The 106,027-nt window shown below is 70.6% G+C and carries 119 protein-coding genes and 1 tRNA gene (2 of these 120 running past the window's edge); 71 read left to right on the top strand and 49 right to left on the bottom strand.

Annotation, left to right across the window (positions count from 1 at the left end; genetic code table 11):
* Positions 1–194 carry the 5' portion of an AbrB/MazE/SpoVT family DNA-binding domain-containing protein gene (locus tag ACZ6SA_RS05590; RefSeq protein ID WP_347649733.1) on the bottom strand. Its footprint begins 64 nt before the window's first position, so only the first 194 of its 258 coding nucleotides appear in the window; its start codon is at positions 192–194; its stop codon lies off the left edge, out of view.
* A 213-nt stretch (positions 195–407) separates the two neighbouring features.
* On the opposite strand from ACZ6SA_RS05590, the gene ACZ6SA_RS05585 reads away from it, so the two are divergent.
* The 3 genes from ACZ6SA_RS05585 (at position 408) to ACZ6SA_RS05575 (ending at position 2,493) form a co-directional block, all read left to right on the top strand.
* A complete protein-coding gene (locus tag ACZ6SA_RS05585) occupies positions 408–1,004 on the top strand; it encodes a protein kinase family protein (RefSeq protein WP_465826765.1) in 597 nt (198 codons plus the stop codon).
* A gap of 148 nt (positions 1,005–1,152) precedes the next feature.
* Complete coding sequence (locus tag ACZ6SA_RS05580; RefSeq protein ID WP_246090493.1) at positions 1,153–1,677, top strand: sigma-70 family RNA polymerase sigma factor; 525 nt, start codon at positions 1,153–1,155, stop codon at positions 1,675–1,677.
* A gap of 120 nt (positions 1,678–1,797) precedes the next feature.
* The gene (locus ACZ6SA_RS05575) at positions 1,798–2,493 is read left to right on the top strand and encodes an anti-sigma factor family protein (RefSeq protein WP_465826763.1); all 696 of its coding nucleotides are present in this window, start codon (positions 1,798–1,800) and stop codon (positions 2,491–2,493) included.
* Here the strand turns inward: ACZ6SA_RS05575 and ACZ6SA_RS05570 are convergent.
* Complete coding sequence (locus tag ACZ6SA_RS05570) at positions 2,483–3,085, bottom strand: dienelactone hydrolase family protein (protein ID WP_465826762.1); 603 nt, start codon at positions 3,083–3,085, stop codon at positions 2,483–2,485. The two genes, ACZ6SA_RS05575 and ACZ6SA_RS05570, sit on opposite strands and share 11 nt — an antisense overlap.
* An 84-nt stretch (positions 3,086–3,169) precedes the next feature.
* On the opposite strand from ACZ6SA_RS05570, the gene ACZ6SA_RS05565 reads away from it, so the two are divergent.
* From ACZ6SA_RS05565 to ACZ6SA_RS05555, 3 genes are all read left to right on the top strand, one after another.
* Positions 3,170–4,384 (top strand): FUSC family protein, encoded by a 1,215-nt coding sequence (locus tag ACZ6SA_RS05565; protein WP_347649729.1) that lies wholly within the window; start codon positions 3,170–3,172, stop codon positions 4,382–4,384.
* Positions 4,385–4,400: 16 nt separating this feature from the next.
* A complete protein-coding gene (locus ACZ6SA_RS05560) occupies positions 4,401–4,934 on the top strand; it encodes an SET domain-containing protein (protein WP_465826761.1) in 534 nt (177 codons plus the stop codon).
* Between the two features lie 114 nt (positions 4,935–5,048).
* Complete coding sequence (locus tag ACZ6SA_RS05555; protein ID WP_465826759.1) at positions 5,049–5,711, top strand: hypothetical protein; 663 nt, start codon at positions 5,049–5,051, stop codon at positions 5,709–5,711.
* Between the two features lie 24 nt (positions 5,712–5,735).
* On the opposite strand, the gene ACZ6SA_RS05550 is transcribed toward ACZ6SA_RS05555, so the two are convergent.
* On the bottom strand, positions 5,736–6,428 hold the full coding sequence (locus ACZ6SA_RS05550) for a response regulator transcription factor (RefSeq protein WP_347649726.1): 693 nt from the start codon (positions 6,426–6,428) through the stop codon (positions 5,736–5,738).
* Between the two features lie 175 nt (positions 6,429–6,603).
* Between ACZ6SA_RS05550 and ACZ6SA_RS05545 the strand changes: the two genes are divergently transcribed.
* The 10 genes from ACZ6SA_RS05545 (at position 6,604) to ACZ6SA_RS05500 (ending at position 12,716) form a co-directional block, all read left to right on the top strand.
* Positions 6,604–6,855 carry a MoaD/ThiS family protein gene (locus ACZ6SA_RS05545; RefSeq protein ID WP_347649725.1) on the top strand — a complete coding sequence of 84 codons (252 nt, stop codon included), beginning with the start codon at positions 6,604–6,606 and terminating at the stop codon, positions 6,853–6,855.
* A gap of 63 nt (positions 6,856–6,918) precedes the next feature.
* On the top strand, positions 6,919–7,584 hold the full coding sequence (locus ACZ6SA_RS05540; protein ID WP_347649724.1) for an LmeA family phospholipid-binding protein: 666 nt from the start codon (positions 6,919–6,921) through the stop codon (positions 7,582–7,584).
* A gap of 91 nt (positions 7,585–7,675) precedes the next feature.
* Positions 7,676–8,188, top strand: a complete 513-nt coding sequence (locus tag ACZ6SA_RS05535; RefSeq protein WP_347616946.1) for a sigma-70 family RNA polymerase sigma factor — start codon at positions 7,676–7,678, stop codon at positions 8,186–8,188.
* On the top strand, positions 8,185–8,964 hold the full coding sequence (locus ACZ6SA_RS05530; protein ID WP_347649723.1) for an anti-sigma factor family protein: 780 nt from the start codon (positions 8,185–8,187) through the stop codon (positions 8,962–8,964). Before ACZ6SA_RS05535 ends, ACZ6SA_RS05530 begins: the two co-directional genes overlap by 4 nt.
* Positions 8,965–9,175: 211 nt before the next feature.
* A complete protein-coding gene (locus ACZ6SA_RS05525; RefSeq protein WP_465827092.1) occupies positions 9,176–9,484 on the top strand; it encodes a thioredoxin family protein in 309 nt (102 codons plus the stop codon).
* Entirely contained in the window at positions 9,465–9,659 is a 195-nt protein-coding gene (locus tag ACZ6SA_RS05520) for a putative leader peptide (RefSeq protein WP_465826757.1), read from the top strand. Before ACZ6SA_RS05525 ends, ACZ6SA_RS05520 begins: the two co-directional genes overlap by 20 nt.
* Positions 9,660–9,716: 57 nt before the next feature.
* Complete coding sequence (locus tag ACZ6SA_RS05515) at positions 9,717–10,130, top strand: DUF4395 domain-containing protein (RefSeq protein ID WP_347649721.1); 414 nt, start codon at positions 9,717–9,719, stop codon at positions 10,128–10,130.
* Positions 10,127–10,966 (top strand): sulfurtransferase, encoded by an 840-nt coding sequence (locus ACZ6SA_RS05510; RefSeq protein WP_465826756.1) that lies wholly within the window; start codon positions 10,127–10,129, stop codon positions 10,964–10,966. The genes ACZ6SA_RS05515 and ACZ6SA_RS05510 overlap by 4 nt, the downstream gene beginning before the upstream one ends.
* Positions 10,966–11,271 (top strand): DUF1416 domain-containing protein, encoded by a 306-nt coding sequence (locus tag ACZ6SA_RS05505; protein ID WP_132337667.1) that lies wholly within the window; start codon positions 10,966–10,968, stop codon positions 11,269–11,271. The genes ACZ6SA_RS05510 and ACZ6SA_RS05505 overlap by 1 nt, the downstream gene beginning before the upstream one ends.
* A gap of 203 nt (positions 11,272–11,474) precedes the next feature.
* Positions 11,475–12,716 carry a hypothetical protein gene (locus ACZ6SA_RS05500; protein WP_347649719.1) on the top strand — a complete coding sequence of 414 codons (1,242 nt, stop codon included), beginning with the start codon at positions 11,475–11,477 and terminating at the stop codon, positions 12,714–12,716.
* Between the two features lie 27 nt (positions 12,717–12,743).
* Here ACZ6SA_RS05500 and ACZ6SA_RS05495 read toward each other — a convergent pair whose 3' ends face one another.
* From ACZ6SA_RS05495 to ACZ6SA_RS05485, 3 genes are read right to left on the bottom strand one after another with little or no spacing between them, the layout of a single operon-like run.
* A complete protein-coding gene (locus ACZ6SA_RS05495) occupies positions 12,744–14,576 on the bottom strand; it encodes a hypothetical protein (protein WP_465826755.1) in 1,833 nt (610 codons plus the stop codon).
* Between the two features lie 7 nt (positions 14,577–14,583).
* Complete coding sequence (locus ACZ6SA_RS05490) at positions 14,584–15,231, bottom strand: hypothetical protein (protein WP_465826753.1); 648 nt, start codon at positions 15,229–15,231, stop codon at positions 14,584–14,586.
* Positions 15,228–15,890 (bottom strand): hypothetical protein, encoded by a 663-nt coding sequence (locus ACZ6SA_RS05485; protein ID WP_347649716.1) that lies wholly within the window; start codon positions 15,888–15,890, stop codon positions 15,228–15,230. Before ACZ6SA_RS05485 ends, ACZ6SA_RS05490 begins: the two co-directional genes overlap by 4 nt.
* A gap of 169 nt (positions 15,891–16,059) precedes the next feature.
* Here ACZ6SA_RS05485 and ACZ6SA_RS05480 point away from each other — a divergent pair, with 169 nt between their 5' ends.
* The 5 genes from ACZ6SA_RS05480 (at position 16,060) to ACZ6SA_RS05460 (ending at position 23,981) form a co-directional block, all read left to right on the top strand.
* Complete coding sequence (locus ACZ6SA_RS05480; RefSeq protein WP_347649715.1) at positions 16,060–18,003, top strand: hypothetical protein; 1,944 nt, start codon at positions 16,060–16,062, stop codon at positions 18,001–18,003.
* 167 nt (positions 18,004–18,170) lie between these two features.
* Positions 18,171–21,068: an ATP-binding protein gene (locus ACZ6SA_RS05475; RefSeq protein ID WP_465826752.1), complete on the top strand. Its 2,898-nt coding sequence runs from the start codon at positions 18,171–18,173 to the stop codon at positions 21,066–21,068.
* A gap of 72 nt (positions 21,069–21,140) precedes the next feature.
* Positions 21,141–22,370, top strand: a complete 1,230-nt coding sequence (locus ACZ6SA_RS05470) for a Mur ligase family protein (protein ID WP_347649713.1) — start codon at positions 21,141–21,143, stop codon at positions 22,368–22,370.
* Positions 22,360–23,073, top strand: coding sequence for a type 1 glutamine amidotransferase (locus ACZ6SA_RS05465; protein WP_347649712.1), 714 nt, complete (start codon positions 22,360–22,362; stop codon positions 23,071–23,073). The genes ACZ6SA_RS05470 and ACZ6SA_RS05465 overlap by 11 nt, the downstream gene beginning before the upstream one ends.
* 110 nt (positions 23,074–23,183) lie before the next feature.
* Positions 23,184–23,981, top strand: coding sequence for an ArsR/SmtB family transcription factor (locus ACZ6SA_RS05460; RefSeq protein ID WP_347649711.1), 798 nt, complete (start codon positions 23,184–23,186; stop codon positions 23,979–23,981).
* Here the strand turns inward: ACZ6SA_RS05460 and ACZ6SA_RS05455 are convergent.
* Positions 23,975–24,337, bottom strand: coding sequence for a DsrE family protein (locus ACZ6SA_RS05455; protein WP_347616931.1), 363 nt, complete (start codon positions 24,335–24,337; stop codon positions 23,975–23,977). The two genes, ACZ6SA_RS05460 and ACZ6SA_RS05455, sit on opposite strands and share 7 nt — an antisense overlap.
* Positions 24,338–24,361: 24 nt before the next feature.
* On the opposite strand from ACZ6SA_RS05455, the gene ACZ6SA_RS05450 reads away from it, so the two are divergent.
* The 4 genes from ACZ6SA_RS05450 to ygfZ all read left to right on the top strand — a co-directional run bounded on the left by ACZ6SA_RS05450 (position 24,362) and on the right by ygfZ (position 26,857).
* Positions 24,362–24,850: a heme-binding beta-barrel domain-containing protein gene (locus ACZ6SA_RS05450; protein ID WP_347616930.1), complete on the top strand. Its 489-nt coding sequence runs from the start codon at positions 24,362–24,364 to the stop codon at positions 24,848–24,850.
* Positions 24,851–24,854: 4 nt separating this feature from the next.
* Positions 24,855–25,151: a DUF2470 domain-containing protein gene (locus tag ACZ6SA_RS05445; RefSeq protein WP_347649710.1), complete on the top strand. Its 297-nt coding sequence runs from the start codon at positions 24,855–24,857 to the stop codon at positions 25,149–25,151.
* Positions 25,152–25,494: 343 nt separating this feature from the next.
* The gene (locus ACZ6SA_RS05440; protein ID WP_347649709.1) at positions 25,495–25,908 is read left to right on the top strand and encodes a Fur family transcriptional regulator; all 414 of its coding nucleotides are present in this window, start codon (positions 25,495–25,497) and stop codon (positions 25,906–25,908) included.
* Positions 25,909–25,918: 10 nt separating this feature from the next.
* Positions 25,919–26,857 (top strand): CAF17-like 4Fe-4S cluster assembly/insertion protein YgfZ, encoded by a 939-nt coding sequence (gene ygfZ / locus ACZ6SA_RS05435; protein WP_465826749.1) that lies wholly within the window; start codon positions 25,919–25,921, stop codon positions 26,855–26,857.
* Positions 26,858–26,900: 43 nt separating this feature from the next.
* Here ygfZ and dtd read toward each other — a convergent pair whose 3' ends face one another.
* Positions 26,901–27,326: a D-aminoacyl-tRNA deacylase gene (gene dtd, locus ACZ6SA_RS05430; RefSeq protein ID WP_347649707.1), complete on the bottom strand. Its 426-nt coding sequence runs from the start codon at positions 27,324–27,326 to the stop codon at positions 26,901–26,903.
* Between the two features lie 60 nt (positions 27,327–27,386).
* Between dtd and ACZ6SA_RS05425 the strand changes: the two genes are divergently transcribed.
* A complete protein-coding gene (locus tag ACZ6SA_RS05425) occupies positions 27,387–28,301 on the top strand; it encodes an asparaginase (protein ID WP_347649706.1) in 915 nt (304 codons plus the stop codon).
* A 50-nt stretch (positions 28,302–28,351) separates the two neighbouring features.
* Here the strand turns inward: ACZ6SA_RS05425 and ACZ6SA_RS05420 are convergent, their stop codons facing one another.
* Positions 28,352–29,959 (bottom strand): DUF2207 domain-containing protein, encoded by a 1,608-nt coding sequence (locus ACZ6SA_RS05420; protein WP_347649705.1) that lies wholly within the window; start codon positions 29,957–29,959, stop codon positions 28,352–28,354.
* A 28-nt stretch (positions 29,960–29,987) separates the two neighbouring features.
* Positions 29,988–31,076 carry an FAD-dependent monooxygenase gene (locus ACZ6SA_RS05415; RefSeq protein WP_465826748.1) on the bottom strand — a complete coding sequence of 363 codons (1,089 nt, stop codon included), beginning with the start codon at positions 31,074–31,076 and terminating at the stop codon, positions 29,988–29,990.
* A gap of 109 nt (positions 31,077–31,185) precedes the next feature.
* Between ACZ6SA_RS05415 and ACZ6SA_RS05410 the strand changes: the two genes are divergently transcribed.
* Entirely contained in the window at positions 31,186–32,136 is a 951-nt protein-coding gene (locus ACZ6SA_RS05410) for a TetR/AcrR family transcriptional regulator C-terminal domain-containing protein (protein ID WP_465826746.1), read from the top strand.
* A gap of 11 nt (positions 32,137–32,147) precedes the next feature.
* Here ACZ6SA_RS05410 and ACZ6SA_RS05405 read toward each other — a convergent pair whose 3' ends face one another.
* Positions 32,148–32,882: an alanyl-tRNA editing protein gene (locus ACZ6SA_RS05405; RefSeq protein ID WP_465826745.1), complete on the bottom strand. Its 735-nt coding sequence runs from the start codon at positions 32,880–32,882 to the stop codon at positions 32,148–32,150.
* A 28-nt stretch (positions 32,883–32,910) separates the two neighbouring features.
* Between ACZ6SA_RS05405 and ACZ6SA_RS05400 the strand changes: the two genes are divergently transcribed.
* The gene (locus ACZ6SA_RS05400; RefSeq protein ID WP_347649701.1) at positions 32,911–33,591 is read left to right on the top strand and encodes an SGNH/GDSL hydrolase family protein; all 681 of its coding nucleotides are present in this window, start codon (positions 32,911–32,913) and stop codon (positions 33,589–33,591) included.
* Here the strand turns inward: ACZ6SA_RS05400 and ACZ6SA_RS05395 are convergent, their stop codons facing one another.
* The 6 genes from ACZ6SA_RS05395 to ACZ6SA_RS05370 form a co-directional block, all read right to left on the bottom strand.
* Entirely contained in the window at positions 33,592–33,960 is a 369-nt protein-coding gene (locus ACZ6SA_RS05395; RefSeq protein WP_465826744.1) for a DUF2516 family protein, read from the bottom strand. It lies immediately after the preceding gene.
* Positions 33,961–34,082: 122 nt separating this feature from the next.
* Positions 34,083–34,532 (bottom strand): hypothetical protein, encoded by a 450-nt coding sequence (locus tag ACZ6SA_RS05390; protein WP_465826742.1) that lies wholly within the window; start codon positions 34,530–34,532, stop codon positions 34,083–34,085.
* A gap of 3 nt (positions 34,533–34,535) precedes the next feature.
* The gene (locus ACZ6SA_RS05385) at positions 34,536–35,027 is read right to left on the bottom strand and encodes a helix-turn-helix domain-containing protein (RefSeq protein ID WP_347616917.1); all 492 of its coding nucleotides are present in this window, start codon (positions 35,025–35,027) and stop codon (positions 34,536–34,538) included.
* A 60-nt stretch (positions 35,028–35,087) separates the two neighbouring features.
* Positions 35,088–35,993: a M56 family metallopeptidase gene (locus tag ACZ6SA_RS05380; protein ID WP_443154638.1), complete on the bottom strand. Its 906-nt coding sequence runs from the start codon at positions 35,991–35,993 to the stop codon at positions 35,088–35,090.
* Positions 35,990–36,346, bottom strand: a complete 357-nt coding sequence (locus tag ACZ6SA_RS05375) for a BlaI/MecI/CopY family transcriptional regulator (protein WP_132337141.1) — start codon at positions 36,344–36,346, stop codon at positions 35,990–35,992. Before ACZ6SA_RS05375 ends, ACZ6SA_RS05380 begins: the two co-directional genes overlap by 4 nt.
* 78 nt (positions 36,347–36,424) lie before the next feature.
* Positions 36,425–36,757: a YnfA family protein gene (locus tag ACZ6SA_RS05370; RefSeq protein WP_347649696.1), complete on the bottom strand. Its 333-nt coding sequence runs from the start codon at positions 36,755–36,757 to the stop codon at positions 36,425–36,427.
* A gap of 71 nt (positions 36,758–36,828) precedes the next feature.
* Here ACZ6SA_RS05370 and ACZ6SA_RS05365 point away from each other — a divergent pair, with 71 nt between their 5' ends.
* Complete coding sequence (locus ACZ6SA_RS05365) at positions 36,829–37,332, top strand: O-acetyl-ADP-ribose deacetylase (protein ID WP_443154639.1); 504 nt, start codon at positions 36,829–36,831, stop codon at positions 37,330–37,332.
* A 4-nt stretch (positions 37,333–37,336) separates the two neighbouring features.
* Here the strand turns inward: ACZ6SA_RS05365 and ACZ6SA_RS05360 are convergent, their stop codons facing one another.
* Entirely contained in the window at positions 37,337–38,143 is an 807-nt protein-coding gene (locus ACZ6SA_RS05360; RefSeq protein ID WP_347649694.1) for a class I SAM-dependent methyltransferase, read from the bottom strand.
* A 24-nt stretch (positions 38,144–38,167) separates the two neighbouring features.
* Positions 38,168–38,911, bottom strand: coding sequence for an SDR family NAD(P)-dependent oxidoreductase (locus ACZ6SA_RS05355; RefSeq protein ID WP_347649693.1), 744 nt, complete (start codon positions 38,909–38,911; stop codon positions 38,168–38,170).
* Positions 38,912–39,043: 132 nt separating this feature from the next.
* On the opposite strand from ACZ6SA_RS05355, the gene mshA reads away from it, so the two are divergent.
* Genes mshA through ACZ6SA_RS05340 form a run of 3 tightly spaced genes read left to right on the top strand, consistent with a single transcriptional unit; the run spans position 39,044 to position 41,605 of the window.
* Positions 39,044–40,321 (top strand): D-inositol-3-phosphate glycosyltransferase, encoded by a 1,278-nt coding sequence (gene mshA, locus ACZ6SA_RS05350; RefSeq protein ID WP_465826740.1) that lies wholly within the window; start codon positions 39,044–39,046, stop codon positions 40,319–40,321.
* A 38-nt stretch (positions 40,322–40,359) separates the two neighbouring features.
* Positions 40,360–40,851, top strand: a complete 492-nt coding sequence (locus ACZ6SA_RS05345) for a type III secretion system chaperone family protein (RefSeq protein WP_132516897.1) — start codon at positions 40,360–40,362, stop codon at positions 40,849–40,851.
* A gap of 10 nt (positions 40,852–40,861) precedes the next feature.
* Positions 40,862–41,605 carry a phosphoglyceromutase gene (locus ACZ6SA_RS05340; protein ID WP_347649691.1) on the top strand — a complete coding sequence of 248 codons (744 nt, stop codon included), beginning with the start codon at positions 40,862–40,864 and terminating at the stop codon, positions 41,603–41,605.
* Between the two features lie 49 nt (positions 41,606–41,654).
* On the opposite strand, the gene phoU is transcribed toward ACZ6SA_RS05340, so the two are convergent.
* Positions 41,655–42,299 carry a phosphate signaling complex protein PhoU gene (phoU, locus tag ACZ6SA_RS05335; RefSeq protein WP_347649690.1) on the bottom strand — a complete coding sequence of 215 codons (645 nt, stop codon included), beginning with the start codon at positions 42,297–42,299 and terminating at the stop codon, positions 41,655–41,657.
* Positions 42,300–42,432: 133 nt separating this feature from the next.
* Between phoU and ACZ6SA_RS05330 the strand changes: the two genes are divergently transcribed.
* Positions 42,433–43,605, top strand: a complete 1,173-nt coding sequence (locus tag ACZ6SA_RS05330; RefSeq protein WP_347649784.1) for a sensor histidine kinase — start codon at positions 42,433–42,435, stop codon at positions 43,603–43,605.
* Positions 43,602–44,294 carry a response regulator transcription factor gene (locus ACZ6SA_RS05325; RefSeq protein WP_132516891.1) on the top strand — a complete coding sequence of 231 codons (693 nt, stop codon included), beginning with the start codon at positions 43,602–43,604 and terminating at the stop codon, positions 44,292–44,294. Before ACZ6SA_RS05330 ends, ACZ6SA_RS05325 begins: the two co-directional genes overlap by 4 nt.
* A 51-nt stretch (positions 44,295–44,345) precedes the next feature.
* On the opposite strand, the gene ACZ6SA_RS05320 is transcribed toward ACZ6SA_RS05325, so the two are convergent.
* Positions 44,346–44,924 (bottom strand): copper chaperone PCu(A)C, encoded by a 579-nt coding sequence (locus ACZ6SA_RS05320; RefSeq protein ID WP_347649689.1) that lies wholly within the window; start codon positions 44,922–44,924, stop codon positions 44,346–44,348.
* A gap of 273 nt (positions 44,925–45,197) precedes the next feature.
* Between ACZ6SA_RS05320 and ACZ6SA_RS05315 the strand changes: the two genes are divergently transcribed.
* The 4 genes from ACZ6SA_RS05315 to ACZ6SA_RS05300 all read left to right on the top strand — a co-directional run bounded on the left by ACZ6SA_RS05315 (position 45,198) and on the right by ACZ6SA_RS05300 (position 47,000).
* A complete protein-coding gene (locus ACZ6SA_RS05315) occupies positions 45,198–45,680 on the top strand; it encodes a CarD family transcriptional regulator (RefSeq protein ID WP_020544658.1) in 483 nt (160 codons plus the stop codon).
* A gap of 17 nt (positions 45,681–45,697) precedes the next feature.
* Entirely contained in the window at positions 45,698–46,159 is a 462-nt protein-coding gene (ispF, locus tag ACZ6SA_RS05310; protein WP_132606794.1) for a 2-C-methyl-D-erythritol 2,4-cyclodiphosphate synthase, read from the top strand.
* 187 nt (positions 46,160–46,346) lie between these two features.
* Positions 46,347–46,628 carry a GlsB/YeaQ/YmgE family stress response membrane protein gene (locus tag ACZ6SA_RS05305; RefSeq protein ID WP_347649688.1) on the top strand — a complete coding sequence of 94 codons (282 nt, stop codon included), beginning with the start codon at positions 46,347–46,349 and terminating at the stop codon, positions 46,626–46,628.
* Positions 46,629–46,730: 102 nt separating this feature from the next.
* Positions 46,731–47,000 (top strand): GlsB/YeaQ/YmgE family stress response membrane protein, encoded by a 270-nt coding sequence (locus tag ACZ6SA_RS05300; protein WP_347649687.1) that lies wholly within the window; start codon positions 46,731–46,733, stop codon positions 46,998–47,000.
* Between the two features lie 88 nt (positions 47,001–47,088).
* On the opposite strand, the gene ACZ6SA_RS05295 is transcribed toward ACZ6SA_RS05300, so the two are convergent.
* A complete protein-coding gene (locus tag ACZ6SA_RS05295) occupies positions 47,089–48,207 on the bottom strand; it encodes a DUF2637 domain-containing protein (RefSeq protein ID WP_465826739.1) in 1,119 nt (372 codons plus the stop codon).
* Positions 48,208–48,260: 53 nt separating this feature from the next.
* On the opposite strand from ACZ6SA_RS05295, the gene ACZ6SA_RS05290 reads away from it, so the two are divergent.
* From ACZ6SA_RS05290 to ACZ6SA_RS05265, 6 genes are all read left to right on the top strand, one after another.
* Entirely contained in the window at positions 48,261–48,647 is a 387-nt protein-coding gene (locus ACZ6SA_RS05290; protein ID WP_347649685.1) for a PPOX class F420-dependent oxidoreductase, read from the top strand.
* 43 nt (positions 48,648–48,690) lie between these two features.
* Complete coding sequence (gene cysS / locus ACZ6SA_RS05285; RefSeq protein ID WP_347649684.1) at positions 48,691–50,082, top strand: cysteine--tRNA ligase; 1,392 nt, start codon at positions 48,691–48,693, stop codon at positions 50,080–50,082.
* 74 nt (positions 50,083–50,156) lie between these two features.
* Positions 50,157–51,119, top strand: a complete 963-nt coding sequence (gene rlmB, locus ACZ6SA_RS05280; RefSeq protein WP_347649683.1) for a 23S rRNA (guanosine(2251)-2'-O)-methyltransferase RlmB — start codon at positions 50,157–50,159, stop codon at positions 51,117–51,119.
* Positions 51,120–51,139: 20 nt separating this feature from the next.
* Positions 51,140–51,212, top strand: a tRNA-Thr gene (locus ACZ6SA_RS05275).
* A gap of 281 nt (positions 51,213–51,493) precedes the next feature.
* A complete protein-coding gene (locus ACZ6SA_RS05270; protein WP_465826737.1) occupies positions 51,494–52,039 on the top strand; it encodes a GNAT family N-acetyltransferase in 546 nt (181 codons plus the stop codon).
* A 152-nt stretch (positions 52,040–52,191) separates the two neighbouring features.
* Positions 52,192–52,698 carry a hypothetical protein gene (locus tag ACZ6SA_RS05265; protein ID WP_465826736.1) on the top strand — a complete coding sequence of 169 codons (507 nt, stop codon included), beginning with the start codon at positions 52,192–52,194 and terminating at the stop codon, positions 52,696–52,698.
* A 216-nt stretch (positions 52,699–52,914) separates the two neighbouring features.
* Here the strand turns inward: ACZ6SA_RS05265 and ACZ6SA_RS05260 are convergent, their stop codons facing one another.
* The gene (locus tag ACZ6SA_RS05260; protein ID WP_465826735.1) at positions 52,915–53,610 is read right to left on the bottom strand and encodes a TetR/AcrR family transcriptional regulator; all 696 of its coding nucleotides are present in this window, start codon (positions 53,608–53,610) and stop codon (positions 52,915–52,917) included.
* Between the two features lie 73 nt (positions 53,611–53,683).
* On the opposite strand from ACZ6SA_RS05260, the gene ACZ6SA_RS05255 reads away from it, so the two are divergent.
* From ACZ6SA_RS05255 to ACZ6SA_RS05245, 3 genes are all read left to right on the top strand, one after another.
* The gene (locus tag ACZ6SA_RS05255) at positions 53,684–54,646 is read left to right on the top strand and encodes a zinc-binding dehydrogenase (protein ID WP_465826733.1); all 963 of its coding nucleotides are present in this window, start codon (positions 53,684–53,686) and stop codon (positions 54,644–54,646) included.
* A gap of 64 nt (positions 54,647–54,710) precedes the next feature.
* Positions 54,711–55,289, top strand: coding sequence for a TetR/AcrR family transcriptional regulator (locus ACZ6SA_RS05250; RefSeq protein WP_465826732.1), 579 nt, complete (start codon positions 54,711–54,713; stop codon positions 55,287–55,289).
* Positions 55,290–55,415: 126 nt separating this feature from the next.
* Positions 55,416–56,336 carry an aminoglycoside phosphotransferase/kinase family protein gene (locus ACZ6SA_RS05245; protein ID WP_465826731.1) on the top strand — a complete coding sequence of 307 codons (921 nt, stop codon included), beginning with the start codon at positions 55,416–55,418 and terminating at the stop codon, positions 56,334–56,336.
* A 102-nt stretch (positions 56,337–56,438) separates the two neighbouring features.
* Here the strand turns inward: ACZ6SA_RS05245 and ACZ6SA_RS05240 are convergent, their stop codons facing one another.
* Positions 56,439–59,141, bottom strand: coding sequence for an ATP-binding protein (locus ACZ6SA_RS05240; RefSeq protein ID WP_465827090.1), 2,703 nt, complete (start codon positions 59,139–59,141; stop codon positions 56,439–56,441).
* A 99-nt stretch (positions 59,142–59,240) separates the two neighbouring features.
* Between ACZ6SA_RS05240 and ACZ6SA_RS05235 the strand changes: the two genes are divergently transcribed.
* Both ACZ6SA_RS05235 and ACZ6SA_RS05230 read left to right on the top strand, forming a co-directional pair.
* Entirely contained in the window at positions 59,241–60,329 is a 1,089-nt protein-coding gene (locus tag ACZ6SA_RS05235) for an alkene reductase (RefSeq protein ID WP_465826730.1), read from the top strand.
* Positions 60,326–61,540 carry an MFS transporter gene (locus ACZ6SA_RS05230; protein WP_465826728.1) on the top strand — a complete coding sequence of 405 codons (1,215 nt, stop codon included), beginning with the start codon at positions 60,326–60,328 and terminating at the stop codon, positions 61,538–61,540. The genes ACZ6SA_RS05235 and ACZ6SA_RS05230 overlap by 4 nt, the downstream gene beginning before the upstream one ends.
* 33 nt (positions 61,541–61,573) lie before the next feature.
* Here ACZ6SA_RS05230 and ACZ6SA_RS05225 read toward each other — a convergent pair whose 3' ends face one another.
* The 3 genes from ACZ6SA_RS05225 to ACZ6SA_RS05215 all read right to left on the bottom strand — a co-directional run bounded on the left by ACZ6SA_RS05225 (position 61,574) and on the right by ACZ6SA_RS05215 (position 63,214).
* Entirely contained in the window at positions 61,574–62,005 is a 432-nt protein-coding gene (locus ACZ6SA_RS05225) for a hypothetical protein (RefSeq protein WP_347650693.1), read from the bottom strand.
* A gap of 242 nt (positions 62,006–62,247) precedes the next feature.
* Positions 62,248–62,769 carry a histidine phosphatase family protein gene (locus ACZ6SA_RS05220; RefSeq protein ID WP_465826727.1) on the bottom strand — a complete coding sequence of 174 codons (522 nt, stop codon included), beginning with the start codon at positions 62,767–62,769 and terminating at the stop codon, positions 62,248–62,250.
* 16 nt (positions 62,770–62,785) lie between these two features.
* Positions 62,786–63,214 carry a pyridoxamine 5'-phosphate oxidase family protein gene (locus tag ACZ6SA_RS05215; protein WP_347650691.1) on the bottom strand — a complete coding sequence of 143 codons (429 nt, stop codon included), beginning with the start codon at positions 63,212–63,214 and terminating at the stop codon, positions 62,786–62,788.
* Positions 63,215–63,378: 164 nt separating this feature from the next.
* Here ACZ6SA_RS05215 and ACZ6SA_RS05210 point away from each other — a divergent pair, with 164 nt between their 5' ends.
* Together ACZ6SA_RS05210 and ACZ6SA_RS05205 are read left to right on the top strand one after the other, a co-directional pair.
* Positions 63,379–63,909 carry a SigE family RNA polymerase sigma factor gene (locus tag ACZ6SA_RS05210; protein ID WP_347650690.1) on the top strand — a complete coding sequence of 177 codons (531 nt, stop codon included), beginning with the start codon at positions 63,379–63,381 and terminating at the stop codon, positions 63,907–63,909.
* Positions 63,906–64,958, top strand: coding sequence for an ABC transporter substrate-binding protein (locus ACZ6SA_RS05205; RefSeq protein WP_443154661.1), 1,053 nt, complete (start codon positions 63,906–63,908; stop codon positions 64,956–64,958). Before ACZ6SA_RS05210 ends, ACZ6SA_RS05205 begins: the two co-directional genes overlap by 4 nt.
* A 23-nt stretch (positions 64,959–64,981) precedes the next feature.
* Here ACZ6SA_RS05205 and ACZ6SA_RS05200 read toward each other — a convergent pair whose 3' ends face one another.
* The 6 genes from ACZ6SA_RS05200 to ACZ6SA_RS05175 all read right to left on the bottom strand — a co-directional run bounded on the left by ACZ6SA_RS05200 (position 64,982) and on the right by ACZ6SA_RS05175 (position 71,034).
* Complete coding sequence (locus ACZ6SA_RS05200; protein WP_465826725.1) at positions 64,982–65,827, bottom strand: PHP domain-containing protein; 846 nt, start codon at positions 65,825–65,827, stop codon at positions 64,982–64,984.
* 118 nt (positions 65,828–65,945) lie between these two features.
* Entirely contained in the window at positions 65,946–66,518 is a 573-nt protein-coding gene (locus ACZ6SA_RS05195) for an SLATT domain-containing protein (protein ID WP_347650687.1), read from the bottom strand.
* Positions 66,519–66,531: 13 nt separating this feature from the next.
* Complete coding sequence (locus ACZ6SA_RS05190; RefSeq protein ID WP_465826724.1) at positions 66,532–68,859, bottom strand: metallophosphoesterase family protein; 2,328 nt, start codon at positions 68,857–68,859, stop codon at positions 66,532–66,534.
* Position 68,860: 1 nt separating this feature from the next.
* Complete coding sequence (locus ACZ6SA_RS05185) at positions 68,861–69,298, bottom strand: VOC family protein (RefSeq protein WP_465826723.1); 438 nt, start codon at positions 69,296–69,298, stop codon at positions 68,861–68,863.
* Positions 69,261–70,400, bottom strand: coding sequence for a Gfo/Idh/MocA family protein (locus tag ACZ6SA_RS05180; protein WP_347650684.1), 1,140 nt, complete (start codon positions 70,398–70,400; stop codon positions 69,261–69,263). The genes ACZ6SA_RS05185 and ACZ6SA_RS05180 overlap by 38 nt, the downstream gene beginning before the upstream one ends.
* A 136-nt stretch (positions 70,401–70,536) precedes the next feature.
* Complete coding sequence (locus ACZ6SA_RS05175; protein WP_465826721.1) at positions 70,537–71,034, bottom strand: MarR family winged helix-turn-helix transcriptional regulator; 498 nt, start codon at positions 71,032–71,034, stop codon at positions 70,537–70,539.
* A 117-nt stretch (positions 71,035–71,151) separates the two neighbouring features.
* Here ACZ6SA_RS05175 and ACZ6SA_RS05170 point away from each other — a divergent pair, with 117 nt between their 5' ends.
* On the top strand, positions 71,152–72,024 hold the full coding sequence (locus tag ACZ6SA_RS05170; protein WP_465826720.1) for an SDR family oxidoreductase: 873 nt from the start codon (positions 71,152–71,154) through the stop codon (positions 72,022–72,024).
* 40 nt (positions 72,025–72,064) lie between these two features.
* Here ACZ6SA_RS05170 and ACZ6SA_RS05165 read toward each other — a convergent pair whose 3' ends face one another.
* Complete coding sequence (locus tag ACZ6SA_RS05165; RefSeq protein ID WP_465826719.1) at positions 72,065–73,051, bottom strand: phosphotransferase family protein; 987 nt, start codon at positions 73,049–73,051, stop codon at positions 72,065–72,067.
* A gap of 216 nt (positions 73,052–73,267) precedes the next feature.
* On the opposite strand from ACZ6SA_RS05165, the gene ACZ6SA_RS05160 reads away from it, so the two are divergent.
* Both ACZ6SA_RS05160 and ACZ6SA_RS05155 read left to right on the top strand, forming a co-directional pair.
* The gene (locus ACZ6SA_RS05160; protein ID WP_465826717.1) at positions 73,268–74,836 is read left to right on the top strand and encodes an MDR family MFS transporter; all 1,569 of its coding nucleotides are present in this window, start codon (positions 73,268–73,270) and stop codon (positions 74,834–74,836) included.
* 76 nt (positions 74,837–74,912) lie between these two features.
* Positions 74,913–75,572: a class I SAM-dependent methyltransferase gene (locus ACZ6SA_RS05155; protein ID WP_347650679.1), complete on the top strand. Its 660-nt coding sequence runs from the start codon at positions 74,913–74,915 to the stop codon at positions 75,570–75,572.
* A gap of 57 nt (positions 75,573–75,629) precedes the next feature.
* Here ACZ6SA_RS05155 and ACZ6SA_RS05150 read toward each other — a convergent pair whose 3' ends face one another.
* The gene (locus tag ACZ6SA_RS05150) at positions 75,630–76,178 is read right to left on the bottom strand and encodes a hypothetical protein (RefSeq protein WP_347650678.1); all 549 of its coding nucleotides are present in this window, start codon (positions 76,176–76,178) and stop codon (positions 75,630–75,632) included.
* 119 nt (positions 76,179–76,297) lie between these two features.
* Positions 76,298–77,173: a LysR family transcriptional regulator gene (locus ACZ6SA_RS05145; RefSeq protein ID WP_347650677.1), complete on the bottom strand. Its 876-nt coding sequence runs from the start codon at positions 77,171–77,173 to the stop codon at positions 76,298–76,300.
* A gap of 110 nt (positions 77,174–77,283) precedes the next feature.
* Between ACZ6SA_RS05145 and ACZ6SA_RS05140 the strand changes: the two genes are divergently transcribed.
* The 10 genes from ACZ6SA_RS05140 to ACZ6SA_RS05095 all read left to right on the top strand — a co-directional run bounded on the left by ACZ6SA_RS05140 (position 77,284) and on the right by ACZ6SA_RS05095 (position 86,692).
* Entirely contained in the window at positions 77,284–78,852 is a 1,569-nt protein-coding gene (locus tag ACZ6SA_RS05140) for an amidohydrolase (RefSeq protein WP_347650676.1), read from the top strand.
* Between the two features lie 14 nt (positions 78,853–78,866).
* A complete protein-coding gene (locus ACZ6SA_RS05135) occupies positions 78,867–79,817 on the top strand; it encodes an ABC transporter substrate-binding protein (protein WP_465826716.1) in 951 nt (316 codons plus the stop codon).
* Positions 79,814–80,728, top strand: a complete 915-nt coding sequence (locus ACZ6SA_RS05130) for an amino acid ABC transporter permease (RefSeq protein WP_347650674.1) — start codon at positions 79,814–79,816, stop codon at positions 80,726–80,728. Before ACZ6SA_RS05135 ends, ACZ6SA_RS05130 begins: the two co-directional genes overlap by 4 nt.
* A 41-nt stretch (positions 80,729–80,769) precedes the next feature.
* Complete coding sequence (locus ACZ6SA_RS05125; RefSeq protein WP_465827088.1) at positions 80,770–81,534, top strand: amino acid ABC transporter ATP-binding protein; 765 nt, start codon at positions 80,770–80,772, stop codon at positions 81,532–81,534.
* 114 nt (positions 81,535–81,648) lie between these two features.
* The gene (bla, locus tag ACZ6SA_RS05120) at positions 81,649–82,605 is read left to right on the top strand and encodes a class A beta-lactamase (protein WP_465826714.1); all 957 of its coding nucleotides are present in this window, start codon (positions 81,649–81,651) and stop codon (positions 82,603–82,605) included.
* Between the two features lie 222 nt (positions 82,606–82,827).
* Positions 82,828–83,112 carry an FmdB family zinc ribbon protein gene (locus ACZ6SA_RS05115; RefSeq protein WP_465826712.1) on the top strand — a complete coding sequence of 95 codons (285 nt, stop codon included), beginning with the start codon at positions 82,828–82,830 and terminating at the stop codon, positions 83,110–83,112.
* Between the two features lie 83 nt (positions 83,113–83,195).
* Complete coding sequence (locus tag ACZ6SA_RS05110) at positions 83,196–83,864, top strand: AmiS/UreI family transporter (RefSeq protein ID WP_465826711.1); 669 nt, start codon at positions 83,196–83,198, stop codon at positions 83,862–83,864.
* An 80-nt stretch (positions 83,865–83,944) separates the two neighbouring features.
* A complete protein-coding gene (gene fmdA / locus ACZ6SA_RS05105) occupies positions 83,945–85,192 on the top strand; it encodes a formamidase (protein WP_347650671.1) in 1,248 nt (415 codons plus the stop codon).
* Between the two features lie 284 nt (positions 85,193–85,476).
* Positions 85,477–85,905: a hypothetical protein gene (locus ACZ6SA_RS05100; RefSeq protein WP_347650670.1), complete on the top strand. Its 429-nt coding sequence runs from the start codon at positions 85,477–85,479 to the stop codon at positions 85,903–85,905.
* Positions 85,906–86,038: 133 nt separating this feature from the next.
* Complete coding sequence (locus ACZ6SA_RS05095) at positions 86,039–86,692, top strand: HNH endonuclease family protein (protein ID WP_347650669.1); 654 nt, start codon at positions 86,039–86,041, stop codon at positions 86,690–86,692.
* Positions 86,693–87,116: 424 nt separating this feature from the next.
* Here the strand turns inward: ACZ6SA_RS05095 and ACZ6SA_RS05090 are convergent, their stop codons facing one another.
* From ACZ6SA_RS05090 to ACZ6SA_RS05045, 10 genes are all read right to left on the bottom strand, one after another.
* The gene (locus ACZ6SA_RS05090) at positions 87,117–90,494 is read right to left on the bottom strand and encodes a helicase HerA domain-containing protein (RefSeq protein ID WP_465826709.1); all 3,378 of its coding nucleotides are present in this window, start codon (positions 90,492–90,494) and stop codon (positions 87,117–87,119) included.
* Positions 90,491–91,141: a hypothetical protein gene (locus tag ACZ6SA_RS05085; protein ID WP_465826708.1), complete on the bottom strand. Its 651-nt coding sequence runs from the start codon at positions 91,139–91,141 to the stop codon at positions 90,491–90,493. The genes ACZ6SA_RS05090 and ACZ6SA_RS05085 overlap by 4 nt, the downstream gene beginning before the upstream one ends.
* Positions 91,142–91,143: 2 nt before the next feature.
* Positions 91,144–92,235: a hypothetical protein gene (locus ACZ6SA_RS05080; protein ID WP_465826706.1), complete on the bottom strand. Its 1,092-nt coding sequence runs from the start codon at positions 92,233–92,235 to the stop codon at positions 91,144–91,146.
* Positions 92,232–92,729 carry a DUF4365 domain-containing protein gene (locus ACZ6SA_RS05075; RefSeq protein WP_465826705.1) on the bottom strand — a complete coding sequence of 166 codons (498 nt, stop codon included), beginning with the start codon at positions 92,727–92,729 and terminating at the stop codon, positions 92,232–92,234. Before ACZ6SA_RS05075 ends, ACZ6SA_RS05080 begins: the two co-directional genes overlap by 4 nt.
* Before the next feature lie 176 nt (positions 92,730–92,905).
* Positions 92,906–93,577, bottom strand: a complete 672-nt coding sequence (locus tag ACZ6SA_RS05070; RefSeq protein ID WP_465826703.1) for a hypothetical protein — start codon at positions 93,575–93,577, stop codon at positions 92,906–92,908.
* A gap of 161 nt (positions 93,578–93,738) precedes the next feature.
* Entirely contained in the window at positions 93,739–95,358 is a 1,620-nt protein-coding gene (locus ACZ6SA_RS05065; protein ID WP_347650667.1) for a GMC oxidoreductase, read from the bottom strand.
* A gap of 96 nt (positions 95,359–95,454) precedes the next feature.
* Entirely contained in the window at positions 95,455–95,949 is a 495-nt protein-coding gene (locus ACZ6SA_RS05060) for a carboxymuconolactone decarboxylase family protein (RefSeq protein WP_443154676.1), read from the bottom strand.
* On the bottom strand, positions 95,946–97,028 hold the full coding sequence (locus ACZ6SA_RS05055) for an NAD(P)H-dependent amine dehydrogenase family protein (protein ID WP_465826701.1): 1,083 nt from the start codon (positions 97,026–97,028) through the stop codon (positions 95,946–95,948). The genes ACZ6SA_RS05060 and ACZ6SA_RS05055 overlap by 4 nt, the downstream gene beginning before the upstream one ends.
* Positions 97,029–97,067: 39 nt before the next feature.
* On the bottom strand, positions 97,068–97,790 hold the full coding sequence (locus ACZ6SA_RS05050; RefSeq protein ID WP_465826700.1) for a class I SAM-dependent methyltransferase: 723 nt from the start codon (positions 97,788–97,790) through the stop codon (positions 97,068–97,070).
* A gap of 70 nt (positions 97,791–97,860) precedes the next feature.
* A complete protein-coding gene (locus ACZ6SA_RS05045) occupies positions 97,861–98,334 on the bottom strand; it encodes a hypothetical protein (protein WP_465826698.1) in 474 nt (157 codons plus the stop codon).
* A 274-nt stretch (positions 98,335–98,608) separates the two neighbouring features.
* Between ACZ6SA_RS05045 and ACZ6SA_RS05040 the strand changes: the two genes are divergently transcribed.
* Positions 98,609–98,809 (top strand): hypothetical protein, encoded by a 201-nt coding sequence (locus tag ACZ6SA_RS05040; protein ID WP_347650564.1) that lies wholly within the window; start codon positions 98,609–98,611, stop codon positions 98,807–98,809.
* Here ACZ6SA_RS05040 and ACZ6SA_RS05035 read toward each other — a convergent pair.
* On the bottom strand, positions 98,806–99,561 hold the full coding sequence (locus tag ACZ6SA_RS05035; RefSeq protein WP_465826697.1) for a class I SAM-dependent methyltransferase: 756 nt from the start codon (positions 99,559–99,561) through the stop codon (positions 98,806–98,808). The two genes, ACZ6SA_RS05040 and ACZ6SA_RS05035, sit on opposite strands and share 4 nt — an antisense overlap.
* Before the next feature lie 72 nt (positions 99,562–99,633).
* On the opposite strand from ACZ6SA_RS05035, the gene ACZ6SA_RS05030 reads away from it, so the two are divergent.
* A complete protein-coding gene (locus tag ACZ6SA_RS05030; protein ID WP_465826695.1) occupies positions 99,634–100,203 on the top strand; it encodes a CGNR zinc finger domain-containing protein in 570 nt (189 codons plus the stop codon).
* Between the two features lie 178 nt (positions 100,204–100,381).
* Here the strand turns inward: ACZ6SA_RS05030 and ACZ6SA_RS05025 are convergent, their stop codons facing one another.
* Together ACZ6SA_RS05025 and ACZ6SA_RS05020 are read right to left on the bottom strand one after the other, a co-directional pair.
* Complete coding sequence (locus ACZ6SA_RS05025; RefSeq protein ID WP_347650561.1) at positions 100,382–100,747, bottom strand: ClpX C4-type zinc finger protein; 366 nt, start codon at positions 100,745–100,747, stop codon at positions 100,382–100,384.
* Between the two features lie 17 nt (positions 100,748–100,764).
* Positions 100,765–101,124, bottom strand: coding sequence for a hypothetical protein (locus tag ACZ6SA_RS05020; RefSeq protein ID WP_347650560.1), 360 nt, complete (start codon positions 101,122–101,124; stop codon positions 100,765–100,767).
* Between the two features lie 316 nt (positions 101,125–101,440).
* Between ACZ6SA_RS05020 and ACZ6SA_RS05015 the strand changes: the two genes are divergently transcribed.
* From ACZ6SA_RS05015 to ACZ6SA_RS04995, 5 genes are all read left to right on the top strand, one after another.
* A complete protein-coding gene (locus tag ACZ6SA_RS05015) occupies positions 101,441–103,249 on the top strand; it encodes a glycosyltransferase family 2 protein (protein ID WP_465826694.1) in 1,809 nt (602 codons plus the stop codon).
* A gap of 82 nt (positions 103,250–103,331) precedes the next feature.
* Positions 103,332–104,333, top strand: coding sequence for an energy-coupling factor ABC transporter permease (locus ACZ6SA_RS05010; RefSeq protein ID WP_465826692.1), 1,002 nt, complete (start codon positions 103,332–103,334; stop codon positions 104,331–104,333).
* A 48-nt stretch (positions 104,334–104,381) separates the two neighbouring features.
* On the top strand, positions 104,382–105,092 hold the full coding sequence (cbiQ, locus tag ACZ6SA_RS05005; RefSeq protein WP_347650557.1) for a cobalt ECF transporter T component CbiQ: 711 nt from the start codon (positions 104,382–104,384) through the stop codon (positions 105,090–105,092).
* On the top strand, positions 105,089–105,823 hold the full coding sequence (locus ACZ6SA_RS05000) for an energy-coupling factor ABC transporter ATP-binding protein (protein ID WP_347650556.1): 735 nt from the start codon (positions 105,089–105,091) through the stop codon (positions 105,821–105,823). The genes cbiQ and ACZ6SA_RS05000 overlap by 4 nt, the downstream gene beginning before the upstream one ends.
* A gap of 104 nt (positions 105,824–105,927) precedes the next feature.
* Positions 105,928–106,027, top strand: the 5' portion of a protein-coding gene (locus ACZ6SA_RS04995) for an STAS domain-containing protein (protein ID WP_347616849.1). It continues 239 nt past the right edge of the window; 100 of the gene's 339 nt are visible here — the first part of the coding sequence; its start codon is at positions 105,928–105,930; its stop codon lies off the right edge, out of view.

Here is a 106,027-nt window from a genome sequence, read left to right as displayed (position 1 = left end):
AAGCGCCGGAAGCGCTCGTTGTCGACCAGCGCGATGCCCTGCTCGGTGTCCACCAGCACGAGGAGGGTGTCGCCCGGCTGGATGCCGAGCAGGTCGCGCGCGTCCTTGGGGATGACGATCTGGCCCTTCTCGCCGATCTTCACGGTCCCCACGATGTAGCGGCCGTCCGGCCCTTCGATCATCTTCCCGGCCATCGCACTCCGCTCTCGTCTCCGGTGAGTCGAGTTCCACTCTACCTACTTTTCCTACTTTTCTCCCAATCGGGGTGTCATAACGGTTCCGTCCATCCGCGTGAACCGGTTGAACCCGCGCGGGCCGACCGGCGTACTCCCTGGCGGAACGGAGCTCGGCGGTGTCCGTGAACGGGACGCCGGCGGGCCCGGGCCCCGGCTGCCAGGAGGGCGACGATGGACTTTCTGGGATGGAGCGACGGGCTGGCCCTGTTGCCGCGCGACTACCTGGGAGAGGGCGAACCGCTCGTCGCCGTCGTCAGGGCGGCGGGGCCGTACAGGGGAGAGGCGCTGCACCTGCTCGCGCTGGGCACCGCGGCCACCATGGCGAGGCTGCACCTGGGCGGGATCGCGGGGCTGCGGCTCAACCCGGGCAACGTCATGATCGGGCCGGGGGGGCGGGCGTTCTTCGCGCCGGGGCCGCGCAGCAGCGAGTTCCCCTCCGCCGACGTCAGGGACTGGGCCGACGTGATCGTCTTCGCCGCGACCGGGCGGCCGGTCCGCGACGGCGAGCGTCCCTATCTCGGGCCGGTGCCCGAACTGCGGGTGGTGATCGACGAGTGCCGCCGCCCGAACGCGCTGTCCCGCCCGGCGGCGATCGACGTCGTACGCGCCCTGCTCGGTGACCCGTGGGAGGACCGCCGCGCCACGGTGCGCGAACTGCTGCTGGAGGCCGAGCGCTGGTCCGGGAGCGGCGGAGCCCGTCAACGGCGGACGGGCATTCCGGACGACAGAGGCCAGACCATGATCGAAATCGCGGGTTCGGGGAGTTGACGCGATTTACCGGTGAAATATAGCTGGGCGGCGAATAGGGCAAACTACCTGCCCTGGGGCTGGCCGGTGGCTAGAGTAATAATTCTCAATACCAGCGTACCTAGCGCGATATTTCGTGATAGCCGCAGCGCAAGGAGTCCGCCCCCTTGTGAATCACCGCGTAACGGACGAAGCCATGGTCCGAGCCCTCTACCGCGAGTACGGCGCCCCCTTGATGGCCTTCGCCATCCGGCTGACGGGCGGCGACCGGCGCTGGGCCGAGGACGTCGTGCAGGAGACCCTGGTACGCGCCTGGCGGAACCTCCACGACCTGCGTACCGACACCGGCTCGCTGATGCCGTGGCTGGCGACGGTGGCCCGCCGTGTGGTCATCGACGACCACCGCCGCTCCGGCACGCGTCCCCTCGACACCGTCGACGACATCCAGGACCGAGCCCAGCCCGTGGCCGCGGAGGACGAGCGCCTGTTACGGGAGATCGTGGTGACCGAGGCGATGCTCTCGCTCTCCCCGGCCCACCGCCAGGTGCTCACGGAGACGTTCCTGCTGGACCGCACCGTCCAGGAGGCGGCGGAGACGATCGGCGTGCCGGTGGGCACGGTGAAGTCACGCGTGTACTACGCCATGCGCGCGCTGCGCGTGGCGCTCGAGGAAAGGGGGGTGACGCTGCCATGAGCGTGGTGCGTCACGACGCAAGGGGGGTGACGCTGCCGTGAAAAGGGTGCGTCACGACGTGAAGGGGGGTGACGCTTCCGTGGGAAGGACGCGTCACGGCGTAAGGGGGGTGACGCCGCTATGACGGAGGTGCGTCACGAGGACGTGGCCGCGTACGCGCTCGGACTGCTCGGCGAGGAGGAGAAAGCCGCTTTCGAGCACCATCTGGCCGGTTGCGGGAGCTGTGCCGCGGAGGTGGAATCCTTCACGGCGGTGGGGGAGCTGATCAAGGGCGTGCACCCGGACGACCTGCTGCCCAGCCCGCCGGACCCGCAGGTCGAGTCGATCCTGGTGCGCAAGGCGATCGCGGAGCGCCGTCGCCGCCGGTTCCACCGCACGTTCATGACCGCCGCCGCGTGTCTCGTGGTGGCCGCGGGCGTCTTCCTGGCCGGCAGCTCCTTCATGGGCGGCCCGAACCCCGACAGCGTCCACAGCCCGGCCCGCGCGCTGCTCATGACCGGGGACACCTATTCCGCCACCGACTCCTCGACGGGCGTGTCCAGCGTCATCGGGTTGGAGGACAAGGGCTGGGGAACCCACGTCGCGCTGGAGCTCAAGGGCGTCAAGGGCCCGCTGCAGTGCCGGCTCATGGCCGTGGGCGACGACGGCCGCTCCGAGGTCGTGGCGAGCTGGGGCGTCCCCGCGGCGGGGTACGGCGTGCCGGGCTCACCTGACCCGATGTTGCTGCACGGCGGCACCAGCCTCCCCCAGGACGAGCTGAACCACTTCACGATCCAGACCTCGGACGGCAAGACCCTGGGCACGATCACCGTCTGAGCGCGGAGAAGTGGCCGGTGAACCAGTCGCTCGCCTGGTCGGCCACGATCTCGAGCGCGCCGGGCTCCTCGAACAGGTGGGTGGCGCCCGGCACGACGGACAACCGGCTCTCGGCGTTCAGCCACCGCCGGGCCTCCTCGTTCAGCTTCAGCACGACCGGGTCCCTGCCGCCGACGATGAGCAGGGTGGGGGCGCGTACCGCGGCCAGCTTCTCCGCGGCCAGGTCCGGCCGGCCGCCGCGTGAGACGATCGCGGCGACCAGGTTGCCGGGCTCGGCCGCCGCCGCCAGCGCCGCCGCCGCGCCGGTGCTGGCGCCGAAGTAGCCGATCGGCATGCCCGCCGTCGCGGGCTGCTCGCGCACCCATGCGGTACGTTCCAGCAGCCGCCCGGTCAGGAGCCCGATGTCGAAGACGTTCGCCCTGACCGTCTCCTCCTCCGGGGTGAGCAGGTCGAACAGCAGCGTGCCCAGCCCCGCCTCGTTGAGCGCGCCGGCCACGTAACGGTTGCGCGGGCTGAGGCGGCCGCTGCCGCTGCCGTGCACGAACAGAACCACTCCCCGAGCGCCGCCGGGGACGACCAGATCGCCGGGCACGTGCCACACCTCCTTCACGGCCTGCGGGCCCGCTACCCTGTTCGCCCAGCTCTATCCGCTGCCCGGCTGGGCAGGGCATTGAGCATGGAGACCGAATCGGGGCGCCGGCACGAGCGGTACGGCGCCCCGCTCCAGCGCATCGTCTCGGGTGGGAAGGCGGCGCTCGGGCGGGCCCGCGGTCTGGGCCTGGGGCGCTGGCTGCGCATGGAACGCGAGTCGTTCGTCCAGACGCTCAAGGTGACGGGGGCCTGCGTCCTGGCCTGGTGGCTGGCGGCCCACGTGCTGAAGGTGGGCCTGCCCGTGCTGGCGCCCATCGGCGTGCTGCTGACGGTGTCGGCGACCGCGTACAGCACGGTGGTGAGAGGCCTGCAGCAGGTCGGCGCGGTGATCGTGGGCGTGTCGGCGGCCACGGGGGTGATCTGGCTGCTCGGTGCCAACGAGCTGACGCTGGCGGTGCTGATCTCGTCCGGCCTCGTGCTGGCCCGGCTGCTGAACCTGCCGGCCCAGAACGTGCAGATCCCGATCACGGCGCTGCTGGTGCTGGCGCTGGGCAGCACGTACGGCTTCGCCCGCCTCGCGGACGTGCTGATCGGGGCCTTCATCGGCGTGGCGGCGAACCTGCTGGTCCTTCCGCCGCGCTACGTGGAGCGGGCGGCGAAGGAGCTGTGCGGGCTCTCCGGCGAGCTGGCCGACCTGGCCGCGGACATGTCGCGAGGGCTGGGCGGCGAGTGGGACCGCGACATGGCGGACGAGTGGCTGGAGCGGGCCAGGACGCTCTCGCAACGGCTGGAGGAGGCGAAGGAGGCCGCGGACCAGGCGGCGGAGTCGGTGCGCCTGACGTTGCGGCGCAGCCGGTACGACACCCGCCTGCGCCAGGTCGCCGAGGCCGCCACCTGCCTGGACCACGCCTGTAACCAGCTCAGGGGAATCGCCAGAGGGCTGGTGGACCTGATCGCGGGCGCGCGCGGCCTGCCCGGTGCGCGCGGTGCGGACCTGCCCGATCCGCTCGCCCAGGAGCTGGAGTCGCTGTCGCGCGTTTTCGGCGCCTTCGGGATGTTGCAGATCAGCCGGGGCAGCGGCAGGGGGTCCTGCCGGAGGGACGTGAAGGAGCTGCGTGCCGCGCTGGGCGAGGGAAGGCGGCGGCAGGAGGTGCTGGCCGAGGAGTTCGAGCGGACCAGGCACCGGGAGCTGAGGACGTTGCAGGGGGCGCTGCTCGACGACTGCGCCAGGATCCGCTACGAGTTCGACCCGGACAACGGCCCGCACAGGGCGGCCTTCCCCGATGTCGCCTACGAATGAGTGCCATGCTGGAGAGGTGATCGATCCTCCCGAGCCCGACTGCTGGACGCACGCCGCCCTTGAGGTGCGGCCCTCCCACATCGCCGGCGACGGGCTGTTCACCACGGCCGCCCTCCCCGCCGGCACCGAGGTGGCCCGCCTCGGCGGCCGGCTCGTGACCTGGGAGCGGTTGCGGGAGCTCTTCGCCGACCCCGCGGTCCCGTACGTCGACACCATCACCGTGACAGGCGACCTGCACCTGGTCCTGCCGTTCGGGCGGCCGGTCGGCAAGAGCAACCACAGCTGCGACCCCAACCTGTGGTGGACCGGCCCCTACAGCCTGGCCGCGCGCCGCGACCTGCTGCCGGGCGAGGAGCTGACCAGCGACTACGCCACCAGCAGCAGCGCGCCCGAGTTCGCCATGGACTGCCGGTGCGGGGCCGGCCTGTGCCGGGGCCGGGTCAGCGGCGAGGACTGGCGGCGGGCCGAGCTCCAGGAGCGGTACGGCGAGCACTGGGTGCCGGCCCTGCTCGATCTCATCGGGCTCGATCTCATCGGGCGCGCCGGCTGAGGTCCGGGCCCGGCCGTCGCCCGTCCGCGCCGGAGGACACGGCCGGGGCAGCGACCGCGCGGTAAGGTCCTGGTCGTTCTCGCTCAGCCCCAGGCGTCCCGGCATACTGCTCGAATGTCCGATTTCACGGAGTTTCAGGCGAGAGGGCGCGCGGCCCTGCTGGCCGGCCGGGCCACCCACGACGTCCCCATGGTGGAGGGCGCGAGACGCTGGGGCGCCGCGGCCGTGCTCCGTCCCCAGCGAGAGATCGCCGACCGCCTGACGGAGCTGTCCGGGACCATCGAGGCCCCTGGCCACTGGGTGCACGGCGGCCCGGCCCTGCACGTCACGCTCAGGTCTCTGGAGCCGTACCGCGCCCGCATCCCCAAGGCCGACCCGCTCCGCCGCGCCTACGCCGCCGCGCTGGCCGAGGCCGCCGACGGCCTGCCGGGGGCCAGGGTGCGCCTGAGAGGCGTGAGCCCGCATCCCGGCGGCGTGCTGGTCTGCGGGCACCCGGAGGACGACACGCTGGTGACGTTGTGGAAGCGCTTCGCCCACGCGCTGGAGTCGCGGGGCGTGCGCGACCTGGAGCACGGCCGGGTCCGCGACCGCTGGTACGTCAGCCTGGTGCACTTCGCCGGCCCGCTCGCCGATCCCCGCCGGCTCGTCGAGTGGTGCGACGCCCACGCCGACGTCGCGCTCGGCACGGCGGAGCTGGACACGGCGGAGATCGTCCAGTTCGTCCACACGGGTACGGGCATCCGCGTCGAAGCCCTGGAACACGCCCGGCTGGGATGAGACGGCGGGACTCGGACGGGCGGATCAGACGGGCGCGGTGTCGGCCCGGTCGGGGACGAAGCGGTAGCCGACGTTGCGGACCGTGCCGATGAGCGATTCGTACTCGGTGCCGAGCTTGGCGCGCAGCCGCCGCACGTGCACGTCGACCGTCCTGGTGCCGCCGAAGTAGTCGTAGCCCCAGACCTCCTGCAGCAGCTGCGCGCGGGTGAAGACCCTGCCGGGATGCTGCGCGAGGTATTTGAGCAGCTCGAACTCCTTGAACGTCAGGTCGAGCACCCGGCCGCGCAGCCTGGCGGTGTAGGTGGCCTCGTCGATGGCCAGGTCGCCGCTGCGGATCTCGTCGGGCGCGTCTTCCGTGGCCGCCTGTGAGATGCGGCCGGTGGCCATGCGCAGGCGGGCCTCCACCTCGGCCGGTCCGGCGCTGTCGAGCAGCACGTCGTCGACGCCCCACTCGGCGCTCATGGCGGCCAGCCCGCCCTCGGTCACGATCACCAGGAGCGGGCAGTCGATGCCGGTCGTGCGGATCAGCCGGCACAGGCTCTTGGCCTGCACGAGCTCCTTGCGCGCGTCGACCAGGACGGCGTCGGCGGGCGGGGCGTCGATCAGCGCGGACGCCTCGGCGGGCGCGACCCTGACCGAGTGGAGGAGCAACCCCAGCGCCGGAAGCACCTCGGCGGACGGCTCGAGGGCGTTGGTCAGCAGGAGCAAGTTGCTCATCAGGGCCTCCTCAAACGCGCAAGGACCCGGGGGCTACGTCGCCCGAGTCCTGTAGGCGAGGATATCTCACGGGTAAGTGGTGTCCATTGCGCGTCCTCGGGATGAACAGGGCGTCGCGTGATACGTGCGTGTTAAGGGCGACGCACAATAGGATTAAAGGGATTGTGAGGTGCCCATGGCCAGGGGAAAAGTACGTTATTGGGCCGCCGCCAAGGAGGCGGCCGGCGTTGCGGAAGAATCCTTCGACGCGGTCACTCTTGACGAACTCATGACGCAAATCACACAAAATCGTGCCGATCTGGCACGGGTTGTCCGGCGGTCCTCGTTCCTCGTGGACGGCCTGCCCGTCGGCAGACGACCCCACCACGAGGTGGTCCTCGGCGACGGCGCGACCGTGGAGGTGCTGCCGCCCTTCGCGGGCGGGTGATCGCCGTCTTCTGCGGGGAAGGAGTCGGTAGGCTCTTGACCCCCGCTTGAGACTGGGAGCCCCATGCGGAAGCTGATCGTTTCTCTGATCGTGCTGATCATCCTCCTTGTCGCCGTCGACAGGGTCGCCGTGGCAGGAGTGCAGCGCGACCTCGCCAACAGGATCGCGGCGGCCACCGACCTGTCCGGCACGCCGACGGTGACCATCGAGGGCATCCCCTTTCTCACCCAGGCCCTGTCCGGGCACTATCCGGAAGTCCGCTTCGACCTCGGCACGCTGACCTACGCCGGCGTGCCGGTGCAGAACCTGCGGGGCGCCGCCTACGACGTGACGGCCCCGCTGGCCGACGTCCTGCAGAACCGACCCGACATCAGGGCCCGGCGCGTGACCGTCAGCGGCACGCTGACCAGGGCCACGATCGACAAGTTCGCCCCGCGCGGCGTCAAGATCAGCGGGAACGGGCAGCGGCTCGTCGCATCGGGCGAGGTGATGGTCGGGGCGAGGAAGGTGACGTTCGAGGCGGAGATGACGGTCGAGGTGGCCGACGGCGGCCTCAGGCTCCAGGCGGAGAAGATCGAGGGCGTGCCCGACCAGGCCGCGCGGTTCATCTCGTACACGATCCCGTTCAAGGGAAAGCTGCCCTTCGACGTCAAGGTGACCGGGGTGAAGAACGTGGCCGACGGGCTGGAGTTCGCGGCCGAAGCGTCTGACGTGCCGATTCGTGGATAAGGATGAACCGCGGCGCCCTCCCGTACGTGATGAGGGACGTGAGAGAGCGCAGCGAGCGAGCCGGGGCGGAGCTCACAGGGGAAGGGACCCTGTGAGCGCGGCCGGCACGGCCGACGAGGAACTCGTGAGGACCCTCTTCGACGAGCACGCGGGGCCGCTCTACGGCTATGTCCTGCGGCTGACCGGTGATTCGGGGCGTGCGGAGGACGTCGTGCAGGAGACCCTGCTGCGGGCCTGGCGGCATCCCGAGGCGCTCTCCGACCGGCCGATCAGGGCGTGGCTGTTCACCGTGGCCCGCAATCTCGTCTTCGACCAGCACCGCGCCAGGAAGGCCAGGCCGCAGGAGACCAGCGACGAGGCCCTGGCGGTCATACCGGCCGACGACGAGCTGGAGCGGGCCGTCGAGTCGTGGTCCGTGGCCGAAGCGCTGGCCGCGCTGCGGCCGGAGCACCGCGAGGTGCTCCTGGAGGTCTACTACCGGGGGCGGTCCGTGAGGGAGGCGTCCGCGACGCTCGGCGTCCCGCCGGGCACCGTCAAGTCGCGCACCTACTACGCGCTGCGCGCCCTGAAACTGGCGCTCGAGGAGCGGGGGCTGGCGCCATGATGACGTGCGAAGAGATCCGGCTGGCCATGGGGGCGCACGCCCTCGGAGCGCTGGACCCTGACGAGGCACTGGAGATCGACGACCACCTGGCGACCTGCGAGGCGTGCGGCGCCGAGCTGGTCGAGTTCGAGGGCGTGGCGTCGTTCCTCGGCAAGGTGTCGGAACGCGACGTGGAGCTGGTGTCCAGCCCCCCTCGCCAGGTGCTCCACCGGCTGCTGAACGACCGCGCCAGGCGCAACAGGCGTGGCCGCGCGCTGATGGCGGTCGCCGCGTCCGCCGCGGTGCTGGTGGTGGGCGGCACGGTCTGGACGACGGTCAACACCACGAGCCATGAAGATTCGGCCGCCGCGCCCGCGGTCGCCCAATCGTCGCGGTCCACGCAGGAGAAGGCCGAGCCGAGAGCGGAGCTCTACAGCGACGCCAAGCCGAGCCCGAGCAGGGCGCCCGTCCCGAAGTCGTCCGACAGGGCGGTCGCGGGCCGCCCGTTCCCCGGCGAGAACAGCGCCAAGGGCTACCGCGCCACCGTGACGGCCTTCCCCGGCGACGGCGGCACCGAGCTGAGCGTGAGCGTCGACGGCGTGCCGGCCGGCACGACCGCCCGGCTCGTCGTCGTGGCCCGCGACGGGCGGCGCGACCCGGCCGGGAGCTGGGACGTCCGCTACCAGGACAAGGCCGCCTTCAAGAGCACGACGTCGCTGCCCATGGGCGACATCGCGCGGTTCGAGCTCGTCGACGAGAACGGCAAGGCGCTCGTACGGATCCCGGTGCGGAAGTAATCGCGGCCTTTCGCGGTTGCACCTAGGGATGTCTGGTCTGTGGGTGGCGATGGCGACGCTGGCGCTCGGTGCGGTGATCGGCGTGGTCCACCTGCGCCGCGGCGGAAGGATGCGTGACGTGGGCGGGGAGCGGCTGCCCGAGAGCCTGCCCGGGGGGTCGCCCGAGGACCCGTCCGGGAGTCAGCGGCTGACTGAGCGGCTGACGGAGCGGTTGACCGGGGCCGACCTGGGCGAAGGGCTGGGCGAGCGGGCGACGCTGGTGCAGTTCTCCACCGCGTTCTGCCAGCCGTGCCGGGCCACCCGGCGGATCCTGGCCGACGTGAGCGCGCTCGTGCCGGGGGTGAGCCACGTCGAGATCGACGCCGAGTCGCGGCTCGACCTCGTACGCCGGCTCGGCATCATGCGCACGCCCACCGTCCTCGTGCTCGACGCCGCGGGCGCCGTCGTCAGGAGGGCCTCGGGCCAGCCCCGCAAGGCCGACGTCCTGGCCGCGGTGGCCGATGCCCTGCCGTCCGGGTGACGGCGTCGTGGCCGGTCCGCGTACCAGACGGATAGTCTCAATAACCGGACGAGAAGTGACAGATGACGAGACGCCGAGTAGGGTCATGGGCATGAACCCATCGACAGAGCTGCTGACGAAGCGGCGTGCGGTTGACTTCTGCCGCGTCGCCACCGCGCTCTGTCGCGCTGCCTGAGGACGATCTCGCGGATATCCGATCCGCTCCAGTCGACCCCTTCAGGAGCATCCCACGATGCGTGCCGACCCTAGAGCGCTGCGTTTCGGCGCGGCCATCACCACGCTGGTCCTGTTCTCCGTCCTGGTGACGGAGAGCGTCTGGCTCCTCGGCGCCCAGACAGCGGTCTTCGCGCTCGGAGTCGCCGGCCGCTCGCCCTATGTGATGCTTTTCAAGGCGTTCGTCAAGAGCGCGCCCAAGGAGACGGAAGACGCCCGCCCGCCGCGTTTCGCGCAGCTGGCCGGGCTGGTCTTCGCGGTCGCGGGCCTGGTCGGGTTCCTCACCGGGATCGTGCCGCTGGCCCTGGTGGCCACGGCCGCGGCTCTCCTCGCCGCATTCCTCAACGCAGCCTTCGGATTCTGCCTCGGCTGCGAGATGTACCTGCTCATTCGTCGTCTAACGCCCGCTGCCAACATGGAGGTATCCCAATGAGCCGCTCCGCCGCCCTGGTGGACGCCGACTGGGTCGAGACCAACCTCGACACCCCCGGAGTCGTTCTCGTCGAGGTCGACGAGGACGTCAGCGCCTACGACAAGGGCCACATCCGTGGCGCCGTGAAGGTCGACTGGCAGCAGGACCTGCAGGACCCGGTGCGTCGCGACTTCGTGGACAAGACCGGTTTCGAGGCCCTGCTCTCCGACCGCGGCATCTCCAACGACGACACCGTCGTTCTCTACGGCGGCAACAACAACTGGTTCGCCGCCTACGCCTACTGGTACTTCAAGCTCTACGGCCACGACAACGTCAAGCTGCTCGACGGCGGCCGCAAGAAGTGGGAGCTCGACTCCCGCGAGCTGGTGCGCGACGTGCCCCAGCGGCCCAAGACCCAGTACGTCGCCAGCGAGCAGGACACCGCGATCCGCGCCTTCCGCGACGACGTGGTCTCCGCCATCGGCAAGCTCAACCTGGTCGACGTGCGCTCGCCCGACGAGTTCACCGGCAAGCTGCTCGCTCCCGCGCACCTCCCGCAGGAGCAGGCCCAGCGCGGCGGCCACGTGCCCACGGCCCGCAACATCCCGTGGTCCAAGGCCGCCAACGACGACGGCACGTTCAAGTCCGACGACGACCTGCGCACGCTCTACTCCGAGGCCGGAGTCGACTTCGGCAAGGACACCATCGCCTACTGCCGCATCGGCGAGCGTTCCGCGCACACGTGGTTCGTCCTGCACGAGATCCTGGGGCAGGACAACGTGAAGAACTACGACGGTTCATGGACCGAGTACGGCTCGCTCGTGGGCGTGCCGATCGAGCTGGGGGAGGCCCGCTGATGACGAGCGCTGCACAGGGCTGCGGAGCGCCGGAGCAGACGATCGCGCTGCCGGCCGGGATCGATCTGTCCAACCAGGCCGTGATCCAGGGTGTGGTGACCGGCGCCGGCACGGCCTACGCCCGCCTGCTCGACGGGTCCGGCGAGTTCACCGGCGAGGTCGTGGTCTCCGACGACGGCGTCTTCCGGTTCTTCGCCGCTCCCGGCGACTGGACCGTACGCATCATCGCGGGCGGCGGCGTCACCCGCGACGTCCAGGTCGAGGCCAAGCTGGGCGAGGTCGCCCAGCTCGCCGTGGCTGTCTGAGCCCGTTCTCCCGTGAGGCCCGCGTCTTCATGACGCGGGCCTTCGCGCGTGTGCTCCCCGGGGTCACCACCCTGGAACTGCTCGTGCACGCAATCAGGGAGTTGCGGCTGCGGCAGAAGGGACAGACCGATACGATTCGACAGATGTCCGGTTCGACAGGTGTGATGGATCCGCCCCGACCTGGGCCTACGCCGGCTCAGCGGATGCCGTCGCCGTACTCGCTGCCCCTGCACACGCTACGGCTCGTGGGCAGATGCGCCATGCCGCTGGTCTTCTGGTTCGCGGCCGGCGAGCTGGTGCGCTTCGTGCTGATGTACGCCGCCACCGAGGTGGCCTACGGCGACTTCCGGCAACTCCGGCTGGTGGCCGTCATGACCCTGCTCACGCTGGTCGTCATGTCCGCGGTGACGGTCATCGCCGGCATGCTCTACTGCCTGCGCAACGCGTTGTGGGAGATGCGCGCCAGGGCCGACGAGGGCGTGGCCGACGAGCGCTTCTTCCGTACGCTGGACCGGGTCGCCCCCGCCTTCGCCGTGATCTACCTGGCGTGGGGATTCCACACCGAGGACGCCAGGGACATCTACCAGATGGACCTGTTCCACAACTTCAACGAAATGACGGACGCATCCTGGTTCGGGGAGGATTCGCAGGTCGGCCGCGGCCTCGTCGACCTCGACTGGCGCGTGTCGCTCGGCGCGATGGTCGTCATGTTCGGGCTGAAGACGCTCTTCGCGAAGCTCGTGGAGCAGGGCAAGACCGGGTTCTACGGCTTCGCCGCGGCCTTCTCCGAGTTCGCGTTCATGTTCTACGGGCTGAACGCCACCGTCGCCATCGCCGACGCGCGCTCCGAATGGATGGAGCACCGCACAGTCGTCGCCGGGTCCAAGGAGGTCTGGTCCGAGGCGCAGAAGAACGTGCCGCTGTGGGACGGCATCACGAGCACGTTCAGCGAGTTCTGGCCGCTGTTCCTGGACGCGATCGCGGTCCCGCTGGCCTGGCTGACCGTGGCCATGCTCGTCTACGGCGCCTTCTCCGACGAGACCCGAACCCTGTTCAAGGGCACCCGCCTGGAGCGCGGCGTGGACCGCATCGAGTCCAGCCACGACCTCACGAAGAAGTCGTTCGACCAGGTCACCGCCGGCTTCAGGGACCGCTGGGTGCCGCTGGCCAACTCCCTGCGGATGGTCTTCAACGGCGGCGCGCCGCTCTTCGGCATGTTGTGCCTGTGCTACGTGGCCATCTCGGTGGCCGCCCAGTACGGCGACCGGGGGCTGCGGGCCCTCATCGGCTCGCGCGCGGAATGGACGTGGGCCTTCGCCGGGCCGCCCGTCGGCTTCCTGCGCGAGATGATCACGACCGTGCTCACCATGGCGCTCCTGGCGGCCACGTTCGACATCGCGGCCACCAGAGCCCGCGCCAGGGGCGAGCGGCTCAGCGACGCCTGACCCTCGGGCCGCTCTGGGCGAGCGACTTCAGCGACGCCGGAACCGCAGCACCGTGTCGTCCTTCTCCGCCTTCTCCATGGCCTCCCTGTCGAACAGGTCGTCCACCGGCGTGTCGGAACGGTAGCCGCTCGGCCTGAACGAGATCTCGACCTCGTTCGCCACCGGGGTCGGCACGATGCCCACACCGTCGATCTTGTACGTCCTGCCCACGACCAGCCGGTCCGTCGGCCGCTCGCCGTCCTGCAGCTCCACGGTCCACGTACGGTCCGCGCGGTCCGTCAGCCTGATGTCGTAGGGCAGGGCCGTCATGGTGGCGCTCGACTCGTTGACGACCTTCTTGGTGATGCCCACCTTCAGCCAGGTGACCTCGGGGCCGTGCTTGCTGCCCGCGGGCGCCTTCATGGGCGCCACCGAGGCCGTCCACTCGATGTCGTGGACGGTGCCCGCCTGGCCGGCGGCCACGACGACCTCCTTGGTCTCCTGCGCGGAGACCTTCTCGTAGAACAGGTAGCCGTCGACGGTCTGCGCGCCCATGGAGAGCAGCGACACGACCACGGCCCCGGCGGCGATCAGGACCTTGCGCTTGCGCGACCCCCGCGCCGAACGCCTCCCGCCGCCCGCTCGCGTCCTGCCCCGAGCGCCGTCCTGCGCCCTCTCACGCGCCTCGCTCCGGGAGCCACCCGGCGAACCGCTCTGGGGCCCGCTCTGGGGCCCGCTCTGGGGCCCGCTCTGGGGCCCGCTCTGGGGATCGTCGGGATGGGGCGTGCGGTGCTGGGCGAGCGCGGCCGATGCCGCGCCGGCCGCGGGGTCCGCGTGCTCGGGCAACCCGCCTGGCCCGGCAGCATGAGACGCGGCGGCCGTTGCCGCCCCGGCGCCCGCGGCGGCCTGCGCCGCCCCAGAGGCGCCCTGAGGCGGCGATCCGGCCGGAGAGCCGCCGTACGGCGAGGGCTGGTCGTACGAGGGCTGGTCGTACGGTGAGGGCTGGTCGTACGGGGACGGCGGCTGGTCGGCGGTGGACGGAACGGCCGGCAGCGGCTGCGTGAGGCCCTCCTGCGGCTCGCGGGAGGCGGGGGGCCAGACCTGCTGGTCCGGATGCCGATGCCGGGCCCGGCTCTGGGGCATGCCAGGAGCACTCGCCATCCCATGCCGTGGGGACGCCGCCTGTCCGTGCACCCCCCGCGCGGCCCTCCGCCCCGGACGCATGCCCTGTTCGGGGTGCATGTCCTGTTCGGGCACGCCACCGCCCTGCCCGGCGCGCCCGCCCGCGCCGAACAACGAACCCTGGCCGGCCGGTTCCTGCCCGAAAGGCGGGCTCTGGCCGGGCGGTTCCTGCCCGAAAGGCGGGCTCTGGCCGGGCGGTTCCTGCCCGTAGGGGGAGCCGGTGCTGGGTGGTGGCTGCTGTCCCGGGGGTGGTGTGCCGTAGCCGGACGGCGGCGCCTCGCGGCTGCGACGCCCGCCGCGAGGGGCAGGCCTCTCGCGGCGGGGCGGCACCTCGCCCGCCGACGGCAGCCGCGGCACGGCCGCGGTCTCCCCGTCGGGGGTTCCCTGCACCCTGGGCAACGGGGCGGTCTCAGGAGGCGGACCCGACGGCGCCCTGGGCACTGGGGCCGTCTCAGGAGGCGGACCCGACGGCACCCTGGGCACCGGGGCCGTCTCCTCGGGGCTGCGGCGTGCGCCCTCGCCCGAAGTGAGGTCGGGATACATGCCCTCTTCGAGCGGGATCACCTGCCCGGGAGGGAAGCGGCCCGAGTGGGTGCCGAGCCCCGCCGGGGTCGTCTGGCTGGGCGGAGGCGGCGGGTCCTCTTCGCGGCGCCGGTCGTTCCTCGGGGCGAACCAGTTGCGCTCGTCGTTCGTACTCATCCTGCGCTCACTTCTTGGCCGTCGAGAAGACGTCCTGGGGCGAGGCGGCGAGCTTGCGCGCGGCCGCCTCGTCCAGGACGAGGTCCACCTCGACCTCGGGCTGGTACGACTCCACGATGAAGGTCGGGGGCATCGCGAACACGACCCGCGCTCCGGGCAGCGCCGACGCCGGCACCTCGAAGAAGTAGCGGCCGCTGACCCAGATGTCCGGCTGCACCCACACGTTCGAGAGGGTCTGCGAGCTGTCCACCCGGTCGGTGGCGCTGAACTTCTTGCCGTCCTCGGTCATCAGCACGGGCTGTCCCAGTTTGTACGGCTTGAGGCTGGATTTGGCCGAGGCGTTGACGACGAGGAAGAGGTGGTCGGTGCCGATGGTCTCGTTGCTGTCGTTCTGGATCGACTTGGCGCTCACGTACGAGTCGACCCGCACCGTGAACCGCTTGGCGTCCACGTCCTCGCCCTTGTCGCCCACGTAGGTCAGCGGCAGGTTCAGCTCGCCCTCGTCGAGGTAGGCGGTCTGGAGCATGATGGCGGCCCCGGCCAGCGCGAGCCCGACGAGGGCGCTGAGCAGCCGCGAGGTGCCGGCGGGCCGGCGTCCGGCTCGCCGGCCGCGGCGGGCGGGCGGCGCGGATGATCTTTGCTGTGTGTCGGTCACGCTGCGTCACCTTCCTTGACCGACAGGGTCACCCGGGCTTTGATCTCGGGAAGCCACTTGTCGCCTACATCGGTGGCGACCATCTTCCAGCGCGGGGTGACGTTGTTGAAGTCGGATTCCCACTCGAAGGCGGCCACGTCGAGGGTGATCTTCTGCGGCGGCTGTTCGGTGTCCTTGAGCCGGTAGCGAAGGACGACCTGGCTGGTGATCCCGGGGTGGAGCTGGCGGGTCTCGTCTCCCTTGCTCCTGGCGAAGACGTAGGGGCCGGCGTCCTGGGGGAAGACGGGGTCGATCTTGACGAGCGAGCCGGCGAAGGACGCGAGGGTGAAGGCGGACTCGATCTTCTGGGGCGGGACACCGACCGGGGCGGTCTCGTCGCCGTTGTTCTTGACGTCGAAGACCACGTCCACGAACCGCTTGTCCTCTTCGAACCGGTTCCGGGCGGGCTCCACCGTCACGCGGGACCCGACGACCTTGGTGACGAACTGGCCTTGGTCGATCACCGCGCCGGGGCCCAGCGCCTCCGGCTCTTCCGGGGCCTCGCGCAGACCGCCGAGCAGGGCGGTGATGCCGACGGCCGTGAAGGCCGTCAGCGCGAGTGCGGGCACCACTACGGGGCGTCTGGCCCTGTCACTGCTGCCGCCGGAGGGTTCCGTCATGAATAAGGATGGTAATAGGTCTCGCTTGTCTCATCTGCCGCAATGCTCCCATCGGAGTGGTCGAATTGCCGAGAAACCCTGCCCCTGCGGGGGTTGTAACTCATACGCTGGCACGGAACGGAAAGGGCTGACCCCAACTCCAAATGACATTCGGCGGCCGGAGGGTCACGTGGCGGACGTGCATCCCGAGCATGCCCAGCTCCAGGCGGACCGCATCTACCTGGGCTGGCAGTACATCCTGCTGCATCCCGACCCGGGCCCGCCCCCGAAGCGTCCGTCCCCCGTCGAGGATCAGCCCACCGCCGGAGAGGACGACCCCGCCCGGCTCGAACTCCTGCGCCGCGAGCGCCGCCAGGAGGACATGCTCAACCTGCCCGTCCGCCGCTTCCGCAGGTCCATGCTGGTGGTGGTCGCGCTGATCCTGGCCGCCGCGGTGGCGGGCTACCTCGCGTGGTCGTTCGCGCTGCTCGGCCTGGTCGCCGCCGGCGGAGTGGCGGGCATCTGCACGTTCGCGCTGCTGCAGGGCGACAGGGCGGTGAAACACCGGGTGCTCGAGCAGCAGGCCGAGGACGAGCGCCAGCGCCGCGAACGCGACAGGGAGCTGTTCCGCGCGCAGGAGGAGCACGCCCAGCGCTACCGCGAGTGGCAGGAGCAGAAGGACCGCCACGACAAGCAGCTCACCTGGTACGCCGTCGCCGTGCCCGACGAGCTCGACCGCATCGACGTGGCGGGCGGCACGTTACCCGGGTGGTCGGCGCTGGTCACCCTGCTCGGGGCTACCCGCCTCTACAGCGGCGGCCACCTGACCGTGCTCGACCTGTCCGAGGGCGCGATCGCCAAGGACCTGATCGAGCTGGCCCGCAAGGGCGGCGACGACCCGCTGGTCTGGGTGCTCCCCGTCGACCTGGCCAAGCTCGACCTGGGCGCCACGCTCAAGCCCGAGGCGTTCGCCGACGTGCTGGCGCACGTGGTGAGCGTGAGCGAGGAGCACCGCAGCACGCGCGACCTCAGCTTCGACAACGCGATCCTGGAGCGGGTGCTCGAGGTGCTCGGGGAGAACGCCACGATCAGCCAGGTCACGGCCGCGCTGCGGGCGCTGGCGCAGGTGGGCGACCCGCGCGACGACCTGAGGTTCGGGCTGATCACCGCGACGCAGCTGGAGCGCATCGGCACGCTGTTCGGCCGCGGGGTGAGCGACCGCGTGGTGATCGAGCGGGCCTGGGCGCTGGAGTCGCAGCTGCGCAAGCTGGAGTCGCTCGGCACGGAGGCCGTACGCCTGCCGCCCGCCAGGCTCCGCGTGGTGAGCATGGACCGCCAGGCGGGCATGTTCGGCAACCGGGTGCTCGGCACGTACGTGGCCACCGCGCTCACCCACATCCTGCGCCAGTCGCCCGCCTCCGACCGGCCCTGGTATCACACGATCATCGTGGCGGGCGCGGACAAGCTGAGGGGCGACGTGCTCGACCGGCTGATGGACGCCTGCGAGACCTCGCGTACGGGGCTCGTGCTGACGTACAGGTCGCTCACCCCGGCCGTACGCGAGCGGCTGGGCCGCGGGCACGCCGCGGTGGCGTTCATGCGGCTCGGCAACGCCGAGGACGCCCGGGTAGCCAGCGAGCACGTCGGCACCGAGCACCGGCTGGAGCTGGCACAGCTCACCGAGACGATCAGCGACTCGCTGCCGGGGCTCAACGGCGGCTACATCTCCACGGTCGCGCAGGTGGAGGACGCCAGGGACGACCGCGACGAGAGCCACGACCTCGCCGGCGACATCACGGAGTCGACCGAGTGGGGCAGGACCGCCGACAAGATCTCGGAGAAGGAGCGGGTGCTGCAGCGCTCGCGCGAGTTCCTGGTCGAGCCGCACCAGCTCCAGCAGCTGCCCACGACGTCCGTGATCGTCACGGACGCGACCGCCCAGGGCAGGCGCGTCCGCCTCGCCGACGCCAACCCGGCCATCCTGGCCTTTCCCAAGACCACGCTCGGCGAGCTGGAGCACGTACGCGACGCCGTGCTCGCGCTCGACCCCAGCGCCCAGGACGGCGACGGAGAGCCCCCTCCGAACCTCGGACCACCACCGCCACGCCTGGACTGGCGCAAGGGCAGGCAATGACATGGTCAATGTCAAGGCGACGAGCTGACGGTTGACGGAATTTAACAAAGAACCGTCTGTGGGGGAATGAAATGCAGCCGAGCGTCTCGCTGAGCGGACCCTGGTACCGAATCCAGTCGATCGCAGCACCCTCGCGAAGCTCGTCGGCGGAATGGGATTTCGTCACCGTGCTTCCCGCGGTGCTGTCGGCGGCGCAGCGCGACCGGCCGTTCGTCATCGGGTGGCTGTCCAGAGGGTCCGGAGCACCGCTGGAACTCATCACGAACGCGGGCCCGCTCTCGCCGCCGCGCCAGCCGCGCAGGTCCACCGACGCGCCCGGCCGGCCGAGCGGGCCGCAACCGTTGCTGTTCCCTGGCGGGGCGCGCGGCGTGCAGCTCGACGAGGAGTACCTCGCCGATCTGGCGGACCTGGTGTGGACGCCGTGCCCGGGGCGGCAGGCGCCGCCGCTGGGCGGCAGGGGTCGGGAGCTGTCCGAGCTCGACCCCGACGAGCTGAAACGGCCGACGTTGTTCGAGTCGACGCTGGTGACGCTGATGTCGCGGCCCTTCGCGTGGCTGGTGGTGGCCGAGCCGACCGACCTGCTCGACGCCGAGGTGGCGCACCTGCGTACCCAGCTCAACGTGCTCAGGCAGTACGGCGACGCCTCCGAGCGCTCCCGCTTCGACGCCGAGCGCGCCGAGCGCCGCATGCAGGAACTGGACGCCTTCCGCGAGGCGGGGCTCTGGAACGTGCGCGTGCTGGCCGGCGGCGCCACCGCGGACGAGCTGCGGCAGATCGCGCCCGTGCTCGTCGGGTCCGTCGAGATGAGCCACCACCCGTACCGGCTGCGCAGCTCGCACGGCGCCGTCCACGCGCTGTCGGAGGCCCTCGCCATCACCATGCAGGACCCGGCCGACGGGGCCGCGGCCCCGTTCGCCGCGACCGCGGGGGCGCTGGCCGCGCTGGCCGGGCTGCCCCGGCGGGAGGTGCCGGGGGTGCGCGTGCTCGACTCGGGCTTCTTCGACGTGACGTCCGAGGCCGACGCGGGTGAGCTGGAGCTGGGCGAGATCCTCGACGGTCAGGACAGGGGCGTCGGCACGTTCCAGGTGCCGCTGGCCACGCTCAACCGGCACGCGTTCATCACGGGCGCGACCGGCTCCGGCAAGTCGCAGACCGTCAGGCACCTGCTGGAGCAGCTCAGCAGGGCCCGCATCCCCTGGCTGGCCATCGAGCCGGCCAAGTCCGAGTACGCCGCCATGGCCGGCCGCATCGACGACCCCCTCACAGTGATCAACCCGTCGGCGCCCGACGGCGTGCCGTTCAGCATCAACCCGCTCGAACCCGAGCCCGGCTACCCCGTCCAGGCCCACATCGACATGGTCAGGGCGCTGTTCATGGCGGCGTTCGACGCCGAGGAGCCGTTCCCGCAGATCATGTCGCTGGCCCTGCAGCGCGTCTACGAGGCCACCGGCTGGGACGTCGTCACGGGCGGCGCCGTCCCCGGCGCGAACGTCCCGCCCAGCGTCCCCACCCTCGAACAACTCCAGCAGCACGCCATGGACGTCATCAAGGAGATCGGCTACGGCCGCGAGGTCCAGGCCGACGTCGAGGGCTTCATCTCGCTGCGGCTGCGCTCCCTGCGCGTCGGCTCGGCCGGCCGCTTCTTCGAGGGCGGCCACCCCGCCGACATCGGCGGCCTGCTGGAGCGCGACGTCGTGCTGGCCATCGAGGACGTCGCCAACGACGAGGACAAGGCGTTCCTCATGGGCACGCTGATCATCAGGATCGTCGAGCACCTGCGCATGCGGGCCAGGCGGGAGAAGTCGCCCGAGCTGCGGCACGTCATCGTGATCGAGGAGGCGCACCGGCTGCTGCGCGACCGCGGCCACGGCCGGGCCTCCACCCACGCCGTCGAGCTGCTGGCCGGCCTGCTCGCCGAGATCAGGGCGTACGGCGAGGGCATCGTGGTCGCCGAGCAGATCCCGACCAAGCTCATCTCCGACGTCGTCAAGAACACCGCGCTGAAGGTCGTGCACCGGCTGCCCGCCGAGGACGACAGGAAGCTCGTCGGCGCCGCCATGAACCTCAGCGACGAGCAGTCCCGTCACGTGGTCTCCCTGCAGCCCGGCTCGGCTGCCGTCTTCGCGGACGGCATGGACCGGCCGCTGCGGGTGCGCGTGCCGCTGGGGGAGTCCAGGGAGAAGGTCCTGCCGGGACCGCCGCCGCCCATCCGCGGCCGCAGGTCGGCGGCCTGCGGCAAGCAGTGCCGCACCGGGCAGGCGTGCACGCTGGTCGAGCTGCGGGAGGCCGACGTGCTCGCCGACGCGCCCGAGTGGGCCTGGTTGCGCATCTGGTGCGAGACGGTCGTCCTCGCGTTCGTCAGCAACCGGCCGCTGCCCGGCGTGCCGCGCGCGCTGTCGGCCGTCTGGGCCGACCTGCCGGCGCGGCGCAGGGAGTGCCTGCTGGCCACCCTGATCGAGCGCTCGGTGCAGCGGCGCGCCTGGTCGCTGCGGAGCTGGTTCGACCCGGCGCTGCTGACGGAGAAGGCCGCGGAGACGGCCACGCGGCTGCTGTCCGCGCTCGACAACGGCGGCGAACGGCCGGGGGCGTCGTGGGTCATCCCGCAGGTGCGCTGGCTGCACGAGGTCGACCGGCTCTTCCCGTACGGCCGCCCGGCTCCCGACCTGCGCACCCCGGCGCCGCCCATGGAGTACGCCCTCTTCCGCCAGCCGAACGGCAACGGCGTCGGCGACCTCGCGCCGACCGAGCTGCTCGGCCACCGGGCCAAGGCGCTGCGCCACCACCCGCTGTCGATGGAGGTGGACCGCAACCGGGAGCTGGCCTGGCGGGTGATCCTCGGGGACGACGAGAACGAGTCCGTGCAGCGGGACGTCATGACGGTCGCCATCGGCATCGAGTCGTCGGCCCGGCTCCGGCACGTCGCGCAGACGATGGGGGCCGGATGGCTGGAAGGGGTGCTGTCGTGGCCGCGCCGCTTCGTGTTGCCGTTCGACCACGGCGGCGTCCCGGAGATCGCCTTCGCCGAACCGCCGGCCGCGTCACCCGCTCCGGTCCCGACCCCCTGAGGTGTGCTGCCGGGCCGCGTTTTCCGCCGCGTGGGCGGGCGAAGGGGCCAACCACGACTAGGATCCATGCACATGACCCAGCTTCCTCTGCGGGCGCAGCTCGCCAGTGCCCTGGGCCGCAGTGCCGCCACGCTGTCCAGGATGACGGGGCGCGGTGACGGCTCGGTGATCGGCGGCCGGGTCGGGCTGCTGCTCGAGCCCGACCTGCTGCGCAAGCTGGCCCGCGACCGCAAGCTGGCGCTGATCAGCGCGACCAACGGCAAGACGACCACGACCAGGCTGGTCACCTCGGCGCTTCTGGAGCTCGGAGAGGTGGCCACCAACGCGTTCGGGGCCAACATGCCGGCCGGCCACGTCTCGGCGCTCTCCCAGCACAAGGGCGCCCCCTACGGCGTGCTCGAAGTCGACGAGAAATACCTGCCCGAGGTGCTCGACACCACCGGGGCGGGCGTCGTCTGCCTGATGAACCTCAGCCGCGACCAGATGGACCGCGCCGCCGAGATCTGGCTGCTCGCGCAGAAGTGGCGCAGGGCGCTGTCGGGCAAGCCCACCCACGTCATCGCCAACTGCGACGACCCGCTCGTCACCTGGGGCGCCTCCACGGCCGCCAAGGTCACCTGGGTCGCCGGGGGCCAGCGGTGGAAGGAAGATTCCTGGTGCTGCCCCGAGTGCGGCGGCCCGCTCGACCGCAAGGACGCCGACTGGGCGTGCCGCGAGTGCACGTTCCACCGGCCGGAGCCGCAGTGGGCGGTCGACGACGACATGGCGGTCGGCCCTGACGGCGAGCGGTGGTTGCTCGACGTCCAGCTGCCCGGCGCGGCCAACCGCTCCAATGCCGTGATGGCGCTGGCGGTGGCCGACGCGTTCGGGGTGCCGGTGGAGCGGGCGCTGCCCCGGTTGCGCGAGGTCACCTCGGTCGCTGGACGCTACACCACGGTCGAGCGTGACGGCCGCTACGCGCGGCTGCTGCTGTCGAAGAACCCGGCGGGCTGGCTGGAGGCGTTCGACGTCGCCGACCCGCAGCTGCCGATCATCCTGTCGGTCAACGCCCAAGGTCCCGACGGCCGCGACACCTCGTGGTTGTGGGACGTCGACTACCGCATCCTGCGCGGCCGGCCCGTGTTCGTCACCGGCCAGCGCCGCCTCGACCTGGCGCTCCGGCTCGACGTGGCCGACGTGCCGTTCATGCTGTGCGACACGTTCACCGAGGCGCTGGCCATGCAGCCGCCCGGCCGGGTCGACGTGATCGCCAACTACACCGCCTTCCAGCAGATCCGATCGGAGTTCGGTCGTGCCGTCTGACAGCGCCCTGCGTATCGTCTGGATCTACCCTGACCTGCTGAGCACCTACGGCGACCAGGGCAACGTGCTCGTCCTGGAGCGGCGGGCGCAGCTGCGGGGCATCGAGACGGAGACGGTCCACGTACGCTCGGCCGATCCGGTCCCGGAGACCGGCGACCTCTACCTCATCGGCGGCGGCGAGGACCGCCCCCAGATCCTGGCCGCCGAGCGCCTGCGCAGGGACGGCGGCCTGCACCGCGCCATCGCCGGCGGCGCGGTCCTGCTGGCGGTCTGCGCCGGCTACCAGATCATGGGCAGCACGTTCGGCGGTGAGGAAGGCCAGCCGGTGGACGGCATCGGGCTGCTCGACCTCTCCAGCTCCCGCGGGCCCGCGCGGGCGGTGGGCGAGCTGGTGGCGGAGGTCGACGCCGCGCTCAACCTGCCCACGCTGACCGGCTTCGAGAACCACATGGGCGTCACCCACCTCGGTCCGGGGGTCAAGCCCCTGTCCAAGACGCTGGTGGGCACCGGCAACGGTGACGGCTTCGAAGGCTGCTACACCGGGCACGTGGTCGGCACCTACCTCCACGGGCCCGCCCTGGCCCGCAACCCGGCGCTGGCCGACCTGCTGCTGTCGTGGTGCGTGGGCGATCTGGCGCCGCTCGACGACTCCCGCTACGAAGCCCTCCGCCAGGAACGCCTCGCGGCCGTCCTGCCGGGCTGACCTCCGTCCTGAGGGCGCTGCGCCGCGTGCTCGGCCATTGACATGCAGCCCGTTGGCTGCCTATCGTAAAAAGGCAGCCAACGGGCTGCATGAATGTGGGGCGGCGGAACATGGACGAGGTGTTCAAGGCGCTGGCCGACCCCGGCCGGCGCAGGTTGCTGGACAGTCTCAACGCGCGCAGCGGGCAGACCCTGCGCGAGCTGTGCGCCGAGCTCGACATGGCCAGGCAGTCGGTCAGCAAGCATCTGGCCGTGCTGGAGGCGGCCAACCTGGTGACCACGGTGTGGCGCGGCCGGGAGAAGCTGCACTACCTCAACGCCGTGCCGATCAACGCGCTCGCCGACCGCTGGATCAACAGGTACGACCGCCACCGGGCCGGCGCCCTGACCGACCTCAAGACGGCATTGGAGGACACCCCCGTGACGAGCCACGACTTCGTCTACACGACATACATCAGGACCACGCCAGAACGCCTCTGGCAGGCGTTGACCGAGCCCGCCTTCACCAAGCGCTACTGGGGCGTCGAGCTCGAATCGGACTGGACGGCCGGATCGGCCGTGACCTGGAAACAGCTCGGCGTCACGATCAAGGACCCCGGACAGGTCGTGCTGGAGGCCGACCCGCCGCGCCGGCTGGCCTACACCTGGCACACCTTCACGCCCGAGTTCGCGGAAAGTGTCGGCCTGAGCGGCGAGAGCCGCGCCGCGATGGCCGCGGAGCCCAGGTCAACGGTGACCTTCGAGGTCGAGCAGGCCGGCGAGATGGTCAAGCTGACCGTCGTGCACGGCGGCTTCCCGCCGGACAGCGTCGTGCGCGACGCCGTCAGCGAAGGCTGGCCCGAGCTGGTCTCCAGCCTCAAGACCCTGCTGGAGACCGGCGAGCCGCTCCCCGCGGGCAGCGGTCAGTAGACGAGGGCCTGGGCGCCCTCGGCGACCGCCTCCTCGACGAACGCCGGAGCCCCGGCGATGCGCACCCCGTCGATGAGGTCGTCGACGGTGATCTCCCTGCGGGCGGCGCACTGCGTGCAGAGCGTCACCCGGCCGCCGGCCAGCACGGCGTCGAGCAGGTCGCTGAGGGACGCGGCGTGCGGCAGGCTGAACTCCTTGGCCCGCCCCGGCAGCGCGAACCACGACGCCTCGCCGGTCAGCCAGAGGGAAACGGGGACCCCGCTCGCGAGCGCGGCGGCCGCCACCGTGAACGCCTGGTTGCAGCGCTCGGGCGCGTCGGCTCCCGCGGTCACCTTGATCACCAGAGATCGTGCCATGCCCGTCACCCTAAACTACCGAGCATGGAAGAACCTGAGGTGCACCCCGACCTGGAGCCGATCGCGTTCCTGCTGGGGCGGTGGGAAGGCGCCGGCGTGGGCGGCTATCCGACGATCGAGAGCTTCAACTTCGGGCAGGAGATCGAGTTCGGGCACAACGGCAAGCCGTTCCTGACGTACGTGAGCCGCACGTGGCTGCTCGACGACGCGGGCAACCGGGTCAGGCCGCTGGCCACGGAGTCGGGCTACTGGCGGCCGCAGCCCGACAGGCAGGTCGAGGTGGTGCTGTCGCACCCCACCGGCATCGTCGAGATCTACCTCGGGGAGGTCGTCTTCAACAAGATCGAGCTGTACACCGACGTGGTCGCGCGCACCTCCTCGGCGAAGGAGTACACCGCGGGTCACCGGCTCTACGGGCTCGTCAACGGCAACCTCATGTGGGCTTACGAGATGGCCGCCGTCGGACACCCGCTCACGGACCACATGTCCGCCGAGCTGAAGAAGGTAGCTTGAGGCGATGAGCACGCCATTCACTCCCGCCGCCGTTCAGGCGATCAAGAGTCACATGAACGACGACCACCCCGACGACGCGCTGATCATCGTACGCGGGCTCGCGGGCCGGCCGGAGGCGACCACCGCCGTGACGAGCGACGTCGACGCCGAGGGCATCGAGTTCACGGTGGACGGCGGCGAGCGGGTGCGGGTGCCGTGGGGCGAGACGCTGACCGAGCGCTCCCAGGTGCGGATGGCCGTCGTCCGCCTCTATCGCGACGCGTGCGACAAGCTGGGCATCCCGGCCCGGGGGTCGCACTGACCCGGGCGAACCGGGTCCGGACATGAAGAAGGGCCCCGGGCGACGCTCCGCCTGCCGAGCAGGCGGGCCGGATGGACCATGGTCGGGATGACACATCCCGCCCTCCGGCTGCCAGGGGCCCCGGTGGTTGTCTCGTATTCGCGAACGCCACGAGACAACAAGTCCGCAGCGCTAGCGGACAACCACCTCGCTAGCCCAACTATGAATCACCATTGTTTGGACCACCTCCTTTCCGCGTACCAACGAAGCTATGTGCTCCGGCTCGGAAGGGGCAAGCGAATATCGTCCGGCCCCGTCCGGCCGTCCGCCCGCAGCCAGCGGCCACGCGCCTTACACTCGGGACATGACGGAGACGCAGTGGCACGAGCAACTCCGCGCCAAGGGCTACCGGGTGACTCCCCAGCGCCAGCTCGTCCTCGAGGCGATCAAGGAGCTGATGCACGCCACACCGGAGGAGATCTGCGGCAAGGTCCGTGAAACGGCCCGCGGCGTCAACATCTCGACGGTCTACCGCACGCTGGAGCTGCTCGAAGAGCTCGGCCTGGTCACCCACACCCATCTCGGCCACGGCGCGCCGACCTACCACCTGGCCGCCGAGGCCGACCACGTGCACCTGGTGTGCCGGGGCTGCGACGAGGTGATCGAGGTGCGTCCCGAGATGGCCGACGGGCTGGTCAAGGGGCTGGACGAGGAGCTGGGGTTCGTCGCCGACGTGCACCACCTGACCGTCTTCGGGCGCTGCCGCAACTGCCGATAGCCTGGAGGGCATGCGTAGCCCTCTGCTCGACCTTCCCGGCGCCGTCGCCGCCGACGAGCCGGACTCCGACGTAGCCGCCCACTACGGCGACCTGTTCGCCGAGCAGCGCGCGCTGGCCAAGGGCGAGGCGGTCGTCGACCGCAGCAACCGCGAGGTGATCCGCGTCTCGGGCGCCGACCGGCTGAAATGGCTCAACGACCTGACCTCGCAGAAGCTCGACGCGCTGACCCCCGGCGAATGGACCCAGACGCTCGACCTCGACCTGCAGGGCCGCGTCCAGCACCACCTGACACTGGTCGACGACGGCGAGAGCGTGCTCGCCCACGTCGAGCCGGGCACCGCCCAGAGCCTGATCGACTATCTCGACCGGATGCGGTTCATGCTGCGCGTCGAGGTGTCGCGGGTCGACGACCTGGCCGTGCTGTCCACGGTCGGCGAGGACTTCCTGGTGCCGCGGGCCGAGCTGCCCGAGCACCTGGGCAGGCCGGTGGCCGGATTGTGGGCCTATGAGGCGCTCAGGATCGAGGCGGGCCGGCCGCGGCTGGGGTTCGAGACCGACCACAAGACCATCCCCCACGAGGTGGGCTGGATCGGCGCGGCCGTCCACCTGACCAAGGGCTGCTACCGCGGCCAGGAGACCGTGGCACGCGTGCACAACCTGGGGCATCCGCCGCGCCGCCTGGTCTTCCTCCACCTCGACGGCAGCGTCGACACGCTGCCCCCGCACGGCGCCCCGGTGATCTTCGAGAGCCAGGAGATCGGCGTCGTCGGCACGGCGGCGCGCCACCACGAGCTCGGCCCGATCGCGCTGGCCGTGGTCAAACGCACCGTGCCGGTGGACGCGCCGCTGCTGGCCGGCGGGGTGGCCGCCACGCAGGAGATCATCGTGCCGCCTGACGCGGGCCGCAACGTCACCATCGACCCGTCGCTGCGCCGCCGGATCCGCTGAACCCCGGACGTCGGCGGGTCCGCCGCTCGGGAGGCTGAGGCTCTCAGACCTCCAGCACGAGCGTGATCGGGCCGTCGTTGACGAGCGACACCTTCATGTCGGCGCCGAAGATCCCCGTCTCCACGTGGGCGCCCAGCGCGCGCAGCTCGGTGACGACGGCCTCCACCAGCGGCTCGGCGACCGGTCCTGGGGCCGCGGCCTGCCAGGTGGGCCGCCGGCCCTTGCGCGCGTCGCCGTACAGCGTGAACTGGCTGATCACCAGGAGCGGCGCCGACACGTCGGAGCAGGACTTCTCGCCGTGCAGGATGCGCAGGCCCCACAGCTTGGCGGCGAGCCTGGCCGCCTCGGCGCGCGTGTCGGTGTGGGTGACGCCCACCAGGACGAGCAGGCCCGGCTCGGCGACCGCCCCCACCGTCCGCCCGTCGACCTCCACCGATGCCGAACTCACTCGTTGTACGACTGCTCGCATGGACATCCATTCTGGACCAGGAAGAACCATCCGTAGACTCGTCCAGAAAGGGGTCGCGACATGTCGGTGGTTGTGGAAGTCGTCCGGTCGGGGTTCGTGGAGTCCGCGCACCAGGCGCGCATGCTGACCGTGGACGCCGAAGGGCGCCTGATCGAGACGCGCGGCGCGGTGCACGTCCCGGCCTCGCCGCGCTCGTCGTTGAAGCCGCTGCAGGCGCTCGGCATGCTCCGCGCGGGCCTGGAGCTGGAGGGCGAGCTGCTCGCGCTGGCCTGCGCCTCCCACTCGGGCGAGCCGTTCCACGTCGACGGCGTCATGAAGATCCTCGCCGGGGCGGGGCTTGAGGAGACGGCCTTGCGCTGCCCCGAGGACCATCCGTTCGACAGGACGGTGACCGAGCGGAGCCGCGTCCACATGAACTGCTCGGGCAAGCACGCCGCCATGCTGGCCACCTGCGTGGCGAACGGCTGGCCGACGGAGACCTACCTGGAACCCAGGCACCCGCTGCAGCGTGCGATCCGCGAGACGGTGGAGGAGCTGACCGGGGAGCGGATCGCGGCCACCGGCGTGGACGGGTGCGGGGCGCCGCTGCACTACGTCTCGATGCTCGGGGTGACCAAGGCGTTCCGTGCGTACGCGCTGTCGTCTCCCGACTCGTACGAACGCAGGATCTTCGATGCGATGCGCGCCCACCCCGAGTGGACCTCCGGCACCGGCCGCCCCGAGGCCACGCTCATGCGGGCGCTGCCCGGGCTCATGGTGAAGGCGGGGGCGGAGGCGTTCGACGCGTTCGTGTTCGAGGACGGGCGGGCGGGCACCGTCAAGGTCGAGGACGGTTCGCAGCGCGCCCGCGTGGCCGTCACCGTGGCGGCGTTGCGCTCGCTCGGCCTCGACGCGCCCGACCTGGCCGAGCTGGGCGCTCCTGCGGTGCTCGGCGGCGGCCGCCCGGTCGGCGAGTTGCGGGTCCGCCTGCGCTGAGGCAGGTGGCGATCCGGCACGCCGCCAGAGCGTGCGCGGCCCGGTACGCGTCAGAGCGTGCGGAACTGGCGGCTGGCGGAGATGGCGCCGGAGGTCGTCGTGGTGAACGTGCGCATCGAGCCGGCGAACTTGGACAGGTCCCACTCGGCGGGGCCGTGATACCAGTAGAGGTTGTCCGACTGGTGGCCGTTGCCGGTGACCGAGGCCACCACGCGCGACCAGTGCTCCACCCCGTCGAAGATCACGGCGTAGGGGAGGTAGCGGGAGAACAGCTCCACCCTGTGCTGTTCGGGCACGTCGCCCAACTCGCCGGAGAAGAGATATTCGCGAAAGCCCATGGTGTGCGCCAGGGCCGCCGAGCCCTTGGCGGTCTTGGCCGGCATGTACTGCCCGCCGACGGCCAGCGCGCCGCCCGCGATGATCAGTGCCAGTCCGAGCAGCCCGTACGTCGTGAACCAGGCCAGCGCCACCGTGGACAGCAGGCCGGCGCCGATGAGCACCAGGCCGATGGTCGTCCACCTGGTGCGCTCGGTGTCGGGGCGGCGGGCGAACCAGCCCTGCTCGACCACGTCCGCGTAGAGCGCGTCGCGCACCTCGCCCAGGTGGCTGGTGAACGAGCCGGACAGCTGGGACAGCAGCACCGCGTCACGGCCGTCGAAGATGGCGTCGTAGAGCGCCCGCTCGTACGGCAGGAGCGCGTTGACGGGCGCGCTGGGCAGCCTGACGAGCATCCAGTCGGGCGCGTCGTACGTCTGGCGGGGCTGCTCGTCGATGCGCAGGTAGCCGCGGACCGCAAGGTCCACGATCGTGGCCGTCACGTCGACCACGTCGGCCTGCTCGTCGACGAGCGTGCCGATCTGGCCGGGACGCACCCCGTCCGGCGGCGCGAAATGCCCGTTCTGCACAGGATTGACGGAGTCCTTCTCGTGGTCGACGACCCTGGCGTCCCTGCCCCGGGTCCAGTACAGCAGGCCGAACCCGCCGAGCAGCAGGACCAGCAGGGCGGCCAGGGCGCCGCCCGTGACGAGGTCGAGGGTGAACGCGGCGGCCAGCGAGAACCGCTTCTCCAGGATGGGGGTCCCGGTGCTGGAGCCCTTCGGGTATCCGACGACCACGGTGAGCGCGTCGCCCGGCGCGATGTTCTCCTGCTCGAAGTCCGCCTGGGTGGCCGTGTGGTCCATGGACGCCGAGGTGCAGCCGATCGCCGAGGTCAGCTCGCCGGCGAAGCAGGACAGGTTCTGCACCTGGCCGGGGCCGCTCACCTTGACCGTCGCCTTGGCGACCTGCTGGTTCCAGCCGTTCACCGCGAACCAGCGCAGCTCCTCGACGTTGCCCGACGGCGTCACCGCGCCCTTGACGTCGTACTCGACCGTCCCGCCCGTCACGGTGAGCACGCCGTCGGCGTACGTGCCGCCTTTGACGTTGGAGATCTGGTAGAGCCGGTCGTTGCCGTCGTCGTACCGGGTCCTGGTGATGAACGTGCGCTTGAGCCCCCCCGACGCCCCCGTGATCTTCTCGACCACGTGCAGGGTGCCGTCCTTGCCGAGGGTCATCGTCACCTCGTCCGTGATCCCGGCCTCCGCCGCCATGGCGGGGGCTGCGGTCAACGTCAGAGTGGTGGCCGCGAGGGCTGCCATCGTGAGCCTGATACCCGTCATGGCGGCAAATCGTATCGGTTCGGACCTGTTAGTCCAGCGTGATGCTGGTAGCCGCCCGCTGAACGCTCTCCGGCGCGGCGCCCTGGCCGGGGTTCTCCGTGGCGAGTTCCTGATTCCGGGCGACGAACGGGCGCATGCGCTCCTCGTACCGGTCGCAGGCCGTCTCAGGGTTGCCGGCGAGCTCCTGAGCCAGCACGTACGCCCCCACGACGGCCAGGCTCGTGCCCTGCCCCGACATCGGCGAGGGGCAGTAGCCGGCGTCGCCCACGAGCGCGACCCGCCCCGCCGACCAGCGCTCCATCTTCACCTGGGCCATCGCGTCGAAATAGAAGTCGTCGGCCTTCCACATGGCCTCCAGCAGCCGTGGCCCCTCCCAGCGCATGGCCGAGCAGCGCTCCTGGACGAGCTGCTTCTGCCGCTCGGTGTCCCGGTGGTCGTAGGCGATCGGGCCGGCGGAGAAGCCCAGGCCGACCCGCATGACGGCGGGGTCGTGGTCGTTGAAGAGCGCGGCTCCCATGCCGTCCTCGTTGTGCCAGGTCTGCCAGTGGTCGAGGCCGAGGAAGTTGTCGGCGGTGAAGAAGGAGATGTACGTGCCGAGGTGGTGGACGAACCGCGACTCCTCGCCGAAGACCAGGCGCCTGACGTTGGAGTGCAGGCCGTCCGCACCGAACACGTGGTCGTAGCGCCCTTGCTCGCCGCTCTCGAACGTCACGTCCACGCCCCGGGCGTCCTGGGCGAGGGCGACGATCGAGTCGCCGTAACGGTAGCCGGCGTCGGTGGCGCCGAGGAGGACCTCGTTCAGGTCGTCGCGCGTGATCTCGACGTCCGGGCTGTCGAAGCTGCCGCCGCTGAGCGTGCCCTCGGTGCTGCGCATGATCTCGTTGCCGTCGCCGTCGACCATGGACATGCCGCGCATGGTCGTCCTCCGGGCTCTGACCTGGTCGAGGAGGCCCATTCTCGCGATCACCGTGATGGCCGCGCCCCTGATGTCGACCGCCTGTCCGCCCTTGCGGGGGGCGGGCGCCCGCTCGACGACCGTCACGTCGCAGCCGTATCGCCGCAGCCAGTGGGCGAGGACGGGCCCGCCGATGCTCGCGCCGGAAACCAGAACCTTCATGCCAGTGCTCCCTTGTGCTGTTGACGACGTACGCGATGTGAATGTACGCAGTACATACAGCTGTTCACAAGGCTATGCTGGGAAGATCTGTACTAGGACAGGAGATCCGATGACCACTCCTCCCCACGCGCGCATCGCGGCCGACATCCAGCAGCGCGTGGCCGACGGCACGCTGCGTCCGGGAGAGCGGGTGCCGTCCACCAGGCAGCTCGCCAGGGACTGGGGGGTGGCGCTGGCGACCGCTTCGAAGGCGCTCGCCCTGCTGGCCAGGGAAGGGGTGGTGGTCGCGGAGCCGCGCGTCGGCACGGTCGTGGCGGAGCCGCGCGGGCGTGCGAGGGCGGAGCCGCGCGATGGGCGGCCCTCCGGACGTTCAGGACGGGCGGAGCGGCCCGCGCCGCCAGGACATGACGTGACCCGCGAGCGCATCGTGCGTGTGGCCATCGAGATCGCCGACGCCGAAGGGCTGTCCGAGCTCACCATGCGCGCCGTCGCGGGCCGTCTTGGCATGGCCACGATGTCGCTCTACCGGCACGTGAGCGGCAAGGACGACCTGCTCACACTCATGATCGACGCGGCGGTCGGGGAGTTCCCGCTGCCCGAGGAGGCCCCGGACGGCTGGCGGGCCCGCCTGGAGACGTCCGCGCGCCTGCAGTGGGCGGCCTTCCGCAAACACCCGTGGATGGCCAGGACCTCCCCCCTCACCCGGCCGCTGCCCTCGCCCGCCCTGCTCAGCCACACCGAATGGGCACTGGCGGAGCTGGGCGACAGCCTCGACGCCACGAGCAGGATGTACGTGGTCGTCCTGATGCACAGCTACGTCCAGGGCATCGCGGCCAACCTCGACATGGAACTGCAGGCACGGGCCGACACCGGGATGACCGACGCCGAATGGATGAGCGGGCAGGAGGCCCGCGTGCTGGCGATCGCCGAGTCCGGCCGCTATCCCGCTTTTCTCGGCACGCTGGCCGAGATGGGCGGCGACTTCGACCTGAAGCTCGACCGGCTCTTCGAGTTCGGGCTGGCCCGGCTGCTCGACGGCCTCGCCGTGGAGATCGGCTGAGTGGAGATCGGCTAGCTGGAGATCTGGATGCGCAGGCGGCGGAAGCCGCGGCCCTTGCTCTCGATCTTGGCGACCTTGATGTGACCGATCTGCTTGGTGGAGGCCACGTGGGTGCCGCCGTCGGCCTGGGTGTCGAGGCCGACGATGTCGACGACCCGCACGTCCTGCACGGTCTCGGGCACCAGGTTGGTGGCCGTGCGGATGATGTCGGGGATGGCGAACGCCTCGGCGCGGGGCAGCACGCGCACGTCGATGCGCCGGTCGGCGACGATCTCGGCGTTGCAGGCGTCCTCGACGGCTTCCTTGAACCCCGGAGGCACCTCGGGCAGGTTGAAGTCCATCCGGGCGGTCAGCTCGTCCATGTTGCCGCCGGTGACGAGGCAGCCGTAGTCACGGAACACCACCCCGCACAACACGTGCAGCCCCGAGTGGGTGCGCATGAGGGCAGAGCGGCGCTCGTCGGCCACCGCCGCCCTGACCACCGTGCCGGCCGGCGGCACGGGGTCGCCCTCCGCCGGGATCAGGTGGAGGTCGCCGCCCTTGCGCACCCCGACGATGCGGGTCTCCACCCCTTGCCAGAGCAGAACGCCGTGATCCGCCGGCTGGCCGCCGCCACCCGGATAGAATGCCGACCTGCTCAGCACGATCCCCTCAGGCGACGACTCCAGCACCACGGCTTCGAAGTCGCGAAGATCCTGGTCTGACAGTTCGAGTCGTTGCGTCCGCCCGTGGAGGTCGTGGGTCATATCGGCAGCCTAGCCCTCAGAGGTGGTCATGCGCGGCCTGACGCATCGTTCCCGAGCCGTACGGGTCGTCGCGCTGGCGGGCCTCGGCACGGCGTTCCTGAGCGGGTGCAACGCCGGCGCGGAGGCCACCCCGCCGCTCGTGCCCGCCACGCCCGTCGTGCGGCCGGCCACGCCGGTCGTGATGTTCGTGGGTGACAGCTTCACCGTGGGGTCGGGTCCGGTGCCGCGATGGAAGACGTACGCGGCGGAGACCGCGCGCCTGCTGGGCTGGCAGCCGGTCATCGCGGGCGCGGGCGGCACGGGCTATCTCAGCAAGGGGCGGGTGGGGCGCTCGTTCCAGCGTTCGTTCGAGGTGGAGCTGTCGTGGCGGCCGGCCCCTGACGTGCTGGTCATCTCGGGCGGCCACAACGACCGGCGCTGGGGGCCGGCGCGCGTGGGGCGGGCCGCCGAGCGGCTGCTCGACGCCGTGCGCGGGCACTGGCCTGACACCAGGATCGTCATGGTCGGCCCCATCTGGCTGGACGTCCCGCCCGCGAAGGCGTACGCCGTGCGCGACGCCCTGGCGGAGGTGGCCAGGCGCGAGGATGTGGCCTTCCTCGACCCGATGGCCGCGCGCTGGCCGCCGGAGGCGGTGCTGCCCGACGGTGTGCATCCCACGGCCGCCGGGCACGAGCGCATCGCCGCCTGGCTGGCGGCCCAGCTGGCCTGACTACCAGGGGCCGTAGGGGCCGTTGCCGCCGCGCCCGCCGCCCATGCCCTTGACGGCCGGCTTCACGTCGACGATGTAGACGGTGGCCGCGATCACGGCCGCGATCGAGAAGATGCCGATGCCGATGCCGAGGAACTGCCTGTCACCGACGATCATGAAGGTGGTGAAGTAGCCCCACGCGCCTCCCGCGGAGAACAGCGTCGCCAGCACGAGGATCAGCAGCCAGAGGTTCTTCTTCAGTTTGCCCGCAGAGAGAAACGCGTTCGTCGGGACGCGCAGCGCGTGCACGAGCGCGTAGACCGACATGCCGAAGATGGCAGCGGCGAGCACCAGGAAGAGGAGGTTGAACACACCGTTGATCAGATTCATATTCGTTGGCTCCGCCTATACGCCGCGAGGAAATCGGCTTCAGCCTAATAGGCGCCCCCGGCGCGCGGGCACCCAGAAAGAGGAAAGGCCCGCCTCTCCATGGAGGCGGGCCTTTCGCTGGGTCAGGCCTTGGCCTTGGTGGTGCGGGTCTTCCTGGCCGGCCGGACGGGCTCGGCGACGGCCGGCTCGGCGGCCTCCGACACCTCTTCGAGCTCGAGTGCGGCCTCGCCGGACGCCTTGCTGACGACCTTGCGGCCACGCGTGGCGAAGTCGTCGTAGACCTCGGTGGCCTTGTGCGTCAGCTGGTCGGCGTAGCCGCGGGCCTTCTCGGGCAGCTCTCTGGCCAGGCCCTCGGCCCTGTCGGCGACCTCGCGGGCCCTGACGGGAAGCTCCTGGGTGAACGCGCGGGCCTTGACCGGGAGGTCCTGGGTGAACTCGGAGCGGCGCGACTGCAGCTTCTGCAGCTGCTCGGGCAGCTCGCGCAGCTTCTCGACGGCGTAGTCGCCGACACCCGCGACAGCGTAGAACGGCTTGGACTCGGTCAGCTTCTTGACCTCGGTGGCGAGCGTCATGGGTTAACCTTCCTTGGTTTCCTGGGTGACGTTGCCGTTGCCGGAGGGCGCCGCGTAGGGCTCAAGAGCGGCGAGAAACTCCTCGGGCAGCGGATCGTCGTCCGTTTCGGCGTCGCGCCGGGGGTGAGCATTCTGGGAGGTCTGCTCGTCCCCGGCGGGCGCCTCCTTGCGGAACGACTCGTAGATATCGATCAGCACTTGGCGTTGCCGTTCGGTGAGAAGCGGGTCGGCCCTGATCGCGGTGATCACATCGCTCGGCGGCTCGCGGTCCTCGATGAGGCCCGCCTGCACGTAGAGCGCCTGCGAGGAGATGCGCAGACCCTTGGCGATCTGGTTGAGAATCTCCGCGCTCGGCTTGCGCAACCCGCGCTCGATCTGGCTGAGATAGGGGTTGGAGACCCCCGCGGCCTCAGCCAGCTGGCGAAGCGAGATCTTCGCCTGCTGCCGCTGCTCGCGGATGTACTCGCCGATCGAGCCGACCTTGGGTAGTGCCATGCCTGCATTCTGCCTCGCGCTGCTTGCAATTGCAAACGCGGTGATTAACTCCAGCAAGCACTAGAGCTGGATGACCCACAGGAACGGCGTGGCGGTGAGCAAGCTCACAGAGAGCGCGATGAACCCGTAGCGGGCCGGCGCGGCCAGCTCGGGACCCGGCTTGATCAGGCGGTCGACCCTCGCCATGACGTGCTGGGCGTGCACGCCGAGCATGCCCTGGGGCGTCGGCATGGCTTCCGCCGTGCCGAACCGCAGCAGCGCCGTCGCCAGCCTGCGCGGCGAGCAGTAGCGGCGGGCCCGGTCGTCGGCGGCCATCTCGATGAGCAGCTCCACCTGCGACTGCGCGTCGGCCACCACCTTCGACCAGGGCAGCGCCCTGCGCAGCGCGGCGAACGGCAGCAGCACCAGGTCGTGCCGCTCGCGTACGTGCGCCGACTCGTGGGCCAGCACGGCCGCCAGCTCGCCCTCCGACAGCAGCTTGAGCGCGCCCTCGCTGACCACGACCTGCGAACGCAGCCCCGGCACGCAGTAGGCGGCGGCGCTCGGATGGTCGAGCACCCGCACGCCGGGCACACCCGGGTCGTCGCGGGAGATCAGCGCCAGCAGCATGCGATGGCGCCGGCGGGCCCGCAGCGCCTGCACGCCCGCCGTGATGAGCACCACCACCAGCACGGTCAGCGCGGTGAGGCCCGCGATCAGGGCGAGCACGTGCAGCGCGTCCCACGCCTGCGGCGGCGTCTCGCCCCGCCCGAACGCGATCAGCCCCTGCAGCACTCCCGTGCCGTAGGGCTGGACGGCGTAGGCGAGCATGGCGCCGGTCGTCGCCAGCCCCCACGCCACGCCGAGCGACTGCCAGACGATGACGGCCAGCCGTGGAGCCCGTGAGGTCCAGCGGGCCGTGGTGAAACGCCAGGAGCCGACCGCGCACGCCATGGCGAGCGCCGCCAGCACCGCTGCCGTGATCACTCTTCCTCCAGCTCCGTGAGGACTCTGCGCAGGATCTCCGCCTCCGTGCCCGACACAGCCTGGGCGAAACGGGTCAGGGCGGCCGATCGGTCACCCGTCATGTCCAATGCCTCCAGCATAAGCTCAGCGATGTACGCGTCGCGGCTTTCCGCCGGCTGATATCTCCACGCGCGGCCGTCACGGGTGCGCTCGAGGAAGCCCTTGCGGGTGAGCCGGTCGAGCACCGTCATCACCGTCGTGGGGGCGAGATCGCGGTCGGCGATGAGCCTGCCGACCTCGCGGGCGGTCAGCGCACTGCTCTGCGCCCAGAGGATGTCCATGATGCTGCGCTCAAGCTCGCCAAGACCCTTCACGCCCTTCAGACTAGCTCTACAACCTGTCGAGCTGGCATTCGGGGCCGCGCGATCCTCCTGCCTCCTGGCGACGGTACGTCAGCCGCGGGGGGCGTACATGATGACCGCCACGCCCAGCAGGCAGATCAGCACGCCGGCGACGTCCCAGCGGTCGGGCCTGAACCCGTCGACCACCATGCCCCAGCCCAGCGAGCCCGCCACGAACACCCCGCCGTAGGCGGCGAGGACCCTCCCGAAGTCCGCGTTCGGCTGCAGCGTGGCCACGAAGCCGTACAGGCCGAGCGCGACGATCCCGGCGCCGATCCAGACGGCGCCGCGCTGCTCGCGCACCCCCTGCCAGATCAGCCACGCGCCGCCGATCTCGGCGAGCGCGGCCAGCACGAACAGCAGCACGGACTTGACGAGGGTCATGCCCCACGAGGTTAGCCAGTCCGGCGGCCGCGGTTGGCGGCGGCCGCCCATCGCATGGCACCCTCGGAAGGGTGGAGATCACGCTGGTCCTCGGCGACATCACCGAGCAGGAGACCGACGCGGTGGTGAACGCCGCCAACTCCTCCCTCATGGGCGGCGGGGGCGTCGACGGCGCCATCCACCGGCGCGGCGGGCCGGAGATCCTGGACGAGTGCAGGCGGCTGCGCGCCTCCCGCTACGGCAAGGGCCTGCCGACCGGGCAGGCGGTCGCCACGACCGCGGGCCGGCTGCCCGCCCGGTGGGTGATCCACACGGTCGGGCCGGTCCACTCCCGGTCGCAGGACCGGTCCGGGCTGCTGGCCTCCTGCCACCGCGAGTCGCTGCGCGTGGCCGACTCGCTCGGGGCGCGCTCCGTGGCCTTCCCGGCGATCTCCACCGGCATCTACGGCTGGCCCGTCGACGACGCGGCGCGGATCGCCATGGAAGCCGTGCGGGAGGCCGAGACGTCCGTGGCGGATGTCCGGTTCGTGCTGTTCGACGACAGGGCCTACGCCGCGTTCGCGTCCCTGCTGTGAACCTCTAGCGGGGATCGACCGCCGACCACGGCAACGTCAGCTCGCCGAGCCGCCACCGTGCGGGCCCGCCGAGCGGCGGCCGCAGGGGCACCGGCCATGACCCGGCCAGGACGCGCACGGCGGCCAGCCACCGCTGCCGCCTCCCATGAGCCCCGTACGCGGCGCTCACCGCCCACGCGTGGTCGAAGTCCCGCAGGAACGCGTGGATCCGCTCACCCGGTACGTTGCGGTGGATGAGGGTCTTGGGCAGCCGGTCGGCCAGGTCGGACGGCTGCTCGAAGGCGTCGAACCGGGCGGAGAAGGTGATCGTCCCCGGCCCCTCCCTGGACACCCCGGCCCAGACCGCGCGCCGCCCGTTCTCCGACGACGTGCCCTCGACCAGGACGCCGCCCGGACCCAGCCCGTCGCGGAGCACGTCCCAGTAGCGCCAGGCCTCGGCCTCTTCGTACTGTCTGAGCACGTTGAACGCCCGCACCAGCGTCGGCGGGCGCGACACGGGCAGCTCGAAGCCGCCCAGCCGGAACGTCAGCCCCTCCCGCTCGTACGGCTTCGCCACCGCCACCCGCGCCGGGTCGATCTCGACGCCCACCACCTCGACCCGCGGCGCCACCTGTCGTAACCGCCTGAACAGCTCCAGCGTCGTGGTGTGGGAGGCGCCGTAACCGAGGTCGACCACCAGCGGCCGGCTCGCGGCCCGCAGCAGCCCGCCGTGCACGGCCGCGACCCAGCGGTCGGAGCGCCGCAGCCGGTTGTGCCCGGTCGTTCCCCTCGTGATCGCCCCGACCGGCCTGCGGGCGGGGGACCTGCCCATCAGCCGGCCGCCGCGCGGACGGCCTCAGCCACCGACGCGGTGGATCCTGTGCTGCGCCGCCTGGGCGCGGGGGCGGATGACCATGCGGTCGACGTTCACGTGGGCGGGGCGCGTCACGGTCCAGGCGATCGCGTCGGCCACGTCGTCGGAGGTCAGCGGGTCGGGCACGCCTTCGTACACGCGGGCCGCGGCCGCCTCGTCGCCGCGGAACCTGGTGACCGCGAACCCCTCGCTGCGCACCATGCCCGGCGCGATCTCGACGATCCGCACCGGCTGCCCGACCAGTTCGAGGCGGAGCGTCTCGACCATCGACGTCTGCGCGTGCTTGGCCGCGCAGTAGCCGCCCCCGCCTTCGTACGACACCAGGCCCGCCGTCGAGGTGAGCATGACCAGCACGCCGTCCCCCGACTCGATCAGCCGGGGCAGCAGCGCCTGGGTCATGCGCAGGGAACCGAGCACGTTCGTGTCGTACATCCGCTGCCAGTCGTCCAGCCGGGCACCGGACACCGGTTCGAGGCCGAGCGCGCCGCCGGCGTTGTTGACCAGCACGTCGCAGCGGTCGAGCGCGCCCGCCAGCGCGTCGACCGACTCCTGGGAGGTCACGTCGAGCGTCACCGGCGTGATCGAGGGGACCTCGGCGGCCAGCTTGTCCAGGCGGTCGCGGCGCCTCGCGCCCGCCACCACGTCGTAGCCCTCGCCGGCGAGCCGGCGGGCGGTCGCCTCCCCGATCCCGCTGCTGGCGCCCGTCACCACGGCTGTTCTGCGCATGCCCCTCATCCTGCCAGTCCCGCTGGTCCGCGTCGGCGGGCAGGTCTGCCGGAGTTGTACCCCGACTGTGACTAAGTGTCGGGAATGTCGCAAAAATCTGGTGGGTTGTCATTTGTTCGGAGGTGGTGTCGAGTGAGGCGACGACGGGTCCACCGGGTCGCGACCATCAGCATGCACACGTCGCCGCTGGACCAGCCCGGCACGGGCGACGCCGGCGGGATGAACGTGTACATCGTTGAATCCGCCAAACGGCTGGCCCAGGCCGGTGTTGAGGTGGAGATCTTCACCCGCGCCACCGCCCGCGACCTGCCGCCCGTGGCCGAGCTCGCCCCCGGCGTCCTCGTACGGCACCTCACCGCGGGCCCGTACGAGGAGATGGACAGGAGCGACCTGCCCGGCCAGCTCTGCGCGTTCCTGTCGGAGGTCCTGCGCACCGAGGCCATGTACGACCCCGGCCGCTACGACGTCATCCACTCCCACTACTGGCTGTCCGGCCAGGTCGGCTGGCTGGCCAAGGAACGCTGGGGCGTGCCCCTCGTGCACACCATGCACACCATGGCCAAGGTCAAGAACCTGCTGCTCGCCCAGGGCGACAAGCCGGAACCCCAGGCCAGGGTGGTGGGCGAGGAACAGGTCGTGGAGATCGCCGACCGCCTGGTGGCCAACACCGCCGACGAGGCGCGCGAGCTCATGGACCTGTACGGCGCCGCCGAGCAGCGCGTCGCCGTCGTGAACCCCGGCGTCAACCTCGCCGTCTTCCGCCCCGCCTCGCAGGGCGCCGCCCGCCGCCGGCTGGGGCTGCCGCAGGACGCGCACGTGCTGCTGTTCGTCGGCAGGATCCAGCCGCTCAAGGCGCCCGACGTCCTGCTGCGCGCGGCCTCCAGGATGCTCATCGACGACCCGTCGCTGCGTGACCGGCTGGTGGTCGCCTGCGTGGGCGGCCCGTCCGGCAACGGCCTGGCCCGTCCGTCGGTCCTCGCCGAGCTGGCGGCCGAGCTGGGCATCGCCGACGTCGTACGCCTGGTGCCGCCGGTCGCGCAGGAGGAGCTGGCCGACTGGTACCGGGCCGCGTCCGTGACGGTGGTGCCCTCCTACAGCGAGTCGTTCGGCCTCGTCGCCCTGGAGTCCCAGGCCTGCGGCACCCCCGTGGCCGCCGCCGCCGTGGGAGGGCTGCGTACCGCCGTGCGCCACGACGTCTCCGGCGTGCTCGTGAACGGCCATGACCCGGCCGTCTGGGCGGGAGCGCTGCGCCGCTTCGTCACCGCGCCGCGCCGCCGCGACGAGCTCTCGCGGGGCGCCCGCGCCCACGCCGCCGCCTTCGGCTGGCAGGCCACCGCCGCACGGCTCATGGAGGTGTACGCGGCCGCCGTGGCGAATCTGCACAAGACGCCCGTGGCCGTGAACCTCTAGCACCCGTACATTGTTCTGGCCCGCCTATGCTGGGCTGCATGCGCGATGTCGTCGAAGCCGCGCTCAAGGCCGCGGACGTCACCTACGACGAGCCGCGACCAGGGGCGTTCCTGGTCAGACTGCCCGGGCAGCACAAGCTCGCCACCATGACCTGGCTGATCGTCGGGGAGACGGTCCTGCACGTCGAGGCGTTCTTCTGCCGCAGGCCCGACGAGAACCACGCCGAGTTCTACCGCTGGCTGCTCGGCAAGAACGGCACGATGTACGGCGTGCACTTCTCCCTCGACCCCGTCGGCGACGTCCACCTCGTCGGCCGCGTCCCCCTGGCCGCCGTCGACGAGGACGAGATCGACCGGCTGCTGGGCTGCGTGCTGACCTACGCGGACGACTGGTTCGACCGGGCGCTCGAGCTGGGCTTCGCCTCGTCGATCCGGCGCGAGTGGGAGTGGCGGGCCAAGCGCGGCGAGTCGCTGGCCAACCTGCAGGCCTTCGCCCGCTTCGCCGACCCGGCCAGGTCGGAGCGCCCCTAGGATTGGGCGTATGGCGACTTTGGTGCTGCTACGGCACGGCGAGAGCGACTGGAACGCGAAGGGCCTGTTCACCGGCTGGGTGGACGTGAGCCTGTCGGCCAAGGGCGAAGACGAGGCACGCCGGGGCGGCAAGCTCCTCCAGGAAGCCGGGCTCCGCCCGGACGTCGTCCACACCAGCCTGCTGACCAGGGCCATCCAGACGGCCCAGCTGGCGCTGGGGGCGGCCGACCTGCTCTGGCTCCCGGTCAAGCGCAGCTGGCGGCTGAACGAACGCCACTACGGCGCCCTGCAGGGCAAGAACAAGGCGCAGACCAGGGAGGAGTTCGGCGAGGAGCAGTTCATGCTCTGGCGCCGCTCCTACGACACCCCCCCGCCGCCGATCGCCGACGACGACGAGTTCTCCCAGGCCGGCGACCCGCGCTACGCCCTGCTCCCCTCGGAGCTCATGCCCCGCACCGAGTGCCTGAAGGACGTCGTCGAGCGCATGCTCCCCTACTGGTACGACGAGATCGTCCCCGACCTCGCCGCCGGCCGCACGGTCCTGGTGGCGGCCCACGGCAACTCCCTGCGGGCCCTGGTCAAGCATCTCGACGGCGTCAGCGACGAGGAGATCGCCGGCCTCAACATCCCGACGGGCATCCCGCTGGTCTACGACCTCGACGCCGACTACAACCCGGCGGTGCGGGGCGGCCGCTACCTCGACCCCGAGGCGGCCAAGGCGGCCATCGAAGCCGTCGCCAACCAGGGCCGCTGACCTCTCCCGGCCGAGGGCGGCGGCGCTCCTGCGACGCCGCCCGGGGCGGCTAACCCGGGCGCGACCCCGTAACGAGATAGACGACATCCCCGGCCACGCGGACGGCGTGGTCCGCGTAGCGCTCGTAATAGCGCCCGATCAGCGTGATGTCGATCGCCGGCTCGACCCCGTGCGGCCAGTCCTTGGCCAGGATGTTCCTGAACAACCGCCGGTGCAGCCGGTCCATCGCGTCGTCGTCCTGCTCCAGCTCCAGCGCCGACTCCACGTCCCTGGACGCCACGCAGCTGCCGGCCTTGGTGACGAGGTTCTCCGCGATCTGCCCCATCTCCACGATCGTCGAGCGGGTCTCCGCGGGGATCGCCGAGTCGGGGTGGCGCAGGCGGGCGACCTTGGCGACGTGGACGGCGAGGTCGCCCATCCGCTCCAGGTCGGTGCCCATGCGCAGCGCCGTGATGACCATCCGCAGGTCCATCGCGACCGGCTGCTGCCTGGCCATCAGCTCGAAGATCGACGCCTCGATGTCGGCGAACGTCGCGTTCACTTCCTCGTCGCGGGAGATCACGCTCTCGGCGAGTGCGAGGTCGGCGTCGAGCAGCGCCGTGGTGGCGCGGGAGATGGCCGAGCGGACGAGCCTGGTCATCTCGACCAGCTTGTCGGTCAGCGAATCAAGTTCTTCGTGGTACGCGTCGCGCATGCCGTCACCGTACGGGGCCGACGATGAACGAACTCCAACGCTCAGATGAACTTTCCAGGAAAGGCATGTTCATCCCCTGATGAGGGGGTCTGTCCTGCAGAAAAGGCGACCTACCATCGGAGACATGAGTGAGATGGCCATGAGCTTCGCGGCCCTGGCCGGGTTCGTCGTGGGCGCCCTGGCGGTCCTGTTCTACCGCAACCAGATCGAGGCCCCGAGCCGCACGGCCGCGAACGACGGCGTGGAGACGGGTGCGGCGCTGCCGCAGGGGGTGGCCTCCGTGCTCGCCGTCCTGCCGTCCTCCGCCGTGGTGCTCGACGCGCACGACCGCGTGCTGCGCGCCAGCTCGGCGGCGCGGGCGTTCGGGCTGGTCAAGGGCGAGCGGCTGATGGCCGCCGAGCTGCTCGCGCTGGCCAGGCAGGTCCGCCGCGACGGCGAGATCCGCGAGAGCGAGATCGACGTCGCGGGGCACAAGTTCGGCCAGGAGACCACGAGCTTCGCCGTCCGCGTGGCGCCGCTCGGCTCCCACGGCCAGGTGCTGGTGCTGGCCGAGGACCAGACGGAGCGGCGCAGGGTGGAGGCCGTGCGCCGCGACTTCGTCGCCAACGTCAGCCACGAGCTGAAGACCCCGGTGGGAGCGCTGAGCCTGCTCGCCGAGACCATCCAGGACGCGGCCGAAGACCCCGAGGCGGTCACCCGCTTCGCCGGGCGCATGCAGCTGGAGGCCGCCCGGCTCAACTACCTCGTCCAGGACCTGATCACGCTCAGCCGGATCCAGGGCGCCGAACCCATCCCCACCCCCGGCCAGGTCTCGATCGACGAGGCCGTCAACGACGCCGTCGACCACTGCAACACCAGGGCCGCGGCCAAGGACATCGCGCTCGTCACCGGCGGCACCTCGGGCCTGCGCATCTGGGGCGACGACGACCTGCTCGTCACCGCACTGCGCAACCTGATCGACAACGCCGTCGGCTACAGTCCCGAGCACACGAGGGTCGTCGTCAGCGTGCGGCCCGCGGGCGACTCCGTCGAGATCAGCGTGAGCGACCAGGGCATCGGCATCCCGGAGGAGGCCCTGGAGCGCATCTTCGAGCGGTTCTTCCGCGTCGACGCGGCCAGATCGCGCGCGACCGGCGGCACCGGCCTCGGCCTCGCCATCGTCAAACACGTCGCCGCCGCGCACGCGGGCGAGGTGACCGTCTGGAGCAAGGAAGGGTCCGGCTCCACCTTCACGCTCCGCCTGCCCGCCTTCGGCGGCACGGCGGTGGCAGTACCACCCTCGATTCCCCTGGAGGCCGCCAAATGACTCGAGTGCTTGTCGTGGAGGACGAGGAGTCCTTCTCCGACGCCCTGTCCTACATGCTCCGCAAGGAGGGCTTCGAGGTGTCGGTCGCGGCGACCGGGCCCGAGGCGCTCGACACCTTCGACCGCAACGGCGCCGACCTGGTGCTGCTCGACCTGATGCTGCCCGGCCTGCCCGGCACGGAGGTGTGCCGCTCGCTCCGCCAGCGCTCCAAGGTGCCGGTGATCATGCTGACCGCCAAGGACAGCGAGATCGACAAGGTCGTCGGCCTCGAACTGGGCGCCGACGACTACGTCACCAAGCCGTTCTCCTCCCGCGAGCTCGTGGCCCGCATCCGCGCGGTCCTGCGCCGCCAGGGAGACGTCATCGAGGAGCTGGAGACGGCCGTGCTGGCCGTCGGACCCGTACGCATGGACGTCGACCGCCACGTCGTCGCCGTGCGCGGTGAGCAGGTGCAGCTGCCGCTGAAGGAGTTCGAGCTGCTGGAGGTGCTGCTGCGCAACGCGGGGCGCGTCCTGACCAGGGGCCAGCTCATCGACCGGGTCTGGGGCGCCGACTACGTGGGCGACACCAAGACCCTCGACGTCCACGTCAAGCGCCTGCGCGCCAAGATCGAATCCGACCCGTCCAACCCGCGCTGCATCCTGACCGTGCGCGGCCTTGGCTACAAGTTCGACGCCGTCGAAAGCTGAAAACCCCTGTTCCGGTACGTCTCGCGTACCGGAACAGGGGTTTTCGCGTGTCTAGTGCCCCTCCTCCGCGGTCGCGGAGGGCGTCGGGGTGGGCGTGGGCGCGGGGGTGGCGTTGGGAGCCGGCGGGTAGTCCTGGAACTCGCGGCTGCGCGTGACCACAGGCACGTTCATGGACACGACGCCGGCCTTGGCGAACTGGAGGTCCAGCTTGATGCTCTCGCCGCCTCTGAGGCTCTTGGGGATCGACTCGAGCATGATCTGCGGGGTGGGCTTGCCGGTGTTGACGAGTTGGCCGACGGGAAGCTGGATCGGGGCCGTGACCTTGGCCTCGCCCATGCCCCCTGCGGAGACCTTCTCCAGGGTGTCAGGTGCGTCCGACTTGTTGAGGATGTTGAGGTAGACGGGGGCGGAGCCGCGCCAGGCGAGCTGCGCCCCGGGGTCGGGGCCGAGGATGAACGCCTGCGGGATGTGAATGCCGCGCATGCCGTATGCACCCTTTTCGATCAACACTTGCGCCTCGTTGGGGGCGTACGGCTGGTTGGTGGTGGCGTCGAATCCTGCCCCGCAGCCCGCGAGCACGGGGGCTGCCAAGAACGCGGCGGCTACGACAATCCAGCGACTGCTGGTCACGGGCGGGTTCTCCTTGGTCTTGCGCATGCGTGTGTGAGGCTCACCCGCATGTCTCGCGCATGCGCATGAGCCGCGCCCACCTTATCGACCTGAATGCATGGTCATATCCGCACCCCCGCAGGTCATTCGCTATGTCCGCAAATGAGATTCATACAGTTGAGCACTTGTCAAGCCCCAATATGCGGCTTTGACCTGCAGTTATGAGGATTTCACTGTTCCGGGAGGCTGTGGATGCGTGGTACCCTGGAGTACAGCGGAAGGGGTACTTGTCACATGACTTTCCAGGTCGGCGACACTGTCGTCTACCCCCACCATGGGGCTGCTCGGATCGAAGCAATCACGACGCGATCCATCAAGGGTGAGGAAAAGACCTACCTGGTGCTCAAGGTCGACAAGGGCGACCTTACCGTCCAGGTGCCAGCAGAAAACGCAGAACTCGTCGGCGTGCGCGATGTTGTCGGCCAGGAAGGCCTTGAGCGAGTTTTCGACGTCCTTCGGATGCCGCACACCGAAGAGCCGACCAACTGGTCTCGTCGCTACAAGGCCAATCTCGAGAAGCTCGCCTCCGGCGATGTGAACAAGGTCGCCGAGGTGGTTCGGGACCTGTGGCGGAGAGACCGCGAGCGCGGGCTGTCCGCGGGCGAGAAGCGCATGCTCGCCAAGGCGCGCCAGATCCTGGTCAGCGAGTTGGCCCTGGCCGAGAAGACCAATGAGGACAAGGCTGAGGCCCTTCTCGACGAGGTTCTCAACTCCTGATTACGAATCTTCCACGGGTGGGCGTCGGAGTCGACGTCCACCCGTTCGCTTCCGGGCGCGAGCTCAACCTCGCCGGCCTGCACTGGCCGGGCGAGACCGGGCTCGACGGCCACTCCGACGGTGACGCCGCCGCACACGCGGCCTGCGACGCGCTGCTGTCCGCCGCCGGTCTCGGCGATCTGGGCCGGCTGTTCGGCACGTCCGACCCGCGATGGGCCGGAGCGTCGGGCGCCGCGCTGCTCGAGGAGACCGCGCGGCAGGTGCGCGCCGCCGGCTACGAGATCGGCAACGTCGCCATCCAGGTGATCGGCAACCGGCCGAAGCTCGCGCCGCGCCGCGCCGAGGCCGAGAAGGCGCTCGGCGCCGCGGTCGGCGCGCCGGTGAGCGTGAGCGCCACCACCACTGACGGGCTTGGGCTGACCGGCCGCGGCGAGGGCATCGCCGCGTTCGCCACCGCGCTGGTGGTCAACCTTTCCTGAACGCCGGGCGTCTTACGCAGGGACGCGTGAGGGTGTCCCGGCGGGTCGTCGCCAAGCCCGCCGAAGTCCGAAGGCGGCGGTTCGTCACTGGCGCGGTACGGACCGCCGCCTTCCTTTTTTGGGTAGTTTGCCTGTTCAACGGGTAGGTCTGTCCGGAGACATGTGAACGTCTCGGGGGGAGCTACACATGATCGGCGCGATAGTTTCGGCAGTAGTCATCGGCGCCATAATCGGGGCGCTCGGCAGGCTGCTGGTGCCCGGCAAGCAGAAGATGTCCATCGGCCTGACTCTCATCGTCGGCATCGTGGCCGCCCTGATCGGCACGCTGATCGCGCAGGCGTTCGGCTGGGCCGACACGAAGGGCATCGACTGGATCGAGCACATCCTCCAGCTCGTGCTGGCGGTCGTGGGCGTGCTCCTCGTGACGCGCATGGGGATCGGGCGCTCCGGCCGTACCGGAAGAACCTAGGCCTGACCTGCTCGTTCGTCATATCTGCGCATAATCGCGGTAGATCGGGTAGCGAGCACCCCGTGGGAGTGAACCGATCACCCTCACGGGGAGGTTTGTGTCATGACAATCCAGTCCATCCTCGGCGCCATCCTGATCGGTGCCGTGATTGGCGCAATCGGCCGCCTGCTGCTTCCCGGCAGGCAGGCCATCGGCTGGATCCTCACCATCGTCGTCGGCATCGTGGCGGCTCTCCTGGGCACGCTGCTCGCGCAGGTGCTCGGCGTGGAGACGACATCTGGCATCGACTGGATCGAACTGGTGATGCAGGTCGTGCTCGCGGTCGTCGGCGTCGGCCTCGTCGCGGGGCTGCGCCGCGGCTCGAAGGTCTAGGCTCGCGGCGCTGCGCCGCGGCTCGAAGATTCCAGGCGGATTCGGGTAGGCCCGCCCGGGAAGGCTCCCGGGCGGGCCTTTCCTGGTGTCAGTCCTCCGGCGGGCGCGGGGTGCTGCGCAGCCGCTCCGAGGGCGCCGGGGTCTCGTCGTGGACCACGGGGTGCGGGGCGGTGTCCTCGTCCTCCCGCCCGGCCTCGTGGCGGTCGGCGGCCTCGGGACCATGGGCGGGGTCGGGCCCGTCGTCGGCGACGACGGGATGCGGCTGCGTGTCGGCGTCCTTGTCGTCGTCGGAGCGCGGGTGGACGAGGACGTCCCCCGGCTTGACCCGATCGCCCCACCGCACGGGCCGAGTCGGCGGCTCAGGCTCCCGCACGGGCTCCTGTTCCGGCTCCCGCCGGGGCTCCGGCTCCGGGCTGGGCTCCGACTGCCGGCTGGGCTCTGGATCCGGCTGGCCGTCCGGCTCGGACTGTGGTTGCGGCTGCGGATCTAAGTCCACGGGGCGGAGCTCGGGCGCTCTTCTCTCTTCCTCCTCCTGCACGGGCCACTCGGACACCTGCGCCGAGACCGGCGAAGGGGCGGGCTCATCATGCGAAGCCGTCCTCGGGGCGGGCTCGGCGCGCGTCTCGGGGGCCGGCGCGGGCTCGGAGAGAGACGGCCTCTCGGGGGCGGCCGTGGGACCCGCGACCGGCGACGGCGCGGTCGTCTCCGTGTCCGGCGACAGTCGGCCGAACGGCACGATGTCCTGCTCCGCGGCAGGCTCGGTGTCGGCGCCGCCCGCTGATTCGCGGCGGGCGTGCACGTGCTTGATCAGCAGCAGCCAGAGCCACAGGGCCAGCGCCAGCATGACCCAGGGCGCGAGGGCCACGCCGATGGCCGTCTGCCGCACGTCGAACCCGAACCGCACCGCCGTCGCCACGTTCACCGCCGCGGCCGCCACGATGAGCAGGACCAGCACGAACGCCGCCTGCACGCGTACGAGCAGCTTGGCGGAGCGCAGCAGCAGCACGCTGATCAGCGCGACCGCCAGGAGCGCGTCGAAGGCCGCGGGATAGAGGTAGGCGAGGTCGGTGGCGGCCTCGCCGGTGACGGCCAGCGCGCGCAGGTCGTCGAAGGAGAGCGCGCACGCGGCACCCGTGAGGGCGGCGACGGCGAGTCCGGCAAGGGCGATGCCCAGGCGGCGGAGCGCAGAAGGGGGAGTCACGTCCATGGCGGTTGTGAGCCTACAGAAGAATGGAGGGCCAGACCGATCTAGGAGGACACATGGCCGTGCTGTCAGAAGATGCCCGCAAGCTCCTGGAAGCGCCGAATTTCGCCACTATCACCTCTGTCAATCCGGACGGCGGCCCTCATTCGAGCGTGGTCTGGATCCGTACGGACGGCGACGACGTGATCTTCTCGACCGTGAAGGGGCGCGTGAAGCCGCGCAACTTCGAGCGCGACCCGAGGGCGAGCCTGCTGGTCATCGATCCGGACGACCCCTACCGCTACGTCGAGGTGCGCGGGCGGGTGTCCATGACGTCCGACCCGGAGGGCGCGCTCATCGAGGAGCTGTCGCAGAAGTACCGGGGGCAGCCCTGGGAGGACAAACCGGGCACCGAGCGACTCATCGTGAGGATCTCTCCGGACAAGGTCACGTTGCGCGGCTGATTTAACGGTCAGGAGGCGGCTCTGAGGCGTTAGCCTTTCATTTGTGAGCCTGCACATCTACGACACCAGCACACGCGCCATCCGCGAATTCGTTCCGGTCGAAGCCGGTCGGGCGTCGATTTACCTGTGTGGGGCTACCGTGCAGGCTCCTCCGCATATCGGGCATATCCGCTCGGGCGTGAACTTCGACGTGCTCCGCCGCTGGCTTGCCCGTTCCGGATATGACGTGACGTTCTGCCGCAACGTCACCGACATCGACGACAAGATCATCAGGGTGTCGGCCGAGGAGGGCGTGCCCTGGTTCGTCGTGGCCGAGCGCAACCAGCGCGCCTTCACCTGGGCGTACGACACCCTGGGCTGCCTCCCGCCGACCGTCGAGCCCCGCGCCACCGGGCACGTCCCCGAGATGATCACGCTCATGCAGCGGCTGATCGAGCGCGGCCACGCCTACGCCTCCGAGGGCGACGTCTACTTCGACGTGCAGTCCTATGCCGACCGCTACGGCTCCCTCTCCAACCAGAAGGTGGAGAACATGCGGCCCGCGGCCGACACCGACGACGAGTCCTGCAAGCGCGATCCCCGCGACTTCGCCCTGTGGAAGGGCGAGAAGCCCGGCGAGCCGACCTGGCCGACCCCATGGGGGCCGGGCCGGCCCGGCTGGCACCTTGAGTGCTCGGCCATGGCGACGAAATACCTCGGGCCGGCGTTCGACATCCACGGGGGCGGGATCGACCTGATCTTCCCGCACCACGAGAACGAGATCGCCCAGTCGCAGGCGGCGGGTGACGGGTTCGCCCGCTACTGGATGCACAACGGCATGCTCAAGATCGGCGCGGAGAAGATGAGCAAGTCGCTCGGCAACTCCCTGCTGATCCCCGAGATGGTGCAGAAGGTGCGGCCCGTGGAGCTGCGCTACTACCTGGCGGCCCCGCACTACCGATCCTCGATCGACTACTCCGAGGAGGCGCTGCAGGAGGCCGCCGCGGCCTACCAGCGCATCGAGGGCTTCGTCACGCGCGCCGCCGAGGTCATCCACGACGTCGACGCCCACGCGCCGCTGCCGCAGGCGTTCGCCGACGCGCTCGACGACGACCTGGGCACCCCGCAGGCGCTCGCGGTCGTGCACGAGGTGGTGCGCGAGGGCAACGTGGCGCTGTCGCGGGGCGACAAGGAAGCCGTGGCCCGGCTGCTCGCCGAGACCCAGAACATGCTCGACGTGCTCGGCCTCGACCCGCGCTCGCCGCAGTGGCGAGACACCGGGTCCGACCTGTCGCCGGTGGTCGACGCGCTCGTGGCGGTGGCGCTGGAGCAGCGCCGTGCGGCGCGGGAGCGTAAGGACTACGCGGCCGCCGACGCGATCAGAGACCAGCTGAGCGCCGCCGGCATCACGGTGGAGGACACCCCGCACGGGCCGCGCTGGGAGCTGAGCCGCTAGAGGGGGCGGGCGCCCTGGTTGCCCGCCTCTTCACGGTGAACGAGTTGCCCCGCTCCCCGAGTACCCTTGATGCCATGGCAGCAGGCGGCAGGGGCTCGGGCAGGCCCGCGAAGAAGAAGGGCCCGTCCAAAGGCACCGGAGGGCAGGGCCGCCGGTCGCTAGAGGGCAGGGGCGCGACCCCACCCGCGGAGATGCGGCACTGGTACAAAGACAAGGCCCGTGCCGAGCGCGTCGCCCGCGAAGAGCGCGGCGGCAGCCGCCGCGCCGCTCCCACCAGGTCCAGGCGTTCGGAAGACGCACCCGAATACATCGGCGGGCGCAATCCGGTGCTCGAAGCCCTGCAGGCCGACGTGCCCGCCAACGCCCTCTACGTGGCCCAGCGCATCGACAACGACGACCGCGTACGCGACTCCATCAAGATCGCGGCAGAGCGCGGCATCGCCCTGCTCGAAGTCACCCGCGACAAGCTCGACCGCCTGACGGAAGGCGCCGTCCACCAGGGCATCGCGCTCCAGATCCCCGCCTACGACTACGCGCACCCGTCAGAGCTGGTGGACCTCGCCCACGACGCCGGCGACCCCCCGCTGATCGTCGCCCTCGACTCGGTCACCGACCCGCGCAACCTCGGCGCCATCGCCCGCTCCGCCACCGCCTTCGGCGCCCACGGCCTGCTCATCCCTTCACGCCGTTCGGCCGGCGTCACGGGAGGCGCCTGGAAGACGTCCGCGGGAACACTCGCCACCCTGCGCGTCGCCCGTGCCGCCAACCTGACGGCCGCCCTGCGCGACTACCGCGACGCGGGCCTGTTCGTGGTCGGCCTCGACGGGGCCGGCGAGACCGACATCGGCGAGGCCCAACTGCTGACCGAGCCGCTCGTGGTGGTCGTGGGCTCCGAGGGCAAGGGGCTCTCACGGCTGGTGCGCGAGCAGTGCGACGTGGTGACCCGCATCCCGATGCACGCATCTGCCGAGTCACTCAACGCGGGGGTGGCGGCTGGCGTGGCACTGTACGAAGTCGCTCGTCACAGGCGTCGCTAGCGTCTACACTGATAGGCCGCGCCGACGTAGCTCAATCGGCAGAGCATCTGTCTTGTAAACAGAAGGTCAGGGGTTCGATTCCCCTCGTCGGCTCTGCAGCAGGAAGCCCCTGAATTGGCGTTATGCCGTCAGGGGCTTTCTGTTTGTCCGGACAATGTGAGATCTTGCTAACATCCTCGCACCGCCGGGTCAATCGGCCCGTATCTGGTTGGCGTCCTCGTGCGGGCATGATTGCGACGAACAGATCGTGAACACGACAAGAGCCAACGTGAGTCCGATAGACGGATCGGCAAGGCGAACGCAGTTGATCAGCTCTACGTCCGTCTCTTGCAGTCGCTTTCTGACCTTGGCCAGCACCGGGCTAAATTGGTCGGATGGGGACCTATGAGGATCTACCGGCGGAGCTGGTGACCGAGCGGCTGCGGTTGCGGCGGTGGGTGCCGTCGGATGCCGAGGAGTACCGCGGGTTATGGCTTGAGCGGGATGCGCGAGTGCCGCCGGCGCGGCGGATCGATGCCGAGGGACGCCCGACGGTCGAGGACATCCGCGGCTGGCTCCGCAACAATCCGCTGGCGGCGGATCCGGGGCTCGGGTTGCTGCCGATCGAGCTGCGAGACACCGGTGAGTTCATTGGCTACTGCGGATTGACCGTCGGTCAGGGATCTCTCGACGAACCTGAGATCGCGTACGAGCTGGCACAACGAGCTCACGGTCATGGTTACGCGACAGAAGCCGCCCGTGCGGTCATGGAAGCCGCGGCTCGAACAGGACGTCGCCGGCTCTGGGCGACCGTGTGGGAGTGGAACGTACCCTCGTTCCGCGTCCTCGAGAAGCTCGGGTTCCACCGAAGCGACCGCATCACCGAGGACGCCGAACGCGGCAACACGATCTGGATGACGCGCGTACTCGGCTCGGAGTAGGGGGGCCTGCACGGACGCGGCTACCGTCCCGATGAGGAAAGGAAGACTGTGCGACGCCGATCGGCAGGACGCCACCGACGCGTCTCGTACTCTGGCGGCCGGTCGAGTAGTTCGCCAAGGCGTGTGAACACGGGATCTCATGAGTGGGTGCCATGACCGAGTACTATCGGGCCGCGGATCGGGGTGCCGCGTTAGCGGATCCGGAGCGGCCGCGGGTTATCGACAAGCCCGGGGTCGTGCCCGCGTTCGACGCCGTAGATGCGGGAAAGATTGACCCGGAGAACGAGTTGTGCCAATTGGTTGCCCTCGTTCTCGGCGAGCCGTACTCGGTCGATCTCCTCGGCCTCACCTATCTGTATCCGCCGCCCGAAGGAGCACCGCAGAGCCTGGAGGAGGCGGAGGCTTTCCCGGAAGGGTCGCCTTACCTTGAAGGACCCGGCATCGCGGAGTTCGCGGTGCGTGTTCGTGACGCTTTGGCCGACGTCGAGAACGACCGTCTACAGGTGCTGGCGGCTCGCTGGTCGGAGATCGAAGACTTCGAGATCTACAGTGATACGGGTCCGCATGACTTGTTGCCCCTGATTGAGGAGTTCGTGGGACTTGCGCGACGGGCGAAGGAGCATGATCAGCAGCTCTACTGCTGGATGGGCGGCTGGTAGGGCAGCGCCTGTCATGACCAACCCTTCTGCGGCTGCTCAGTGATCGGTGCCGGCTGGTCGTGTACCAGCTCAAAGGCGTGACCGGGCGCCAGAGTTAGGATCGCGCGGTGAACATGACACCTGATCTTTCTGGTGTGCCTCGCCGGCGTGCTCTCATCAGTGAGGGCGGGAGGAGGGTGCCGTTTCGGCGCTGCTTCTGGATGGTCTCTGTGGTTGTCAGCCCGTACGCGTGCCGCACGAACCACCGGTGTCCGTCCGCGGCCTGAGCGGGTGGCTTCGTCGGAGGGCGTGGGCTATCTCCTCGACGAGGGCGGGCTTTCGGGGCAGGGCGCCGTTTGCCGCGTTCTCCCGGAAGGCATCCAGTGCGAGGGCGGCGAAGCGGCGGGCGGCGACCGTCCGGGTGGCGGGGCGGGTCGATGACAGCCCGCGGCCGGCCAGCAGGATGAGCACGAGATCGTCGGTGGCGAAGTCGTGCCGCAGTCGCCCGGCCCGCTTGGCCCGGGAGGCGAGGGTTCGGAGCCGGCGGAGAAGTGCTGTGCGGTGTTCCGCGAACACGGATGCCTGAGGGTTGGCCGACATGAAGGCGTCGACGAACCCCCTGTTCTGCACGTTGAGCACGCTCAGGCCTTCGACGACGGACGAGAAGCCGCGCCAGGGGTCTGGGTCGGCGCAACCGTCCTCGACGATCTGGCGGCATGCACGCAGTTCGTCCGCGAACGCGTCGTCGATGAGGGCCTGCTTGGTCGGGAACCGTCGGTAGAGGGTTGCGGGACCCACTTCGGCGCAGCGCGCTATCTCTCGCATCGGGACCTCCAGGCCGCGCTCGGAGAACAGGGTGCGGGCGGTGTCCAGGATCCTGTCGCGGTTCTCCTGCGCATCCGCGCGAAGGTTGTGAGTCACTTCTTCCGTCATCGTTCTCACTTCCGCTAAGTGGACGCATGCGTCCACTACGGTCCGGATCGTAGCTGAACACAGGGAGACGTTGATGCGTGCGGTAGTGATTGAGCGGTTCGGTGAGCCGTCCGGGATGGCGGTACGTGAGGTCGCTGATCCGGTTCCGGCCGTCGGCCAGGTCCTGGTCCGGTCTGAGGCGATCGGGGTCGGCGGGGTCGATGCCGTGATCCGGCGCGGAACCCTCGGCGGCTATGGGTTCGCCGAAGGACTGATTCCGGGCAGCGAGGTGGCCGGGGTGGTCACCGCGGTCGGGGACGGCATCGATCCGTCATGGCTCGGGCGGCGCGTGTGGGCGTTCACGGGGACGAGCGGAGGCTACGCCGAACTGGCCACGGCTCACATCGACGCTGTCACCGCCCTCCCCGACGGGCTCTCGCCGGTCGACGCCGTAACGCTCGGCAGCGCGGGCCCCGTCGCGCACTTCGCGCTTGCGCACGCACGTTTCACCGCCGGTGAGTCGGTGCTCGTACGCGGTGCGGGGGGCAGCATCGGCATCGCGACGGTGGAACTCGCCGCCCGCGGTGGTGCGAGCGGCGTCGCGGTCACCACCTCCTCTCCAGAACGCGGGGAACGGCTCCGGGAACTGGGCGCGACGCTTGTGCTCGACCGTGCGGGGCACGGTGGCGACGACGGACCAGGCGCATACGACGTGATCATCGACATCGTCGGCGGGAACGACCTGCCGGCGTTCATCGACCGGCTCGCGCCGAACGGCCGCATGGTCCTCGTGGGCGTCGTCGCGGGCATGCCGCCGGCGGACTTCGGGACGCACCTCATGCGGTCCTTCCAGCAGTCACGCTCGTTCGCGACGTTCAGCCTGGATACCGTTCCTGTCGCCGTGCGCAACGCCGTTCGTTCCGAGCAATTCGACGCCGCCGCGGAGAGGCGCCTGCACCCTGTCGTACACGAGGTGCTGAAGCTCGATCAGGCTGCCGAGGCGCATCGTCAGATGGACGACGGAACCGTCTTCGGGCGGATCGTCCTCACCCCGTGACCGTGCCGATGGCGACGATTGAGATTCTGTTGGCAGAATGTCTAGCGTTGCTAGAGTCATGTCCATGTCCGTCATCAGAGAGCGTCGAGAACGCGAGCGCGCCCGACGCCATCAGCTGATCATCACGGCAGCCCGCGAACTCGCCGAGGCCGAAGGCTGGGAGGCGGTGACCACGAGAAGGCTCGCTGAGCGTGTCGAGTACAGCCAGCCCGTGCTCTACAGCCACTTCAGCGGCAAGGACGCCATCGTGCGCGCCGTCGCGATCGACGGCTTCGGCGAGCTCGCCGCCCACCTGCGCCGTGCCCGGTCGGCCGGCCCCGAGCCGCGGCAGGCCCTGCACGCCGTCTGCCGCGCCTACCTGGAGTTCGCCACCGAGCGACCCGCCCTCTACCAGGCCATGTTCGTCATGCCGACCGACATGAAGTTCGCGCACGCCGAGACGCCGCCCCCACTGCGGGCCGCCTTCGACGAACTCGTCAGCTGCTTCCGCCCGGACAACGCGCGACGCGAGCTGTCCGCCGAAGTCATCTGGAGCGCGTTGCACGGCATGGCCGTCCTGGCGGACAGCGGCCGTATCCCCTCGGACGGTCAGGAGGAGCGCCTCGACTTCCTGGTCACCCAGCTCGCCGACACCCCGGACTGACCGGCCCGCGCCATGACGGGCCACCGGAAGGCCGAGGGCCGGCGCCGGGTCCACCCCCCGGCGAGGGTCGCCGGGTTGCGAGGCTCGTGATCTCGGCACGCGAGTCTCCTGTGGCACAGTTTCACTGTGGCGCTCGGCGAACTACCGGACTGGCTGCCGGCATGGTGTCTGGCCCATCTCGGAGATCGGCCCGCCGACGTGCTGTTCCGCCAACGGTCCATGTCGACGGTGTTCGGCCTCCGGCTGGCCGGCGGTGACGACGTCGTGGTCAAGGCCCGTGGCGACGACGGCCGGGCGGTGTCATGCGTGACAGCGCAGGCCCGGCTGGCCGAGAACGGGTTCCCTTGCGCCCGCCCGCTCACGCCGGTCGTCGGCGTCGCTTCCCTGGCCGTGCACGCGGAGGAGTTCCGCCCCGGGGGAGAGGTGCTGCGCGGGGACGCCCCGGACGTCGCCGTGCGCTGCGCGGAGGTCTTCGCCCGGCTGATGACCGCACTGTCGGGCCTCGCCGTCACGCCGCCGCTGTCGAATCCGCGCTGGGTGCGGTGGGACCATGCGGACCCGGGGCTGTGGCCGTCGATCGAGTCGCTCGACGAGAAGGACCAGGATCTCGTACCCGCCTACGCCATGGAGGTCGCCGACAGGGCCCGGCGGCGCATGCTGGCCGCTGACCTGCCCTGCGTGCTGGGCCACGCCGACTTCGAGGCGCACAACCTCCGGTGGCACGGCCAGGAGGTGTGGACGGTGCACGACTGGGACAGCCTGGCCTGGCAACCGGAAGCCGCCCTGGTGGGAGCCGCGAGTGCCGTGTTCGCCAAGACGGGACCGGCCACCCTGCCGCCGATCGAGAGCACCGAGGCGTTCCTGGCCGCGTATCAGGACATGCGGGCCCGCCTGTTCACCGCCGAAGAGCAGCAGGTCGCGTGGGCGGCCGGCCTCTGGCCGGCGGCCCACGACGTCCGATGGGAAGCACTCCACGGCTACACCGCGGTGTCGGGCAGAGCGCTCTGGACACAAGCAGCCGAACGCCTCCGCCGGGCGAACGCCTGACGGCCGAGCCCGAGCCACGTGAACCGTGGCCCGCGGCCTGCTCGCGGGTGGGGGGCAGGATGCCGAGCTTGCCGGCGAGTTCGGCCGGGGTCAGCTCGGCCGTCAGGAGAGGTCGATGCGGCTCAGCTCGCGGCGGGAGCGGATGCCGAGCTTGCGGAAGGCGCGGTAGAGATGGTGCTCGACCGTGCGCGGGCTGAGGAAGAGCTGCGCGGCGATCTCCCTGCTGGTGGCGCCGTCGGCTGCCAGACGGACGACCTGGAGCTCTTGCGAGGTGAGCCGCTCCACGGGGTCGGCGGCCGTGGGCTCTGCCCGTGTCAGGGTCTCCCCGGTCGCGTGCAGTTCGGCCCGTGCCCGTTCGGCCCACGGCGTGGCGTGCAGCCGCTCGAAGACGGTCAGCGCCGAGCGCAGCGGAGCCCGGGCGTCGCTGCGCCGCTTGGCCCGTCTCAGCCACTCGCCGTAGAGCAGCCGGGTGCGTGCCTGTTCGAACGGCCGGCCCGCTTCCTCGTGTGCCTCGAGCGCGCGCAGGTAGTGGGCCTCGTCGTCGGTGACCAGGGCCCGGCAGCGGGCGCTCACCGCCTGTGCCCACCGCTGTCCTCCGGCGAGCGCCCATGCTTCGAGGCGGCGCAGGGGCTCGGCCGCCCGTTGGGGCTCGCCGAGCCGGACGGCCGCCTCCACCTGGTCGGCGCCGGCACTGACCAGGCCGGAGGCGTGCCGAAGCGGGCCGCGGGCGGCCGCCTCCAGCCGGTCGAGCGCCGCGGCATGGCGGCCCAGTCCGAGGTCGAGCAGGCTCAGTGCGGTGGTGCCCGCCATGCCGCCGGTGTTGGGCTCGTCCCCGGCCAGCTGGAGGCAGCGCTCCTCGTCGCCTTCGATGGCGGCGACCCGCGCCAGCACGGAGTTGAGCCTCGGCACGCGGTGCTCCAGCCCGATGTCACGGACCAGCTGGACGGCTTCGGCGACGGACGCCTCGGCCTCGCGGTGCCGGCCCTCCTGCACCTGCACGCCGGCGAGGTCCTGGAGCACCTGCGGCAGCGCGCCGACGAGGCCGTGCCGGCGGCAGCGGGCCACCTCGGCCTGTGCCAGCTCCGCGGCGGCCGCGTCCGCGCCGATGATCATCGCGCAGAACGCGCCCCAGGCCATCGTCAGGACCTCGTCATCGGGCCGCCACCGGTGCGCGCCCGAATGGAGGTCCTGCGCCGCTCGCCACGCGTCCGGCGCCGCCTGGCGGGCGCCGGCCACGAACTCCGCGAGCAGCGGCAACCCTTGCGCGTAGTCCTCTCGCACGAGAGCCGCCATCCCGGACACCATCGGGTCGTGGCGCCCCAGCGCGCACAGCCGCTCGGCCGCGTCGAGGATGGCCTGCCGGTCGCCGCAGAACCACCCGTAACCGGCGCCGGCGCGCAACATCAGCGCGGCCTGCTCCGGGCCGGCGTCCGACGAACGTTCGACCAGCACCCGGGCCGCCAGCCGCCGTTCGCCCAGCTCGAACTCCACCGCCGCCCGTACCGGTGCCAGCACCGCCGGTGACGTCGGGCCGGCGACCAGCCACTCGGCCTGCCCGACCAGGTCCGCGGCCTGGTGGGCGTGTCCCGCTGACAGCGCCAGCCAGGCCGCCTCGCCCAGCCGCGCCGCCCGCCTCCGCGGCTCCGGGGTGAGCTGCGCGGCCTGCTCGTACAGGCCGGCCGCGGCGGCGTACGCGGTGCGGCCGCGGGCGCGCTCCGCCGCGCGAGTGATCTCTTCGGCGACCTTCTCGTCCGGGCACGTCGTGGCGGCGGCGAGATGCCGGGCCCGGCAGTCGTCGTCGGTGGTCGCGCGCGCCAACGCCTCGTGCACGAGGATCCGCTGCGCCAGCGGCGCCCCCTGGTATGCGGCGGTGCTGATCAGCGGATGCCGGAACGTCGCGACCGCGGCGGTGACGTCGACCAGCCCGGCCTGCTCGGCCTCCGCCAGGTCGTCCAGACCGACGCCCAACATCTCGGCCGCGCCCAGCAGGGTGGGCAGGTGCCCGCGCGCCTCGGCGGCGGCCGTCAGCATCATCAGGCGGGTCTTGTCCGGGAGCACGGAGATCCGTGACCGGTACGCCGCCAGCACCCGGTCAGGGACGGGCATCGGCCCGGCCGCCGAATGGTAGGGCCGCTGCGCCACGGAGAACTCCATCAACGCCAGCGGGTTGCCCGCCGACTCGTCGATCACCTGCTCCCGTACGGCCGGTGTGAGCCCTCGGTCCGCCAGCAACAATGCCGCGTCCGCCGGCGACAGGCGCGAGAGTCGCGTCTCGGGCAGCCCCGTCGCGGTGAAGCCCTCCTCCCGCGCGGCGAACAGGATCGCCACCCCGTCGGCGCCGAGGCGGCGGGCGGCGAAGCGCAGCGCGTCTGCGCTCGCCTGGTCGAGCCACTGCGCGTCGTCCACCAGGCAGAGCAGCGGGCTCTCCTCGGCCACTTCCGCGAGGAGGGTCAGCACGGCCAGCCCGGACAGGAACCGGTCCGGTGCCCCCTGCCGTCCGTCGTCCAGCGCGAGAACCGCGCGCAGCGCGTCGGCCTGAGGGCCGGGCAGCGCGCCGATCCGGTCCTGCATGGGCCACAGGAACTGCACCAGGCCGCCGAAGGCCAGGTCGGCCTCGGCCTCGATGCCGGTGACCCGCAACGTCCGCAGGCCCGCTCGCCGCGCGTAGCCGGCGGCCCAGTCGAGGAGCGCGGATTTGCCGATCCCGGGCTCTCCGCGCAGCACGTGGCCACCGCTGCGTCCGGCGCGCGCGGCATCGACGAGGGCCTGGATGGAGGCCTGCTCGACTGCCCTGCCGTACAGCACCAACGCCCCCGATCCTTACGTACGTACGCCGACCACCCGTACGTAATCACGGTAACCTTACCGATTCGGCCCGTAAGCGCTCGTTCCTACCGTCGAGGCATGAACGAACTGCTGCAACCTGTGACCGTAGGCCGGCTGGACCTGTCCAACCGCCTTCTCATGGCCCCGATGACCCGCAGCCGCGCCTTCCGCGACGGCCTGGTGGACGAGCTGACCGCGGAATACTACGGCCAGCGCGCCGGCGCCGGGCTGATCATCACCGAGGGCACGCAGCCCTGCGTGCTCGGACAGGGGTACATCGACACGCCGGGCCTGCACACGCCGGAGCAGGCCGAGGCCTGGCGGCGGGTCACCGACGAGGTGCACCGGCGTGGTGGGCGGATCTTCGTGCAGCTCATGCACGCGGGGCGGATCGGGCACCCCTACCTGTACCCGGGAGGCGAGCTGCCGCTGGCGCCGTCGCCGATCCCCTCCGGTGAGCGGCTCCACACTCCCGACGGGCCGCTCGACCTGCCCACCCCGCGAGAGATGACCATGGAGGACATCGCCCGCGCCATCGAGGAGTTCGTGGCCTCGGCCAGGTACGCGATGGCCGCCGGGTTCGACGGTGTCGAGCTGCATGGGGCGAGCGGATACCTCATCCACCAGTTCCTGTCGGACAACACCAACTGGCGTACCGACGCCTACGGCGGGGCGGCGGAGGGGCGCATCAGGTTCGCCGAGGAGGTCGTACGCGCGGTGAGCGACGCCATCGGCCCGGCCCGCACCGGGATCCGCGTCTCGCCCGGCATCACCTACAACGGCATGGACGAGAGCGACTCCGACGTGCTCTACACCGAGCTGGCCCGCGCGCTGGCTCCCTACGGCCTGGCCTACCTGCACGTCTCGGAGAACGACACGCGCGACATCACCAAGCTGCTGCGCGCCGAGTGGCCGGGGACGCTCGTGCTCAACCCCCATCCCGGAGACGGGGACGGAGCCGCGACCGTCGAGGACGGCACGGAGGCGCTGCGCTCCGGGCTCGCCGACGCGATCTCGTTCGGCAGGCTCTGGCTGGCCAACCCCGACCTGCACGTACGTGTCGCCGCCGGCGGACCGTACAACGAGGCCGACCCCGCCACCTTCTACGGCGGCGACCACCGCGGCTACACGGACTACCCGACGCTCACCCCGGCGGTCGCGCCATGAGCGCGCACCCGGCGACCGGCGGCCTCCGCCCCACCGCCTCGCGGCCGGCCCGCGGGATTCCCGGGGCGTGGCTGGCGACGATGGCCGGCCCGTTGTCCTTCGGCATCGCCGGGCCCAGCCTGATCCTGGCCGACACGGCGTACGACCTGGGTGTCACGATCGGCGCGGTGACCTGGATCGTCACCGCGTTCGGCTGGGCGATCGCGGTGGGGACCCCGCTGATGGCCGGCCTGCAGCGCCGCCGGGGCGCTCGTACGGCGCTGCTCGCGGGCGCCGCGCTCGTGCTGCTCGGCGCGGCGCTGGTGGTGGTCGCCCCGGCGCTGCCGTTCCTCGTGGCCGGTAGCGCGCTGCAGGGCCTGGGGACCGCCGGCCTCACCACCATCGCGATGAGCATCGCCGGCTCACCGCGCACGATGGGGCTGGTCACGGCGTCGCTGGCGACGGTGGGGGCGGTCTCCCCGCTCGCCGGTGACGTGGTCGCGGGCACGCTGGGCTGGAGGGCTACGCTGGCGCTGCCCGCGCTCAGCGTGCTCGCCGTGCCGTTCGTGTTGCGCCGGCGGCCGCTCACGCCGCTGTCCGGCACGACGTTCGATCTGGCCGGGGCCGTGCTGCTGACCGCGCTGGTCACGGCGCTGGTGTTCGTGCCGCACACGTGGTTGCCCGCGGGCGGCGCTGCGGTGGCCGCCGGGGTGCTGCTCGCGCTGCGCCTGCGCGCCCGGCCGGACGGGTTCGTGCCGGTCGAGGTCGTGCGCGCTCCGACGTTCCTGGTCGCGGCCGGGCTGGCGTTCCTGCTGGCGGTCGTCAACTTCGGGATGATGTACGCGCTGCCGCCGCTGCTCGTCGAGAACGCGGGCTGGAGCAGCGGGCAGGTGGGGTTGGCCATCACCTGGCCGCTGCTGTTCGGCGGCCTCGCGTCCTACCTGGTGATCATGCTCACCGCCCGCCGCGGGCTGCTGGTTCCTGTCGTGCTGTTCGCCGTGCTGAGCGCGACGGGCGTGGTGCTGGCCGCCGTGAGCGGCGCCTGGGCTCCGCTCCTCGCCGCCCAGGCGCTGGCGTCACTCGCGGCGGCCTCCGGGCAGGGGGCGTTCGCGACCCGTGCCGCTCTGGCCGTGCCCGACAGGGAGCAGTCCGCGGCCATGGGCCTGTTCAACCTGCTCTACCTGCTCGGCGCCGCCTTCGGCCCGGCCATCGCCACGCTGCTGGTCGGCTGACTCCCCGAACGGGAGGGCACGCGCGGTCGCGGGTCAGCCGCAGTTGCCCCAGTAGCTGCGCCCGCCGCGCGCCACCTTGCTGCCGACGCGAATCTCGCCCGAATACATCACACACTTGCCCGCAGCCGGTCGGATGACCGCGGCGTCGGAGTCGGACCAGCCGGACACGGACTTGCCGCCCGCTCCCTTGACGTAAAGGGTGGCCTTGACGAACTTGTTCCTGTTGGTGCTATTGATGAGGGCAAGACAGTTCTTGCCGGTCGATTTGCTGTACATCAGGTAGAGGCGGCCGTATACGGTGCTGCCGGACTTGATGGTGCGCGTGCCGTCGCTCACTCGGACGTAGCCCGGCCCGCACACCCGCTCCGGGGTGATGCCGGCCGCGGCTTGCGACGGGGTGGCGACGGCCATGCCGGCGATGGTGCAGAGCCCTGCGAGCAGCAGCGTCGTCGCAGTTCTGGGCATCCGTGTACTCCTTACATGGTCAACGATGTGTCGCCCGTGACACTTGCGGCGAAGTGCCGGTGCCTTCGGCCGACCGTGCTGCGACTGCCGTCGGCAACCGGCACGCCGATGGCGCTGAAGGGCGAGATCAACAATGTCGTAAGGCTGCCGGGGCACTCAAGGCCGGGTATCCCACGGATTCGGCCGCGCCCGCTTGGGGCTGGTTCGCCGGCTCCCCGCGGGTGTGGCGCCGGCGGTGTCGTTCAGAGGGCGAAGGCTCGCTCGACGGCGCCCAAGTCGAGGCGGACGAGAAGCGCGTCAGGGAAGCGGAGGTCCGCCCAGAAGCCGCCGGGTCCCTCCAGGCCGAGCCGCGCCGTCATCCAGACGGTCATCGCCATGCCGTGCGTCGCCACCACGAGCGGGCGCCCGCCGGCACGTGCGAGGTGCTCGGCGAGCCCGGCGTCGAAGCGCCCGGCGACCTCGGCCCGCGGCTCCCAGTCCACGTGATCCGAGCCTTCGACGTACGCGCGGCGCAACTCGCGATAGTCGCCTTGCCACGGCTCCACGCGGGTGACCTCGTTGAAGCGCCGATCACGCGTGACGGCGTCGTCGCCGCCCAGCGTCTGCCACGCCTTCGGCTCGTCGCTGGAGACGAGGCAGGCGTCTTCGGGCAGGCGGGCGACCAGCCGGCGGGCCGCCTGCCGTCCTTCGGCGCTGAGCGTCCATTCGTGCGGGGGGAGGGCCGGGCCGTACGCGGGCATGGCATGGCGCACCAGGAGCAACATATGGCGAAATTTACGGTTAGTTCGGGTAGCGGTGCACGGTCTCCGGACGGATGACGATGCGGATGAGGTCGCCGGCCAGCATCATGGCGAGATCGTCGGCCCGGGTCTGGTCGTCGAGGTCCCAGTAGCGGGCGGCGAGGCGGGCGCACAGGTCGTGCGCCCCGTCGGCCTCCACCGTGGCGTGGCCGGCGACGGACACCCAGCGCTCGCGCTCGCCCACCGGGGCCGCGACGACGATCGAGGCGCGGGGGTCGCGGCGCAGGCGGCGTACCTTCAGGGAGTCCGGCTCGGTGAAGAGCTGGATCGTCCCCTCCGCGGTGGCCTCGAACCACACGGGCCGGGGTTGAGGCGGCTGCGTTCCTCCGGCCACGGAAAGGAACCCGTGCAGGGGGCGTCCGAGAAACTCGAGATCTTCGGCGGTCAGCCGGCTGGCGGCGGTGCTCATGGCGGCCCTTTCCCCGGGTTCACCCCTCTGCCCGCGCTCCATCAGGTCGAACCTCGCGGCGGGCGTCGCCACGCCTCCTGGCACACCCGCGGCTGGATCGTCTCCGACTGCCAACCTTCTGGCACGCCCACAGCGTCTGGAGGTTACTGACATGAGGAGAGACGTTGGATCGCAATGCCAGTTTCCAGGCATTCGCCGATGCGCATCAGCACCGGTTGATGCGCCTGGCATATCTGCTGACCGGCGATGCCCACCTCGCCGAGGATCTTTTACAGAGCGTGCTGGTCCGGATGTACGGCAGGTGGCCGAGATTACGCCACGTGGACAGGCCGGAGGCGTATGCCCGCAGGACCATGGTGAACCAGCACATCTCGTGGCGGCGTCGTCGTGCGACGGGGGAGGTGTCCATCGCGAACCCGCCCGAGCGAGCCCACGACCCGGAGGACTCCACCGTGCTGCGGGTCGTCCTGCGCCAGGCGCTCATGCGGCTGACACCCAAGCAGCGCGTGGTGCTCGTCCTGCGCTTCTACGAGGACCGCACAGAGCGTGACGTGGCCGGCCTGCTGGGCTGCTCGGTCGGCACCGTGAAGAGCCAGACCCACCACGCCCTGGCCCGCCTGCGCGCCCTGGCGCCCGAGCTGGCGCCGCAACTCCCCACCCTGGACGAGGCTCACATCAAGGAGGTCCGCCGATGACGTGGCTAGGCGACCAGCTCAGCCGCATCGCGGACGACATGCCCCAGCGGGATCTGGCGGGTCGGGCGATCGAGGCATACCACCGCAGGCGGCGCAACGTCATCGCCATGGCGGCGGCCGCCGTGGTCGTGGTCGTCGTGCTGGGCGGCACGGTCGCGATCAAACTCAGGCCGGAGGCCGCCCGCCCGGCGGCGCCGCCCGAGCGGGCCGTCATCGACGTCGGCGTGGCGGACACCGTTGAGGCGGCGCCCCTCCACGTGGCCATGGACAAGGGGTATTTCGCCGCGGAAGGGTTGCGGGTGCGGCCTGTCCCTTCCCATGCCATCGCCGCCGTGTCCGCGACGGAGACCGGCGAGTTCGATCTCGCCCAGACCGACTATGTCGGGTCGTTCCTGGCCCGGCAGCACGACAAGAAGGTCCGCATCGTCGGCGGCCTGTACCGTGCCCGTCCCGGGAGCATGGCACTCGTGGTCAAGGCCGGATCCCGGATCCGGAGCGTGGCCGACCTCAAGGGCAGGAAGGTCGCGGTCCCGCACCTTCGGGGACTCTCGTCGCTTTCCGTCGCGGCCTTGCTGAAGCGGAGCGGGCTGACGACCGAGGACGTCATCCTGGTCGAGAGCCCTTACCACAATGGCGTCAAGGGTCTGGACGCCGGCATCGCGGCGACCCTCCTGGCCGAGCCTTACCTCACCACGAGCGTGCGGGAGAAGGCCGTGCGGGTGCTGCGACCGGCGCTGACCGGGGAGTTCGAAGGGCTGCCCACCGCCGGTTGGATGGCCGGCGACGACTGGATCCAGGACAATCCGCGTACCCTCGCGGCCTTCCAGCGTGCGCTCGCCAGGGCGCACCGCCTGATCGCGGCCGACCCCGCGCAGGCCGTGCAGGCGCTTGCCTCCTCCACGAAGTTCAGCGCACGCGACCTCGACGGCCTCGCACTCGGGTCATATTCCGCCGAGCTCGACGTGAAAGGGCTGCAGCGGCTGGCCGATCTGGCGCGGAAGTACTCGGTGCTGGAGAAGGGGCTCGACGTGCGAGACGTCATCAGGTAGGCAGGCGACCCTCCCCATGGCGGTCAGTCCACGCGCGCCCAGAAGTCGTACGGGTCCCGCCCGGGGCGGAACCCGTGAGCCCGCGCCATGTCCGCCGCGTCCCGGAACCCGCGGGCGACGGCGGCGGGGTCGTGGGCGTCGCTGCCGAACGTGACCGCGTCCCCGCCCTCTTCGTGCCACCACCTGACGATGGCCGGGTGCAGCGGTATGCGGGTGTTGATCTCGAGTGCCCTGCCCGACCGGGCGGTCATCCGCAGCGCGTGCCGGAACTCCTCTTCGAACTTCGGCAGCTCGAAGGGCCCGGCCTCCCGCGACGGCCAGTAACGCAGCGGGTAGTCGATGTGGGCCAGCACGGAGAACGCGTCGCTCCGCGTGACGAGGTCGACGATCCCGGCCAGATAGTGCCGGACGACGTCGGCGGCGGGCCGGTGCGCGTACTGGCCTGGTGGTTCGGCGAAGCCGTCGCCGTCCGGGAGGCAGTGCAGGGAGCCGAGCACCCGGTCGAACCGTCCGGCTCCGAGCACCTTCGTGGCGGCGGCGGCGTGCCAGTGGGGTTCGCCCAGTTCCAGACCGCTCAGGATGCGAAGGGCCGGGAAACGTTCCCGGCACCGCTCGATCGCCTCCAGGTATCCGGGTGCGTCGAACGCCGGAGGAGCCAGCAGCCCCTGCGGTGTGGCCACGGTCGCGAGGTGGTCGTCCGGGGCGAGGGCGTCGAGAGCGACCGTCCAGACCGTGTGGTCGACGTGCTCGGTGAAGGCGATCGCCGGCAGCCCGAGCTCCACCGCCCGCGCGCAGGAGCGCTCCATCGACCCTGACGGGGCGTCCCACGACCATTCGCTGTGCACGTGGCTGTCCGCGGGCACCGTCATGAGTCCCCCACCTCCTGCTGCAACGGCCGGCATGCGGGAATCTACCGCGCCGCGGACCCGGGACCGGACGTCCACGTGACGGTGTGGTGGTGACGACGGTCACGGTATGGAGGCCGGTCTAGGCGCCCTGGGCGGGCCGGTCGGCGGCGTGCCCCTGTTGGAGTCGCTCCGCCTGCTCGTTGAGCTCGCTGGCCCACTCGTCGGTTTCGTTCTCGAGCACCTCGCCGGTGGCCTGGATGAGCTCACGGATCACCGTCATGAGGGTTTCGCCGTCAGCCGAGCGGCACATCGCGGCCGTCCAGTCGGCTTGGGCGAGCAGGAGCGCCCGGTGCAGCCGGGCCTGGGCTCGCATGTACCGCATCCACGACGTGGTGAAGCCGAAGTAGCGGTCGAGGAGCACGCACCCCGCGGACAGCGCGAGGAGCACGTACCCCCACTCCGGGGCGATCAGGCGGTTGTCGGCGGCGTGCACGAGCGGCACGACACCGCCGCAGACCGCGAGGACGATGGCCGTCGCGCGCAGCCCGCGCGACCAGCGGGACTTGATCGTCTTTTTCCACAGGTACCAGTCGATGGCGGTCAGCGAGTTACGTTCGGCGTGGCGGAACAGCACGGAGGCCGTCTCGACGGGATCGCCCTGCGGCAGCTCGGCCAGGGCTGAGGGGATGAGGTTGCGTGCCGCTCGTGCCATGCGCTTCTCCCGGTCAGGACGCGAGGCCGGTCTCTGCGTCACCGATGCGCCGGATGAACTCCGCCACCAGCGGTTGCACCCGCTGTGGCGCGACGGGCAGCAGCTTCTCGGCGTCCGTGCGGTGGCAGTGCAGGGGCCCTGACCCCAGCGGCGGTGACAGCCGCAGCGCCCGCCCCAGATCCGTGATCGGGTCGATGGCCGGGTCGAGGATGCGGTGGCCGAGCACCGCCTCCAGCACCTTCAGCACCAGCGTGCACAACGACAGGCTGAGCGTGGCCTCCCGGTTGCTGGCCGGCGCGGTTCTGATGCAGATGTTGCGCGCCCGCAGGGCCAGCTTGCCTGCCGCCTTCGGATCGGACTGCAGCAGCCGTACGATGGCCAGCCGCGTGATCGGCGGATCCCAGTCCTCCCTGGCCCGGTCGAGCGCGTCGATCGCCGCGTTGAACAGCTCCGCTGCCCGGTCCAGCATGTCGCGCTGGTACCAGTAGTAGCCGTGCCCGTAGTGCACGTCGGCCAGCACGCGGAAGGGCGCCATGTCGTAGGAGGTGTGCACGCTGCCCTGGTCGGGCGCCCCCAGGCGGGGCTGGCGTTGCTGCTCGACCACGCTGCTGGCGACGTCGGTCGCGGCGGCGAAGTGACGCTCGGCCAGCTCGGTCTGCTGCAGCCGCCGGGCCACGACGCCGCGCGCACGCTCGGTCTCGGCGTGCAGCAGGTCCAGGTTGCACAGGCAGCGGGGTGGCTCGTTGCCGCTGGCGTTGCACGGGAAGAAGCCGGGCTCGTGCCGCCGGATCTCGCCGATCAGCTCGCTCAGCCGGGAGAAGCGGTCGCCGGCCTCGTGGTTCAGTTCCCGTTTGCGGAAGCTCTGGCCCATCACATAGAGGGCGATGCAGCAGCCGTCGCCGATCTCGGCGGCCAGCTTGCTGGCGTCCTGATAGATGCCTGCGGTCAGGAGCCTGGTGGCCAGCAGGAGATTGGCGTAGTTGGGGATCTCCAGCAGGGCGTCCCGGTCGATCTGCGGCAGCATGAACAGGTGGGACAGGTTACGGTGCAGCCCGTACTCCAGCAGCGTGATCACCGTGCGGTGGTGTGCCTGCTCCGGCGGCAGGCGGGCCGGCAGGTGCGGGCCGAGCGCGGTGCCGAGGTTGACGATGCTCGCCATGATGTTGGGTGAGCGCCAGGCGGCGGCGTAGATCTGGAAGACGTGGTCGAGCAGCGCTGACATGGCCGCGTCCGGATCGTGTGAATAGGCGTGGTGGAACCAGTCGACGACGGAGCTCAGCCACCGGCGCCGGTTGACCGCGCTCCACACGGCGAAGGGAAACTCGAGCGACTGGTCGGCGGCCACCTTGCCGGTGGCTCTGGGGCGGGCGGGAAGCGTGAACTCACCCACGTAGCCGTCACTCGCGCGGTGGGGGAAGACCTTGGTGTCGAGCACCCACCGGTGGGCCGCCGGCCCGTCCGCGAACGTCAGCGGCTCCAGCATCACCTTGCGGGTGCCGGCGTCGAGCGAGCCGTAGAAGACGCGGTTGGGCCACTCGCTGCCCTGGTAGGCGGCTCCGGCGGAGATGTCCAGACTCGTGCCGCTGAGCGCCTGCGTGCCCGTCACGTCGGCGGTGTGCAGGTGTCCGGACAGAATGATGGGATAGACCTGCCTGATCCACGCATGGGCGGTCTCGTCGGCGTGCATCCAGCTGAACGGATGGTGCAGCAGCACGAAGACGACATGCGGGTCGCGCTGCAGCAGGAGCTCGCCGCGTTCGCGGACGGTGCGCGTCCCGAGCCACAGCCGTCCCTGGTCGTCGTCGTCCTGGCAGAACCAGGCGGAGTTGAGCGGCAGGACGCCCACGCGGGCGCCGCCGACAGCGACGATCTCGGGCCGCCGCACGACGTCGCCCTCCGCCAGCGGGCAGCCCGGCTGGAACGTTCTAACGAAATCGCGGTACGCGGCCAGCTTGTTCAGGTACGGTTCGCGCTGGTTGTGGTTTTCCCGGCCGAAGAATTCGTTGTCGGCGTCCTGGGCGCTGTCGAGCGTGCGCCGTAACCAGCGGCCTGCCCGCCGCTCCACGTCGTGGTTGCCCGGCACCAGCCACATCCGTTCCGGAGCTACTCCGGTGCACGCGACGAGTTCGTCCGCGAAGCCGGCGGCGACGTCATAGTCGGCGCGGCTGCCGGTGGATGCGATGTCCCCGGTGACGAAGACCAGGTCGGGCGGGCCGTCCCGCTCTGTCCGCTCCCTGACGGTCGCCAGCAGCGGCCGCAGCACCTTGTTCCTGTCGTACGGGTCCCGCGCGTCGCCTCGCAGGTGCAGGTCGGACAGGTGAAGCCAGCGCACGGTCGTCATGTCATTCATCTCTCCGCGGTTCGCGCAGTTGGATGGCCTGCCCGTCAGGCCCTTCCACGAACAGCACCCGCGGCTGCAGCGGGTCGCCGCTGGGCGGTGTCATCGGGCCCTGGGTGATCGGCACGTTGTGCTGTTTGCACAGCTCGATGGCCTCGTCGAGGTCTGGCACCTCGAACGCGATATGGGTGAGGCCCAGGTTGACGTCGGTATAGGGGAAGGACGTGTGCCCCTTCTTCATGGAGAAGAGCTCGATGAGCACTCCGCCGCCGTCGAGCCAGGCGAGGGTGCGGGTTTTGAACGAGAACGGCTCGCGCACCGTACGCAGGCCGAGCACCGTGGTGTAGAAGGTGTACGCCGTATCGAAGTCGGCGGTCTGGACGGCGACGCTGTGGGCCCGGCAATCAAGGCGTGCCGGCTCTGACTCCATTGGTCGGGACATGTGCATTCCTTCGCTGCCATTTCGCCAGGTCATAAATGCGCCCGACCAGCTCCCAGGTTGGGACGGACGCCTTGCCCGAACAGGGGTGTTCTTCCGCGAGGCTACCACCGGAGGCGCATTTGCCGACGAAATCGGAGAGAGGGCGGGATTCCTGTGCGTCTCCCGGAAGCAAGGCGTCCGATAAAGTAATTTTGGCACCGTTGTAATGTTTCGTCACGACCGAGCCGTCCGCGCGCTGATGTGTTATGTGCCCGGGATTTCGCGATCTCATGCGTTGGTCCCGGCAAATGCTGATCCGAGAGCCCGAGCGGTCGCGCAGGTCGACGAGTTCGAAGACCGATCCCACGGGGGCGGAGAAACTCAGGTCGAACGAAATGGTGACGCCGCCCTCGGACCGTACCCAGCCGAGGGCGCTGCTTTCGATCTCCGGATCCACGTCGGGTGACATCCAGTGCTCCGCGGAGAACCTGACCTGCCCCGCGGCCCGCGCGCCGAACCGCTCACCGCGTGACGCGGCCACCCAGGCGGCGAAGTCGAGCAGATGATAGCCGGTGCCGATCACCACCCCGCCCCCCACCAGGGCGTGCCTGGCGCGCCATGAGGAGGGACGCTCGCCGACCGCGAGAACGCACCGGATCGTGTCGAGATCGCCGAAGTCGCACTGGCGTGCGACCGATTCGTAAGCGTGCTGGAAGTGGGTTTCCAGGCGCCGCTGCACGCCGGTGAAAAGCAGCAGATTCGCTTGGGCGGCGCGTTCGACGAGGCGCGGGAGATCGTCGGAGTGGAGCATTATCGGACGGTCCACGAATACGTGCACGCCGGCGTCCAGGCACTGCTCCACCTGGGACGCGTGCATGGCGTTGGGCGTGTTGATGACGGCTGCGGCGGGAGCGGGCGAAAGGGTGAGCGCGTCCGCCGGCGTCGGCGTGTATCGAGGTGGCGGAAGCCCTCGCTCGGAGAACCACGGCAAGACGATCTTCTGAAATTCGATCTCGCCCTGTTCCAGGCAGCACACGGAAACAGCACGGGCCGGTGTGGCGGGGTCGGTCAACAGCGGGAGCAATGTACGGGTGCGGGCCATCGCGCCGAATCCCACCAACATCAGAGGTATTGCCGGTCGGCCCGATATCGCCATGTGCTTACCTCCGGTATCGGAGTGAACATAGTGCGCGGTTCAGGAATGGCCCGTGACAGCAATAGTGAAGGAGAAGACGCCGCCTCGCCAGAGTTTGCGGGTCTCAGCCGGGCGTCGGTTCGGCCTCGTCCCGTTCGCCCGCGTCCTCGGCGGCGGTGATCGCCTTCAGCGCTCGCCGCAGCTGCGCGTAGGCGGGCTCGCCGATCGTGCCGGCGTGCCGGCGCTCGATGTCGGCGATGATCTCATCCGCGTGGCGTTGCTGGTCGAGGCCGCGTTCGGTCGGCACGACGAGCTTCGCGCGGCGGTCGGCCGGATCCGGCCTGCGCTCCACGTAGCCGAGCGCCTCGAGCTCGTCGACCAGCCGGCCGACGATCTGCTTGTGCCGGCCCGAGAGCCGCGCCAGCTCCGTCGCGCGCACGCCGCCCGCGTCGAGGTAGGCCAGGATCGCCCCGTGGCGCGGGCTCACCTCGCTGTGCCCCCTCTCGGCGAGCCGCGCGAAGACCTCCCGTTGCAACGAGAACAGCAACCGCGCGGCGAGGATCCCCAGGTCGGGATCCTGCGTGATCATCCGGCTGCGTTCGCCTTCGGGAGCGTGCGTCACGCCCCGTATAGTACCACTCTGTGCTAGTCACATCTTGTGATAGTCACATTTCAGGACTATTGTCCATCCGAGACCCTGACCCGCTCGGGCAGGGAACCCCTCACGAAAGGACGGACGATGAGCCGCACAGTCCTCATCACCGGGGCGACCGGCAGCGTGTCGAGCGCCCTGCTCGATGCCCTCGACGGCTCCGCCCTCGCCCTCCGGGCGCTGGTCAGGGACCGGGCCAGGGCCGGCGCGCTGGAACGACGGGGCGTCGAGGTCGTCGCCGGGGATCTGGGCGACCCGAGCACCCTTCCGCCCGCCTTCAAGGGGGTGAACGACCTGTGGCTGCTGACCGCGATGGACCCCCGAGCGCCCGAGCACAGCATGAACGCGCTCTGGGCCGCCCGCCAGGCAGGCGTGGAGCGAGTCGTGCGCCTGTCGGCGATCGGCGCCGCCTACGACGCCCCGACGCGCAACGGACGCCTGCACGCCCTCTCCGACCATGAGCTGCAGGCGTCCGGCCTGTTCTGGACGATCCTGCGCCCGCACGCCTTCATGCAGAACCTGCTCTGGCAGGCCGGCCGCATCGCCCACGACGGGATCTTCTCGCTCAACATGGGGCAGGGCCGGCTCGGCATGATCGACATGCGCGACGTCGCCGACGTCGCGGCCCACATCCTGCGCGCGGAGCCGGAGCACCACCACGGCAGGATCTACACACCGTCCGGGCCTGAGACGCTGACCTACACCGAGGCGGCCGAACAGCTCGGGCAGGTGCTCGGCAGGACGATCCAGTACGTCGCCGCCGGCGCGGAGGACGCCCGCACGGGCATGGTCGCCGGCGGCATCCCCGACTGGCTCGCCGGGATGCTCGTCGAGTACGGGCAGGCGCTGGGCTCCGGCTTCGGCGACTACACGACGATCGATGTCGAGGACGTCGTCGGCCGCCCGCCCCGCCGCTTCGCCGACTTCGCCCGCGACCACGCGGCGGCGTTCACCGCGTAGCGCGCCCAGGTGATCGCGGTGGCGCGCGGGGCGGCCCGCTTCACGTGAGCTCCGCCAGCACGGCCGCCACGGCGTCGTACGAGTCCCCGACCCCGCCGGGGTCGCCGAGACGGTGGCGCTCCAGCCGGACGGCCCCGAGGTGGCGAATCTCATAGATCAGCGACCGCCACACCGCCGAGGGGCTTTCGTCCCGCTCCCCGTACGCCTCCCAGAACGCCACCCGCTCATCCTGTCTGGACGCGGCCATCCGGATCGGCCAGTCGGCGGCCGGGTCACCCCACAGCGTGCGGTCCAGGTCGAACACTCCTGAGATGACCGGCTCTGGAGCACCTTCGGCGATCATGATGTTGATGGTCCACAGATCGCCGCTGAGCAGGCGCGGCTCGGTGATCTCGTCCAGCACGGCGTGGTGCTCGGCGGCCACCGCCGCGGCCTTGCGCAGGTCGGCGGCGTCCAGCCCCAGCCCGTCCAGGTCGGCCGCGATGTCCCGCAACGATCCGGTCACCGCCTGGCTCCACGTGTCGTACGCCGGCCCCCCCACGGGGCCGAATCTCGTGCCTCGCACCTCGTGCACCGTCCTGGCGATCTCCCCGATCTGACGGAAGAAGCCCGTCCGCGCCCGGCGCGGATACGTGCGCAGCCCCTCGGCGGCAGGAACGCCGTCGAGCAGGGTCTGCACCAGGTAGTCCCTGCCGACGAGCTCGTGCGACCAGTCGGCCGCGACGACGCGTGGCATCAACGGGGCGATCCTGGCGAGGTGCGGCACGGTGGCGTACTCGTTGCGCATGAGCTCCCGCTCGGAGACGAACTGGCGCTCCGGCCCGGGCGCGAAGCGCACGATCACCGGACGGCTCCGGCCTTCGACGGTTACGCGATAGGTGGTGTTGTACATCCCCAGGCCCATCTCGACCGCGGATGACACGGCGGCGCCCGGGCCGAAGATCCGGCGGCAGACCGCCTGGATCTGGCCGGCGGTCACCGGCTCCTGGAACGCCCCCGCGGGCCGTTCGATCGGCTGGAAGTCCACCCCGCCATCTTGTACGAAGGCCCGCCGAGCGTGTGCGGCGCCGATGCCCGCGCGGGGTGCCCGCCGCGGTGGTGGCATAGCCCTGTTAGGGGTGTTCGCGCAGGTCATGGGGTGGGGCGCCCTGCGGCCTGGAGGTCGTCGTCCGGTGCCGCGGAAAATCGGGTGACATTTTGTGGCGCTTGTCGGAATGTTGGGCGCGGTCGATGAGTTTTGTCGGTGGCGCAGGTCAGTCTGTACATGACCACCACTTCTTGTGAGACCCGAGGCTGGGACGCCAGCCGCGACGATGTCACTCCCGACAACCCCGATCGAGGTATCGTGCCCGGCTCCCTGCTCGACTCACCAGCCACCTCCGCGACCGGCGTCAAGGGCCGCACCCCGCCCGTGATCCGGCTGCTGGTGCTGGCCACGTTCGTGGTCATCCTCAACGAGACGATCATGATCAACGCGATCCCGCAGTTGATGAGCGCGTTGCACATCACCGAGCAGACCGCGCAGTGGCTCTCGACCGCTTTCATGCTGACCATGGCCGCGGTGATCCCGATCACCGGCTGGTTCCTGCAGCGGGTGTCCACCCGCAGCGCCTATACCGTCGCGATGGGCCTGTTCCTGGCCGGCACGGCGCTGGCCGCAGTCGCGCCGTCGTTCGAGGTGCTGCTGGCCGCCCGCATCATCCAGGCGTCCGGCACGGCCGTGATGATGCCGCTGCTGATGACCACGTTGATGCAGGTGGTGCCCGAGGAGGATCGGGGCCGCGTGATGGGCAACGTCAGCCTGGCCATGTCGGTGGCGCCCGCGATGGGTCCGACGGTCTCCGGGGTGATCCTCCAGTTCGGGTCGTGGCGGCTGCTGTTCGCCGTGGTGCTCCCCATCGCAGCCGTGGTGACGTGGAGCGGGCTGAAGCAGCTCAAGAACGTCGGAGAGCCCCGGTTCAGCACCGTCGACTGGCTGAGCGTGGTGACCGCCGCCGCGGGCTTCGGCGGGCTGGTCTACGGGCTCAGCCGGTTCGAGGGCGGTGACGTGCGCGTCGCCGCCGCGATCGTGGTCGCGGGCCTGGTGTCCATCGCCGTGTTCGTCGTCCGCCAACTGGCGTTGCAGAAGCGTGGCGCGCCGCTGCTGGATCTGCGCACCTTCCGTCACCGCACCTACACGGTCGCGCTGATCATGATGTCGGTGGCATTCATGGCGATGCTCGGCTCGATGATCCTGCTGCCGCTCTACCTCCAGAACGTCCGCCAGCTCAGCGCCCTGGAGACCGGGCTCCTCGTCATGCCCGGCGGTCTGGCGATGGGGCTGCTCGGTCCGACCGTCGGCCGCCTGTTCGACCGGTTCGGCGGCCGGGTTCTGGTCATCCCCGGCGCGATCGGGATCATGTTCGCGCTCGTCGGCTTCACCCAGGTCACGATGACCATGCCGGTCTGGCAGCTCCTCGGCCTGCACGCGCTGTTGATGGTGAGCCTGGCCGTGACCTTCACCCCGGTGTTCACCCTCGGCCTCGGAGCGGTTCCGCCGTCGCTCTACTCCCACGCCAGCTCGATCCTGAGCACGCTGCAGCAGGTCGCCGCCGCCACGGGGACCGCGCTGGTGATCACCGTGATGAGCGCGCGTGCCGGGGCCCTGCGCTCCGAGGGTGTCACCGAGGTGCTCGCCAACCTCGGCGGCATGCGGCTGGCCTTCATCATCGGCGCGGTGCTGTCCGTGGTCGTGGTGGTCACCGCCCTGCTCCTCCCGGCCCGCGCCGACAACGCCGGCGAGATCGAGGAGCCCAGCCGATCGGAGGCCTGAGCGGGGTCATCGGTCCGGGCAACGGCTCAACGGGGTTCGTGTTGCCGCCGGCGTGATGCTTTGTGATGGTTGATCCATGGGATCGACCGATGGTGGAAATCTGCAAGAGCTGCTCGACGAACAGGCCGTCTACTACGGTGCGGTGGCCCCGGAGTACGAACGCCACGCTCTCCCCTTCCCCGGAGCCTCCGAGCTGCCGGCGGCGCTTGACGCGTTCGGGCCGGTGGGCAGCGTGCTCGAACTCGCCTGCGGCCCCGGCACATGGACCGCCCAGCTGCTCCGGCACGCCACAGACGTCACCGCCGTCGACGCGTCCCGGGAAATGCTCGCCATCGCCTCGACGCGGGTGGGCGGGGACGATCGGGTGCGGTTCGTGGCGGCCGACCTGTTCCGCTGGCGTCCGGAGCGCCGTTACGACGTCGTCTTCTTCGGGTTCTGGCTGTCGCACGTTCCGCCGGAGCGCTTCGTGTCCTTCTGGTCGCTGGTGGCCGACTGCCTGAAGCCGGACGGGCGGGTGTTCTTCGTCGACGACAGTTACCGGACCGCCGACGAGCTGATCGAGGGCGAGCAGTCCGTGACCATCCAGCGCCGGCTCATGGACGGGACCGCCTACCGGATCGTCAAGGTCCCGCACCGTCCGGCGGACCTCGAACGGCAGCTCGAGCGGATCGGGTGGCGCATCACGGTCCACCCGACCTCTGGGCCGCTGTTCTGGGGAGCGGGAGGGCGGGCCTGACTCCGGGGGATCTCGCGGGGTGACGCGCGGGACGTTCGCCGGCGGGTACGCGGCACGTCAGCGTTCGACCTGCGCGAGAAAGATCCGCCACGTCGACTTGGTGATGTCGGCGGCCTCGGCGCAGATCTCCTGTGCCTCGGCACGCAGCGGCGGCGGTGGTTGCGGCGCGTCGCTGAGCCCGTAGCAGGGGATCGGGTCGCGCATCCGCGTGAGCATCTGCTGCATGTCCCTGGCGGTGAGGAGCACCGCGCCGTAGAGCAGGTCGGCATATTCCGGGTTCTGCTTGCGCAGCCGGCGCGCGGTGCCGGTGGCGACCTTGACCGCCGCCGCGAGCGCTTTGCCGCAGGTCTTGCTGCTCAGGGGGGTGCGCCGGGTGCACCTGTCTAGTTTGTCCGCGCCCGGGTGCGCGTCCATCGCGGCCCGGAAAGCGTTCTGTACGTCCCGTGTCACCTTCGGCGTCCCCGCTGATCCGGAAGGGGACGGGCCGGCGGTGGTGGTCGCGGGGGCGGGGGAGGCGGTCGCCGGGGTGGCCGGTGGCGGGCCGTCCGCGCAGGAGGTGACCAGCATCCCGACGACCACGGCGGGCGCGAGGCGTACCCATCTCATCCGCGCAAGATAACATCCGCATGATCGCGCGGCTACGGTCTGTCAGCAGCGCCGTCCGGCGGACGGCTTGCGATCGAGGACCCCGGGCGGCCGGCGAGCGGCGCCCCGGCGGGGGGCGGTCAGACGGCCAGCGCGTCCAGGAGTGACTGCAGGCGGGCGCTCTCGCGGTCGGGGCGGACGAGGGTGAAGATGCTGCGGCTGGTGTTCAACCATGGCACGTCGGCGACCACGAGGTCCCGGCCGTGATCGCGCAGCGCGAGGTCGGGGACGAGCGCCGCGCCCAGCCCCGACTCGGCCATGGCCAGTGTGATCTTGAAGTCGTCGGAGTGGCAGGCCACCCTCGGGTGCAGCCGCCAGCGCGCGAACACGCCGTCGAAGAAGGACGCGTCGCTGCTCGCCGGATGGTGCACGATCCACGGCAGGTCGACGAACTGCTCCACCCGGTACGGCGCCAGGTCGGGCCAGCCGCGCGGCAGGACGACCTTGTAGCGGTCCTCGGCGACCCACCGCCGGCCCAGCGATGACGGCCACGACAGGCCGGAGTTGCCCACCTGGTAGACGATGGCGGCGTCCAGTTCGCCGCCCGCGCCCAGGCGCGGGATGAGTTGTGAGGGTTCGGCCACGGAGAGCCGGATCGCGGCCCGGTCGGCGGGCTCCATGTCGCGCAGGACGCCGGTCAGCACGTCGGCGAAGCTCGGGAAGATTCCCAGGCGGATCTGCCGCTCGCTGTTCCTGTGCACCTCCTGGACGGTGGAGATCATGCGCTCGATGTCGATGAGCACGACCTCCGCGTGCCTGGCCAGCACCTCGGCTGCGCTGGTGGGCAGCACGCTGTGGGCGAAGCGCTCGAACAGCGTCACGCCCATCTCCCGCTCCAGGGCGGCCATCTGCTGGGAGACGGCGGAGGGGGTGTACCCGAGCCGGTTGGCGGCGGCCGCGAACGATCCCCGCTGCACGACCTCACGGAGAGTGCGCAGGTGCTCCGGCTTCAGCATCAGCAACCCTTACCCTCAGAAGCGCTAAATGTCGTGTTTGTAGCACTTCCACCTGCATTTAGCTACTCCTACAGTGAGGCCCATCACATTTCCGAGCCGCTGAGAGTCCCATGAGCATCCGCGTGTACCGCAACGCCGCCATCCACACCGGAGCAGGCGAGAACCCGTTGGCCCAGGCCATGGCCGTGAAGGGCCAGACGTTGCTGGCCGTCGGCAGCGAGGCGGACGTGCGCGGGGCCGCAGGGCCGGACGCGGAGCTGATCGACCTGGAGGGCGCCGCCGTCCTGCCCGGCCTCTACGACGCCCACATCCACACCGCCCAGTACGCCCTGAGCCTCGACGCGGTCGACCTGCGCGACGTGCGCTCCCTGGACGAGGCCCTGGCCAGGGTGGCCGCGCACGCCGCCCGCCTGCGACCGGGCGCCTGGTTGTTCGGCGGCCGCTGGAACAGCAACACCTGGGACCCGCCCGCCCAGCCGGACAGGTACGCCCTGGACTCGGTCTGCCCCGGACTGCCGGTCGCGCTGCCCAGCGTCGACGGCCACACGGTCTGGGCCAACTCCGCGGCCCTGCGCCTGGTCGGCATCGACGCCGGCACCCCCGACCCGGTGGGTGGCGAGATCGTCAGGGACGCCGACGGGGAGCCGACCGGCATCCTGCGCGAGTCGGCGTCGTACCCGCTGCGCCACCTCATGGTCTCCGCCGACCTGACCGACCGGCTCCGCGCCGCCCAGGAGGAGCTGCTCGGGCTCGGCCTGACCAGCGTGCACGACATCGACGGCGAGGACTGCCTGGCGGCCTACCTGGAGCTGCGCGAGACGGGCCGGCTGAAGCTGCGCGTGCACAAGGCGATCCCGGCGACCCACCTGGAGGCCGCCATCGAGGAGGGGCGCCGCACCGGGCAGGGCGACGACTGGATCCGCACCGGGCCCGTGAAGATCTTCAGCGACGGCGCGCTCGGCTCGCACACCTGTCACATGAGCGAACCCTTCGCCGGCGACCAGGGCAACGCCGGCATCGCGGTCACGCCGTACGACGACCTCGTCAAGTTGTTCGGCAGGGCTGCGGGCGCCGGCATCGCGGTGGCCACGCACGCGATCGGCGACCGGGCCAACCGCCTCGTCATCGACGCCTACGAGGCCATCGGCCGCACGCCCGGCCTGCGGCACCGCATCGAGCACGCCCAGCACCTGCGGCCCGGCGACCTGGCGAGGATGGCCCGGCTGGGCATCGCCGCCTCCATGCAGCCCGTGCACTGCACCAGCGACATCGACCTGGTCGACTCCCTGCTGGCCGGTCACGGGGTGGCGTCCTACGCCTGGCGCGGGATGCTGAACGTGGGCGTCGCCCTGGCCTTCGGCTCCGACGCCCCCGTGGAGCACCCCAACCCGTTCGCCGCGCTCCACGCCGCCGCCACCCGTACCCGCCCCGATGGCACGCCTCCTGGCGGCTGGCAGCCCGAGCAGCGGCTGAGCATGGCCGAGGCCATCACCGCGCACACCCTGGGCGCGGCCTACGCGGCGGGCGAGGAAGAGCGCAAGGGCACCCTCGCGCCCGGCAAGCTCGCCGACTTCATCGCGGTGGACACCGACCCCTACCGGGAGTCACCGGACGCGGTGCTGCGCACCAAGGTCATGACCACCGTCGTCGGCGGCGAAGTCCGCTGGCAGCGAAGCTGAAGGAGAACCCCCCAGTGAACACCCGGATCCGTACGTTGCTCGCTGCCGGTGCGCTGCTCGCCGCCGCCACGGCCTGCGGCGCCGAGCCCCTCGACTCGGGCCCGCAGGCCGAGCAGTCGGCCGCGCCCGCCGTGCTCGACCAGGCCCCCGCCGAGGACAAGGCGGCCGACGTGATCAACGCGATCAACCCGGACCAGGCGCTCGCCGCCAAGGTGCCCGCCCGGCTGAAGACCGACGGGCTGAAGGTCGTCTCCTCCCTCGGCTACCCGCCGATGGAGCTGTACGCCTCCGACGGCAAGACCGCGATCGGGCTCGACCCCTCGCTGACCCGGGCCATCGCGAGGAAGCTCGGCGTCAAGGTGACCATCACCGACGAGGAGTTCAACTCGCAGATCCCCGGCGTGCTCACCGGCCGCTACGACTTCGTCATCTCCTCGATGACCGACAACGCCGAACGCCAGGGCAAGCTCTCGTTCGTCGACTACGTGCGGGCGGGCGCGGGACTCCTGGTGAAGAAGGGCAACCCGGCGGGCATCTCGGGGCCTGACGACCTGTGCGGCAAGACGGTCTCCGTCGTCGACAACGGCTCGTCGCTCGCGCTGGCCGAACAGTACGACGCCGACTGCGAGAAGGCCGGCAAGGGCGGCCTGACCATCCTGAAGTTCCCCGGTGACCAGGAGGCCCTGCTCCAGGTCGGCGGCGGTCGGGCGCAGGCCAGCATCACCGACTACGTGGTGACGACCTACAAGGCCGCCGACCCCAAGCTCGGGGTGGAGGGGATCGCGCTCGAAGGCACGGAGAGCCTGTGGGGCATCGGCATGAAGCCGGACGACAAGGAGCTGATCGACTCCGTCAAGGGCGCGCTCAACTCCCTCATCCAGAGCGGCGAGTACGGCAAGGTGCTCAAGGCGTGGAACCTGGAGAAGCTGGCCGTCGAGTCCGCCACGGTCAACGGCGGTAAGTGACCGTGCGGACCGAGCCGATCCTCGACGAGACGGGGACCCCCGTTCCCGTCGCGCGCACCCTGCACTGGGGCCGCTGGGTGGGCGCCGCCGCCGCGCTGGCGGTCGCGGGCTGGCTGGCCTACCTGGTCGTCGTCAACCCTCGCCTCGACTGGAGCAAGGTCGCCGAATACCTGCTCGACGACCGCATCCTGGCCGGGGTCTGGGTCACCATCGAGATCTCGGTGGTGGCCACGGCTCTCGGGCTGGTGCTTGGCGTGCTGATCGCGATCATGCGGCTGTCGTACAACCCGGTGCTGAGCGGGCTGGCCGGCGGGTACATCTGGTTCTTCCGCGGCACGCCCGTCCTGGTGCAGCTCATCTTCTGGTACAACCTGGCCTACCTGTTCCCCGAGCTGGTGCTCAAGATCCCGTTCACCATGATCGGCCTCAAGTGGGACACCAACGAGGTGATGACCGGCTTCACCTCCGCCATGCTGGGCCTGGGGCTGAACCTGGCGGCCTATTTCGCCGAGACCGTGCGCGCCGGCATCCAGGCCGTCGACAAGGGGCAGACAGAGGCGGCGTACGCGCTGGGCATGACCCCCGGCAAGCGGATGCGGGTCATCGTGCTCCCGCAGGCGCTGCGCATCATCATCCCGCCGACGGGCAACGAGTTCATCTCCATGCTGAAGACCACGTCGCTGGTGTACGTGGTCGCCGGGCACGACCTGATGACCAACGCCAGCCAGATCTACAAGGCCAACAACCTGATCATGGAGCTGCTGATCGTGGCGAGCCTGTGGTACATGCTGATGACCGCCGTGGCGACCTTCCTGCAGGGGAGGCTGGAGCGCCGGTTCGGTTCCGACGCCGTACGTCTCGTGCGCGGCGGCGGCCTGGCGGCCAGGGTCCTGCCGAAGGCGACGGCGTGACCGCGCCGGGGACGCAGGTCGTGCAGGCCGCCGGCGTCCGGATGAGCTACGGCGACGTGCAGGTGCTCAACGGCGTGGACTTCACCGTGTCCGCGGGCGAGGTGAGCTGTGTCATCGGCCCGTCGGGCTCGGGCAAGTCCACGTTCCTGCGCTGCGTCAACGGTCTCGAGCCGGTGCTGGGCGGGAGCCTGCGGGTGCTCGGGGAGGAGGTGGGCCACACCCTGCGCGACGGCAGGTACCACCCCTGGACGCCCAAGGAGTTCGCCGCCTTCCGGCGGAACATCGGCATGGTGTTCCAGCGCTTCAACCTGTTCGCCCACCAGAGCGCGCTGGAGAACGTGGCCTGCGGGCCCGTCCACGTGCTGGGCAGCCCGGCGGACAGGGCACGAGGGCTGGCGATGGAGCACCTGGAGCGGGTGGGACTGGCCAACCACGCGCACAAGCGACCCCACCAGCTCTCGGGCGGCCAGCAGCAGAGGGTGGCCATCGCCAGGGCGCTGGCGATGAATCCGGCGCTGATGTTGTTCGACGAGCCGACGTCCGCTCTGGACCCGGAACTGGTGGACGAGGTTCTGGAGGTCATGAAAGGGCTGGCCGCCGACGGGATGACGATGGTCGTGGTGACCCACGAGATCGCCTTCGCCAGGGAGGTCGGCGACTGGCTGACCTTCTTCGACGGGGGCGTGGCCGTCGAGCGGGGCCGGCCCGGCGAGCTCCTGGCCGCTCCGGGCCAGGAGCGCACCAGGGCGTTCCTGTCCAGCGTGCTCGGCCCCAAGGAGGGACCTGCGGTAGAGGGCCCGGCCTGACCTGGCCGCATATCGAAGCCGATATCGCCCGGTGATCGGTATCGCTATTAGACATGGCGTGATCGCATCTGCTTGGCTCCTTCTCGCTGACAGCCGACAAGCGGAGGATTCGACATGCGACTCGTACGCGCCCGCGGGATCGTGGCCGCCCTGCCCGCCTCCGCCCTGGCGGCCTCCCTTGTGGTCGCCGGCGGAAGCCCGGCTTCGGCCGCGCCGGCGACCGTGCCGGCGACCGGGGCGGCGCCGTCGGCGGCGGTTCCCGGCGCGGCTCTGGCCAGGAAGGAGCTGCGCGAGCTGGAGGCGGCGTTCAAGGGCAGGATCGGCGCGTACGCGCTCGACACGGCCACGGGCAGGACCGTGACGTACCGGGCGGGCGAGCGCTTCCCTATGTTGTCCACCTTCAAGGCGCCCCTCTGCGCGGCCGTGCTGCAGAAGGCCCGCACCTCCGACCCCGGCCTGATGAACCGGCTCATCAGGTGGACGGCCGCCGACATGAAGCCCAACTCGCCGGTCACGGAGAAGCACGTCAAGGACGGCCTGACCGTCTCCCGGCTGTGCGAGGCGGCCGTCACCATGAGTGACGGCACCGCGTCCAACCTGCTGCTCAAGCAGATCGGCGGGCCGAAGGGGCTGACGAGGTACTTCCGTTCGCTGAAGGACTCGACCTCGCGCATGGACCGCTGGCACCCCGAGCTCAACGACTGGACCCCCGAGGAGAAGCGCGACACCACGACGCCCGCGGCCATCGGCCGCGACCTGCGCGCGCTCACGGTGGGGCGGGCGTTGCACGCCAAGGACCGCGAGCAACTCCTCGCCTGGCTGCTCGCGAACAAGACCGGCGGCGAGCGCATCCGCGCCGGCCTGCCCAAGGCCTGGACGGTCGCGGACAAGACCGGCACCAACTCCGACGGGTTCGGCGGCGGGAACGACATCGCCGTCATCTGGCCCAGGAAGGGCGCCGCTCCCCTCATCATGTCGATCTACACCAACCGCACCAAGGGTCTCGCCACGGACAACAAGACCATCGCGAAGACCGCCACCGTCCTCGCCCGCGCGCTCGGCAAGCTCTAGCCGCACGGCGTGCGTCTGGATATCGTCATGGCCGTCCTAATAGGCGGCCATTTTTCTGCATAGAGATAAATGGCGTGCCGTGCGCGAACAAGGCCTTTTTTGTCCGTGCAGGGCCGGGGCGTGGACCTTGACACGGCTAATCTTCTAGAGGTTTTCTGGAGATATCGGCATAACGCCGCATGCGGTGTCGTGCCGTGAAAACAATCCCGATCTTTTACGGGGATGTCCATGGCAACGTACGCGTACCGCTGTCTGGATTGCGGGCAATTCGAGGTGCGCCTGCCGATAGGGACCGCCGAGGCGGTCCGCGAGTGTCCGGTGTGCCGCGCTCCGGCCCGCCGATTCTTCACCGTCCCGAACCTCACCCGGCTTTCCCCGGCGGCGTCCGCCGCCCTGACCCGAGAGGAGCAGAGCAGGGAAGCGCCCGAGGTGGTCACGCGCGTGCCTCCGGTACGACGGTGGCAACCGCCACAGCACCCGGCACTGTCGCGCCTTCCTCGGCCTTGAAACAGCCAGCAAACGTTGCGTTCGCCGGCGGCGTGGCGTCCGGCGAGCGCGACCACCCGTACTGACACGAGGAGGTGTCGGTGATGGGAGCCGTCGGACTGCTCTACGTGGGGGCGGTACTTTTCCTCAACGGTCTGATGCTCCTGGGAAAGGTCGAACCGAGAGCGGCCGGCGTGTTCAACCTGTTCGTCGGAGCACTGCAGGTGATCACGCCCACCGTGCTGGTCATCCTCAATCCCACCGACGTGCCCGTGGTGCTCGGCGCGTCGGGCATCTACCTGTTCGGATTCACCTATCTCTATGTCGGCATCAACCTGCTCGGCGGCTTCGACAGCACGGGAGTCGGCTATTTCTCGCTCTTCGTGGCCGTCATGGCGCTCGGCTATTCCTTCGCCAACTTCCGGATCCTCGGCGATCCCGCCTTCGGCGTCATCTGGCTCTACTGGTCGTTCCTGTGGGCGCTGTTCTTCGTGCTGCTCGGGCTGAAACGTACGCGGATCACCAGGTACACCGGCTGGGTCACGGCGATCCAGGGCTGGGTCACGGCGGCGATCCCCGCCTACATGACCCTGGCCGGCTACTGGCGCGACACCAGGCTCTTCGCGATCATCCTCGCCGTGTTCGGCGTGGTGGTGTTCGCCGTCCTGTGGCCGCTGACGCGGCACGGGGAGCCGGCCGCCGCGGCGCCCGACGAGGCGGGGGAGCCGTCGAGACCGGACGGCGAGCGCCGGCACCGCCCGCGATGGACCTGACGGAGCCCGCCGAGGCGGAAGAGAGGTGAGGCCCACGCCCAGCCAGGAAGGAGCCATCCGCGAGAAGAAGGGCATGCATCATGCCGAAGGTAATCTACAAGATCGACCAGTCGAAGCCGATGCGCGACCAGGAGGTCCCGGGGCACAACCGCTGGCACCCAGACATTCCGGTGGCGGAGATGGTACGTCCCGGAGACGAGTTCCGGATGGAATGCCGGGAATGGACCGACGCCCAGATCGGCAACAACGACTCCGCGAACGACGTACGTGATGTCGACCTGAGCCTCGCGCACATGCTGAGCGGGCCCATCGGGGTGGAGGGCGCCGAACCCGGAGACCTGCTCGTCGTCGACATCCTCGACCTCGGCCCGGTTCCCCAGCAGGTAGGGGAGGCGCCAGGACAGGGATGGGGGTACACCGGCGTCTTCGCCAAGGCGAACGGCGGCGGATTCCTGACCGACTACTTCCCTGACGCCTACAAGGCGATCTGGGATTTCCACGGCCAGGTCGCGACCTCCCGCCACCTGCCGGGGGTTCGCTTCACCGGCATCACCCATCCGGGACTCTTCGGTACGGCGCCATCGGCCGACCTGCTGAGCAGCTGGAACCGCCGGGAGCAGACGCTCATCGACACCGACCCGCAGCGCGTTCCGCCACTCGGCCTGCCACCGCTGACCGACAACGTGGTCGCCGGCACGGCGACCGGCGACGCGGCCCAGCGGATCGCCGCCGAAGGAGCGCGTACCGTGCCCGCCAGGGAGAACGGCGGCAACCACGACATCAAGAACTTCACCCGCGGAGCCCGGGTCTTCTACCCGGTCCACGTGCGCGACGCCAAGCTGTCAGGAGGTGACCTGCACTTCAGCCAGGGCGACGGGGAGATCACCTTCTGCGGCGCGATCGAGATGGGAGGTTACATCGACTTCCACGTCGACCTCATCAAGGGCGGCATGGAGAAGTACGGGGTCACCACCAATCCGCTCTTCATGCCGGGAAACGTGGAGCCGAGATATTCGGAGTTCCTGTCGTTCATCGGCATCTCGGTGGACCACGACACCGACACCAACTACTACCTCGACGCGACGGTGGCCTACCGCAGGGCCTGCCTCAACGCCGTGGAGTATCTCAAGAGGTGGGGTTACAGCGGCGAGCAGGCCTATCTGCTCCTCGGCGCGGCACCGATCGAGGGGCGGGTCAGCGGGATCGTCGACATCCCGAACGCGTGCTGCTCGCTCTACCTGCCCACCGCGATCTTCGACTTCGACGTACGCCCGAACGCGAAAGGACCCGCGAGCCAGGATCGCGGACAGTGCGCCGTGACGAGCTGACCGCCTATGACGTGCGGGGGTGGCCTCCGGGATATCGCCCGGAGGCCATTCCTTAATGATGCGGCAAACACTGACTAAAGTTTTCTCCGCATGGTGGCGGCCCGCCACCGCATGCGTTACGCGGCCGGATCGGCCGACGTGGACGGCCTTTCTCCCTCCCCCGGACCATGGCGAAGAAGGTCAACCCGGTCGCTCCGCCACGGAAAGCCCGGTAAAAGGCGCGTTATCCTTCGGCGTATCCCCCTGAACAGTTGTGAGCGCTCTGCGCTGTGAAAGGTTGATCCATGCAAGACGACGCCGTGTGGGTCCGAGGCGTTACCGGCATCCAGTTGCACCACACCACCGACCTTCAGGACGCCACACGATTCCTGAGCAACGCGGCGATGGCGCTGCGGGCCGCGCACGTGCGTACCGGGGACGACCAGTACTCCGCCATCGCCGCCCAGCTCACCACCATGGTGGAAGAGACGCGGACGCTGGAGGGCGAGGCGCGCGCACGCATGCAGGGGTTGCACGCGTCCGACCCCGAGCGGTTCGTACGGTGCCGCGAAGGGCACGAGCCGTGGCCCGACGAGATCCAGGCGGGCTTCGTGCCGCGGCACACCTGCAGGGACCAGTGCCTGTACCACGACCACGACGTTCTCGACGCCATCATGCAGTGCACCTGCGGCCAGCCTCCGTGCCGCGCCTGCGCCATCGCCGGCGCTCCGTAGCAGCGGCGGCGGTCCGCCGACGCGCGAGCGGGCCCGGACGGGTTGAACGTGACGGGGAGGGAGGCTTGCCTCACCCCCGGGTTTCATGCATATCGCTGCCGCCACCGGGGGGCGTGCTGGTAGGGGTGTAGGCATGATCTTTTTGACGCGGACGGTCAGCGTCGTCGTGCTGGCTCTGCTGGCCATCCCGCTCACCGCTGTCTTCGCGGCCCCGCACGCGGCGGCGGATGCTCGCAAACGATCCCAGGCCGAGGCCGGCGCGCTCGCCCGCAAGATGCTGGCCCAGCTGAAGGTGTCCAGGCCGTTATCGATCCGCGGCTACAGCCACCGCCGCTTCCAGCCGCGATGGGAGAAGCACAAGGGCAGGTGCAGCACGCGCGAGGCGGTTCTGGCCCGTGACGGCCGGCGCGTGCGCAAGAACGCGGCCTGCCATCCGGTCAAGGGCGTCTGGTACAGCCCGTACGACGGAAAGAAGCTGAAGAGCGAGCGGCTGGTCGACGTCGACCATGTCGTGCCGCTGGCGTACGCGTGGCGTTCGGGGGCGAGCAGGTGGAGCCCGGCGCGCAGGCGCGCGTTCGCCAACGACCTGAAGCGGCCCGAACTCATCACGGTCAGCCACTCCGCCAACATCGCCAAGGGCGCCAAGGGCCCGCAGAGCTGGCGCCCGCAGCGCCGCGCCCACTGGTGCCGTTATGCCGTTTCCTGGATCACCGTGAAGCGCCACTACCGGCTTTTCGTGACGCGGAACGAGAAGGTGGCCCTGCTCAACATGCTCCGTAAGTGTTAATGCGGAAAAGGTGCGGGTGATGTGACACGAGGTGCGGATTGTGGCGAGGGTGCAGTTTGCCAACGGGTGTAGGCCGCACACCGACATCGCCACAATCCGCGGCTCTCGTGAGGATGGATTACCACCAGTCCCAGTCGTCGCCCCACCAGGGGCCGCCCCAGCCGCCCCACCAGCGCCTGCGACGGCAACGACGGCGACGCCACCAACGGCGCCGACGGCCGCAGCCTCCTCCGTGCTGGAAGTCGAACGTCATTGTTCCTCCCCCGTTGATCGCATTCCTCAATTCGGACGCTAGCACCCATATCGCCATATTCCAGGACATATCCGGCAATTTCAGGGATGCTTGACGGTGAATTCACTACGTAAAGGCCGCCGATCTCGCGTGGCCAGGGGGAGCCGCAGGAAAACCTGACCCCGCCCTCTCTCAGGCGGAAGCGCGCCGCATGATCTCCTGTTCGGTGAGCGGGTCGGCAGGATGGTGGCTCAGGCACTGCGGGGTGCGGACCAGCGTCTCGGGGATGCCGTCGCTCGCGGTGTAGAACTGCCCGACCTCCAGCCGCCCGACCCGGTCGGCCCGGCCGCCGCGGGCCCTGGCCAGCGTCTGGACCACGGAGATCTGCGTCGGGCTGTTCATCCTGCCGTTGAACTGGGTGGTGGCGTTGCCGGCGATCTGGTTGTGCAGGCCGCGCGGCGCCTGGGTGGCGAAGACGAGGCCGAGGCCGTACTTCCGGGCCTGCGACGCGAGGGTCAGCGTGCTGGCCAGCGCCTCGGTCCTGGGCGTGGCGGGCACGAGAGCCTGGGCCTCGTCCATCACGTACAGGCCGGTCAGCGGGCGGCCGCGCGCCGGGTTCCGCTTGATCCAGGAGAACAGGGCCATCTGGAGCTGGCTGACGAACCCGGGCCTCGCGTCCTCGTTGAGCCCGATGAAGCTGATGACCGACACGCGGGCCCGCTTGCCCGCCGACGGGGTCAGCAACTGCTCGGGGTCGGCCGGCTCGCCGTTGCCGGCGAAGAGCGGGTCGTTGATCGTCGCGGCGGTCAGGAGCTGCCCCAGCTCGGCGGCGATCTGGTCGGCCCGGTCGATCTGGCTGACCTCCAGCGGCAGATCGGCGAGCATGCCCAGGAACGCGGTGAAGTCGCCGCCGCCCGTGCGCGCGAAGTGCTCCAGCGCCTGGCGGAGCACGGCCTTGCCCTTACGCGCCTTGGCGCTGGCTCCGTGGGCGTTCGCCCGGTGCGCCAGCGCCCCGACGGCCAGGCCGAGCGCGGAGTCCAGCTCGTCCCGGTCGTCGAGCACGGCCCCGAAGTCGGGGAGCGGCCGGAAGGTCAGCGGGCGCCCGCGTGAGCGCCCAGGAGTCCAGACCACGACCTCGGTCTCGGCGAAGTAGCGGGCCGCCTTGTCCGCGTCACCGGGACCCCACCCGGGCGGCGCCTCGGGCCAGGGGTCGCCCAGCCGGGCGAGGTCGTTGTTGGAGTCGAGCACGATAGAGGACACCCCGTGCAACGCGCACTCCTCCACGAGCCGCCGCAGGAACACGGTCTTGCCCGATCCGGAGCCCGCGAAGACGGCGGTGTGGCGGGCCAGCGCGGCCAGCTTCAGCTCCAGGTCCGCGCCCGTGTCGAACCGCCTGCCGACCGCGACGACGGCCCCGCGCCCGTCGGGACGGGCCGGGGAGGCCGGGGGCGGATCGGCGGGGCTCGTCGTGCTCGGCGAGCTTGACGTCGCCGGCGGCGTGCTCGGAGCGCCGGCCGTGCTCGTCGCGCTCGTCGTGGCCGGTGTGCCCGCTGTGCCCGCTGTGCTCGGTGTGCCCGGTGTGCCCGGTGTGCCGGGCAGGCTGCTGAGGAGCTCGGTGCCGCTCGCCGGACGCCGGGCCCGCAACCACGTGTCGAACTCCGGATCCTGGTCGGCCGCCATCCGGCGCAACGCCTCGAACACGCGCAGGTCGTCACCGTGCAGCGGGAGCGCCTTCCCGCCGCAGTCCTTGAGGTGAGCCACCCTGGCCTGGGTCGCGGGACCGTCCGACCACGCCTGGTTGCGCAGCACGACGAAACACCGCTCGGGCGTCTCCGGGCCGATCCCCGACGCCTTGATGCCGTCGTTCAGCCGTTTGAGCGCCGCGATCGGATGCGGCGCCCCGATCATCCGGAACGTCCAGTGCCGCTGCTCCTCCGAGTCGGGGTCGAGCTCCTGGCGCAGCCGGGCGTGGAGGTTCGGCCTGCGGCCAGGCGGCGGGTCGACGGAGAAGGCGCGGCCGGACTCGCCCTGCTCCGTGATCCACGCGTTGAGCCCGGCGGCGAGCAGCGGGGGAGCGAGCTCGTCCTCGTGGTCGGGATCGTACGCGTCCGAGATCTCGGCCTGCTCGCGCAGGCCGACGAAGCGGGCGTCGAGCCGCGCGAGGTCCGTCTCGGACACGGCGGGAGCGGCGCCGGCGACGGGCGGGACCGGGTGCTCCCCGGCGAGCGATCGTGCCGCGGTGTCCCCGGCGAGCGGCCGGCCCGGGTGGTTCCCGGTGGAGGACGCAGCCGGGTGGTCCTGGTGGAAGCGCTCCAGCAGCGTGACCCTGCCCTCCACCCGGCACGTCTCCACGTGCGCGCTGATGCGCCGGAGCAAGGTCCTCGGCGTGAGACCCGGCGCGGTCGCGAACGCGGCCGGCGCGACCGGCCAGACAGGATCGGCCGGCGTGCAGCCGGCGTTCTCGAAGGCCACGGCGAAACGCCGTTCGACCAGGCTGCGGGCGAGGCCGGCGCTTGCGAGCGTGGTGAGGATCAGCGACGTCCTGAACCGGTCCTGCACCGTGCCGATGGCTCGCTCCCTGATCAGGTTCCAGGACGAGGGGAGGCAGGCGACCAGGCAGAGCGAGCGCTGGGTGGCGTGGCGCAGGGCCATGAGGCCGGCCGCGATCTCGTCGATGACGTCCTTGCGCGGCTCTGCGCTCGTCACTGTGCTGCTCATTGGGCTGCTCATTGGGCTGCTCATTGGGCTGCTCATTGGGCCGGCCGCTGTGCTCGTCACTGGGCCGGTCTCCGTACCGGCGAGCGGCCTGGAGTGTCCGAGAATCGCGTCGATCTGGTCCACCGCGATGACGCTGGGGCCGGTCAGCGCGAGGATCGTGGACAGCTCGACCGCGATGTCGTGATGGGTCTTGCTCCCCTTGCCCATGCCCCACGCCTGGCGATCCCCCTCCACGGCCTCCTCCGTGGACGTCAGGTGATCGTGGGCGACGTCGAGGGCGTGGCCGGAGGCGGTGGCGTAGAGGGCGAGGGCCCGGATGGTGTCGCGGCACCGCAGCAGCCGCCGGTCCCTGGCCAGCAGGCCGTCCACCAGGGCGTCGAGATCCTCCCGGGTCAGGCCCGTGCCGCGCCCGATCGCCGTCTCGATCCGGTCGCCGGTCCCCGCGAGGGCGGCGAGGCCCCGCAGCGCCACCAGCGCCTGGACGGGGGAGCCTGGGCCCTGGGCGGAGCGGCCCAGGTCCTCGACCATCGCGCTCGTGGTCTGGCGCCAGAAGTCCTCTCCGGCGCTGAAGTCCACCATGAAGAAGTAGCCGCCGGCCTGGGCGATCCGCCCTCTGACCCAGCCGAGGAGGTGGGTCTTGCCCGCGCCGCCCTCGCCCTGGATCACGACCCCGAGCGGGCTCGTACGGGAGGCGAGCGAGGCCTCCTCGATGCCGTCGAGGATCAGCCGCTCGGCTCGCGGATGCATGCCGTCGACGTGGAAGGGCGGCGGGTTCCAGGCGTGTTCGGCGGTCGTCGCCCAGTCGAGCACCCTGGAGACGGCCCGCAGGGCGCGTTCCTCCTGCTCGTTCACCGGGCCTCGATCGCGAGAAGGTGCTTGCTCACTCCGTTCACCAGCACGGCCGCTTTCCTGTCGTCGGCGGTCAGCGTCTTCTGGTCGGCCTCCGGCACCAGATGCACGTCCGGGAGGAGCTCCATCCGCCTCAGTGTCTCGTCGACCTCGTCGGCGGGCGCGTCGCCGAGCAGCGGGCGCAGCCGGGTCAGGAGCACCCAGTCCTGGGGTTCGCGCGCCAGCCGCCAGTACGCCTCCCGGATCGTCCCGGCAAGGCCGGCGCCGTCGGCGGCCGCATCGTCCGGGGCATCGGCGGCGCGGGCCGTGACGACGAAGTCGGCCAGGCTCAGATCCGCCGCGTCGAGATAGCCCTTGATCAGGCCGAGAACGCCGTAGAGGGCGTGGCCGAGCGACCCTCCGCGGGCCGGGGCGGCGCCCGCGAGCTCGGTCACGCACCAGGCCCACCCCTTGTCGGTGAGCGTGTGGTGATAGGCCCTGCCCTGTTTGTCGCTGGTGACGAGGCCGAGCGTGTTCATCCGGTTCCGGGCCTTGCCGTCGAGCGCGGCGCCGACCTGGTCGCGGAGCGCGGGGTTGGACGCCGACCCGCCGAGCGTCATCAAGCCGAGCAGCAGGGCCCGCTCCCGGGCTCCGAAAGTGCTGTTCTCCATGGTCAGGTCTCCTCGGATGTCACTGTGCCGAAGGTGGCCGCCGTCAGTTCGCGGCGGCCGGAAACTTCCCTGAGCGTGCCGCGAGCGCGTACGGGAGCCCTGCTCCTGTGCGCCTCGACGGCCACGTCGTAGGCCGCCTCGTCGGGCAGCCGCACCCAGATCGAGCCGCGCGACTCGGCGCCGCCGACCGCCACGTCGCCGCGGACCTGTACGCGGAACCGGTCCTCGCCGCCGTTGTCCACGAGCATGGCGATGAGGCCGGTGACCGAGGCGCTGTCGCTGTGGAGGCGGCGCAGCCGGTGGGCGACGCGGCGTAACAGCCGTCCCGTCTCGGCATCGAAGACGAGCCGGCGCGCGGGCACGTCGGTGGGGAGCGCCCGCGCCCAGCGGAAGCCGACCTCGAACCGGGTGCCGGGGTCGGAGCCGGCGAAGCGCGCGAGCGCCTGGCAGAGCTCGGCCGACACTCCGTGACGTACGAGGCCGTCGAAGGTGCTGATGTCGCCGGTCCTGCGCACCTCGGCGCCGGCTTCGAGCAGGAGCTCCGCCGCGCGCTGGAGCAGGATCAGGGTACGGCGGGCCAGCGGTGGTCCCTCCGGCGTGGCACGTTCCAGCGGGACGCGGACCGTGAGGAGGTCGCCCGAGGCCACGATGGGCCCGATCCAGACGCGGTCGAGCAGGTCGCGCACCGCTTTGGGCGCCACGCCGTCGTACACCGGGCGCGGACCGGTGAGCGCGGCTCGGGCCGCCGCACCGAGCGCGGCCTGCGCGCTGGTGAGCGCCGTGACCGCGTCGAGCAGCCTGAACTGCCCGTCCACCGGGACGATGGGAGCTCTGTACCACTGCACGTCGGCCATGGGCGCGCCGATGTCGGAGGCGATGTCCTCGCGGGAGCGGCCTTCCAGCCGCGCCAGCAGGGTGAGGATCTCCCTGACCCGCCGGGGCCCGTCGCCGAGGTCGTCGGTGCCGGGCACCAGGATCTCGTGATCGCCCTCGTGCACCCAGACGGCGGCGCCCCGCCACTCGCCAGGCTGGCGGGACCAGCCGGTCATGGCGAGATAGCTGCTGATGTCGGCGACCGACAGGGGCCTGGTCACGCGGGCGCGCCGACGAGGTCGCGCAGGGCCCGCACGGTGAGCACGTTACCCAGCGGCACCCGTACGGGCGCGTGCCGTCGGGCGCTCGGGGATTCGATGGCCTGTTCGCCCTCGAACCCCCGGTAATAGCAGAGCCGGCTGAGCGTCAGGCCTTCGGTCTCCACCCGGGCGTAACGGTCGCTCTCGCGCGGGACCACGACGACGAACAGGTAGCGCGGAACGAGGAACGGGCCCGCGACGAGTTTGTTGTACTGCACCTCGTTCAGCCCGTGAAAGTACAGGTCGGGCCCCTTGTGAGCGGGCGCTGACCACGACTTGACCTGCACTTCGATCGCGGGCGACGCGATGTGCCCGGCCCTGCCCGGATAACGGAAGCCGAGGTCGATCCCGTCGTGGTCGAGGTCGTCCTTGTAGACGAGGAGCCCGGCGGCGGAGGCGAGGGCTCGCACGTAGTCCTCGGCGAACTTGCCCTGATGATTCCGCTGGTCAAGCATGCAGGCTCCCTCGCCAACGCCCCACCCAATGCCGCGCGGGTCAAAGAGTATCTACCGAGCGGTTCGCGAGAGCGGGTTTTCGCCTTCAGCGCTGCGCGATAACTCCCTCTTTATGACTGATTTCCGACCATTACGAAGAATGGCAGAAGCTGGTACGGCATAACACTTGTGTTACGTCAGTGGTTAATCTTGGGAAGGTACGGGCCGAAATGCTCGGCGACGATTTCCGCGACCCCGTCGGCGTCGCGCGAGCCGTCGACCTGGAGCACGCGGATGCCGAGCCGGCGGGCGCCGCGGACGGCGTCGTCCGCGACCAGCTGGTCCCGGGCGAGGCGGTTGGCCTGCGCGCGGGCCGGGTCGCTGACGGCTTGGCCGAGCGCGCCGGCCCGGGGCAGCGTACGCACCTGGTGCCGGCGGAAGTCTGGCGCGGGCACCATGACGATCATGCGGCGTGGGGAGTCGAGGAGCGGCGCGACCAGTTCGGGGCGCAGCCCCCAGCCTTCGGCGATGACGGGGTGCCCGGAGACGAGCCCGCGCAGGTCGTCGAGCGCCCAGGCGAACCGGTCGGGAAATCCGGCCAGGGTCGCCTTCGCCATGTCCTCCGGAGTGGGGTCGACCCACAGGGCGTCGGGGTCGGGTGCGGTGACGGGCTCGCCGAGTGCGACGCGGCGGGCGATGCGGCGATCATTGTGGCCGCGGGCGTCATGGTAGTCGTAGTGGTAGGCGGTGACGCCGTATCGAGCGGCCAGGATCCGGGCCACGGTCGACTTGCCGGCCCACTGGCCACCCCCGATCCACAACGCGCGACGCAACGTGCCGAAGGGGTCCCACACTTCTTGCTCGGCCACCTGGCATCCTCCCGAGTCCCTCGAACCGTGCCGGTCCAAAGTCTCCCCCGTCTCGGCGCCGCGCGGGTCCGGGGTGCGACCGTGGGCCCGGAACGAGCCGTTCACCGAGGGCGGCCGCGCATACGTGTTGGCCGCCCGCCCGCGGACGTGACGGCCTCCGGTCACAGATCGGCGGCGATGATCCGCTCGATGTTGCGCTCGGCGAGCGCGGTGATGGTGACGAACGGGTTGACGGTCGTGTTGCCAGGGATCAGGGCCCCGTCGATGACGTACAGGCCGGGATGCCCGTGCAGGCGGCCGTAGTTGTCCGTGGCCCTGTTCAGGACCGCGCCCCCGAGCGGGTGGTACGTGAGGTGGTCGCCCCAGATCTTGTACACGCCGAACAGGTCGGTACGGTAGATGGTCCCCTCCTTGGCGTTGATCCTGTCGAAGATCGTTTTGGCCATGTCGATGGAGGGCTGCTTCCACGCGGTCTGCCAGTCGAGCTCCACCCTGCCCGCCGCCGCGTTCCAGGTGAACTGCGCGCGGTGCGGGTTGTTGGTGATCGACAGGTAGAACGACGCCCACGTCTCGATGCCGGTGGGCAGCGGCGCGACCTCCGCGAACGCGCCCCCGGCCGACCAGTTGTCGATGCCGCAGCAGGGGATGGCCGACTGGAGGCTGCCGGTCGGGTCCCAGAGGTGGTTGGCCCGGCCGCACATGACGTTGCCGTTGTCGCCCCAGCCCTTGCCGATCTCGCCGTTCAGGCCGGGCAGGACGCCGGTGGCCTTCAGCCGTACCAGGAGTTTGCTGGTGCCGACGCTGCCGGCGGCGAAGAACACCCTGTCGGCGGTCACCGTCTTGGTCGCGGTGACGCCGCCGGCGGTGTCGAGCTGCTCGATGACGGCGGTGTACGCGCCGCCGGACCCCGGGGCCACCGAGGTGACCCGGTGCAGCGGGGAGATCGACACCCTGCCGGTGGCTGTGGCCTGGGCGAGATAGGTCCGCTGCAGCGACTTCTTGCCGTGGTTGTTGCCGTAGAGGATCTCGCCGGCCAGCGCGGACCTGGGCACGGTGCCGGCCGCCTCCTGCTCCATGTACTCCCAGTCGTACACGTCGGGCACGAACACGAACGGGAACGACGAGCGCTGGGCGTGCTTGCGGCCCACGCGCGAATACTGGTAGCAGTCGGCCGACTCGAACCAGCCGGGGTCGATGGTGGCGACCCCGAGCCCGGCGTTGGCCCGCGGATAGTAGGTGGCGTACATCTCGTCGGGGTTCACCGAGGGGAGCACGGCGGCGAAGTTCGCACGTTTGGGCACGACCGCCATGCCGCCGTTGACGAGCGAGCCCCCGCCGACGCCGCGGCCCTGGTAGACCGTGATGCCGCCGAACTCCTCGGCATCCAGAATGCCTGTGTAGCGGGGAATGTCCCGGTCGATGGGGAAGCCGAGGAAGTTGCTGAGCGGCGCCTTGGTCCTGGTACGCAGCCAGTACGAGCGGTAGTCGGGCTCCCGCGTGTTGCAGAAGATCTTGCCGTCGGTGCCCGGGGTGTCCCAGGCCATGCCCATCTCGACCATGTGCACGTCGACGCCCGCCTGGGCGAGGCGGAGCGCGGCCACCGACCCGCCGTAGCCGGTGCCGATCACCAGGACGGCGACGTGGGCGCCGTCGGCGATCGGGGCGGAGGCGGCGGCCGGCCGCGCGTGGACGCCCAGGGCGGCCAGCCCCAGGGCGGAGCCGGTCCCGGCGATGAATCCGCGGCGGGAGACGCTGGCACGGGCAGGCGGATGTTCGTTCATGGTGCCGCTTTCTCGGTGGTCGGGGGGTGCGGGGCGCGCGTCGTGCGGTGCGCGTGAAAGGAGCGGTGCCCGTGGAACGAGGGCGGGCTGTGCGGGTTATCGGCCGGGGGTGCGGCCGCTGGGCAGGGCGCACACGGTGTCGAGCCCGAGGACGTGGTTGAGGCGGCCGAACGCCAGCCAGGAGCCCAGGCACATGGTCAGCTCCACGATCTCCAGCTGGCTGTAGTGCGCGGTCATCCGCGTCCAGAACGCGTCGTCGAGGCCGTGGTGGTCGAGGGCGTAACGTTCGGCGTACTCGGCGGCCAGGCGGGTGCGCTCGTCGAAGGCGGCGGTGGTGCGCCACTCGCTGACCGCGTCGGCGAACGACTCCTCGACCTTCTCCCCGTCCCGTTCCGTCCGCCAGTCGAGGCAGAAGGCGCATCCGTTGAGCTGCGCGATCCGCAACCGCGCGGCCTCGAACTCGCGCAGTCCCAGGGTCGTGTGGGCGTAGACCGCCAGCGAGAACTTCGTGGCGGCCATCCCGATGCCGGGCACCATCTCGCCCCACACGTACTCGATGGCGTCCTTGCCCTCCGGAATGTCGATCTTCAAGGCCGTCTCCTTCCCAGCTTGCCGGCGGGGGCGGGCCGCAGCGGCACGTCGAGCGCGTCGTAGAGCCCGGGCTTCGCGGCCACGAGCCAGTCGATGGCGCCCACCAGCCGGCCTGCCGCGGTGGCGTTGCCGCCGGCGGAGCGGTTGCCGTCCTCGTCGGCGGCCTCGACCGTGATCTCGATGCGAGGCCGGCCCTCGATGATCACGCGGTGCGCCCCGACGCCGTCGGGCGCGACCGGCCAGTCCGGCGCGCAGGAGGGGTGGATGCGGGTGACGTGCTCGACGACGATGCGGGGCACGCCGTCGACCACGCCCTGCACCTCGAAACGGACCGCTCCCTGGGTGCCCGCCTCGAAGTCGCCCATGGACCTGGTGGTCACCGTGCTGTCGAGGGGGCGGCGGTCCAGGGTCTCGCGGATCTCGTCGAGATCGACGCCGAGTGCCCTGGCCATGAGCCGTACCTGTCCGCCCCACACCATGGACGGCACGGTGGGCGCGATCATCGGCGGCTCGTAGTCCAGGGGATGGCCCATGCCGACCAGGTGGCGGACGGCGTCGGGCTGGTCGTAGGTGGAGTAGTCGAAGATCTCCTGGCAGCGGATCGTGTCGACGGTGGTGGCGAGCCCGCTGAGGAGCAGTGGCAGCACGTCGTTGCCCCAGCCGGGGTCGACGCCGGAGACGAACAGCGAGCCTCCTCCGCCGGCGATGGCGGCCAGCACGGGCTCGCGCAGCTCCGGCGGGGCGTTGCGCTGGTCGTAGAGGGCGTACAGGGACGGGGTGACGACCACGGCGCCGGCCCGGACGGCCTTGACGATGTCGGCCAGGGCGTCGTCGGGCCGGAGGTCGCCGGAGGCCGCGTACACCACGGCCCTGGGGCGGGCCGCCAGCACGGCGTCGACGTCGCCGGTCGCCGTGACGCCCAGATCGTGGCCGAGTCCGGCGAGGTCGCCCGCGTCGCGGCCGATCTTGGCGGGGTCGTGGACGAGCACGGCCGCGAGCTTGAGCGTCGGGTGGGCCTCGACGGCCCGGATGGCGGCGCGGCCGATGTTGCCGGTGCCCCAGACGATCGTGGACGTCATGGGCGGAGCGTAGCAAGCGCTTGGTTAGGTGTATAGGGCTCACTTCGCCACGCGGCAGAGGTACTCCGCGTGGGTGGGGCTGACGGAGTCGCGGCTGACGATCGCGAAGCCGGCCCGCTCCAGCAGGCCCTCCATGATCCAGGTGTACGTGGAGAACTCCTCGCGTACGTGTGCCTCGAAGTCCGCCCTGGTGAACCCCTCGCCCTCGGCGCGCCCCGCACTCTCGATCCAGCGGCGCAGATGCGTGTCGGCGGCCTCTGGCGGGAAGCTGAAGATGACGTCCCGCAGGTAGAAGGTGCCGCCGGGCCGGAGCATCGCGGCCGCGTTGCGCAGGGCCTGCTGCTTCCAGAAGTCCGGCAGCTGGTGGAGCGCCGATCCGGTGGTGACCACGTCGGCGGGGGCGTCGTGCGGGTGCGCGTAGTCGAGGAAGCCCGCCTGGTGCCAGTGGGGCTCGACCTCGCACCGCTCGGCGCGCGCCTGGGCGTACTTGAGCATCTCCTCGGAGACGTCGACGCCGTGCGCCTCCGCCCCGCGCCGGGCCGCCTGCACGACGAGCGAGCCGGTCCCGCACGCCAGATCGACCAGGCGGGTGCCCTCCGTGACGCCCAGCCGGTCGAGCAGGGCGTCGTCGGCGGCGGAGTCGGTGCCCTGGTTCCTGTCGTACGCGGCGACGGCGGCCGGGCTGCCGAGATCGACGCCGACGGGTGCGTACTCGGGGAACCACCAGGCGGGGCGAGGGCGGCGAGTGTCATTTCGTGGCATGTCTTTTATGTAGACCGCGGGATGATCCGATGGCAACGGCGCTGACCGGTCAGGGCTTACCGGTCAGGGCTCACCGGTCGGGGCTCGGGGGCGGGGTCGTGTGGCGGGCGGGAAGCCGCCACCATTGTTCGCCGACGACGGGATGAACGGTATTCTTCACGTCTTTTCTCCCGATTCGTGTGGCGACGGCTATCTTGTCTTCCGTGTCGTACACGGTGCGGATGGTGGAGATCGACATTCCCGCCGCCTCCGCGAGCGCCCGCAGGCGGTACGGTTCCGGCCGTACGAATTCGCGCGCATATGCCGTGATAAGTCGTATTTGTCGTTGTATCTCGCGCCTCTGTGCGGCGAGTTCCCCGAGCCGCGCCAGCACGGGATCCTCGGCCGGCGATGCTCCTGCCGCCATCATGAGCTCCCCGACCAGGGTGTTCCTCGCCTCGCTCGCGCTCCTCGCGCGTGCCGCGTAGTCGGCGGGCTTCTCGTCGTCGTCCTTGACCGGCTCGGGGATCAGCACCTTCGCGAGTTCCTCGGTGATTTCCTTCATGCGTGGCATCCTGCGGCAGGCCGTGCGGAAAATGCAAAAGTGTGCGGAACCTGCGGTGTCGCTTGAGTGCCTTGACGTGCTACGTCCCCACATCCGCGGAGAAGAATTCTCTACCTGCGGGCCGAACGTATGCCAGTTTGAGGAGAAAAAGCGCCATTACTCAGGCGAATCTTGTGCCACTCTCGTGAACGAAAACGAGCGGCCTCTCTGATGTCCCAGAAAGGCCGCTCATCGCGGTGACGCTCCACATATGTCATGAAAGGAAACCGCTGTCGTGAGATTAACCAGACGGAGTCCTCAACGGGAAGAGCCCGCTCCGGCCCGCGAGCCGGAGCGCATCCCGCAACGCTGGGTGCTGATCCTGATCACCGCCTTGCTGGGCGGACTGACCGTCGGCGGCCTGTCCGGGTGGGCCGGGGCGGGAGTCGCCACGGCCCTCGGCCTCGTCGGGCTGCTGCACCGGATCATGAACTAGCCGCGTACGCCGCACAGCAGCCGGTTGTTGCCACGCTGCCAGAGCGTGCCGATCTCCGCGAAGCCCGCCTCTTCGAGGGCCTTGACGTGATCCGACAGGAGGCGGGACTCGGAGCCGCGGTGGTCGGCCCCGGCGGTGGTGCGGACCGCGTTGAGCTCGGCGAGGGCGGGGTCGGCCTCGATCGCGTCCCACCAGGCCTGCCAGCCCTCCGGCCGGTTCTCGCCGAAGGTCCGTTCGGTCTCGCGCTCGTGCGCGGCGTGCTCCAGGCGGGACAGCGCCGGCGTGGCGTCCTCGGTGTCCATGTGGTCGCCGTTGAGCAGCAGCCCGCCGGGACGCAGCACGGTCGCCAGCTCCGCGTAGACGTTCTTCAGCTCGGGGCTGGAGATCCAGTGCAGCGCCGTCGTGCTGACCGCGGCGTCGGCGGGCCCGTCGAGCTCGAGCGACTCCGTCCAGCCGGCTCTGCGCAAGTCCGCGGACACGAACCGCAACCCCGGGTACGCGGCCCGCCCCAGCCCGATCAGCAGCGGATCGGCGTCGACGCAGACGACCCGGGCCTCGGGCAGCCGCTCCAGCAGCCGCGCCGACAACGAGCCGGGGCCGCAGCCGAGGTCGATGACCACCGGGTCGGGCCGCCCCAGGGCCTCCACAACGTCGATCAGCACCGTGAACCGCTCCTCCCGGTCGGGAAGGTAGCCCTCCTGCTGGCGGTCCCAGCGTGCCATCCACTCCATCGCGGCATCGTGGGTGAGCATGAACGTCTCCTTGTAACCGTCGTCTAGAATTTCAACGGTCACACGTTAACTCGCGAAGGTGTAACCGGTCAATTGGATTACAACAGTCACACGGATGGGGTGGTCCGGGTCACGGTGGCGCTCGTCAACGCCCTGACCTCCGGCGAGCGACGAGGCCGTCCCTGCCCCGCTCCAGCCGACCCCGCTGCCGCCGCAGCAGAGGCCCTCCGTACGGTCTATCCGGCGTACCGCGAGGTCACCGCCGGCGAGGGCGCCGCGCTGGCCGAGGTCGCGGCCCGCCTGCGCGAGGTCTTCGCCGCCGTCGCGGCGGACGACGTCGACACCGCGGCCGCGCGGGTCAACGCCCTGCTGGCGGAGATCGGCGCCCGGCCGGTGCTGGACAGGCACGACGGGGAGCCGTGGCACCTGCACTTCCACGGCCACCGTGACACCCTGGCGGACAGCTGGGCGGCGAGCTGCGCCACGGGACTGGCGATCGTGCTGGGCAGCGAGTTCGCCGACCGCCTCGGCGTCTGCACCGCGCCCCACTGCGACCGCGTCTATGTGGACGTGTCGCGCAACGGCACCCGCAGGTTCTGCTCCACGGCCTGCCAGAACCGCGTCAAGACGGCGGCCTTCAGGGCCAGGGGCAGATCGGGCTGAGGGGCGGCCCCCTGCTCCAGCTCCCCGGGGCGGCCGGGGAGCTGGAGCCCGTTCATCCGGAGGCCGGCCGTTCCGCCTCTTCGCGCGGCGCCGGATCGTACGCCGCGGGACCGTCGAGGACGCGCATGGCGGGCCTTCTCAATGATGGGACGCGCGGCCCGCCGCGATGGTTCACCTGTTATGTCTCGCTCCTGAAACGTTCCCACGCCGACTGCCGGGTCATGCCGAGCGACGTGCCGATGCGCTCCCAGCTGACGTCCCTGGTGCGCAGGTGCGCCACCCAGTCGCGCAGGTTGTCGTCGACCTGTGCCTGCACGGCGGCGATCTTGGGGAGATGGTCGAGGATCTGGTCGTCGGTCATGGACTCCCACAGGGGGAGTCGCGGCTCGGGTGACGGCTCGCGGCGGTCCTGCTCGAGGATGTCGTTGCACAGGCCGATGCACTCGTCGCAGATGTGCACGCCAGGGCCGGCGATGACCTTGAGCACGTCCGTGCTCTTCTTGTGGCAGAACGAGCAGCGGATCTTCTCTTTCCAGTCAGGCATGGCCTGACAGTAGTCCGTCAGGTGACGCCTGACAAGCCTGACCGGCGATCCAGTTCTACCTGCGCCCGGATGATGGCCTGCCGCTCCTCGGTGATCTTGGTGCAGATCGCCACGTACGCGTCCAGCACCTTGGCGTACGACCGGCGCGCCTGGGCGAGCTGCTCGCGAAGGGCGCGAACGCGGTCGGCGTGGCCGTGCCGCTCCGCCTCGGCGAGCAGCGTGCGGGCCTCGTCCACGATTTCCGCCGCCCGCATCCTCGTGCGGCGGAGCAGGGCCGAGCATTCGTGCAGCTCTCCCAGCCGAGCCGAGGAGACGATGGTCTCTGCGGCGTGCACGGCCGAATCGTGGCTCGTGCGCCTGCGGAGATCTGATGCCATGTCACGCCACCTCCCGGTCAAGGATGCCTAACTGTAGACGCGCAACCGAGCCGAGAGGATCACTGGCGCCGCCGGGGGGTGCCTCAATGCTCCCCGCGGAGAGGTTTCTTCCTCCCGGAGGGAAAACCTCGTCCCTGAACACGATTCGGCGCGGGACGATTGAGGCATTCGGCGGCCTTTACCGGCACCAATTGGAGAAATGCCGCGAACCTCCGGTGTAAGCAAAAGACGGGGTTCAAGACTCCGATCGCCCCCGCGCGCATGGCCGTTCGTCACATACTGAAACCGAATGGCGGCGCAACGTGAGGTAGTGGTGATGTCGGATACGGAGAACGGCGGCGACCCGGTCGACGTCAGCGTCGTCATCCCGGTGCACAACTGCCGGGCCTACCTCGACCGGTGCCTCACCTCGGCGCTCGTCCAGCGGGTGAAGAAGGAGCTGATCGTCGTCGACGACGGCTCCACCGACGGCAGCGGCGAGCTCCTCGACCTCTACGCCGCCTACCACCCGTCCAAGGTCAAGGTGGTCCACATCGAGGGCAGCGGCGGCGCGGGCCGGCCGCGCAACGTCGGGCTCGAGCACGCCACCGGCCGGTACGTCTTCTTCTGCGACGCCGACGACCACCTCGGCCCCGAGGCGCTGGAACGCATGGTCGCCATGGCCGACAGGAACGACTCCGACATCGTGCTCGGCAAGATCGTGGGGCACGGCCGGAGGGCGCCCGTGTCGATGTTCCAGCAGAGCGCCGACCGGGTGGAGCTCGGCGACAGCTGCGTCTACAACAGCCTGTGCTGTTTCAAGCTCTTCAGAAGGGACCTGCTCGATCGCCACCGGATCAGGTTCGGGGAGGGCATGCGCGTCGGCGAGGACATCCTCTTCACCGTCCACGCCTACTGCCACGCCGAGGTGATCTCCGTGGTGGCCGACTACGAGTGCTACCACCTGATGGCCAGGCCCGACGGCACCAGCATCATGCAGCAGGCGGGCAGCAGGGACCCGCTCGCCTGGCTGGCCATGATCAGGGAGCCGATGCGGATCATGACCGAGCACGTCGAGCCGGGCCCGCTCCGCGACCACCTGCTCCGCAGGCACTTCAGGCTCGACGTGTTCACCCAGCTCGGAGCCGTGTTCCTGGAAAGTGACGGCGTGCGCCGCAAGGACATCGCGCGCGAGGTGGCGGCGCTCTGCGACGAGTGGTACACGCCGGGCGTGCACGAGCGGCTCAACAGCGTCGACCGGCAGCGGGCGACCGCGCTCGACGACATCGACCGCCTCGTGCGCCTGGCCCGCATCGAGGGCGCCACCGTGCGGCGACGGCTGACCGGGGTGTGCTGGGACGGCGACCATCTGGTGGTGACGGGCTCCGCCGGGCTGCACGGCATCGCCAGGGACCACGGTCTGGCCGTGGTGCTGCGCTCGCGGCACGACCCGGCCGCCGAGGTGGTCATCCCCGCCGAGCGCAAGGGCGGCGAGTTCACCGTGCGGGTGGACGTGTCCGCGCTCGCCTCCGGGATCTGGGACCTGCGGGTGGCGGTCGAGATCGAGGGCGCGCTGCGGTTCGGCCGGTTGGGCGCGGACCGCGAGACCGGGGTCAACCGGCCGATGCCCCGGATGATCGGCGGCGTCGTGGTCCTGCCCTACTTCACCAGGGACAACGGCAACCTCAGCATCGACGTCGGCGGCCACGTGGCCGCCGTGCCGGGCGGTGCCAGGCTCATCAGGACGCGGTGGGGTCTCGGGCAGCGGCTGCTGATCGACGGCGAGCTCAGCGTCGTCGACACCGCGCCCGCGGCCGCGGCGATCCGGCGGATCGTCTGGCGGGAGCGGCGCAGCGGGCGCGAGCGGGCCGAGCCGGTGACGGCGCTGCCCGGGGGCGGGTTCGCGGCCGGGCTGGCGGTGGGCCGGCTCCCTCCGGGCACCTGGGACGCGTACGTGGAGCTCGACCTGGGCGGGCCGGCCGCGCGGTTCAAGATCGAGGCGGGCGCGGGCACGGTCGTGGGACCGCGCAGGTGGTGGTGGGCGGCGCTGCTCAGGAGCGTGCGGCCGTACGCGACGCGGGGGCGGCTGAGCACGGTGGTGCGGCGGCTGACGGCCCGGGCGGTCATCAGAAGAATCATTCGCTAATTGCCACCTATGTGCAGGTGCAATGCCATGTCCTAAAGTGGGGATGTTGGTCCCATCCCGTCCCGTTCCGGGAGGCAGAGCCGTGCACGTACCTGATGGCTTCTTCAACGCAGTGACGTCGATCTCGGCCGGAGTCGTGGCGGCCGCGGGGGTCGCGGTCTGCCTGCGGGGGGCACGGCGCGAGCTCGACGACAGGACCGCGCCCATGGCCGGGCTGGTCGCCGCGTTCGTCTTCGCCGTCCAGATGCTCAACTTCCCCGTCGCCGCGGGCACCAGCGGCCACCTGCTGGGCGGTGCGCTGGCGGCGATCCTCGTCGGGCCCTATACGGGCGTGTTGTGCATGGCCGTGGTCCTGCTCGTGCAGGGCGTGTTCTTCGCCGACGGAGGGCTGACGGCGCTCGGCGTCAACATCACGCTCATGGGCATCGTCACCGTGCTGGCCGGCTGGGGCGTCTTCAAGCTTGTCACGGGGCTGGCCAGGGGGCAGGTGGTGGTGGCCGCGTTCCTGGCCGCGCTGGTCTCCGTGCCGGTCTCCGCGCTGGCGTTCACGCTGCTGTTCTGGATCGGCGGGACCGCGCCGATCGACGTGGGCACGGTGGCCGCCGCGATGGGCGGCGTGCACCTGCTGATCGGCATCGGCGAGGGCCTGATCACCGCCGCGACCGTCGGCGCCGTGCTCGCCGTGCGGCCCGACCTCGTGTACGGCGCCGGCCGCCTGGCCAAGCCGCTGGTCCTGCGCGGAGCCGACGGCGGCACCACCGTGGGCGAGCCCGAGCCGGCCCTCGCGGCCCCTGGCGCGCTCAGGCCGTTCCTGCTGGGCGGCGCCGGCGTGACGCTCGTGCTGGCCGGGCTCGTGTCGTTCTTCGCCTCCTCCTCGCCCGACGGGCTGGAGGCGGTCGCCGAGGACAAGGGCTTCATCGACCAGGCGGCCGACCACCTGTTCGGCTCGTGGGCGCTGGCCGACTACGGTGAGGTGGGCGGCATCCCCGTCGGCGTCGCCGGCATCATCGGCGTCGGCCTGGTGCTGGTGCTCACCGGGGCGGTGGCCTACGCCGCGCGGAGCCGTAACCAGATCAGGGCGTGACGCATGGGGGCCGGGCATCATCACCAGCTCTATCGGCCAGGTGGCTCGGTGGTGCACCGGCTGCCGCCGCAGTGCAAGCTGCTGGCGGTCCTCGCCTTCGCCCTCGTCGTGGTGGCCACGCCGCGCGAGCGGTTCTGGGCCTTCGCCGTCTACGCGGCGCTGCTCGGCGGTGTCGCGCTGGCCGCGCGGGTGCCGGTGGCGCACCTGGCGCGGCGGATGGTGATCGAGGTGCCCTTCGTGCTGTTCGCCCTCCTCATTCCGGTCATCGGGCTGGGCGAGCGGATCACCGTGCTGGGGCTCTCGCTGAGCGTGCCCGGGCTCTGGGCGGCCTGGAACATCCTGGCCAAGGCGACGCTCGGCGTGGCCGCCTCGGTCCTGCTGGCGACCACCACCGAGCCGCGGGAGGTGCTGATCGGGGCGCAGCGGCTCAGGTTGCCGAGCCTGCTGGTGCAGATCGCCATGTTCATGCTGAGATACCTCGACGTGATCATGGATGAGATGCGGCGGATGCGGGTGGCGCGGGAGTCTCGCGGGTTCGAGGCGCGTAATTTCCGGCAGATCCCGGTGGTCGCCCGATCTGCCGGGGCGCTGTTCATCCGGTCGTACGAACGGGGGGAGCGAGTGCATCTCGCGATGCTCAGCCGGGGATACTCGGGGCGGATGCCGATGATTCGTGATATTTCGGCATCTGTAGGCCAGTGGGGTACGGCGCTCGCCCTGCCCGCCGCGGCCCTCGCAGTGTTGGGACTGTCCTTGTGAACTCTCTGGAAGTCAGGCAGCTCGCCTATGCCTACCCCGACGGCACGCAGGCGTTGTTCGGCGTCGACCTGTCGATCGCCCGCGGCGAGCGGGTGGCCCTGCTCGGCCCGAACGGCGCCGGCAAGACCACGCTCGTCATGCACCTCAACGGCATTCTCACCGCCGGTCACGGCAGCGTCACCGTGGCGGGCACCCCCGTACGCAAGGACACCCTCGCCGAGGTCAGGCAGCGCGTCGGCCTGGTCTTCCAGGACCCGGACGACCAGCTCTTCATGCCCACGGTCAGGGACGACGTGGCCTTCGGCCCGGCGAACGCGGGCCTGCGGGGCGAGGACCTCGACCGCGTGGTCGAGGACGCGCTCGCGCGGGTCGGCATGCTGGACGCCGCCGACCGGCCGCCGCACCACCTGTCGTTCGGGCAACGGCGCAGGGTGGCGGTCGCGACGGTGCTCGCCATGGAGCCGGAGATCCTCGTGCTCGACGAGCCCTCGTCCAACCTCGACCCGGCCGCCCGCAGGGAGCTGGCGGAGATCCTGCGCTCCCTGGACGTGACGGTGCTCATGGTCACGCACGACCTGCCGTACGCGCTGGAGTTGTGCGAGCGCGCGCTCATTCTCTCCGACGGGGTGATCGCCGCCGACGGCCCCACGCGTGCGCTGCTCTCCGACGCAGAGCTGCTGGCCAGGCACCGCCTGGAGCTCCCGTACGGCTTCGCCGTCCCTGTCATGTGAGCTGGTTTGACGGGCGAAGCCCGCCTGCATCCGGCTCTTCGTAGTTTGTGCATGCCCGGTCTCCGGGGATGTCGAAGTACAGTGGCTCATCGAGGAGGGGCCAAATGAAGCTGCGGCTTGCACGACACGCCCTTGGTGACGCCGTGGTGGTGGCCGTTGAGGGTGAGCTCGACTTGTTCACCGCGCCGTTTCTGCGCGATGAGG

The sequence above is a fragment of the Nonomuraea sp. NPDC049378 genome, from assembly GCF_055586745.1.
This window is presented reverse-complemented; position numbering and strand designations above follow the sequence as displayed.

What these genes read in the sequence shown, in the direction of transcription:
- ACZ6SA_RS05205 (WP_443154661.1), top strand. Translation starts at nt 63,906, where the DNA reads ATGACGTGGCTAGGCGACCAGCTCAGCCGCATCGCGGACGACATGCCC.
- ACZ6SA_RS05410 (WP_465826746.1), top strand. Translation starts at nt 31,186, where the DNA reads ATGACCACTCCTCCCCACGCGCGCATCGCGGCCGACATCCAGCAGCGC.
- ACZ6SA_RS05075 (WP_465826705.1), bottom strand. Translation starts at nt 92,729, where the DNA reads ATGCTTGACCAGCGGAATCATCAGGGCAAGTTCGCCGAGGACTACGTG.
- ACZ6SA_RS05290 (WP_347649685.1), top strand. Translation starts at nt 48,261, where the DNA reads ATGGCCGTGCTGTCAGAAGATGCCCGCAAGCTCCTGGAAGCGCCGAAT.
- dtd (WP_347649707.1), bottom strand. Translation starts at nt 27,326, where the DNA reads ATGCGAGCAGTCGTACAACGAGTGAGTTCGGCATCGGTGGAGGTCGAC.
- ACZ6SA_RS05015 (WP_465826694.1), top strand. Translation starts at nt 101,441, where the DNA reads ATGTCGGATACGGAGAACGGCGGCGACCCGGTCGACGTCAGCGTCGTC.
- ygfZ (WP_465826749.1), top strand. Translation starts at nt 25,919, where the DNA reads ATGCGTAGCCCTCTGCTCGACCTTCCCGGCGCCGTCGCCGCCGACGAG.
- ACZ6SA_RS05265 (WP_465826736.1), top strand. Translation starts at nt 52,192, where the DNA reads ATGACCGAGTACTATCGGGCCGCGGATCGGGGTGCCGCGTTAGCGGAT.
- ACZ6SA_RS05360 (WP_347649694.1), bottom strand. Translation starts at nt 38,143, where the DNA reads ATGGGCAGGTCCCCCGCCCGCAGGCCGGTCGGGGCGATCACGAGGGGA.
- ACZ6SA_RS05585 (WP_465826765.1), top strand. Translation starts at nt 408, where the DNA reads ATGGACTTTCTGGGATGGAGCGACGGGCTGGCCCTGTTGCCGCGCGAC.
- ACZ6SA_RS05155 (WP_347650679.1), top strand. Translation starts at nt 74,913, where the DNA reads ATGGGATCGACCGATGGTGGAAATCTGCAAGAGCTGCTCGACGAACAG.
- ACZ6SA_RS05550 (WP_347649726.1), bottom strand. Translation starts at nt 6,428, where the DNA reads ATGAGCAACTTGCTCCTGCTGACCAACGCCCTCGAGCCGTCCGCCGAG.
- ACZ6SA_RS05110 (WP_465826711.1), top strand. Translation starts at nt 83,196, where the DNA reads ATGGGAGCCGTCGGACTGCTCTACGTGGGGGCGGTACTTTTCCTCAAC.
- fmdA (WP_347650671.1), top strand. Translation starts at nt 83,945, where the DNA reads ATGCCGAAGGTAATCTACAAGATCGACCAGTCGAAGCCGATGCGCGAC.
- ACZ6SA_RS05445 (WP_347649710.1), top strand. Translation starts at nt 24,855, where the DNA reads ATGAGCACGCCATTCACTCCCGCCGCCGTTCAGGCGATCAAGAGTCAC.
- ACZ6SA_RS05100 (WP_347650670.1), top strand. Translation starts at nt 85,477, where the DNA reads ATGCAAGACGACGCCGTGTGGGTCCGAGGCGTTACCGGCATCCAGTTG.
- ACZ6SA_RS05055 (WP_465826701.1), bottom strand. Translation starts at nt 97,028, where the DNA reads ATGACGTCCACGATCGTCTGGGGCACCGGCAACATCGGCCGCGCCGCC.
- ACZ6SA_RS05540 (WP_347649724.1), top strand. Translation starts at nt 6,919, where the DNA reads ATGCGGAAGCTGATCGTTTCTCTGATCGTGCTGATCATCCTCCTTGTC.
- ACZ6SA_RS05025 (WP_347650561.1), bottom strand. Translation starts at nt 100,747, where the DNA reads ATGCCTGACTGGAAAGAGAAGATCCGCTGCTCGTTCTGCCACAAGAAG.
- ACZ6SA_RS05405 (WP_465826745.1), bottom strand. Translation starts at nt 32,882, where the DNA reads ATGACCCACGACCTCCACGGGCGGACGCAACGACTCGAACTGTCAGAC.
- ACZ6SA_RS05460 (WP_347649711.1), top strand. Translation starts at nt 23,184, where the DNA reads ATGGACGAGGTGTTCAAGGCGCTGGCCGACCCCGGCCGGCGCAGGTTG.
- ACZ6SA_RS05035 (WP_465826697.1), bottom strand. Translation starts at nt 99,561, where the DNA reads ATGCTCACCCACGATGCCGCGATGGAGTGGATGGCACGCTGGGACCGC.
- ACZ6SA_RS05065 (WP_347650667.1), bottom strand. Translation starts at nt 95,358, where the DNA reads ATGAACGAACATCCGCCTGCCCGTGCCAGCGTCTCCCGCCGCGGATTC.
- ACZ6SA_RS05140 (WP_347650676.1), top strand. Translation starts at nt 77,284, where the DNA reads ATGAGCATCCGCGTGTACCGCAACGCCGCCATCCACACCGGAGCAGGC.
- ACZ6SA_RS05260 (WP_465826735.1), bottom strand. Translation starts at nt 53,610, where the DNA reads ATGACGGAAGAAGTGACTCACAACCTTCGCGCGGATGCGCAGGAGAAC.
- ACZ6SA_RS05220 (WP_465826727.1), bottom strand. Translation starts at nt 62,769, where the DNA reads ATGTTGCTCCTGGTGCGCCATGCCATGCCCGCGTACGGCCCGGCCCTC.
- ACZ6SA_RS05190 (WP_465826724.1), bottom strand. Translation starts at nt 68,859, where the DNA reads ATGACGACCGTGCGCTGGCTTCACCTGTCCGACCTGCACCTGCGAGGC.
- ACZ6SA_RS05195 (WP_347650687.1), bottom strand. Translation starts at nt 66,518, where the DNA reads ATGGCACGAGCGGCACGCAACCTCATCCCCTCAGCCCTGGCCGAGCTG.
- ACZ6SA_RS05200 (WP_465826725.1), bottom strand. Translation starts at nt 65,827, where the DNA reads ATGACGGTGCCCGCGGACAGCCACGTGCACAGCGAATGGTCGTGGGAC.
- ACZ6SA_RS05345 (WP_132516897.1), top strand. Translation starts at nt 40,360, where the DNA reads ATGCGCGATGTCGTCGAAGCCGCGCTCAAGGCCGCGGACGTCACCTAC.
- ACZ6SA_RS05505 (WP_132337667.1), top strand. Translation starts at nt 10,966, where the DNA reads ATGACGAGCGCTGCACAGGGCTGCGGAGCGCCGGAGCAGACGATCGCG.
- ACZ6SA_RS05450 (WP_347616930.1), top strand. Translation starts at nt 24,362, where the DNA reads ATGGAAGAACCTGAGGTGCACCCCGACCTGGAGCCGATCGCGTTCCTG.
- ACZ6SA_RS05230 (WP_465826728.1), top strand. Translation starts at nt 60,326, where the DNA reads ATGAGCGCGCACCCGGCGACCGGCGGCCTCCGCCCCACCGCCTCGCGG.
- ACZ6SA_RS05545 (WP_347649725.1), top strand. Translation starts at nt 6,604, where the DNA reads ATGGCCAGGGGAAAAGTACGTTATTGGGCCGCCGCCAAGGAGGCGGCC.
- ACZ6SA_RS05150 (WP_347650678.1), bottom strand. Translation starts at nt 76,178, where the DNA reads ATGAGATGGGTACGCCTCGCGCCCGCCGTGGTCGTCGGGATGCTGGTC.
- ACZ6SA_RS05215 (WP_347650691.1), bottom strand. Translation starts at nt 63,214, where the DNA reads ATGAGCACCGCCGCCAGCCGGCTGACCGCCGAAGATCTCGAGTTTCTC.
- ACZ6SA_RS05270 (WP_465826737.1), top strand. Translation starts at nt 51,494, where the DNA reads ATGGGGACCTATGAGGATCTACCGGCGGAGCTGGTGACCGAGCGGCTG.
- ACZ6SA_RS05425 (WP_347649706.1), top strand. Translation starts at nt 27,387, where the DNA reads ATGTCGGTGGTTGTGGAAGTCGTCCGGTCGGGGTTCGTGGAGTCCGCG.
- ACZ6SA_RS05250 (WP_465826732.1), top strand. Translation starts at nt 54,711, where the DNA reads ATGTCCGTCATCAGAGAGCGTCGAGAACGCGAGCGCGCCCGACGCCAT.
- ACZ6SA_RS05575 (WP_465826763.1), top strand. Translation starts at nt 1,798, where the DNA reads ATGACGGAGGTGCGTCACGAGGACGTGGCCGCGTACGCGCTCGGACTG.
- ACZ6SA_RS05180 (WP_347650684.1), bottom strand. Translation starts at nt 70,400, where the DNA reads ATGTTGGTGGGATTCGGCGCGATGGCCCGCACCCGTACATTGCTCCCG.
- ACZ6SA_RS05225 (WP_347650693.1), bottom strand. Translation starts at nt 62,005, where the DNA reads ATGCCCAGAACTGCGACGACGCTGCTGCTCGCAGGGCTCTGCACCATC.
- ACZ6SA_RS05340 (WP_347649691.1), top strand. Translation starts at nt 40,862, where the DNA reads ATGGCGACTTTGGTGCTGCTACGGCACGGCGAGAGCGACTGGAACGCG.
- ACZ6SA_RS05390 (WP_465826742.1), bottom strand. Translation starts at nt 34,532, where the DNA reads ATGACGCTCGCCACCGAGGTCAAGAAGCTGACCGAGTCCAAGCCGTTC.
- rlmB (WP_347649683.1), top strand. Translation starts at nt 50,157, where the DNA reads ATGGCAGCAGGCGGCAGGGGCTCGGGCAGGCCCGCGAAGAAGAAGGGC.
- bla (WP_465826714.1), top strand. Translation starts at nt 81,649, where the DNA reads ATGCGACTCGTACGCGCCCGCGGGATCGTGGCCGCCCTGCCCGCCTCC.
- ACZ6SA_RS05395 (WP_465826744.1), bottom strand. Translation starts at nt 33,960, where the DNA reads ATGAATCTGATCAACGGTGTGTTCAACCTCCTCTTCCTGGTGCTCGCC.
- ACZ6SA_RS05315 (WP_020544658.1), top strand. Translation starts at nt 45,198, where the DNA reads ATGACTTTCCAGGTCGGCGACACTGTCGTCTACCCCCACCATGGGGCT.
- ACZ6SA_RS05170 (WP_465826720.1), top strand. Translation starts at nt 71,152, where the DNA reads ATGAGCCGCACAGTCCTCATCACCGGGGCGACCGGCAGCGTGTCGAGC.
- ACZ6SA_RS05515 (WP_347649721.1), top strand. Translation starts at nt 9,717, where the DNA reads ATGCGTGCCGACCCTAGAGCGCTGCGTTTCGGCGCGGCCATCACCACG.
- ACZ6SA_RS05510 (WP_465826756.1), top strand. Translation starts at nt 10,127, where the DNA reads ATGAGCCGCTCCGCCGCCCTGGTGGACGCCGACTGGGTCGAGACCAAC.
- ACZ6SA_RS05125 (WP_465827088.1), top strand. Translation starts at nt 80,770, where the DNA reads ATGAGCTACGGCGACGTGCAGGTGCTCAACGGCGTGGACTTCACCGTG.
- ACZ6SA_RS05500 (WP_347649719.1), top strand. Translation starts at nt 11,475, where the DNA reads ATGCCGTCGCCGTACTCGCTGCCCCTGCACACGCTACGGCTCGTGGGC.
- ACZ6SA_RS05415 (WP_465826748.1), bottom strand. Translation starts at nt 31,076, where the DNA reads ATGAAGGTTCTGGTTTCCGGCGCGAGCATCGGCGGGCCCGTCCTCGCC.
- ACZ6SA_RS05355 (WP_347649693.1), bottom strand. Translation starts at nt 38,911, where the DNA reads ATGCGCAGAACAGCCGTGGTGACGGGCGCCAGCAGCGGGATCGGGGAG.
- ACZ6SA_RS05145 (WP_347650677.1), bottom strand. Translation starts at nt 77,173, where the DNA reads ATGCTGAAGCCGGAGCACCTGCGCACTCTCCGTGAGGTCGTGCAGCGG.
- ACZ6SA_RS05470 (WP_347649713.1), top strand. Translation starts at nt 21,141, where the DNA reads ATGACCCAGCTTCCTCTGCGGGCGCAGCTCGCCAGTGCCCTGGGCCGC.
- ACZ6SA_RS05185 (WP_465826723.1), bottom strand. Translation starts at nt 69,298, where the DNA reads ATGTCCCGACCAATGGAGTCAGAGCCGGCACGCCTTGATTGCCGGGCC.
- ACZ6SA_RS05325 (WP_132516891.1), top strand. Translation starts at nt 43,602, where the DNA reads ATGACTCGAGTGCTTGTCGTGGAGGACGAGGAGTCCTTCTCCGACGCC.
- ACZ6SA_RS05370 (WP_347649696.1), bottom strand. Translation starts at nt 36,757, where the DNA reads ATGACCCTCGTCAAGTCCGTGCTGCTGTTCGTGCTGGCCGCGCTCGCC.
- ACZ6SA_RS05300 (WP_347649687.1), top strand. Translation starts at nt 46,731, where the DNA reads ATGACAATCCAGTCCATCCTCGGCGCCATCCTGATCGGTGCCGTGATT.
- phoU (WP_347649690.1), bottom strand. Translation starts at nt 42,299, where the DNA reads ATGCGCGACGCGTACCACGAAGAACTTGATTCGCTGACCGACAAGCTG.
- ACZ6SA_RS05095 (WP_347650669.1), top strand. Translation starts at nt 86,039, where the DNA reads ATGATCTTTTTGACGCGGACGGTCAGCGTCGTCGTGCTGGCTCTGCTG.
- ACZ6SA_RS05455 (WP_347616931.1), bottom strand. Translation starts at nt 24,337, where the DNA reads ATGGCACGATCTCTGGTGATCAAGGTGACCGCGGGAGCCGACGCGCCC.
- ACZ6SA_RS05050 (WP_465826700.1), bottom strand. Translation starts at nt 97,790, where the DNA reads ATGCCACGAAATGACACTCGCCGCCCTCGCCCCGCCTGGTGGTTCCCC.
- ACZ6SA_RS05085 (WP_465826708.1), bottom strand. Translation starts at nt 91,141, where the DNA reads ATGGAGAACAGCACTTTCGGAGCCCGGGAGCGGGCCCTGCTGCTCGGC.
- ACZ6SA_RS05385 (WP_347616917.1), bottom strand. Translation starts at nt 35,027, where the DNA reads ATGGCACTACCCAAGGTCGGCTCGATCGGCGAGTACATCCGCGAGCAG.
- ACZ6SA_RS05495 (WP_465826755.1), bottom strand. Translation starts at nt 14,576, where the DNA reads ATGAGTACGAACGACGAGCGCAACTGGTTCGCCCCGAGGAACGACCGG.
- ACZ6SA_RS05530 (WP_347649723.1), top strand. Translation starts at nt 8,185, where the DNA reads ATGATGACGTGCGAAGAGATCCGGCTGGCCATGGGGGCGCACGCCCTC.
- ACZ6SA_RS05045 (WP_465826698.1), bottom strand. Translation starts at nt 98,334, where the DNA reads ATGAAGGAAATCACCGAGGAACTCGCGAAGGTGCTGATCCCCGAGCCG.
- ACZ6SA_RS05485 (WP_347649716.1), bottom strand. Translation starts at nt 15,890, where the DNA reads ATGACGGAACCCTCCGGCGGCAGCAGTGACAGGGCCAGACGCCCCGTA.
- ACZ6SA_RS05555 (WP_465826759.1), top strand. Translation starts at nt 5,049, where the DNA reads ATGTCCGATTTCACGGAGTTTCAGGCGAGAGGGCGCGCGGCCCTGCTG.
- ACZ6SA_RS05420 (WP_347649705.1), bottom strand. Translation starts at nt 29,959, where the DNA reads ATGACGGGTATCAGGCTCACGATGGCAGCCCTCGCGGCCACCACTCTG.
- ACZ6SA_RS05295 (WP_465826739.1), bottom strand. Translation starts at nt 48,207, where the DNA reads ATGGACGTGACTCCCCCTTCTGCGCTCCGCCGCCTGGGCATCGCCCTT.
- ACZ6SA_RS05440 (WP_347649709.1), top strand. Translation starts at nt 25,495, where the DNA reads ATGACGGAGACGCAGTGGCACGAGCAACTCCGCGCCAAGGGCTACCGG.
- ACZ6SA_RS05400 (WP_347649701.1), top strand. Translation starts at nt 32,911, where the DNA reads ATGCGCGGCCTGACGCATCGTTCCCGAGCCGTACGGGTCGTCGCGCTG.
- ACZ6SA_RS05330 (WP_347649784.1), top strand. Translation starts at nt 42,433, where the DNA reads ATGGCCATGAGCTTCGCGGCCCTGGCCGGGTTCGTCGTGGGCGCCCTG.
- ACZ6SA_RS05115 (WP_465826712.1), top strand. Translation starts at nt 82,828, where the DNA reads ATGTCCATGGCAACGTACGCGTACCGCTGTCTGGATTGCGGGCAATTC.
- ACZ6SA_RS05255 (WP_465826733.1), top strand. Translation starts at nt 53,684, where the DNA reads ATGCGTGCGGTAGTGATTGAGCGGTTCGGTGAGCCGTCCGGGATGGCG.
- ACZ6SA_RS05565 (WP_347649729.1), top strand. Translation starts at nt 3,170, where the DNA reads ATGGAGACCGAATCGGGGCGCCGGCACGAGCGGTACGGCGCCCCGCTC.
- ACZ6SA_RS05020 (WP_347650560.1), bottom strand. Translation starts at nt 101,124, where the DNA reads ATGGCATCAGATCTCCGCAGGCGCACGAGCCACGATTCGGCCGTGCAC.
- ACZ6SA_RS05235 (WP_465826730.1), top strand. Translation starts at nt 59,241, where the DNA reads ATGAACGAACTGCTGCAACCTGTGACCGTAGGCCGGCTGGACCTGTCC.
- ACZ6SA_RS05305 (WP_347649688.1), top strand. Translation starts at nt 46,347, where the DNA reads ATGATCGGCGCGATAGTTTCGGCAGTAGTCATCGGCGCCATAATCGGG.
- ACZ6SA_RS05520 (WP_465826757.1), top strand. Translation starts at nt 9,465, where the DNA reads ATGCCCTGCCGTCCGGGTGACGGCGTCGTGGCCGGTCCGCGTACCAGA.